Raw genomic sequence first — 113,348 nt, 5'->3', positions numbered from 1 at the left:
ACCCACGTCGTCGATGTGGACACCCCGGGAGGACCACGCCTGAGTTCGGTCCATCCGGCAGCCACGACACCGATCGCCGACCTCGAGTTCTCGCGAGACGGCTCAACCTTCGTCGCGGCCATCGGAACGTTGCCGGACGTCCCCGGCTCCGTTGCCCAGCTCTGGACTCTCGCAAGCGGTCGTCCGACGCGCCTGGGCCCCGACCTCGTCGGTCACGCAGCCGGGCTGACAGCAGCGTCCTTCGTCGGCCCGGGCGGCAGTACGGTCCTGACCGGATCTCGCGACGGCACCCTGCGGAGATGGGACGTGACAGACCCATCGAATCCTCGCTCGTCCCCAGGACCGAGCGCTCACGTCGAGGGCGTGTCGGCACTTTCCGTCTCGCGGGACGGTCGTACGGCGGTCACCGGGGGAGCCGACCAGCTGATGCGTCTCTGGGATCTGACCGATCCGGCCGAGGTCCGACCGTTGGGACCCGCGGTGCGCGCGTCGGGCTCCCAGGTGCTCGGTCTCGGCATGGCCCCGGACGGACCCTGGATGTGGATGGCGACGCGCGAGGACGACACGTTGCGCGTGATCGACCTGTCCGGCGTCGAGACGGCGCGTCATAACCCCGCTGCCGTCGCGTGCCGTCTCCGCGACGTCGCGATGACACCCGAGCAGTGGGGAGCAGCCACTGACGGCGAGGAGTTCCGCGCTTCCTGTCCGCCTCCCGACGGAACCTCGCCTCCGCCGGGGTAGCGCGGTCGCCAGTAATCTTCAGGACTGGAATTCGGCCAGCGGCCCCTGAGATCGGCTTGCTCCAGATCGAGTAGTAGTGGAAAGACTCGAGACTCATTGAGGGGAGCGGCCCAGCGCTCCGGCCTCGAGGAGGAGCCAGGGGTGCTTTAATTCTCGGGTGTCATGTCACGCACACGATCGCGAACTGAGTCTGCCGTTCTATTTCCGCGATAGCGGCGACGGCCTCACAGACGTAACCCGGTCGAATTCTCGAACGCAACGGATATCGCGTGCGGGACCGCCGCGACCGACCGGTCCGCTGCATCGATCGCCGGCGACTTCATCGTCCCTCCGATCCGGACCCCTTGACGCCGGTTCGCCCGAGGTCGCGCTGAGCGGGACGCCTGCCGCCGTCACTGAGCGCGGTCCCGTGGCGAGGGAGCGGGCGTCGGACGCGGTGGACGAGGCGCTCGTCGGCCGGGTCGCCGCGCCGAGGTCACGCCGAACATCGCACCGCATTACCTGGCACGTTCACGCGCGCAGCAAGATCTGCTTGCCGCGGGTCCAGCCGGTTCCGAGGGTCTGTGACGCCGCGAGATTTCGGTGATGGAGACTTGCCGTGGTGAGAGTTGCCGGGGAGGACGGCGGGACGGTCGGTGGGGCAGTCGGGGGCGACCCGGGTATTCATCTCCTACGCACATGAATCGGACGAGCATGTGCGGCTCGTGCGGAATCTGTGGCTGTTCCTCCGCGATTGCGGGATCGACGCAAAGTTGGACACGGTGGCGGCCCAGCGGCGGGCGGACTGGGCGCAGTGGATGGCCGAGCAGATCCGAGAAGCTGATCACGTCCTGATCGTGGCGTCCCCGGCCTACCGGCGCCGGGCGGAGGGGCGTGCTGGGCCGGACGAGGGGCGCGGAGTCCAGTACGAGGCTCGGCTGATTCGAGATGCGGTATATGCCGATCTGCAGCAACTTGATCGCTGGGTTCCGGTGATCCTGCCCGGCGCGACCGTGGGTGACGTCCCCGATTTCCTGGCGCCGGCCTCGACGACGGTCTACCGGATCGACCAGCTCTCCGTGGCCGGAGCGAAGCCGCTGTTGCGGTTGTTGACCAGTCAGCCAGGCGAGGTCGAACCACCGCTGGGTGCCGTGCCGGTGCTGCCGCCGGCAGCCCATGATTGGGGCAAGGGGCAGGAGTCCGGCGACCCGTCCTGGTATAGAGGTGTTCTCGCGGCGTATCTGGACGGCGTCGTCGACGAGTCCCGCCACCAGCTGCCCGGCTTCCTGCCGCGCGGCAAGGCAGCAAGCCTCGACCAGCGCGTACGGGTCCGAGCCACGCGGCGCCAGGCGAACTCGAGCGCCGGTGAACCGATCACCGGCCGTGCCTACCGCTCTCCGGTCGAGTCCAGCGGCGAGTTTGCGGAGGACCCGCTGGCGGCGCGTTCGTGGGAAGAGCTCAGGACGTCCGCACGTCACCTCGTGGTGCTCGCCGATCCCGGTTTGGGGAAGTCGTGGCTCATGCGGACCGAGGCCATCCGGTTGGCTCAGGAGGCTCTCGGCTGCCTCGGCGACGAGGAGAGCGTTCCAATTCCGGTGCCCATCCGCGCTGACCAGCTGGCTGAGGTCCTTGAGCGCTCCATCGGGTCCATCGTGGCCCGGCAGTTCGTCGCCAGGGGATGGCTCGCGGAGCGTTCGATGGGTGCCTTCGCTCAGCATGTGGACGCCGGGCAGGCTCACCTGCTCGTCGACGGGCTCGACGAGGTGCCCGACGACGAGACACGGCGACGAATCCGTGCTGCGCTCGCGGACTGGTGCCAGCGGCCGGGCGAACGGCAGTTGATCCTGACCAGCAGGATCGCGGGCTACACCCCGGCCGAGCATGGGGCGTCAGTCGAGGTGGAGCTGCTGTCGTTCACAGACGAACAGGTCCTCGCCTTCGCGAGGACCTGGGGACTGGGCGCACTCGAGGAAGCCCACTTGATCGCGGCCGTCGCCGACCCGGCGATCTCCGGCATGGCCAGGATCCCGCTCCTGCTCGCCCTCCTCTGCTCCTTGGCCGAGACCGGCGAAGACGTCCCCCGAACTCGGGCGGCGCTCTACGAGCGAATGCTGCTGTGGTTCCTCGAACGACCGCACCGTGTCCCTGCCCGGTCACGGAGCGACGACGAGGCCTTGCTGGAACTGGCCGCCGGGATCGCCTTTCAGTTCGCCGACAGCGACGGCGGTTGGACGGACTTGATGCCGCATCGCCCGCTCGCCCGCTCCTTGCGGGACCAGCCGTCCTTCGCCGAACTCGGGGTTCGCGCGGACCGGCTGATCGAACAGCTCGCGGTCGACCTGGGGCTCATCGTTCCTGAAGGCGATGTGTCCGGGGGGCGCCCGGCCCGCTACCTCTTCGTGCACCGCACCTTCGCCGAGTACCTCGCTGCCCGTCACCTCTCCACGCTCGACGAGCAACGTCGATGGGAGATCATCGAACGTCACCTGTGGTTCGATCCCGAGTGGCTTCAGGTCATCTCCATGCTGGGAGGTCTCCTCGGGGCCGACGAGGTCAGGAAGCTGGTGTCGCGGCTCCACGGGGCCGGTGACGATGCCTTCGGCCACGCGGCGTTGTCGGCGATCCGGCTCCTCTCCGAGCATCCCGAGTCGGCCACGTTGCTCCGCTATCAAGAGCAGCGCGACCTCCAGAGGACCCTCGAGGTGACTCTCAGGCATCCACACCTGCGATGGGCCGCCGTGACGGCACTGCGCGGTGTGCCCGTACTCGCGCGGTGCGCCGTCGAGGTCTTGCTGGGCCTGACCGAGGACGAGGACGCCTCCTTGCGGCTTGCTGCGGTACGAAGCCTTGGGGGCGTGCGAACCCCGGACCCCACTGCCCACCTACTGGCCCGACTCGGCGACGAAGATGAGCAGGTGGCGGCAGAGGCCGCAAAGTCGTTGGCGGGAAGGCCCTTCCAGGTCCGCGTGCGCGACGAGCTCATCGCTCAAGTCTTCTCCGACCATTTCCGCGTCCGCGCGGCGTGCATCGACACGCTCGCCACGCTCCCGCCGGCGCAGCTTCACGAAGCAGTCGCGCCGTACCTGAGGGCAGATCAGCCATCTCCCGTGCGCGTCGCGGCCTATCCGGTCCTCCACGGAAGCGGCGACGATGCAACACCGCTAATTCTTCTGGGGCTGGCCGACGACGACCCGGAGGTCGCGGCCGCCGCCGCGGACATCGTTGACGCCCCGGTGGATCCGCGCCTGGAAAGCCCGCTCCTCGGGCGGCTGAGCCGCTACCTCGAATATGCGGCAACACAGGACGACGTTGCGCGGGGAGGTGATGACGCAGGTCATCGTCGTCAGCGCGACGCGCAGGCAGCCCGTGCGGCTCTCACCAGAAGTGGCTGTCGCGATCCGCTGCTCACAGCCGCCTACCTACGGTTGGTGATCGACTCGAGCGACACCCTCGCGGACCTCGGCAAGGACAAGGGCCCTCCAGCTGCGACCCCAGCAGTGACCACGGAACTTCTCCAGCGCCTGAGGAGCCCCGGTAGGGCTCAGCAGCGGGCCGCTCGGGCGCTGCGCGCGTTGCGTCCTGAGGGCATCGACGAGGACCTCGTTGAGCTCATGGATTCCCCGGACCGCGACGTCGTGTTGGCCGCGCTGGAGGCGGCCCGCGGCCAGCGCGACGAGGTCCTGTTCGCCCGCGTGACAGCTCTGACGGCCCACCGTGACGACGACGTCCGGGCGGATGCCCTCGAGATCGTGATCGAGCGGCAACCCATGGATCTCGACGACGCGCTGCTCGTCGCGATGCAGGACCCGAACCCAGCGGTCCGCAGTCACGCCGCTCATGCGTGCGCTGACCGTCACGATGTACGGCTCGTTGCTGCGCTCGTGGAGTGCATCAGACGACCGGGAGAGTTGGCCGGTGTTGTGGTGTCGGCGATCGGGGGCCTACGGGGTCGGGCGGACCCCGGAGTGAGGGAGGCCCTCCTCGCGTGTCTGCATCAGGAGACGACGACGGCTGACGGCGACCACGCGGGCGACCATACGGCCCCCCGTCGACGCCTCTTCCTTCACGCTGGGCCGCCGCCTCACGTGGCCGCGGCTCGCGCTCTGGCCGAGGTCGAGCCCGAGGCGGTGGTCGCCGCCCTCGGGAGCCGTTCCGCCACCCAGAATGGTTACGAGGGGCGTGAGGCGGCGTACGCCCTTGTCCGATGCCGCGTGCCTGGCGCGGTCGACCTTCTGCTCGAGATGCGGACATCAGGCGCGAGAAAGACCCGGATCGCTGCGTATAACGCCCTTGTCGCACGCCCTTTCCCGGAAGACTTGGAGCTGCTGGTCGATCGCTTGGAGGACTTTTCGCCGGAGGCTCTTGCTGATGTGATCTCAGCCGCCGAGGTGCTGGCGGCGCGGCACTTTCGCGCTCTGCCCCGCAGTGCGCGACGTCGCGCCCGGGCCGTGCTGGCAGCTGCCATCGCAGCCACCGCGCCGCACGACGTGCAATGATCTTGCCAGCCTCTGCCGGGGCTCCTGAGGCGCTAGCTGTCCCGGGTCACGACAACTAGCCGCTGATGTGGCGATGCCCGGAGCTGGTGGACGTCGGCAGCGCAAGCACGATCTCATCCCCGTCGAACACGTCCGGACGGTACTGCGGACCCTGAGCGCAGCGGTGCCTCGGACGGCGGTCCGTACCGTGGAACGGATGACCGCGACGAAGCACGGTGCGTCCTCGATCCCGGGCGAGCTGGGTGCGGCCGTGGATGCAGCTCCTCGAGATCTCGGTGTCCGTGCCGGTGGTGGTCGGCTACCGCACGGCCCGGATCGCGATGGGTGGGTGGCCGCCGGACGCCCGGGAACGCCGCGAACTGGTGAGGATGGTCCAGGAGAAGGCCGATGCCTTCGGGCAGGCCGCCGTGGCGGCGGTGACGACGCCGCCGAGGGACGGCGCGCGGTTCGTGGGCGCGATCGTTGCTCCGGTCCACCGGAGCGTGGTGGGGAACCGCCGGCGGCTGACCCGGTACTGACGACGAGACTCTCGAACGCCGGGGGAGGCCCTCAGACGCTGACGGGCCCGGAGGCTGCGGTGAGCTGGAGCTCGTGCGTCCAGCACGACCGGTCCTGCCGGTGCAGGTAGTGGAACGCGTCGGCGATGGCCACGGGGTCGATCAGGAGGTCCGGGCGCTCCTGCAGCGCGGGGAGGGCCCGCGTCCCGGGCGAGTCGATGAAGCCGTCCACGACGACGTTGGCGACGTGGACGCCGTGCTCGGAGTACTCCTCGGTGAGGGCCTGGGCGAGGGCCCGCATCATGGTCCGCGGGTAGTAGAGCGACTGGCCGGTCGACCGCTTCCGCCCGCGCAGCGAGTACTGGTTGTTGGAGAACAGGATCGAGCCCGAGCCCCGCTGCCGCATCGCGGGCAGGACCTCCTTGGCCACCAGGAACGGGCCGCGGCACGCGGTCGCCACGGCCTCCTCGAAGAGCTCGTCCGGGAAGTGCTCCAGGAGCTCCTGGTCCTCGGGCAGCTCGCGGCCCGCCATGTACCCGGCGTTGTAGATCAGCACCTCCGGGTCGCCCGCCCGCGTGCGGATCGTGGTGAACGCGTCGGCGACCGACGACGCCGTCCCCACGTCCAGCTCGACGACGGAGCAGGAGCCGCCGTCCTGGTCGATCGTCGCGGCGAGCGACTCCGCGTTGGCGCGACGGCGGGTCGTCAGCACGACGTGGTGGCCCTCGCGGGCGAACCGGTGGGCCAGCGCCCCGCCCAGCCCCCAGCGACGCTCGACCGGGAGGTCCTGCCCGACCTCGCGGCCGTGGACGAACCGCGTGTTCGGCCCGTCGGGCTGCCACTTCGAGGTCGCGCCGACGATGACCGTGACGGGCAGGGCGCGCGGGTTGTCCGCCGGCGAGTCCACGCGATCTCCTAGCGCAGCAGCGTCGCCGCGCGCTCCGCGACGAGGATCGTGGTCGGGTTGGTCGGCACGCGCGGGATCGTCGGCATCACCGAGGCGTCGACGACGGCGAGTCCGTCCACCCCGTGCACGCGGCAGTCCCTGCCGACCACGGCCTGCGGGTCGGTCGCCGGGCCCATCCGGGCGGTGCCGCAGGCGTGGTTGTAGTGCGACGGTGCTCGGCGCACCGCGTCGGCGAGGGCGTCGTCGCCGACGTCGGGACCGGGCGCGCGCTCACCGACGAGCAGCTCGGACAGCGGCGGGGTCGCGGCGAGCCGGCGCGCGACCCGCACCGCCTCCGCGACCCGCGGCGCGTCGTCCGGGTGCGTGTAGAGACCCAGGTCGATGATCGGTGCGTCGGACGGGTCCGCCGAGCGCAGCCGCACGGCCCCGCGCGAGCGCGGCTGGACGCAGGCCACGAAGAAGATCATGTCCCAGCCGGTCGGGTGCTCGCTGACCGGCGGGACGAACGCCTCCGGGAGTGCGGCGGTCGGGACCGCGGCGGTCGGCAGCACGTGCAGGTCGTAGTCCGGGTCGGCCGGGTCGTGCCGGACGCTGAGCGCAGTCTGGAACATCGGCGCCGTCGAGGTGTCCGGCGGGCGCGCGGCGTGGATGTTCCACATCACGGGGTGCTCGGTGAGGTTCTGCCCGACCCCGGGCAGGTCGCGGACCAGGTCGACGCCGAGCTCGGCCAGGTGGTCCGCCGGTCCGATCCCGGACCGCATCAGGATCGCCGGGGTGTTGTACGTCCCGGCCGCGAGGATCACGCCCCGGCTGCGATCTCCTCGCCGGACCGCAGGCGTACACCGACCGCGCGGTGGCCGTCGACGAGGAGCCGTTCCACCTCCTCGCCGCCCCGGACCTCGAGGTTCTCGCGCTCGCGGACCGGGTTGAGGTCGGCGGTGCTCTGACGGATGCCGTCCACGGCGCTGAGCGGAGCCAGGCCGAAGCCCGGTGGACCCGGCGCGTTGACGTCGTCCACCTCGGCGTAGCCGAGCGCGGCCGCGGCCTTCGCGCTCGCCGCCGCCGTCGGCGCGAGGTCCTGCCAGCCGTCCCGGGTGATCCGGTAGACGCCGGAGCGGCCGTGGAACTCGTCGGCCCCGTGGGCGAAGCACTCCATCGCGCGGTAGTCCGGCAGGACGTCGTCGTAGCCCCACCCGGGATTCCCGCGCTCGACCCAGGCGGCGTGGTCGGCCGGGCGGGCGCGCATGGCGAAGCAGTAGTTCGTCGACGACGAGCCGCCGATGACCTTGCCCCGGGGCACGGCGACCGCGTTGCCGAAGGCGTCCGGCTCGGCGGTGTAGCCCCAGTCGTGGGTCTGCGGCGCGTAGGCGGCGCCCGCGATGTCCTCGGGCAGCTCCGCCGGCGAGCGGTAGTCCGGCCCGGCCTCGATCAGCAGCACCGACCGGTCCCGATCGGCGCTGAGCCGGTTCGCCAGCACGCAGCCGGCCGACCCACCACCGACGATCACGAGGTCGTACGTCATCTCCGGCCTCCCGCCCACCACGGTCAGGGGAGACCGACGTTAGCCCCCGCCCGTCGGCGGTCAAGACGCGATGCTCGGGTGAGGACCGTCCGATCCCGCCCGGCTCACCGGGCGGCTGGCGGGGCCCGGACGCAGTAACCACGACATCCCCCGTGCGTTGGACACGACGGAGTCCACGATGGGGGGAACGGATGACGCTGAGGACGCGTGCCGCAGCGGTGGGGGCCGCGCTGATCGTTGCAGCGGTTGCCGGGGGATCGAGTGCCGTGGCACTCGCTCCGGCCGCGCTGGCGTGCGAGGCACATCCCGAGCACGAGTGCGGGGGCACGCCGACCCCGCCCCGTGGCGGGGGTCCCACGGGCGACTTCACCGTGCAGGGTGCGGTCACGCAGTCCGGAGGCCTCGTCTTCACCATCGACGCTCGGCGCGTCGGCGGGCAGGGCTCCGGGACCGTCATGATCGGGGACGCCGACGGGAACTCCACGGGACCTCGCCCGGTCCTGGAGGTCGTCGCGCCCCGCGAGGGCTCCGACATCTTCTGCGTCAACTTCGACAGCACTGAGGGCGGGCCCGGGGACGGGAACCGCACCAACATCTACTTCCGCGACAGCGGCGACGGTCTCCTCACGCATGACCCGGTCAAGTTCTCGAACGCGCAGGACATCACGTGCGAGACCGCCGCGACCGACCGGTTCTCCGCGTCGACCGCCGGCGACTTCATCGTCCGTGCGATCCCGAGCCCCTGACGTCCGTCCGGGCCGAGTCACTCGTGGCAGGAGTCGAGGTAGTCGACGTCCGGTAGGTAGCGAGCCCATTCGGCGCGGCTCAGCCCGCCCCCGCTGATGGCGCAGGCCCGCTCGCGCGCCGAGTCCCGCAGATCGAGCATCGGCCTGAGGTCGATCAGCGCGAGCCCACCCGGTCCGCCTCCGGCGATCACGGTGTCGCCGTCGGCGAGGGCGGTGAGGGCGCCCGGTCCGAGCGCGGTCACCGCGACCGGCTGACCGATCGGGACGGGCGTACCGAGGTCGGTCACGTCGAGCACCCTGATGGTGCTGTCGCTGCCGAGGGTGAGCAGCAGCGTTCCGTCCCGGGAGAAGGTGACGTCGGTGAGCTCCGTGCCCGCGGTCGCGCCGAGCGGGACGCCCACCACCGTCGGTCGATCGCGGTCGCGCACGTCCCACACCACGGCGGTCCCGTTCTGGCTCACGGTGGCGAGGGTCGCGGAGTCGGGGGAGAACGCCACGGCGTCGACGGCGTTGCGGAACTCAGGCGGCCCGGGAAGCGGCGCATCGGCCGGTGTGGTGCGACCTCTCGGGTCGACGTCGTACAGGCTGGTCTCCCCGGTGTAGGAGCCGAGGACGAGTGTCCGGCCGTCGGGCACGAAGCCGACGACCGCGACGTCCCGTCCGGTGATCGGAGGCCCGACCGGACGGCCGGTCACGATGTCGAACAGCTGCGCGTCGCCGTTGTCGAAGGCGGCGGCGAGCAGCCGACCATCCCGGGAGATCGCGACGGCGGCCGGCGCCCCCACCTCCGGCACGCCCTGCTCACCCGTTCGCATCGGTGCCACGGTGAGCCTGGTCGTGTCCCAGACCGCGATGTCGGTGTCGCCGGCGACGGCGAGCTGCCGGCCGTCGGGCGTGATCGCCAGATCGATGGCGGTCTGGTCGACCGGGACCGGGCGTGGAGGGGTGCGGGCGGTGACGTCGACGAGTGACACGACGCCGGCGGTGTCCGAGACCGCGGTGGTCGTGCCGTCGCTGTCGGCGGCGAGATCGGGAGTTCGCTGGAACTGTTCGCCCGTGTCGGCGCCGATGTCGTTCCCCAGCACCGGTGGGCTGGTCGCGACGGGCAGCGCCGGGTCGCGCGCGTTCCAGAGCAGGGACCGGCGATCGTCGCCGCTGCTCGCGACGATCGCCCCGTCGGCGGAGATCGCCACGGTGCGGACCGCTTCGGTCCGACCTCGGTTGAGCGGCCCGACGGGCGTCGGGGACCTCGGCCGGTGCAGATCCCACACCCGGGTGGAGCCGTTGACACTGCCCGCGACCATGGTGGTCCCGTCCCGGCTGAGCGCGACGGCGGTGACGACGCCGTCCTCGGCATCCATGTCCGACAGCGGTTGCGGGGTCGCCGGCGCGTGCAGGTCCCACAGCGTCGTGCCGCTCGAGCCGGACACCGCCAGCAGCCCGCGGGGGGAGAGGGCCAGCGCCGAGACGTCGTCACCACCCCGGGCCGGGATGCCGGGCAGGCGCCGTCGGGTCGGGAGGTCCCACAAGGCGACCGCAGGGCCGTCGGCGAGCGCGAGCAGCCCGCCGGAGGAGACCGCGATCGACGCGAACGGCGCAGGAAGGGGCGGCGTCGCCGTCGGCGGGCCGGGGAGCGCCGGATCGGCACGAAGGGTGTCGCCGTCGACGTGCCAGATCACGGGCGACCCGCCCTCCGGCACGAGGACGACGCCACGGCCGTCCGGTGTGAAGGCGACGGGAACCGGTGCTGACGACGGCTCGCGGATGTCCGGGGTGCGCCCCAAGGGAACGGCACCGGCGGGCCTCGTGAGGTCGACGAGCTCGACGGACCCCGTCGCCGTGGTGATCGCGAGGAGGGGACCGACGGGCGCGAACGTGACGTTCACGGCGTCGTGCCGCGTGTCCGGAGTGGTCGCGCCGAGCCGGCGCGCCGGCCCCGGCAACGACACGTCCCACAGGATGGTGACCCCGCCGTCGACGGTGGCGGCGATCGGGCGATCCGGAGCGAAGGCGAGTGCCTCCCCTGACGCCTGCCCGCGATACGGGCTCGCGGTCATCGTCGTCACCAGCCCGGCCCGGGTGGCGGGGCTGCTGTGCAGGGCGTCCGCCGCAGCCCCGAGCGCCAGCGCCGTGCGCGGGTCGCCGGCGCGGAGCGACGCGGCCTGCTGGAGGAGTCCGGCGGCCGCGGTGGCCCGGCGTTGCTCGTCGGCGCGGCCGGCGACCACGACGACGGTGAGCAGGAGCGCGACGACGAGCAGGGCCGCGCCGGCGACCGTGGCCCAGGTCGTCCGTCGACGGCGCCGGTGGACACCTTCCATCTGCGGACGGGGGACGTCGTGGACCGGGGCGGCGACGTCGAGCAGGGCGTCTCGGAGGACGTCGGCGTCGTCCCGCTCGGTGGACCGTCGGCGACGGAGGGCCGCATCCACCGCTCGTTGTACATCGTGCTGCGCCAGGAGTGGCCGAGGGAGCTCTGCCCAGATCGGCGTGCTGGGGAGGGCGTCTCGGAGGACCTCCGGCAGGCACGTCGTGGCGGACCAGTCGATGCCGGTCGGACCGGCACGGAACTCGCCGTCGGTCCGCACGATGATCAAGCGCTCGATCTCGCCGTCCCTGCGACGGTGGTGGTCGTACCACCACTGCAGCTCGAGGGGCACCCACTCGGACGAGACGGCGTCGGGCGACGCCAGCAGCACCAGCCACGAGGACCGCTCCAGCCGTTCCAGCAACTCGGCGTCGAGAGACCCGCCCGCGACCATGTGTGTCCGGTCCCGGAAGACGTGGAGGGCCTGGACCCGGTACCAGGGCCGAGCCAGCCGTTGCAGGCCGAGTTCGAGCGCGCGCGCCTGCTTCTCGTCCTCGCGCGCGTAGGACAGGAAGACGTCGAAGCGCTCGGACGATCTCGCCACGGCATCCCTCCCGTGCAACGGCGGAGATCGACACCGTAGTGGGGGAGGGTCCTGTCGCGGGGAGCCGATCGCTACCGCAGAGGCGCGCCACCGAGGTGCGCCCGGAGCACGGTCTCGCTGGCCCGGTCGATCCTGGTCGGGGCCGGGCGCAGCCGCCGCACCAGTCCTTCGATCCGGATCTCCCGGGACCGGTCCCGGGCGGACCGTGCCGCGGCGACCGTTCTCGTGCTGCGGGCGAGGACCTTCCCGAGGTCCTGCGACGTGATCGCGGGCATGGGGACCACCTCGTGGATGCGCCTGGTCGCCGGGCCTGGGCCAGCACCTGCTGGTGGTGCATGCCCGTTCGGCCCGGGTCTCACCACGGCTGGACGCCGAACGAACCACGGATGCTCAGTGTGGGGTGAGGGTGCTCGCGGTGTCGGGGCTCCCGTCCTCGTCGTCTCCGGGAGCCGCCTCCGGAGGCGTCGCGGGAATCGCGCCGGGGTCGAGCGCCGGCCGGCCCGGCGGCCGGCGTCGCGGCATCGGGCGCTCGAAGGGGTCCCGAACCAGACGTTCGTCGCCCACGGCACCTCCCTGACGCCTCGGGGGCGGCGAGGCCCCTGGAGTCCTTCGCTCCCGAGCGACCAGGTGTGAGCACACTGCGACCAGTCGTGTCCGAACCGTGACCGGTGTCGCCCGCGGTCCGGGCCGTCACTGCCCGCGGCGCGTCAGGAAGTCCACGACGCGCGCCTGGGCCGCGGCGGCGTCGGGGTGGGTGTAGAGCGCGAGGTGGGTGCCGGCGTCGAGGGCGAGCAGCTCGGCGCCGGGGATCGTCGACGCGGCGAACGTGCTCTGGGCGGGCGGGAGGTCGCTGTCGGCGGTGCCCTGCACGACCAGCGTCGGCGCGCCGATCTTCTCGAGCTCGAGCGAGGAGATGGCGGCGAACTGCTCGAGATCGTTGCGGTAGCCCGCGCGGCGGTGGGCGTCGGGGACGGCGGTGGGGCCGAGCGCGAGGGCGAAGTCGCGCTTGGCCGGGTCGGCGAGGACCTTCTCGACGCGCTGCGTGAGCTGCTCCGGGGTGAGGTCGCCCTCGGCGGCGAGCTCGGACCGGATGTACTGCTCGGGCTGGTGGGCGGCGATCAGCCGCAGCAGCCACTGCCCCGGGGCGGTGGTGAACATCAGCCGGGTGGCGACGTCCTGGTGACCCACCTCGTAGGACCGGCTCACCGCGGCGTCGGCGACCAGGGCGGACACCCGATCCGGATGCCGGACCGCGAGGCGGTAGCCGGCGGGACCGCCGCCGGACCAGGTGTAGACGCCGGCGCGGTCGATCGCCAGGTGATCGAGGAGCGCGGCTACGAGATCGGCCTGCTGGTCGATGGTCGCGCGGCCGTCGAGCGGGGTGCCGAGGTACCCGGGCCGGGAGAGCAGGATCGCCGAGACGCGGTCGGGGGGCAGGATGCGCGCCATCAGGGCCGCGGCGTCGATCCCGCCGGGGCTGCCGTGCAGGACGACCACCGGTGACCCGGTCCCGACGACGGCGTGCTCGACGGGGCCGAGGGCCGTCTCGGCGATCTCGCTGACGTACTCGCGCTCGTCGGTGTGCGTGTCGTGGTCCATCGGGAGCTCCTCGGCTCGGCTGGGGCTGCGACATGGACGGCTGCGGCGCGGTCCGGCCCGGAGCACGTCGACCGGGCGGATTGTTCTCGGTCCGATGCCCCGGATCGAGTTCGGCGCGGTCACGACCTCGGGATGATCGACGGTCGGCGCGCGACGTGATGGCCCTGCTCACGGTTCGCGACGGGCGGGCCGGGTGCACCCGGGGACACGACCCCGTCCCCTCTGGAGGATCGCCATGTCAGCCCTGGACCGCCCGCTCGTCGTCGGCGTCACCGGTATCGGTGGTCACGCCCTGGCCGAGCGTCTCGCCCCGCACACCGACCAGACCCTCGGGCTCTCGCGCGGCAGCACGTCCCCGGTGCCCGGCGTGGCGCCCTTGCACGCCGACCTCACCGACCCGGAGGCGCTGCGGGCGACGCTGGCCGGCACGAAGGCGACGTCGGTCTTCCTCACCGCCTGGTCGCGGCAGGAGACCGAGGAGGAGAACATCCGGGTGAACGGCGCCCTGGTGCGCGACGTGCTGGACGCGGCCTGCGCCGACGGGACGGTCGAGCACGTCGCGCTGGTGACCGGGCTCAAGCACTACCTCGGTCCGTTCGAGGCCTACGGACAGGGCGAGCTCCCGGAGACGCCGTTCACCGAGGACACCCCGCGCCGGGACGCCCCGAACTTCTACTACGCGCAGGAGGACGAGCTGTTCGCCGCCGCGGAGCGGCACGGCTTCGGCTGGAGCGTGCACCGCGCCCACACGATGATCGGTTTCGCGGTGGGCAACGCCATGAACGTCGGCTCCACGCTCGCCGCCGCCGCGGCGATCTGCCGCGAGACGGGCCGCCCGTTCCGCTTCCCCGGCTCGGCGCAGCAGTGGCACGGGCTCACCGACATGACCGACGCCGGCCAGCTGGCCGACCAGATGCTGTGGGCGGCGACGACGCCCGCCGCCCGCAACGAGCCCTTCAACGTCGTCAACGGCGACGTCTTCCGGTGGCGCTGGATGTGGCCCCGGCTCGCCGAGCTGCTCCACGTGACACCGGAGGGCTTCGACGGCGAGCCGGCCCCGCTCGAGCAGCAGATGGAGGGGATGGCGTCGGTCTGGGAGCGGATCGCCGGGCGCGAGGACCTGCGCGAGTCGCAGCTCGACCGCGTCGCGTCCTTCTGGCACACCGACGGTGACCTCGGCCGGGACATCGAGTGCGTCACGGACATGACGAAGTCCCGCCTCGCCGGCTTCACCGGCTACACCCGGACCCTCGACGCCTTCTCCCGTGTGTTCGAGCGTCTCCGCGCCGAGCGGGTCGTGCCCTCCTGACGGTGCACGACCGTATAAGCGCAAGCTGATATAGGCTGCGACGGCAAGGTGCATCCGACCACCAGGACGCCGGGAGCCGCTCCGCCATGAAGTACACCGTCTCGATCGAGGTCGCGCTGCCGCGGGAGAAGGTGGCCCAGCTGCTCGCCGACCCCGCCCATCTGCCGATGTGGCTGCGTGGCCTGGTGCGCCACGAGCCGGTGACCGGGGTGCACGGGCAGGTCGGCACGGAGTCACGTGTCGTGCTGCGGATGGGGCAGCAGGAGATGGAGTGCACCGAGACCGTCACGCGTCGGGAGCCGGCCGACCTCCACGCGATCCCGGGCGACGTCGTCGTCCACTACGACCGCGAGATCGTCGCCGAGGGCATGTGGAACGCCGCACGTGAGCGGCTGACCGAAGCCGGCCCGGGGACGACGCTCTGGGCGAGCGAGAACGAGTACCGGTTCAGCAGCCTGCCGATGCGGCTGGCGGCGCCCCTGATGCGCGGTGTGTTCCGTAAGCAGTCGCGCCAGCACATGCAGGACTTCAAGGCGTTCGCCGAGCAGGGGACGGACGTCCGGGAGACGGCGGGCTGACCCCGAGGCGGTGTCGGGTCAGCGGACGGTGCCGTCCCGGTAGAACCACTGCCCGGCGTCGCGGACGAAACGGCTGCGCTCGTGCAGCACCCCGGTCGTCGGGCCCTCGCGGTGGTGGGCGCGGAACTCGACGGTGCCGTCGGTGTCGAACAGGCCGCCGCCGACGCGGTCGAGCACCTCGAGCCGTGTCCAGCGGAGCGCGGGGTCGAGGGTCAGCGTCGTCGGGCGGGTCGACGGGTGCCAGGTCCGCAGCAGGTGGTCGACGTCGCCGCGCGCGAAGGCCGTGTAGCGCGAGCGCATGAGGGCCTCGGCCGTGGGGGCGGGGGTGCCGGACTCCCCGAGGTAGCGGCCGCAGCACGACGCGAACGGCTCCGGCAGGCCGCACGGGCACGGTCGGGGAGGCACGGCGGGATCCTCTCAGGCGACGTCGGTGCGCTCCTGGCGGAGCACGGCACCGTCGCGGAACCGGACGCCGTCGGCGCAGCGCGCCTCCACCTGACCGGCGCCGAACTGCTCGGCGTAGAGCTTGGCGTAGAGCCCGCCCTGCGCGAGCAGCTCGGCGTGGGTGCCGTGCTCCACCAGGCGCCCGCCGTCCATCGCGAAGATGACGTCGGCGGCGAGGACGGTCGAGAGCCGGTGGGCGATGGCGATGGTGGTGCGCCCGGACATCACCGTCTCGAGCGCGTGCTGGACGAGCCGCTCGCTGACGGTGTCGAGCGCCGAGGTCGCCTCGTCGAGGATCAGGACCCGGGGGTTCGCGAGGATGACCCGCGCGATGGCGAGGCGCTGCTTCTCGCCCCCGGACAGGCGGTAGCCGCGCTCGCCCACCACGGTCTCGTAGCCCGCCTCGAACCCGACGATGCGGTCGTGGATGTTGGCGGCCCGGGCGGCCGCCTCCAGCTCGGCGTCGGTCGCGTCGGGTGCGGCGTAGCGCAGGTTCTCGGCGATCGTGGCGTGGAAGAGGTAGGTGTCCTGGGTGACCATGCCGATGACCTGGGCGAGCGAGGCCTGGGTCAGCTTCCGCACGTCGATGCCGTCGAGGCGCACCGCGCCCCGGTCGACGTCGTAGAGCCGGGGCACGAGGTAGGACAGGCTCGTCTTCCCGGCGCCGCTGGGTCCGACGACGGCCGCGAGCTGCCCGGGCTCGATGCGCAGCGACAGGTCCTGGAGGGCCCAGGTCGGCTCGCGGTCCTCGTCGGACGGAGGGGCGCCGTCCGGAGGGGAGTCCTCCTCGGAGCGGGGATAGCCGAACCAGACTTCGTGGAACTCGACCGACCCCCGGGCGTGCTGCTTGTCGAGGGTGCGCGCCCCGGGCGGGTCGGTGACGGCGGGGACGAGGTCGAGGTAGGCGAAGATGCGCTGGAAGAGGGCGAGCGAGGTCTGCACGTCGAGCGACACCCGCAGCAGCTGCACGGCCGGGAACAGCAGCCTGCTCTGCAGGGTGGTGAACGCGACGAGCGTGCCGGCCGACAGGAGCGCCGCCCCCGAGCCCGTGCCGACGTAGCCGGCCACCAGGTACACCGCGGCCGGGGTGATGGCGAAGAACGCCTGGACGACGGCGAAGAACGACTGGCCGGTCATCGTCTGGCGGACCTGGAGGTCGGTCTGCCGGGCGTTCTCGGCGCGGTAGCGCTCGATCTCGTGGTCCTGGCGCCCGAACACCTTCGCCAGCAGCACCCCCGACACCGACAGCGACTCCTGCGTGATCGCCGACATGTCCGACAGCGACGCCTGGGTGTTCGCCGCGACCTTGCGTCGCACCCGTCCGACGCGGATCTGCAGCACGATGAACACGGGCATGAGCACGAACGCCACCAGCGAGAGCTGCCACGACAGCGCCAGCATCGCGATGACCGACGCGACGACGGTGACGACGTTGCCCAGGATCGACGACGCGGTCTCGGTGACCACCGACTGGACGCCGGCGACGTCGTTGTCCAGCCGCGACTGGATCACCCCGGTCTTCGTGGACGTGAAGAACCCCAGGTGCATGCGCTGGAGGTGGGCGAACAGCCGGTCCCGCAGGCCCTGCATGACACGGTTGCCGAGCACCGTCGTCAGGTACGTCTGCCCGACGCCGATGAGCCCGGACACCAGGGCGATCACGATCATCGCCGCGACCAGGGCCGTGAGCAGCCCCAGCCGCGGCCCGTCCGGGGCGAACAGGGCGTCGTCGAAGACGGCCTGGGTGAGGAACGGGTTGGCGATGCCGAGCCCGGCGGTCACGAGGATCGCCAGGCCGATCAGGAGCAGCCGACCCCGGTAGGGCGCGAACAGCGCGACGACCCGCCGGCCCAACGGCGGATCGTCGGAGGCCGTGCCCGCCGGTGCTGTGGTGGTGACCATCGCCGTCCTCGGTTCCTGCTCGGCCCACTCGAGCGGTCCCCGATGATCCGCCGCGCAGCGGAGTCCCGCAGCCCCTGCGCTCTTCTAGGGTGGACGTTCCAGGGGGTGGCCCGTGAAGCCGTTCGTGATCAACCGCCATGGTCGACTCGTCTTCCCGGCCAACTTCTTCGGCGAGCTGGACTTCACGGTCCTCGACACGCTCGAGCAGTTCACCGCGGTCATCGAGCGGGACTTCGAGGCGAAGGCCCCGACGGGGACCGACATCCTCCACCGGGTGGAGAGCGGCTCCTACCCGAGCCGGTTCGAGCTGCTGCGTGACCTCGGCCAGAACCTGTTCTGGGTCAACCGGTACTCGATGACGATGTTCGACAAGCGCCCGACCCGGTGGCGCGACGTCCCCCGGCACCGCGACGACGTCTTCCTCCCGGTGCTCACGCCGTGGGAGGACCGCGAGCGCAAGGTCGCGGCGGTCGAGCGCGCCTACCAGGAGCTGCCGACACGCTGGGCCGCCGACGCCGAGGACCGGGTCTTCGCCCTGCTCTTCGACGTGTTCCGGCACAAGCTGCACCACGCCACCGAGCTCCCGGCGATCAAACCGACCGTCGCCGAGTTCCTGGCCCGACCCGACGCGCTGACCTTCGTCATGCCCGACCACGACCCGGACCACCACCTCTTCCCGGTCGACGAGATCTTCGACGCCGACGAGGAGGTGCCCGAGCTCGAGGCGCTGATGCGCTGGTCGATGGTGCTGCACAACCTCTACCCGTGGGACGGCTCCCGCACGACGCTGCGGCACCCGGCCGACATCGGGCCGGACGACTTCGTCGTCACCTTCCACCCCCGTGACCGGGAGGTCGCGGCGTTCATCGACCGGGTCAAGCAGGCCGGCCCGGCGGCCGCGGGGACGCCGCGGGCCCCGGTGGAGGCGGTGCCGCCCCGGACGCCGTTCCCGCCGGTGCGGGTGCGCGAGGCCTTCCGGGTGGGGCCGTCGCTGGAGGCCCTGGCGATCGTGCGCGGCGAGCACGTGTGCGACAACGTCGACGTCATCCGCAACGCCAGCTTCTCGTGGTCGCCGATGAGCGCCGACGAGATCGCCCGCAAGACCGGCATCCGGCGCCGGCGCTACACGGCCCGCGAGCCGCACCACCTCGCGCTGGACGCCGCGCGGGCGGCGCTCGCGAAGTCCGGCCGGGCGCCCGACGAGATCGGCGCGGTCCTGGTCAGCACCTGCACCAGCAACCGCCAGATCCCCTCCATCGCCACGTGGGTGTCCGGCGAGCTGGGGCTGGCGCAGACCCACACGTCGATGGACATGGTCGCCGCCTGCGCCGGCCTGCCCTACGGGCTCGCCGAGGCGGTCCGGCAGATCCAGGAGGTCGAGCGGCCGGTGCTGCTGGTCTGCGTCGAGAAGTTCTCGGACAAGATCGGGAGTGCCCGCACGTCCAGGATGATCTTCGGGGACGGCGCGGCGGCGATGGTCGTGGCGCCGGCGGGGGAGGGCGCCCCGGTGGACGTCGAGGTCCTGCAGACCTACGCGAGCGGGCCGGTGTCGGAGGTCAACTCGATCATCTGGCCGAACCCGGAGTTCGACAACGACATCACCGTCTACGGCCCCGAGGTCAAGTCGCTGGTCCAGCGCTACCTGGACCAGATGCTCGGCGAGCTCTCCGACCAGACCGACCCCGACGACGCCGGCCGCAGCCTGCTCGAGAGCATCGAGCTCATCGTCCCGCACCAGGCCAACAAGACGATGATCCTCGACCTGGCCGCGAAGGCCGGCCTGTCGGAGGACCAGCTCTACTTCGACATCGAGTCCATGGGCAACGTGTCGGCGGCGAGCATCCCCATCGCCCTCTACGACGCCGTCCGCGACGGCGCGATCGACCGCCCGACGCGGGTCTTCGCGCCCGGCTTCGGGGCCGGCGCCGTCGGCGGCTACGCCGTCCTCCGCCTCGATCCCGCGATCGTCGCCGACGAGGTCGTGCTCGACCCGGGGGAGACCGGACGCGCAGCCCCGGCGCCGCAGACCCGGACGACGACCGACGACGTCCGCGTGGCCTTCGGCGAGTAGGGCCCCGCCGCACGGTGCTCTCTCAGGCCCCGGTCATCGACCGCAGCAGGGACCGCACGTCGGCGACCCCGAGCGAGGCGGGGAAGCAGTAGATCCGGAGGATGAGCCCGTCGATCGTCACCGACGCGAGCGACGAGGCCTCCCGGTCGACGTAGCGGGCGAAGAAGCGCTCCAGCGCGTCGACCCACCGGCGGTACTCGTCACGCCACCGCTCGCCGCGCCCGGCCAGCATGAACAGCTCGAACTCGGCCGCCGTGGTGCCGCGCGACGCGTCGCTGCCGGAGCCCACGACGAGCTCGGCGAGCGCGTCGAGCGGGTCGGGCTGCGCGAGGCAGCGCTCGAGGTCGGCGATGTAGCGGTCGTTGACATCGACCATCACCGCGAGGAGCAGGCCGTCGACGGTGGGGAAGTAGTAGGACACCGCACTGCCCGGGACGCCGGCCTCGGCGGCCACCGCCCGCTGGCTGACCCCGGAGAGCCCGGAGCGCCCGATCACCGCGATGGTGGCCGCGATGATCGCCTGGCGGCGGCGCTGTCCCTTGAGGAGACGGCCGTCGGTGATCTCGTCACCCATCTCAGTGCGTCGCTCCCAGCTCGAGGGCGAGGACGCCGCCGATCACCAGGACGATGCCGCCCGCCTGTACCCAGCTCAGGCTCTCGCCGAGGAAGCCCGCACCGATGACGGCGACCAGCGCGACGCCGGCCGCGGCCCACATCCCGTAGGCGATGGCGAGGTCGAGGCCGCGCGAGAGGGCCTGGGACAGCAGGAAGAACGCGACGACGTACCCGACCACGACGATGATCGACGGCACCAGCTTGGAGAAGCCGTCGGAGAGCTTCAGCGAGACCGTCGCGAGGACCTCGGACGCGATCGCCAGCGCCAGGAACACCCACGCCATGTCCGCACCTCCCGCGAGAATATGGAGCACCTGACCAAGAAGATACTCGGTCGATCGCCCAGGTTCCGCGTCGAGCGGGTCACATCGGTGTCAGTGATTCGTCCGGAGGTCGGTCCGCACGTCGACGAGGTGCGGCGAACCGGACCGCACGTCAGCCGCGTACACCGGGTGCTGGTCGGTCGGGTTCACCAGGGCAGCCGGGCCGATCGGCGCCGGGCCGGCCCCCGCGCTGTCAGACCTCGAAGCCCAGGGCCGCCATGTAGGCCGCGAACGGCGGCCGGGCGGGGATGACGCGCCCCGCCTCGAAGTCGAGCACGTCGTCGGGCGTCACGCCGGCGCGGCGCGCGAGCTCCGCCGCGCTGACGCCCTGCATCGCCCGTGTCTCCCCGACGAGGCGGCCGAGGTCCTCGGCGTCCTCCTCCGGGGTGAACCTCGACGTGGGCTCCGGCGCCGTCGAGCCGTTCGCTGACGTCATCTCCGAGCTCCTTCTCCGCGGCCGAGGTGGCGTCAGGAGTGTCCCGAGGCCCCGCCGGGCTCCATCGCACCGCACGCCGCGGGGCGGCGGGAGGTGCGCTGCCCGCGGCCAGTGGAGTCAGCGGCCGTGCCGGCGCGACGGACAGCGACGTCACAGGGGAGTTCCTCGGGTCGGCGGTGCCGTGCCTCAGTGCCGGCGTGCGTCGCGCGGCCGGGCCGCACCGTCGAAGGTCACGCCCGCCAGCTCCTGGGAGACCCGCCAGACGCGCTCGGCCTCCTCGGTGCTCCGCGTGGGGGCGAAGGGCTTCTGCTCGGCGGGCGCGCCGCCGAGGTGCCCGAGCCCGCGGGGCCCGTAGAAGTGCCCGCCGCGGGCTTCTGGAGAGGTCGCGGCGTACAGGGCGGGCAGCCCCGCGCTCTCGGCGGTGCCGAGGAGAATGCCGCGGGAGGACAGGGCGCCGATGAACCGTCGGCCCCGCGCCGGCTGGTCGCGGCCGAGCTCGGTGCGCGCGGCGAGCAGGCTGGTCGGCGCGACGCCCGGGTGTGAGGCGTTGCTGGTGATGCCCCAGCCGCCGGCCCGGCTGCGGCGGTCGAGCTCGAAGGCGAACAGCCCGAACGCGATCTTCGACTGGGCGTACGCGCGCATCCCGTCGTAGGAACGCTCCCCGTTCAGGTCCTCCCAGTGGATGGAGCCGCTGCGAGCGGCGATGCTGAGCTGCGACGTCACGCGGGCGCGGCCGGCGCGCAGCAGCGGCATGAGGTGGGCGACGAGGGCGACGTGGCCGAGGTGGTTGGTGCCGAACTGCAGCTCGAACCCGTCGGTGGTGGTCTGCCGCTCCGGCGGTGTCATGACCCCGGCGTTGTTGATCAGGAGGTGGACCGGGCGGTCCTCCTCTCGCAGGGTGGCGCCGAGCGCAGCGACCGAGGCGAGCGAGGACAGGTCGAGCTCGCGTGCCGAGACCGTCGCCGCGGGGACCTGCCGGCGGATCGCGGCGATGGCCGCCTCGCCCTTGCGCGGGTTGCGGACCGGCAGCACGACCTCGGCACCGGCCGCCGCGAGCCGGGTGGCGATGCCGAGGCCGATGCCGTCGCTGGCGCCGGTGACCACGGCGCGCTTCCCGGCGAGGTCGGGGACGGTGATGTCGATGGTGCGGGGCATGGCGCTCTCCCGGGGTGCGGTGGTCGCCGCTGCGACCGTCTGCCACCACCGTCGTCCGTCGCCGGACGCCCAACCACGGCCTGTCGATCCGTGCCTCGCCGGTCCCCCGATCAGCTCGCCCGACAGCCGTGGGGCGGGGGAGCTCAGTGCTGGCTGACCCGGCGGGGCGTCGAGCGGGGTACGCCGTGGTCGTGCTCGAGGTGGGCGTCCATGGCGGCGACGGCCTCGTCGCGCTCCTGGAAGCCGATCACGATCCCGTCGATCACACCGGGCCGGGGAGAGAGCGGACAATTCGTGCCGTACGGGCAGGTCGCCTGCCAGCCGGTGCCGCTGAACCGCATCACCGGGATGACCAGCTCCCGCTCACCGGTCGCTGTTGCCGGTGCCTGCTCCGTCGTCGAGCGTGTCTTCCTGCCGAACATGCGTGGTGTCCTCTCTCGGTCGTCAGTTCCGGTCGTCAGTTCCGGTCGACAGGGCTGGTGAGCTGCTCGAGATGGTCGGCCGTCTCCACCACCGCCGCGAGGGGCTCCTCGAACTCGTCGACGCTCATGTCGGCGAGCGGGATCGAGTGCCGCACGGTCACGTAGTCGTCGTTCTTCGCCAGCCCGCCGACGACCTGGTAGCGGATCGCCTCGAACAGCCGACCGAGGTCGACCTCGTCGATGTGCCCGACCGCCGATTCGATCTTCGCCCATTCCTTGCCGTTCGTGCCGTCGATCGACTGGTACACGAGGACCTTCTGGGAGCGGCCGTTGCCGAGGTCGAAGCTCATGGCGAGCTGTCCGAACTGCGTGACGTAGAAGACGTGGTAATGCGAGTTGATGTAGCTGCGCAATTGTTCCCAGGTGGCCACGCGCTGTCCTTCCGCGAGCTGCGTCGAGGCGGACGACTCCGTCTCCGATGATCTCGACGCGGCTGTCGCTCGGCCGATACCGGGTCGTTACCGAGCGCCCTGGGGTTCACTCTCCCGGCCTAGAAACCGACTCAGGCCAGTCCCTCGATCTCGGGGGTCACCCGACCCGGCGCCGGTTGCCGGCGGGCCAGGCGCCGGCGGCGGTGGGCGCTCATGCGCACCGGGGTGTCGGTCCAGCCGTAGCCGTCGTCGTCGCCGACGTGCTGGACCAGGGCGATGAAGAGCCGTCCGGCCAGGACCTCGGTACAGACCTGCAGGTACGCCCCGCTCGGGCCCTGGTCGTGCAGGACGCCGAGCTCGCGGTAGGCGGCGAGCCGGTCGGGCGGGAGGTCGACGCGGGCGGCGAGGTCGTCGTAGTAGTTGTCCGGGATGGCGAGCAGCGGCGCGCCGGCGTCCCGCGCGGCGCGGGCGGCGGCCAGGACATCGTCGACGGCGAGGGCGACGTACTGCGGCTCCGGGATGCCCGGCGCCCACTCGCCGCGGCGCAGCAGCGACACGGTGAGGGCGAGGCGCACGCGGCGGGCCGGGTCGGCGAGTGCCCGGCTGCGCACGAGACCGAACGGGGCCGCGAACTCGCCCGTGCTGCCGGGCTGCAGGCCCAGCACCGCGCGGTAGAACAGCGTCGCCTCGTCGAAGTGGTCGAACGGCTGGGCGAGGCCGACGTGGTCGACGCGGGTGACCCCGACCCCCGCGGGTCCGTCGGTCGGCTCGCCGATGGCGCGGAAGTCGCCGCTCCAGTCGGCGTCGTCGCCCGGAGGGCAGAAGAACAGGGCGGTGCCGTCGGGGGCGGTGACGGCGGGGAGGTCGGCCTCGGCGGGGCCCCGGGAGCGGGGGAGCGGTGGCGCGCCGAGGCGGGTGGCGCGACGCGCCGCGGCGGTCGGGTCCGCCGACTCCACGGCGAGCGCGCCGATCGCCGCCGTGTGCCCGCCGTCGGCGTTGACCAGGATGCGGGCGCGGCCCTGCTCCCAGCGGGTGACGGGCTTGGTGAGGTGACGGCCGGTGCGGGCGAAGCCGAGGGCGGCGAGCGCGCCGTCGAGGGCGGGCGCGTCGCCGTCGGTCGCGATCTCGACGAACGCGGTGCCCTCCAGCGCCGGCGCGGGTCCGCCGACCGGGTCGGTCCCGGCACCGGCGACGGCCGTCGCCTCGGCGAGGGCGAGCAGCGAGCGGTGCCCGTCGACGGCGGTGCGGACGGGGTCGGCCTGCCGGAAGACGTCGTTGAAGACCTCGAGCGACAGCGGCCCGCGGTAGCCGGCGCGCAGGACGGCGGCGAGGAAGCGGGGGAGGTCGAAGCCGCCCTGACCGGGGAAGAGCCGGTGGTGGCGGCTCCACTGCAGGATGTCCATCGACAGCACGGGCGCGTCGGCGAGCTGCAGGAAGAAGACCTTCTCGCCGGGGATGTCGGCGATGCCGTCCACCGCGGACGTGCGCGAGAGCACGTGGAAGCTGTCCAGGCAGAGGCCGAGCGCGGGGTGGTCGGCGCGCCGGACGACGTCCCACGACGCCTCCCACGTGTCGACGTGGCGGCCCCACGCCAGCGCCTCGTAGGCCAGCCGCAGCCCACGCTCGGCGGCCCGCTCGGCGAGGCCGTGCAGCTGCGCGGCGAGCCGGTCGGGGTCGGCGACGGCGTCGGGGGCGACCGAGGAGCACACGAGGACGGTGTCGGTGCCGAGGGCGCGCATCACGTCGAACTTGTGCTCGGCGCGCCGGTGGTTGGCGGCGAGGCGGTCGGCGTCGGTGGAGTCGAGATCGCGGAAGGGCTGGTAGAGGTCGATCGAGAGGCCCAGGTCCGCGCAGCGCAACCGGACCTCGCCGGGGGACATCGGCGAGGCGACGAGATCGGGCTCGAAGATCTCGACGCCGTCGAAGCCCGCGGTCGCCGCGGCCGCCAGCTTGTCCTCGAGCGCTCCGGACAGGCACACCGTCGCCACGGCGGTGCGGGGATCAGCCGGCACGGTGGTCCTCCCCAGGTGCCTCGACGAGTTCCTGCAGGTGACGGCGCATCCGCTCGATGTCGGGCCGGAGCCCGGTGAACAGCGCCAGCGCGTCCGCGGCCTGGTGCACCGCCATCAGCCCGCCGTCCAGCGTCGGGCAGCCCCGCGCCGCGGCGGCCTCGAGCAGTGCGGTCCGCAGGGGGCGGTAGACGATCTCCGCGACCCACAGCCGCGGTTGGAGCACCTCGGCGGGCACGGGGAGCCCGGGGTGCTCGGCCATCCCGGTCGGCGTGGCGTGCACGAGCCCGTCGGCGTCGGCCAGGACCGCCTCGATCGCGTCGACGGGCCGCGCGCGGGCCCGCCCGGGGCCGAAGGTCGTCGTGAGCCGGCCGGCGAGCTCGTCGGCCTGCGCCGCGTCCACGTCGAGGATCTCGACGGTGCCGGCGCCACCCGTCAGCAGGGCGTGCGCAGCGGCCGCCCCGGCACCACCGGCCCCGAGCACGACGACCCGCTGCGTCACGGCGCCGGGCAGGCCGGTCCGCAGCGCGGCCGCGAAGCCCGACCAGTCGGTGTTGTGCCCGTGGGCGCGGCCGTCGTCGAACACGACGGTGTTCACCGCGCCGATCGCCGCGGCGTCCCCGGAGAGCTCGTCGAGGTGGGGCAGGACGCGCTGCTTGACGGGGTGGGTGACGTTGACGCCGCGCAGACCGGCGTCGCGGGCCTCGACGAGCAGGTCGCCGACGTCGTCGGGGTCGACGCCGCGCGCGTCGAGATCCACCAGCGTGTACCGGTAGGTCAGACCGAGCGCGCGGGCCTCACGCTCGTGCAGCGCGGGGGAGAGCGACGGGCCGATGCCCGCCCCGATCAGGCCCACGTGCACGGTGTCCGCGTCGGCGACGAGTCCCACAGTCAGTCAGCGTACGTACCAGATGGTTCATTATCTACGCCGTGACGTGGTCGCCTACGCTCGCAGCGTGGACGAGGGGGCCGGGACGACCGGGGCGACCGACACGGCCAGCGCGGCCGAGACGGCCGAGTCACCGGCCGAACGCAGCCGCGACGCCGTCCGGACCCGCGCCGATCTGCTGGCCGTGGCCACCACGGAGTTCGCCGACCACGGGTTCTCCGGCGCGCGCGTCGACGAGATCGCCGCCCGCACCCGCACCACCAAGCGGATGATCTACTACTACTTCGGCAGCAAGCGCGGGCTCTACCTGGCGGTGCTCGAGCACGCCTACGCCGGCATCCGGGCGCTCGAGGCCGAGCTCGAGGTCGACCACCTCGACCCCGCCCGCGCGATGCGGGCGCTGGCGGAGCTCACCTTCGACCACCACGAGTCGCACCCCGACTTCATCCGGCTCGTGACCATCGAGAACATCCACCGCGCCGAGCACCTGCGGCAGTCCGAGGTGCTGCCCGGGCTCGCGGCCCCGGCGGTCGACGTGCTCGGCGGCATCCTCGAGCGCGGTCGTGCCGCCGGCCTCTTCCGTGCCGACGTCGACGCCGTCGACGTGCACATGGTCATCAGCGCGTTCTGCATCTTCCGCACCGCCAACCGGCACACGTTCCAGGCCGTCTTCGACCGCGACCTCCTCGATCCCGACCGGCGGGCGCACTACCGGCGCATGGTCGGCGACCTCGTCGTGGAGTACCTGACGGCCCACGTCGGACGAGTCTGACCCTCGGTGCTTGACAGGGCACTGGCCGCCAACTCACCATCCGGTACGTAACTATTTGGTACATAGCCGTGCCGAGGGAGTGGCCGTGACCGCATCGCCCGGAGCCCCGCCGCCCGTCCAGCCTGCCGCCCAGCCCCGCAAGGCCGCGCTGGCCGCGTGGATCGGCAGCGCGCTCGAGTACTACGACTTCTTCATCTACGGCACGGCCGCCGCGCTGGTGTTCAACAAGCTGTTCTTCCCCGGCTCCGAGCCGGCGACGGGCACGCTGCTCGCGCTCGCGACCTTCGGCGCGGGGTATCTCGCCCGCCCGCTCGGGGCCTTCGTGCTGGGCCACCTCGGTGACCGCTTCGGGCGCAAGCGGATCCTCGTCTCGACGGTGCTGCTGATGGGCGTCGCGACCTTCGCCGTGGGCTGCCTACCGACCTACGCGACCATCGGCGTCGCCGCGCCGATCATCCTCGTCCTGCTGCGCCTGCTGCAGGGGTTCTCGGCCGGCGGCGAGCAGGCGGGCGCCTCGTCGACGAGCCTCGAGCACGCGCCGCCGCACCGCCGCGCGTACTTCACGAGCTTCACCCTCGGCGGCACCCAGTTCGGGCAGGTCCTGGCGACCGCGATCTTCCTGCCGGTCGCCGCGCTGCCCGAGTCGGACCTGCTGAGCTGGGGCTGGCGCGTGCCGTTCTGGCTCAGCGCCGTGGTCGTCGTCGCCGGGCTCCTCATCCGCCGCACCCTCGACGAGACGCCGGTGTTCCGGGAGCAGGAGCGGCGCGCCGAGACGGCCAAGGCGCCGGTGAAGGAGCTGCTGCGCGAGCACCCGGGTTCGGTGATCCGGGTCGTCCTGGCGGCCACGATCGCCACGGTCAGCACGATCTTCACCGTCTACGCGCTCTCGTACGCGGTCAACGACGTCGGGCTCTCGCGCACGACGATGCTGTGGGTCGGCGTGGTGGCCAACCTCGTCGCGATCGTCGTCATCCCGTTCTTCGGGCTCCTGGGCGACCGGATCGGGCGCAAGCCGGTGTTCCTCGCCGGCTCGATCGGGATGGCCGTGACGATGGTCGGCTACCTCTACGCGATCTCCGCGGGCAGCTACGCCTGGATCTTCGTGTTCGGCATCCTCGTGTTCGGGCTCGGCAACAGCGCCACCGGTGGCGTCTGGCCGGCGTTCTACGGGGAGATGTTCCCGGCGCGCGTCCGGCTCTCGGGCGTCGCGATCGGCACCCAGATCGGGTTCGCGGTCGCCGGCTTCGCCCCGTCGATCGCCGCGGCGCTGGCCGGGGAGGACGGCAGCAACTGGTCGGCCGTCGCCGGGTTCGTCGCCGTCGTGTGTCTGATCAACATCATCGCCGTCGCCACCGGGCGCGACTACTACCGCACCCCGACCGAGGACCTCGGCCTGCGTCCCGTGCCGCCGTCGCGCGCGGAGGCGGCCGCGTGACCTTCGCGGTCCACGCGGTCCGCTTCGCCGGCCGCCCCGGGGTCCGCGGCCAGCACTTCCTCGGCCACGACGACCGGTCCGGCGAGCCGCACCCCACGGCGTACTCCGTGTGGCTCGCGCGGAGCGAGACGCACACCGTGCTGGTCGACGCCGGCATCGACCCCGCCCGCCCCGTGCCCATCGACGGCATCACGTTCCGCTGCTCGCCGGTCGACGGCCTCGCCGCCCTCGGCGTGCGGCCCCAGGACGTCGACCTCGTCGTGCTCACGCACCTGCACTACGACCACACCGGGACGGTCGCCGCCTTACCGTCGGCCCGGTACGTCGTGCAGCGCGCGGAGCTCGACTACTGGACCGGCCCGGTCGCGGCCCGCATCCGCCGGGAGCACTGGCTCGTCTCCCGCGAGGACCTCGCCCACCTCACCGGGCCGGCGCGCGAGCGGCTCGACGTCGTCGACGGCTCCACCGAGGTCGTGCCCGGGATCGAGGTCCACCACGTCGGCGGCCACACCGCCGGCATGCAGGTGGTCCGCGTGCGGACCGCCGCCGGCCCGGTCGTCCTCGCCTCCGACGCCGCGCACTTCCACGAGAACCTCACCGCCGACCGGCCGCCCCCGATCCTGCACTCGGTGCCCGGCGTGCACGCCGCGTTCGACCGCCTCGTCGAGCTGGCCGGTCCGGACGGACTGATCGTCCCCGGCCACGACCCCGACGTGCCGGCCGGTGACTCACCGGGAGACGTCGTCGTCCGCGTCGCTTGAGCTCTGCTCGCACCGGGCCCGCGGTCCGTCACACTGGGGCCGCCCTCGACCCCGCCGAGGCGGAATCTGATCCCCTGGACCCCGCTGTGCCGGAGTGGCGTCGAGTTCGATCGATGCCGTGGTGAGAAGAGGCCTCGCATGTTCTGGAACAGTCCCTACTTCCAGAACGTGGCCTCGGACTTCATCACGCTCGCGCTGCTCCTCGGTATCGGTGGTGTCGCCTACCGCGTCACCAACAGACAGCGGCTCGTCTCGTTCTTCCGCTGTGCGTCCGAGAGAACTGTCGTCGTGTACCTCTCCAACCTCGTCATCGAGCAGTGGCACAGCAAGGACATGGACGGCTCGATCCGCTCCTACCACGGATCGGCCGTGCCCGCCTACGAGCTCGATCTGGTCGCCCCTGCCTTCGCCCTGTTCCTTGCTCCCGTGCCCGGACTCGAAGGTCAACGTGGGTTGCTCGGCGCGCTCGCACTCCGCGACATCCTCGTCCGTGTCGCGGTCTCTCCGGGCGAGGTAGCCGATGTCCAGCAGAGCGGAACCCTGATCGTCCTCGGTTCATCGGGCTACAACGTGGCAGCGCGGCTCGCCGAGGTCCCCGCCTCCCAGCCCTTCGCCACGCTCGACCCGCGGGGATACATCGATCTGGCGCACGGACGAAGGGGGGACCTTGCTGGTGCGGACATCGCCATGATCCAGAAGCTGTACCACGCAGAACGCGGGCAATGGATATTCCACGTCGCGGGTCCGACCCGAGCCGGCACGATCTGCGCATACTTCTACCTGCTCAACCGATGGAAGTCGCTCGCCCGCGAATTCGGTCCCGCGGTGCCGTTCGTCAAGGTGCTGCGAGTGAGCGAGATCGACGTGGCCAACCCCCAGGTCGTCTATTCGGCAGGTGGGGTGCCACCCGACGGAGCGTGATCCTTCTCTGCGTCAGATGCCGGCCGCGACCCTCGGGACCGAGAGCTGGCTGCCTGTCCTATCCGCCGCCATCCCGCTCGGCCGAGTCGTCGTGACGTCCGTCGTCGGTGTGCGCGGACGCCCGGTCGTGGGCTACATCTCCGGGCGAATCGGGGTCCTGTGCGGTGCGACGAGGGGACGCATCCTCTCTCGCGGAGGGCGGCACACTCGATGACGAGCGGCGGGGTCTCGTCGTCTCCGGCTCTCTGTGCTGCGACCGACTCTCCGGCGATGTCTCCGCACGGCTCGAAGTGAGGTGACCGCTCTGTCGGTCGGAGTCGTTCCGGGAGCCCCTGTCCCGCGACGACTCGGGTGACGGTGTCGTCCGGGACCTCGTCGAGCCGCGTTCCTCCCGCTGCGGCCGACGCGCGGCCGCGGTGGACGGCGAGCTGCTCCGGGCGACGTCACGGTCCGCCTCGTCCCGGGAGGGCGTCTCGGACGACGACGGCGAGGTGGCCCGGTCCGAGGTCCCGGCCGGCGTCGTCGTCGCGCGGTGCGCCGACGCGGGTGCCTCCCCGGCGGTGTGGTCGATGCCCAGGGCGCGGAACCGGACCGTGCTCGGGAGCGCGACCGTCGGGTCCCGGTGCAGACCGACCTTGAGATAGCTCTGCTGGCCGGGGTAGAGCGTGCCGCCGCGAGGGTGGTCGTCGACGACCAGGGGCCGGCCGTCGCGCCAGACGCTGACGGACGCCTTGGTGGGGTCGGAGGAGAAGCGCACCGCGAGGCGGAGCGCGATCCATCCGGCGATCGGCGCGGGTCCGAGACTGCGGGTGAAGGTCCGGGGTCCCGACGGGTGGCCCTCGCCGCCGTGCAGGACGAGCTCGCCGTCCTCGAGACGGAGGTCGAGGGGCGCTCGCCCGGGGCCGTCGTTCTCCCAGCGGGCGACGACCTGCCGCGCCGACGGCCCCGGGGCGAACGTGCCGTCGAGGCGCAGCGAGAACGTGACGTCCTGGCGGGAGCCCTCGCCGACGACGGGGACGGCGGGCTCGAGCTCGCTGCGCTGGCCGCGACCGGTGAGGTCGACGGCGACCTCGTCGCCGCTCACCCGCGGCGGCGACGCCCCGACGGTGTTCCACGGCGTGCGGCCGAAGGCGCCGGGTCCGTCGGCGTGCCACACCTCGGACGCGGGAACGTCGGCGGCGGGCCGGGACGCGGGTGACGCCGACGGACCCGCCGGCGCGGGGAGGACCGGGGGCCCCGACCCGGGCGCCGGAGACGCGTCGTCGCCGGGACCGGCGTCAGGCCGGGGGAGGGACGCCTCGCGCAACCAGGGCGCCGACGTGCTCGCGATCGCGATCCCGCCCGCGAGAGCGCCGACAGCGACCAGCGACACCGCCCGGGCCCGCGCCGCGCCCGGCGGGCGCCGATGCGAGCGCGCTCCTCCGGGCGTGGTGGCCGCGATCGGGCGCGTCGCTGCTCTGGTGTCGCGGTGGCGTCCCATGATCGCGCCGGCGACCCCCAACTCGATCGGCGTCGGCTCCAGGAGGAGACGTTGCCCGGTGATCGGACGGGAAACGTCCTACCGGCGAGCTTGGTGCCGAGGTGCCAGCGGATTGCTCCACTCGCGCCCTCCCGGGCCGCCGCCAGGGCGGACCGGCAGAGCGAGGACCTGGGCGACGAGCCGCGTCGGCAGGCTGTCCTCGGCCAGCTCCCGGCCGAACTCGGCGTGGGCGAGGAGTTCGCGGTGCACCAGCTCGCCGACCGCGCCCGGGCAGGCCCGTCGTGCGTGGAGGCCTGCAGTGCGCAGGAGCACCTGATCGCGGTACGCCAGGCGTCGCGCGTTCCCGACGACGTCGGCTGCCCGCGGGACGTCGTCCGACGCTCCGGGGCCCTGCACGAGCGTCGTCGCCCAGGTCGGGATGTTCATCGTGGCGACCCCGTCGACGGCGCGGAGGCGGGATCGTCCACCTCGTCGAGCACCTCGGTGGTGAGCCGCCGGATGAGCCCGTCCCCACCCAGCCGGTGGCCGAACTCGACGAACGCCGAGAGCTCCCGGTGGATGAGCTCCCCGAGCGCGCCGGGGTAGGCCTCCGCGGCCCTCGACGCCGCCGCGAGGCAGCGCGCCCGCTCGAGCTCCTCGATCGCGTCGTGGCTCCCCATCGTTGCCCCCGGAAGTGGTGAGGGACCGATGGTGGACCCGGAGCGGCCCGGCGTCCTCTACGCAGTTCCCGCCCGTCGCCCGGCGACCGGTCAGATCTCCTGGCCGTTGCGCTCGATGCGCCCGGACGGCCAGTCGGCGACGGGCCGTGTGACGGGCAGGAGCATGCCGTTGCGGCGGCGGTCCTCGAGGGCGTGGTCGACGCGGATCGAGCGCACCGGGTGGTCGAGCAGCGGCGTCCAGCCGCACCGTCGGTAGAACGCCTGGAGCTCGGGGTCGCAGGTGAGGAACCCGAACGGCACGTCGAGCCCGTGCAGCGCGGTGGCGACGGCGTCCATCAGGGCGGCGCCGAGGCCCTGGCCCTGGCGGCCGGGGTGGACGGCGATCAGGCCGACGTCGCCGACGAGGACGGAGGTGTCGTGGTCGGGCGCGCGCAGGAAGCGGCGGGCGAGCCCGGCGTGGGCGACGACCTCGCCGTCCCCGACGCCGAGGACGCGGAGCTCGGGGCGGGCCCCGGCCCAGCTGCGACCGCGCGGGAAGGTCGTGGCGGACGAGGAGAAGCTGCGGGCGAGCAGGGCCGAGATCGCGTCGTGGTCGGGGCCGTCGAGGGCGGTCTCCCACCGCGACGTCCAGGTGACCGGAGCCTCGGCGGTCCGCTCGGGGCGGGGCAGCAACGTCGTCCTCATCGGTGCCTCCTCACGTCATGCCGGGACCGGGGCGCGTCCGGCGGTGTCGGTGGTGAGCTCCCAGTCGCCCCGGGGGCCGCCGAAGGACGCGGTGAGGCTGAACCGGTCACCGCGCACCACGGTCTGGCGCCACTCGACGGGGACGCCGTCCTGGTGGCCCACCCGCTCGATGCGGAACACGGGATCGCCGGCGGTGATCCCGAGCAACCGCGCCCGGACGGGGTCGGCCAGGGCGACCCGGATGCGTTCGCGGCCGCTGTCGACGCGCAGGCCGGTGTGGCGGGCGAGCTCGTCGTAGAGCGCGGTGTGGGTCAGGTCCACGCCCAGCAGGCCGGCGGCGGCGTCGAACGGGAGCCAGGCGCGGTCCCACGCCAGCGGCTCGTCGTCGGCGTAGCGCAGCCGCTCGAGGTGCAGCAGCGGGGTCGACTCCTCGAGGCCCAGGCGCGTGGCGACGACCCCGTCGACGGTGCGCTCGAGGGCGCGGACCACGCTCGTCTGGGTACGTCCCGTGCTCTCGACGGCGTCGAACAGCGTCGTCGCGGTGCCGACCGGCTGCGTGATCTCGGGCCGGCCCCGCGGATCGGCGACCCGCGGCGGGCGGCCGCGCTCGGCGGTGACGACGCCGTCGGCTCGCAGCTGCGCGAGGGCCTGGCGGACGGTGTTGCGGCTGACGGCGTACTCGTCGACCAGGGCGAGCTCGCCGGGGAACGCCGCCGTGAACTCCCCGCGCCGGATGCGGTCGCGCAGGTCGTCCTGCAGCTGCGACCACAGGGGTGCGGTGTCCGTCCGGTCCAGCCTCGCCACGGTTTGACCCTACATTTGATGTGCCCAATGAGGGGTCATTGGTGATGTTCTGGGTGCGCACCGTCCTGGTCGCGATCGACCCACGAGCTGCTGGACGGGGATTCGGGTGCTCCGCGCAGGACGGCCACCTGGACGAAGCCGCCGTCGTCCGCGCAGGCGACGAGCCCGGTCCCGGGGTGCACACGGACGGCGACCCCGTGACCGACGATCGGGAGAACAGCTCGCTGGCGACCCTTCGAGGACCACGCCCTCAGCGTGTTGTCATTTCCTGCCGTGTAGACGACGTCGCGGCGCGCGTCCACGGCAGCGCCCCGGACCGGACCGTCATGGCCGACGCACCGGACGGGGGCAGACTCCGCTCGGGCAGACCACAGCGCGACGGTGCCGTCGGCCGCGGACGAGCAGAACGGCGTCTCCGGGGAGCCGCCGGTGACTCGCAGAACCTGGGCGGCGTGGGCGCGGACAGCACGGACAGGGGGTGGCGCTCCGGTGCGCCGCAGTTCCCAGCGCAGGACGTCCCCGGCCGCGGTGCCGACAGCGACCGCTCCGCCCGGCCCGAATGCGCCGCTGTTGACCGCGTCTCCGGTGCTGCGCAAGGTCCGGCCACCTCCCGTGCGGGGGTCGACCAGCCGGACCGTGCCCGAGCCGGACATCGCCAGCACGGACCGTCCGTCGGCAGCCACTTCCAGGCCCGGAACGCCCTCACCGATCTCCACCGTCCAGAGCCGTCGGCCGTTGTCGATGTCCCAGCCGTGGACGGTCCCGTCCAGGGCGGCCGAGACGGCGGTCCGCTCATCGGTCACCACGCACGCCAGCGCCCCCTCGTGGGGAAGTGCGTGGCGTTCGTGAGGACTCTCGTCGAGATCCCAGACCCGGAGGGTTCCGTCCCAGTCCACGACCACCAGCCGCCTGAGGTCCGGCGTCGCGGAACCGTCGACACACATCCGCTCGCACGCGTCGAACTCGGATTCCGCGGCGGGGTGAGACGTGCTGCTGGTCCGCACGATGCCGTACGCGTCGACCGCGAGCACGCGGCGCCCGTCAGCAGCCAGGGCGAGCGCCTGGACCTGCGAGGAGTACGGCTCGACGGATGCCGCCGCTGCCGCCGACGGATCCCAGAGGCGGACGGTGCCGTCGACCCCCGCCGACGCGACGACCGTCCCGTCGCCCGACATCGACACCGCAGCGATGTGGTTCGCGTGTCCCGAGAGCGTGACCGGGATACCTGCCGCCGTGTCCCAGCTCTGCACGGCGCCGCCGACGAGCGCCGTCACCGCCTTCTCGAGTCCGCGGGAGGCCGCGCAGGCCCAGATGCCGGCCTTCTTCGGCAACCCGCGGTCCACGAGGGGGTCGCCGTCCGACTCCAGTTCGTTGTCCCAGCGCCGGAGCAGTCCGTCCTGGCCCGCGGTCAGCACCGCGGATCCGGTGGCGTCGACGGCGCAGCCGTAGACCCCGTCGCCCTGATGGGCGTCGTCGCGGATGCGAGGTGCCGTCACGTTGCCCGGGTGTCGCCATGCCCTCACGGCGCCGTCGACGTACCCGGCCACCGCGAGGCGTCCGTTCTCGTCCACCGCACATGCGGTGATCACCCGATCGTCGTCCCGGGTGTCGTCCAGGCGAGCGAGGACCGAGAGGTCGTCGCGTGCGCAGAGCCACAGCCCGTCGCGCCCCGCCACGAGAACCTGGCCGTGAGCAGCGGCGCAGGCGCGGAGTTCTCGGTGACCGAGGTGCCGGGTCGCGGCCACTGTCGCCCGGAGACCGTCCCATGACCACCGCCGGAGGGTCCCGCCGTCGTCAGCGGTGAAGATCGAGTTGCCGTCGGGGGAGAACGCACAGCCACGCACGGGAGAGCCGTGACCCGTGAGGAAGGCCAGCCGGACGCCGGTCGTCGCGTCCCACAACGTGGCGTCCTCGTCGCCGCCGCTCACGAGCAACCGACCATCCGGCGACAGCGCACAGCTCTGAGCGCGGCCCTGCTCGCGCAGAACGTGTCGGAGTCCTGGGGTCTGCGACGGCGGACGGAGCAACTCCAGCCAGGGCGGTAGGCCTTCGCTCTCCCGCCGTCGCTCCTCGAGGAGGAGACCATCGACGGCCGCCACCGGCGCGTCCCAGCGCAGTCGATTCGACAGCTGCTGCCAGAGGAGCTCGGGCTGGTCGACCAGCAGAGACGCCTCCAACCCCAGCATCGCCGACACGGTGGCGCCCAGTGCGCGGTCGGCGGGGTCGAGGACTGTTGCCGCGGCACTCTGCAGCCGAGTGAGGTCGGCCTGGGCGGCGTAGACGCCGCCGTGGACGGTTCGGCGGCGCCCGGTGCGGTCGATGAGGTCTGTTCGCCCGACGAGGGCGACCGTGCGGTCGAGAAATCGCAGGTCGAGCAGGGTCCGCGCCAGCTCTGGCCACATCCCGGCCGCCTCGAGGTGCTGGGGGAGCCGGCCGAAGGCCCGTGCCCTCGCCCCCCTCCATGTGCGATCGCCGTCCGGGTCCGCGACCCGGGTGAAGTGAGCAGCCAGCTGGCGATGGCGCAGCTCCCCGTCGCGGCGTGACAGCAGGTCGAGGGACGCCACTTCTCGGAGCGTGCGGTGGTAGAAGTCGATGAGGATTTCGCCCTCGACCTCGCGCTCGGTCAGGTAGGGCTGGAGATCGGCGCGCAGCTGCGCCCACAACACCGTCGGGAGGGTCACGATCTCTGCGCGCCAGCGCACGTGGGCGCGGGCCCGGACCTCGGTCATGACCTCGGGATCTGCGGAGAGCAGGTCCAACATGTCGGTCTCGGCGAGCCCGTAGTCGCTGGCAGCGAGCAGCGCCACCGCACGCCTCGCCAGTACCGGTCCACGGGCAGCTTCGCCGGCGAGCTGGTCGAACAGTTGGCGGACGAGGTCGGGCAACGCCGGGGGCAACGGGGACGGTCGCCTCGCCGCGTCCCACCCTCTTGCCCGTTCGACCGCCATCCGGAGCCACAGAGGGCGCCGCTCCACCCGGAAGCTGTCGATCACGATCTCTTCCTGCGCGGGCGTCACCGTTCGCCCGGCGGCGGCGAGCCAGTGTCGCAGCGCCACCCGACCCGCGGCGATCGACAGGCCGTCCAGGTGCCGCACGACGGTGTCGCCGCGCTGGTGCAGCGCTTCCTCGGTGGGACCGGGGAGTGTCGACATGATCACGCTGACGTGCGGGGGGAGGGGATCGGGGAGCCACACGAGCCCGAGAGCCTCGTCATCCGGATCGAGCTGGTCGACCGCGTCGAGCACCAGGAGCAGCGGACGCCGCGGCCCGATCCGGCCGAGCAGGTCGACCCACTGCCGCACCAACTCCGCGACGCTTCCGGCAGGTTCGACGGGCACGTCGAGGACACTTGCCAGTTCCGCGATGAGGTCGCGGAGCAGCCCCTCGAGCCGACCGGTCGCTGCCGTGGTGCCCAGCAGCCGCAGCACGACGGTGGCCCTGCCGTCGGTGAGACTCGTCGCCACGGCGCTCAGAAGAGTCGACTTGCCGACGCCCGCCTCACCGACCAGGCCGAGCACGCCGCCTGTCGGGTCCCGGGCGAAGCGGGTCATCATCGTGATCTCGGCGTCGCGGCCGATCAGTCCTGGCGGAGACGGAGCAGTCCTCGCGCCGGACGTCGGGGTGGGGGAGCGGCCCTGAGCGGACTCGATCACACGTTGCATCCGGCGGCGGAGCTCGGTCAGGACGCGCTCCCGGCCCGCGACGCCGTCGTCCGTCGTCGAGGTGTAGGTCAGCATCCGCTCCGGACCCAGGCGGCCGCGCAGTTCCGCTTCGAGTCGTTCGAGGTGGAGCGCGTCCGACCCAGCTCCATCCAGGCCGGGAGCGGTTCGGCGGACGACGGCGAACGTGCCCTCCGGGTCTCGAGCTGCGACCGCGAGCTCCTGCTCCACGGCCGACCCGACGTACGCGACGTGGCGATGCGCCGGGAGCCGGGGCACGGTGCGCCGGAACACCTCGTGCAGGGCGCGCTCCACGGCCAGCCATGCGGCCGCGTCGACGTACCGGCCGGTTCGTGGGACGAGCCGGCGGGCTGCCGGCGCGGCATTCGCGTCCATGACATACCACTCGTCGAGCAGTCGGCGCTCGCCGACCGACATGCCCTCCCGGAGAACATCGAGCTCGGAGAGCGGGATCGCCGTCGGGAGCGGCAACCAGCCTCGTTGATCGCCGAGGAGCACGAGGAGATTCAGCCGCGGAGAGAGGTCCAGGCAACGACGGACCTCGGCGAGACAGATCGGCATCGTCCGTTGCTCGAGCCCCGCTTGCGGATCGACTCCCCACCGCAGGTCGACGGCCTGGAAGGACGTGCCGTGCGCGGCGCAGAGGTCGGCCAGCGGACCGAAGACCTCGGCGGCGAGCGCGCGCCGCTCGTCCGCCATGTCCTGGAATGTCGAGCTCACGAACACTCGGAACATCCCGGTGGGCTCGACCATGGCTCCCCCTGCCGTCGACGATCGCATTAGGGGTCCACGGGCAGCGGGCGTCAAGGACGACGGCCCCGAGTGGTCCATGACCGCCGGCCCGGACCTCCTCGCCGCGACGTCGTCCTCCGTGGTGACGACGAACGTCCGCTCGGAGAGCCCTGCGGCAGTCGCCGGCCCGGGGGTGACCGTCCGTCCGGGAGGCGGTGGACGACGATCGTCACCCGTGTCGACCGACGCCGTCCCGTGCGCCCGCGCGGCCGCCCGCGAGCGGCTGCTCAACGCCACCGCCCGCGAGCTCAGGATCACGCCTGACGGCGTGGGGCCGTGGCGTCTCGACGTCCCCGCGGGCGGGGCGCTGCTCGCCGAGGTCGAGCACTGGTCGCCGTCGGGGCACCACCGGTGGGGCGAGGAAATCGTCCTGGAGCGAGACGCGGGTCGCCGCCCGCTCGACCACGACGAGTTCGTCGACCTGCTCCTCTCGGTGATCGACTCGGTCCTCGACGACACGGGCCCGGACCGGGTCGCCGCCCTCGCCGAGCAGGTCCGCAACAGCGTGGACCGCACCGCGCGCTACCTCGCGGCCCCGAGCCGTCCGGAGCCGGACGATCCCGCGGGCCGCACGCGGCACGCCGAGCAGTCCCTGCGCCGCGGACACCCGTTCCACCCCGTGCCGAAGAGCGTGCAGGGCCTCGTCCCGGAGGACGCCGACCGGTTCGCCCCCGAGCTGGGCGCGTCGTTCCGGCTGCACCACCTCGCCCTCCACCCCGAGCTCGCGGTGGAGGAGCGGGTGGTCCCGGGCCCGTGGACCCCTGACGACGTCGCCGCGCAGGCGCCGGCGGGCTGGCCGGTCGTCCCCGTCCACCCGTGGCAGATGACGTACCTGCGCGGCCGCCCGCCCGTCGCGGCCCTGCTCGCGGACGGGCGCTTGCGCGATCTCGGCGAGCTGGGCCGCCCCGTCTACCCGACGTCGTCGGTCCGGACGGTCTGCGACCCGGCCTCGCCGACGATCTGGAAGCTCCCGCTGCACCTGCGGATCACGAACTTCGTGCGCACGATCCCGATCGAGCACGCCCGGCGGGCGGCCGACGCGAGCCGCCTCGTCGCCGGGCTGCGGCCGCAGTGGGACACCCCGGGCTTCGCCGTCCTGGTGGAGAGCGGCTGGCGCGGCGTCGACCCCGAAGGGGTGGGTGACGACGCCGCCGACCTCGTCGCGGTGTTCCGGGAGAACCCCTTCGTCGGTGACGCCGCGGCGCCGCGGGTGCTCGCGGGCATGATCGAGCCCGGCGCCCGGGGCGAGGAGCCGATGCTCGTGGAGGCCGTCCGGGCGGGCGGGGGCGATGCCGCCGCGTGGCTGCGGGCCTACCTCCACCTCTCGCTGGTCCCTCTGCTCGAGATCTTCGGGGCACACGGCCTCGGGTTCGAGGCGCACCCCCAGAACACCCTGCTCCACACCGACGAGTCCGGTCGCCCGGCCCGGTTCTGGGTCCGCGACATGGAGGGCGCCCACGTCAGCCGCGACCGCGCGCCGGCGGCCGTCGCGGCGGGCAGCCCGCTGCTCTACGACGAGGAGGAGGCCTGGCTGCGCCTGCGCTACCACGCTGTGGTCAACCAGCTGGCGAGCGTCGTCGCCACCCTCGGTGCGGCCCTCGCGCCGGGGGAGCCCGCGCTCTGGGAGGTCGTCGCCGGGGTCCTCGCCGAGGTGCGGGCCGGATCGGGCCCCGCATCGCCGTGGGCGGACGACCTGCTGACCAGCCGGACGCTGCCCGCCAAGGCCAACCTCCTGAGCCGCTTCGCCGAGCGCGGCGAGCACCCCCTCTACGTCGAGCTGCCCAACCCGATCAGGAAGGCGGCGGGATGACCGACCGGACCGACGAGCTCCTCGTACGCGCGCTGCGGGCGCCGACCGCGGTCGCGGTGCGCCGGCGGCTGTTCCGCCAGACCCTCGCCTCGCTGGTCTACGAGGGCGCCCTCGCGGTCGACGTCGAGGGGACGACGCACGTCGTGGCCGGTGCCGACACCGACGGGCGCCCGGTGCGCTACCGCTTCGACGCCCACCGCGCCCTCGGGTTCGACCGCGTCCGGGCGGACGGCCCGGTGGTGCGCGAGGACGCCGACGGCACCGTCGCCGAGGCGACGTCGCTGCCCCGCTTCCTCGGCGAGATCCGCGGCGCGATCCTCGGCGGCGCGTACCCCGACCGGCTCGCGCGGTTCGCCGTCGAGGTCGAGGAGACACGGATCAAGGACGCGCTCGCCGAGGACGTGCGGGCGCGGCGCTCCGGCGTCCTGACCGACGCGGACCACGAGCTCCTCGAGGGCCTGATCACCGACGGGCACCGCTACCACCCGGCGTACAAGTCGCGGATCGGCTTCGACCTCGACGACGACCTCGCCTACGGCCCCGAGTTCCTGCCCGCGGTGCACCCGTTCTGGGTCGCGGCGCACCGGTCGGTCGCCGAGGTCACGACGTCCGCCGCCGTCCGGGCCGAGGATCTCCACGACGAGCTGGGCTCCACCACGAGGGCGGCCTTCGACGCCCGGATCCGCGGTGCGGGCGGCGAGCCGGGCGACTACGCGTGGCTGCCCGTGCACCCGTGGCAGTGGCGCGAGCGGATCGGCCGGGCCTTCGCCGACCTCCTCGCCGACGGCCGGCTCGTCGCCCTCGGCCCGGACCCGGCGGCCTTCTCCCCGCAGCAGTCGATCCGCACGCTGAGCTGCCGCGACGACCCACGGCGGCACCACCTCAAGCTCGCGCTCTCGATCACCAACACCTCCACGGCGCGCGGGCTGGCCCCGCACACCGTCCGCAACGCGGCGCCGATCTCCGACTGGCTCGCCCGCATCGTGGCGCGGGACGACTACCTGACCGGCGGGGCGAGGGTGATCGTGCTCGGCGAGGTCCACGGCGTGTCCGTCGCGCCCGCGCCGCCGTCGGACCTCGTCCGCGCCGACACCGAGGGAGCCCTCGCCGCGATCTGGCGCACGAGCCTCGCGTCGCGCCTCGAGGAGGGAGAGCGCGCGGTCCCGGTCACCGGGCTGACCACGACCGAGGCCGACGGCACGCCGCTGATCGCCCCGTGGATCGCCGCGCACGGGGCGCGGACCTGGGTGGAGGCGCTCACCGACGCGGTCGCGCTGCCGCTGGTGCACCTGCTCGTGCGGCACGGGGTCGCGCTCGAGTCGCACGCGCAGAACATGTCGCTGGTCCTGCGCGACGGGCTGCCCCGGCGGGTGGCGCTCAAGGACTTCCACGACGGGGTCCGGTTCTGCCGGCGCCTGCTCGCCGATCCCGACGACGCCCCCCACCTGGCGCCGCCGCCGGCGCACCACCCCAACCGCAACTCCTTCGTCGAGACCGACGACCCGCACCAGGTCACCGACTTCCTGCTCGACGCCTTCTTCTTCGTCAACCTCGGCGAGCTCGGGCTCCTCCTCACCGAGCGCGGGCTGATGGACGAGGCCGCGTTCTGGGGGATCGTCGCCGCGCGGGTCCGTGCCCACGACCGCCGGTACGGCACGGGCACCTTCGACCTCTTCGCGGCCACCCTCGAGGTCGAGAAGCTGACGACGCGGCGGCTCACCCCCGACACCGAGCTGGCGCTGCACCGGGTGCCGAATCCGTTGCACCGCTTCGACCCGGACAGGCGGGAGACGCAGCGCAGCGGAGCTCGACCCGAGGAGACAGCCTGATGCTGCGACCGAACGCCGTCCGCGCCGCCCTCACGGCGGGTGACGCGGTGCACGGGCTGTTCTGTGCCATCCCGGCCCCGGCGCTGGTCGAGATGATCGGGTGCGCCGGCTACGACTTCGTGATCCTCGACAGCGAGCACACCGGCGTCGACCCCCAGGAGCTGGAGAACCTGATCCGCGCCGCGGAGGCGGTCGACCTCACGCCGTTCGTCCGTGTCCCGGAGGCCGATCCCGGCGCGATCCTGCGGGCGCTCGACGCCGGCGCGATGGGCGTCGTCGTCCCGCACGTCCGCACCGCCGCCGACCTCGCCGCCGCCGTGCGGGCCGCCCGGTACGCCCCGGAGGGGATGCGGTCCCTGAACGGCGGCCGCGTCCCGGGCTTCGGACGTCTCGACCTCGGCGAGTACCTCGCCCGCGCCAACGCGGAGATCATGGTCGTCGCGATGATCGAGGACGCGGGGGCCGTCGAGGCCCTCGGGGAGATCCTCGCCGTGCCCGGGCTCGACCTGGTCCTCGAGGGGGCCGCGGACCTCTCGCAGTCCTACGGCGTCCCGTGGCAGACCCGCCACCCGGTGGTCCGCCGAGCGCTCACCGAGATCGCCGACCGTTGCGACGAGCACGGCGTGCCGTTCTGCGCGATCCCGCGGACCCCCGACGACCACCGCGACTGGGCCGCCCGTGGCGTACGGGCCTTCGTGCTGGGCGAGGAACGGGGCATCGCCGCCCGCGCGCTCCGGGCCCATCGCGAGGCCCACCGGCTGGAGGAGGACCCGTGACCCTGCCAGACGCCCTCGACGCGCTCCTGCGCGACCGGGCCGCCCGCGACGAGCCCGTCTGCCTGTTCGCCTACGACCTCGCCGGGCTGCGCCGCCACGTGAGCGACGTGGTCGCCTCGCTGCCGGCGCCCTGCCGCATGTACTACGCGATGAAGGCCAACAGCGCCGGGGAGATCCTGGCGGCCCTGGCGCCGATCGTCGCCGGGTTCGAGGTCGCGTCGGGCGGCGAGATCGCGAAGGTCCGGGCGGCCGACCCGTCGGCGGCGATCCTGTTCGGGGGCCCGGCCAAGACCCCGGGCGAGATCGGTGCGGCCCTCGACGCCGACGTCACCCGCCTCCACGTGGAGAGCCTGCTCGAGCTGTACCGGATCTCCGCGGCGGCGACGGCCCGGGGGCGCACGGTCGAGGTGCTGCTGCGCGTCAACCTGGCCGGCCCTTTCCCCGACGCCACGATCGCGATGGCCGGGCGGCCCACCCAGTTCGGGATCGACGAGGCCGACCTCCCCGCAGCCATGGCCGCCGTCACGACCCTGCCCGGCCTGCGGTTCGCCGGGTTCCACCTGCACTCGCTGTCGAACAACCTCTCCGCCGAGACGCACCTGGCGATGCTCGGCCTCTACCGCGACACCGTGCTGGCCTGGGAGAAGGAGTTCGGTGTCGAGGTCGAGGTGCTCGACGTCGGCGGCGGGATCGGGGTCGACTACCAGGACACCGCACACCGCTTCGACTGGGACGCGTTCACCCGAGGGCTCACGTCCTGGGTCGGCACGCTCCCCGCGCACTGGCGGGAGATCCAGTTCGAGTGCGGGCGCTACCTGACCGCGGCGTGCGGGACCTACGCCGTGGAGGTCCTCGACGTGAAGCGCAACCACGGGGTGGCCTGGGCCCTCGTCCGGGGCGGCACGCACCACTTCCGGCTGCCGGTCTCGTGGCAGCACAGCCACCCGTTCACGGTGTTCGCCGTCGACCGGTGGGACCCGGAGGCACCACGGCCGTCGGTCACCGACGACCGCGTCACCGTGGCGGGGGAGCTGTGCACCCCCAAGGACGTGCTGGCCCGCGACGTCCCCGTCGCCGCGGTCCGTGCCGGCGACGTCCTCGTGTTCGAGCTCGCCGGGGCCTACGGCTGGGACATCTCCCACCACGACTTCCTCAGCCACCCGCACCCCGAGCACGTGTTCCTCGGTCAGGGGACTTGAGTGTGACGCGGGAGCGCCGGGCGTGGTCCTGCGCCCGACCCTGGTCCGGGTCGGGCGCAGGATCCGGATCACGACGAGTACACGGCCACGTGCACCTGGAACGAACCGTTGCCGATCCGCCGGTGGTCGTTGATCAGGAAGAACAGCTTCGCCGCCCGCCCGGAGTGCACCCACTCGGCCCCGATGCCGACGTAGTGCGGCGTGCCGTCGAGCCGGGCGAGCAGGGAGAACGGCGGGCGGCCGGGCAGCGGCGCGTCGTTGCCCGCCTCCCAGTCCATCCAGCCACCGGGACCGTTGGTGCCCGTCGCCCAGATGCCGGACCAGACCGAGCCGGACGCGTTGATCACGAGCCGCTGCCCGGGCTGGATGACGAGACCGGTGTCCACCTCGCCACCGACCCGCGGGACGTCGAAGTCGAGCGGGTCGTGGACGAGCACCACCTCGCGGGTCGGGCCGGAACGGCCGGCCGGCACCGTGGAGGGGACGAAGACACCGGGCGCGGCCCACGTCATGCTGATGTAGACGCCGTTGCCCTCGTCGAGGTGGCGCAGCAGCGCGTGCACGCCGGTCACGAACTTCGCGACGAGCACGATCCACGGCTGCGCGGGGCTCGGGATCGACCCCCCGATCGCGCCGACGAGCGCGTTCACGCCGTCGGCCGACGCGAGGATCCGCTCGAGCTGCGGGTGGTCGATCTGGACGTGGAAGCCCCACCAGAACGTGCGCACGGCGATGCCGTCGTCGCGCTGGTGACCGGCGGCCGGGCGCGCCCCCGAGAGCTCGAGGGCGATCCCGTCCGGCTCGACCGCGGGGGTGAGCAGGCCGGCCGGGAGACCGTCGATCGGCAGGCGCTCACCGAGGGCGGCGAGGACGTCCGCGCCGTTGTCGGTGCTGGTGGCGGTGTCGGTGTTCGGGGTGACGGTGATGGACATGGCGTTCTCCTCGTGTGTCGTGGTCATGCCGATGGAGCCGGACAGGGTGAACGGCGCGTCGTCCTCGAGACGGCTCGCCGCCGCGGTCAGGGCGTCCAGGCCGGGGTTCTGGGTGTCGGGCAGCAGGTCGTCGATGCCCTTGCGCAGTGCGCGGTGGTCGCCGGTGAAGGCGCCGTCGGCCCACACCGTCCTGAGTGCCGCCGTGAAGGCGCCGTTGGTGTCGCCGTCGCCCGTCGTCTCGCCGTCCTGGCACGCCGAGAGCAGCAGGACGTCCGGCACCAGGCGGCGCACGGGGCCCCGCGTCGGCGGGAGGGCCTCGTACACGCCGGGGTGCTCCCGCACCACCTGCGCGGCGAGGTCGTGCGACATCCCGCGGACCCGCCCACCGAGACGCGTGAGGCTGCCGCTCGTGCACGAGTCGGCGACCATGAACAGGCGGACCCCCCGCCGGAAGGCGGAGAAGGCGCGGTAGATCTCGTCGTCACGCACCATCCGGTCGTGGAGCACCATCGTCTCGTCCAGGCCGTCGGGCTCGGGGTCGCCCCGGGTCGGCAGCTGCGTGCCGTGCCCGGCGAACGACACCAGGAAGGTGTCGCCCGGGTGGAGGGACGCCGCGGCCCGCGCGAACTCGGACAGGACGCGATCGGAGGTCGCCGCCGCGGTCTTGACGACGGTCGCGGCGAAATCCCGGGACGTGGCGATGGCCGCCATGTCGTCGGCGTCGTTCTCGCAGCCCGACAGTTCTCCGGTCCACCCGGAGTAGTGGTCGGGGTCCACCCTGTTGACCCCGATGTGGAGTGACATTCCTCTGGTCACGATTTCTCCTCGCATCGTCGCCTCCCCGGGCCGGGAACGGTCGGGGAGTACGACTCGAGAGTCTTCGCGGCGCAGCGGGACCACGGGAGCAGGAAAACCGCCATGAATGAGAGGCGGTTCCGCCCCGGGGGCGATGGGGGAAATCCCTCCCCCGGAACGGGAAGTGTCAGTCGCCCGCGGTCCGCAACCATTTCACGACGGCGAGGACCCGCCGGTTGTGCTGCTCCTCGCCGGGGACCTCGAGTTTCTCGAAGACCGCCGTGACCTGCTTCTCGACGGTCTTCTTGCTGACGTTGGCGGCGGCGGCGATGCCGGCGTTCGAATGGCCCTCCGCCATCAGCACGAGCACCCGGCGCTCGCTGTCGCTGAGGCGCTCGAGCGTCCGGACGTGGCGCTGCCGGGTGAGCAGCGCGGAGATCACGTGCGGGTCCACGGCGCACCCGCCCTCGGCGACCCGGCGGAGCGCCGCGCCCAGGGTCTCGGCGTCGTCGACCTCGTCCTTGAGGAGATAGCCGACGCCCCGGTCGCCGAGGGACAGGACCCGCTCGGCGTAGTGCCCGTCGGTGAAGGTCGACAGGACGAGGATGCCCACCCCGGGGTGCTCCTGGCGGATCTGCTCGGCCGCCCGCAGCCCCTCGTCGGTGCGGGTGGGGGGCATGCGGATGTCGAGCAGCACGACGTCCACCGCGGTGCTGCGCAGCCGCAGCAGCAGGTCGTCGGCGCGACCGGCGGCGATGACGACCTCGAAGCCGAGCCCCCCGAGCATCTCGACGAGGGCGTTGCGGAACAGGCGCGAGTCGTCGGCGAGGGCTACGCGCACGGGATCGTCACCCCGATCCGGGTGCCGCTGCTGTCGGACGAGACCGTCATGCGACCGCCCACCGCCATCACCCGGTCCCTCAGTCCGGCGAGCCCGCCGCCGACCTTCTCCTCGGCGCCGCCCGACCCGTGGTCCCGGACCGACACGTGCAGCACCGTCCCGCGGCGCCCGACGTCCACGGCCGCCCGCGAGGCGCCGGAGTGCTTGACGGCGTTGGCGAGCGCCTCGCAGCACACGAAGTACGCCGTCGCCTCCACGACCGGGTCGAGGCGCTCCTCGGCGATCCGGAGCTCCACCTCGAGGGGCAGGCGCTCGACGACGCCGCGGACCGCGGGACACAGGCCGGCCTCGGTGAGGACGCCCGGGTGGAGCCCGCGGGCGAGGCCGCGCAGCTCGTCGAGGGTCTCCTGGAGCTCGGCGCGGACCGAGTCGATCATCGCGCGGTCGTCGGGGCCCGTGGCGCGCGGCCGCGCGGTCGCGAGCGCGACCTTCAGGGCGAGCAGGCGCTGCTGGACCCCGTCGTGCAGGTCCCGCTCCAGCCGGCGGCGGGCCTCGTCCCCGGCACCCACGATCCTCGCTCGGGACTCGCGGACCTCCGTGAGGCTGGCCTGCGTCGTCGCCTGCAGCCAGCTGTTCTCGAGCGCGAGCCGGGCCGCCGAGAACGCGGCGTCGACGAGGTTGGGATGGCCCGCGAGGCTCGGGTGCATCTCGAGCGTGGCGAGGGCGGTCCCGTCCGCCGTCGCGACGGTGCGCGTGCACCGGCCCGCGGCGTCGGGGGCGGGGTCGATCGTCGTGCCGTCGGGGTCGACGTGACCCTCACCGTCGGGGTGGTGATAGATCACGCGCAGGGTGGGGTCACCGAGGCTCTCGGCGAGCGCGCGACGGACGTGGTCGGGCGTGACGGGGCGGGCGAGCGCGACCACGAGCCCGGACATGGCCGCGTGGGCGAGCCGTCGCCGCACCGCGGACACGCCGAAGGCGGCGGGGATCGCCAGCAGGGCGAGAGCCTCCACGCCGATCACGAGGTCGGCCGCGGTGGGGCCCAGCGTGGCGGTCCTGCTGGTCACCTCTGCGCCCACGACCACCGCGGCGGCGAGGGCCGCCGTCGCCACCGGACGCAGGAGGCGGCGGTCGATCCCCTCCGCGCGGTACAGGCGCCGCGTCGCGATGACCGCGAACAGGAGCGCGGCCCCCGTCCCGACGACGGTGACACCCACGTCGCAGACCAGCGCGATCGCCGGCGAGCGCGTCACCGTCGGCCACCACGCCCGGGGGTCGAACCCGTGCCAGGCGGGCTCCGACACGAGCGCCGAGGTGGTGCGGAGCAGGACCAGCAGCCCGGCGAGACCGACGACGAGGGCCCGGTCCGGGGCGTCGAGGGGTCGCGCGCCGGGGTAGCGCAGCAGCACGGCCATGAGCGCGGGGAAGACGAGCGGCCCGACCACCCACTGGACGGTCGCCCAGGGACCGCCCGGCGCGAGGGCGCTCGTGTACCCGGCGGTCCAGCAGGCCGCGGCGACCAGGAAGGCGCGGACGTTCCGCCGCTGGTCGGGTTCACCGGCCAGCGCCAGTGCCGTGCCGCCGAACCCGAGGGTGACGGCGAGGTTGACGAGGGCGAGGAGCGGGTTGATCGACCAGGCCGGGAGGAGGGCGACCACCGCGAACGCGGAAATCCCGACGGTCACGCAGAGCGTCGGCGTGTCCGGCCGCGACGACCCCATCGGTGCACTGCCGTCTCCAGGATTCACGTCGACACCCCCGGGTCACCACGCTGAGTATCGAGGGCGGGGAGTCGTCGCACAACAGCGAAGGCGTTGCCCCCCGATCGTTTCCGGGCCAGGGTGGTCCCGACGAGCCCGCGGATCGCCCGGCGGTCCCCTCACAGACCAGGACGCACCGTGCCCGGAGCCGACGACCCCGATCCCGACCTGCTGCTCGCCCTGGTCCGCGCCGACCCGGACACGCGCGGTCTCCTGCCGTGGGCCGAGGCGGCGTGGCGGCTCGCGGCCGACGACGCCCTGACGTTCCCGATCCGTGGGCCGGAGGACGTGGAGCCCCTCTTCGCCGAGGCGATCGCGAACGGCGACCTCTCCGACACCGACGTGGAGTTCATCAGCGGCTGCATCCCGGCGTCGGTCTTCCCGGTCCGCGACTTCCGCCAGTTCCTCGACCGGGCCCTGCTCGTCGTCGAGATCGTGCACCGGCTGCAGGACCCGGAGGAGCCGCCCAAGAAGTGGTGAGTGGTGACGGGCGCGCTCAGCCCGCGTCGGGGTCGACCAGTGCGAGGGCGAGCGCGATCCCGTCACCCCGGAGGACGCCGGCCGTCGGTCGGCGCCGCGACCCGTCACCGGCGCCGAAGCGGTCGTCGGGCAGGAGGAGCGCGCGGAAGCCCGGATCGGCCTGGGGTCCCAGTGCCTCGTCCGCCGCGACGACGAGGCGCGCGACGGCGCCCGCCGACCCGTCGCTGCGTCGACCCGGCGCCGCGAGGTCGGGCAGGTCGGCGAGGTCCTCCCCGTCGCCGGTGTCGGGACCCACCCACACCGCCAGATCGAGGAAGCGTCCCGGGCCGCCCTCGTCGAGGAGCAGCCCCTCGGCGGGGAGCGCGGCCCCCGCCGGGAGGCGCAGGGTCCGCGCGCGGACCACCTCGCCGGCGGGAGCGGCGAGCACGTCCAGCCGGACGGGCCCGCCGGCGAGCCCCGGGACGTCGAGCGCGTCCAACCGCACGACCAGCCGCCGGGTGGGCACGTCCCCGTCGGGCGGAGCCGGTGTGACCAGCCGGACGGCGTCGTCCGGACGCTCGTCGATCGCGAAGACCGGTTCGGACGGTCCGTCGGGCGGCCGCGGCCCGGGGTGGAGGACGAAGTCGAACGGGACGACCCGGTAGCGGACGGGGTCGCCGCCGGCCTGCTCCCGCGCGCGGCGCCCCACGGCGAGGTCCTCCAGCAGCCGCCCGATCCGGGTGGTGAGGGTGCCGGACCGCGTGACCACGCCCGGTTGGGCGAGCTGCCCGAGGCCGTCGATCTTCGCGTTGGCCGCGATCGTCACCATGGTCTCGGCGCGGGGTGATCCGTCCGGCAGCCCCGCCGGCCACCGCAGGGGGAGGCCGGACGCGCCGGGGGAGGACCGGCCCACCTCGTAGGTGTGGGTGGGCGCCACGGAGATGCCGTCGGGCTCGGACGAGGTCAGGATCTCCAGTCGTCCGGCGAGCCCGACGTCGACGACGGAGACGTACCGGGTGCGGGTGGCGCGGTTGCGGGCGCGGATGACGACGTGGTCGCCGACGAACAGGTGCGCGCCCTGGCCGAGCACCTCGTCCCCGCCGTCCTCGCGGACCCGCAGCCACGAGACGTCGACGTCGTCGTGCAGCTCCTCGCGCCCGGTCCCGGAGGCGAGCTCGCGGACCCACGCGGCGCGGGCGAGGGTCCGCACGTCCTCGGCGACCTCCGCGGGCGTCGGGGTGGCGTGGTCGCCGTACAGGGGGGCGCCGTCGGCGTCGAGCAGCTGGGCGCCGCCCCCGCCGAGCCGGACCGTCGCGAGGGTGCCGGGCGCCTCCTCGACGATCCGGACGTGCGCGGTCCTCGCCAGCTCGGCCACGATCTCCGGACGGCTCGTGGCGGTCGGCGGCACGATCGCCACCGGCCGGGCGCCGAGGGCCACCTCGCGTGGCCAGGCCGCGGTGCCGCCCGCCAGGTCGGCGGCCGTGCCGCCCGTCAGGGCCAGCACCGCCCGTCCGTCGACGATCCCGGTGACGACGGCGGTGATCTCCGCCGCCCCGGCGGCGCGGCCCGGCGCGACGAGCACGTAGGTGTCGCCGACGGCCGCCCCGAAGAGCGCGGCGCCGTCCATCAGCGCGACCCCGTCGACCACGCGCACCGGACGCACCCCGGTCTGGGCGCGCCGTTCGAGGGAGAACAGCAGCCGGTCGACCGGGCCCTCGACCTCCGGTCGCTGCCGGACCACCTCGATGACGGCGCTGCGCACGAGGTCACGCACCTCGCGCCACGTCAGGTCGGCACTCGCCGCGTCCGCCAGGACACCGACGAGCGCGGCGGTCAGGACGCCGTGCGGTGCGCCGCCGAGCGCCGCGCTGGGTCGCTCGTAGGCGAGCTCGGCGGGCGAACAGGCGACCACGCGGACCGCGTGCGGATTGCTGTCGGTGGTCACCGAGGCCAGCAGCGGATCCGCCCGGAGATCCGCCCACCGCCGCAGCAGGTCGGTCCTCGGCAGGTCGACGTCGAGCGCGCGCGGGAGCGCCTCGGGGGTGCGCGACATGCGGGCCGAGTGGCAGCAGTCGAGGATCGTCGTGACGTTCGTCGTCCGACGGGTCAGCTCGAGCTGGAGCAGGCTGAGCTCCTCGGCGAGCACGCAGCGGGCCCGGTCGCCCGAGACGTCCTCGATGTCGGTCGGCACGATGTACTGCAGCCAGGTCGGTGCCGTGGGGTCGTCCCGGGGTCCGCGCTCCCGGGCGCCGTGCCCCGTGTAGTAGACGACCGTCGCGTCGTCGGGCGCCGTGTCCGCGACGAGCTCGCGGTAGGCGGCGACGATCCCCGCGGCGCTCGCGGCCGACCCGGTGCGCCGGTCGGTGGTGAAGCCGTGGCCCTCGAGGACGTCGCCCATCGCGGCGACGTCGCCCTCGACGCCCCGCAGGGCGCCCACCCGGCTGCCGATGAGCAGTGCTCGTCGTCGTGGCACGTCGCTCCTCAGGACGTGCCGATGTGGACGAACGGGGCCCACGCGGCGGGGTGCGCCGGGTCCGGGGACGGGTCGGGGGGTGGGTCCTCCGGGTCCGCGTCGCGCGCCGTGCGGCGGATGCGCTCCGGGACGGGTGCGGTCTCGGGGGCCAGTGCCCGGTACCGGGCCTCCGCCTCCTCACGCGTCAGGGCGCGGACCCGCGCGCGGGCGCCCTCGAGCGCCGCGCCGACCGACGACGTCGCCTGCAGCTCCTCGTGCAGGGCGACCATCGTCAGGCAGGCCAGCTGGTCGTCGACCGGCCACAGGGAGACGACCAGTTCCTCGGCGCCCGCCGCGATGAGCGCCCGGGTCAGCCCCACGAGGTCGCCCGCCGCGGTCGCGCGGCCGCGGCCGCTGTCGCAGGCGCTGAGCACGGCGAGCTCGACGCCGGTGTGCGTCCCGACGAGGTCGGGCAGCGTGAGGCTCGAGGAGCCGGCGAGGGCCAGCTCGGCGCTGTACGGCGCCGCCTCGCGCAGCAGGCCGTGGGTGGCGAGGTGCAGGACCCGGGCGCTCGGGAGCCGTTCGAGGACGGCCTCGCGGGTGGCCGCACCGTCGAGCAGCGGGGTGGCCTCCCGCAGACGCCCCACGGCGAGGGCTTCGGCGCGGGTCCCGGGCAGCGGCGTCAACCGGCGCCCGGCCGCGAAGGCGGGGTCGCCGACGAGCAGGACGTCGGTGCCCGTCGCCGGCGACGCCGCGTCGCGTCGCGGCTGCTCCGGGAGCAGCGAGGCGGCGGGCAGCACCGACGTCGTCCACCGGGTGCCGAGCGTCTGCCCGTGCCACGGCAGGGCGTGGAACGGGAGGACCGCGAGCGGCCCGTGCGGCACGACCACGAGGCGCCGGTGGTCGGTGAGCTCGTCGGCCCAGGGACGCAGCAGGAGCTCGGCGAGCCGGTCCGCCGGCGCCTCCCGGTCCGCCGGCGTCGAGTCCGACCGCGCGAGCGCGCGGTGCCACCCGCGGGCGTCGGCGGTCAGGTCGGCCGTGGCGACGTCCCGGCGCACGACACGGGCCGAGTCCGCGGTGACCGCCCAGGCGACGAGCTCGTCGTCGAAGGCGTGGAACTGGAGGAGCAGGGTGCCCGGGTCCAGCCGCGACCGGATCGCGTCCAGCGACGGCGTCGAAGGCAGCCGGCGCCGGGTGGCCGCCTCGTCGGGCGCCTGCACCACGAGCGCCTCCTCGGCCTCGTCGAGCGCCCGCTCCGCGTCGCGGACCGCCCGCTGGACGCGGTCGGCGGCGGACGGGTCCCCGACCTCGTCCCCGGCGCGTTCGACGGTCCGCGCCAGCAGCGCCCCCGTCTCCTGCCACCGGCGGACCGCCGGCGTGACGGGGGCGCGGGCGGACCGCCCGAGGAGGTCGGTGAGGGCGCCGGCACGGCAGCGGTCGGAGAGCTCGAAGGCCCGGGCGAGGTCGGCGGACGCCCCGTCGGCGTTCCCGTCGCTGCCCCCGGTGGAGTCCGCGGCGAGCCGGGCGTGGGCGCGGATTGCGGTCGTGTAGGCCCCGGCGACGGCGAGGTCGTCGGTGGCCATCGTCCGGAAGACATCGAGGCCGAGCCGGGCCAGGTGCTCCTCGAAGCGCGCGACGGCGGTCGCCGCGGTGGCCGCGGCCCCCGCGGTGTCGCCGAGGCCGAGCTGGACCTCGGCCAGCAGACCTGGCGCCTCCCACGGGCGGTTCCCGGTCGCGGGCAGCTCGCCGCCGGGCAGGCCCTCGAGGATCGCCCGTGCCCGCTCGAAGCGCTTCAGCCGGGCCCACAGCGTGGCCCGGGCGTCGGCGGGCAGGGTCTCCTCGATCTGCTCGAGCAGGGCCAACGCCTCGTCGAACCGGCGCATCTGCCCCAGCACGATGAGCGTGGGGAAGGGACCGTCCTGCTCCGCGGCGTCGAGCGCCTCGTCGAAGAAGGTCGTGGCCCGCTCGGGGTCACCGGCACCGCGCAGGGTGAGGGCGCGGTAGAGCGGCCCGTAGATCGACCCCTCGGCGCGGATGCCGTCGAGCGTCCCGGTCATCGCCGTGTGCACGGCCTCGGCCATCGCCCCCTGCGGCGGCGCCCCGGCGAGCCACGCGGCGTGCTCCCCGACCCGCTCCACCGCCGCGCCGTCGCGCAGGCCCTGCGCGTCGCGGCTCGCCGCCGCCACGCGGGTGACCAGTCGGCCCCAGGCCAGCCCGTCGTTGTCCGCACCGGACCACCGGGCGGCCTCGACCTCCGCATCCGCGATCACGAACGCCGCGCGGCGGTAGTTCGCCGCGACGTACCGGCTCGCCTGGTCCTCCCGCAGGATCGCGGCCTCGGGAGCGGCGCCGAGCGCCGAGGTGATGACCTCCGCCAGGCGGTGGGCGAGGCGGGCGTGCCGGACGTCGTCGTCACGCCAGCGCGCCGACCGGGCGACGCAGAGGCGGGCGAGGCCGCGGGCGAAGCTGCGACTCCCGTCCTCGAGCGCCCACGTCGCCACGGCGGTACCGGTCGCGGTCACGTCCGGCTCGTCGCCCGCCCGGACGAGGGCGAGAGCGCGGTGGACGGCGATCAGCGCGGCGAGCGCCCCGTCCCCGGTGCCCTCGGTGAGCGCCGCGGCGCGGGCCAGCACGGCGGCGGCGCCGCGGTGGTCGCCCTGCCCGACGAGGACGCCGGCGCGCCGCAGGGCGACGGCGGCCCGGCCGCGGGGGGCGCCCGCCGCCTCGTAGGCCTTCTCGGCCTCGGCCCAGTGCTGCTCGGCGGCCTCGAGGTCGGGGACGATCCCGGGGACGGAGGACGCCGGCGCGAGGAGCTCGCCGAGGAGCTCGGGGTGCGATCCCGGTGTCGCGGCGCGGTCGCCCGCGGCGAGGGCGCACGCGGCGATCCCGGCGGGGTCGTCGAGGAGCTCGTAGGTGCTGCGGGCGATGCCCAGCGCGGCGTCGGCCATCGGGTCCTGGCCGCCGCGGGCGGCGACGTCGGCGAGGGCCAGCGCCGCGGCCGCGGTCGCCCCCGGCTCGTCCAGCGCCGAGAGCTGCTCGAGGACGAGCTGCGCCTGACCGAGCGCCACCCCGGCGGCGTCGGGCCCGCCGGTGGCGATGTCCCGCCATGCGGGGAGGACCGCGAGCAGGCGTCCGGCGACCGTCACCAGCACCCGCGTCCGGCTCCCGGACGACTCGGCGTCCGGGACGACCACGACGTCGTCGGTGTGGCCGGGTTCGGCGGTCGCGGGGCCGTCGCCGGGGAACCATCCGGCGTCGAGGACGCCGGCGAGCGCGCGTAGCGCCCGGAGCAGCTCGGCCGCGTCGGTGTCGCCGCCCGGGCCCAGCGCGTCGAGGATCCGGACGGCGCGGCGCGGCGCCCCGGCGCCGAGGGCGACGGCGGCGCCGGCCGGTGTCGTGGCCGCCGGTCCGAGCGGGCGCCACTGGTCGCGCAGCAGGGCGTGGAGCACGTCGTCGAACGACTCGGTCGGCATGGGCCCCCCTCTCCGGCGGCTGCCGCCGCGATCATCGTTCCGCTACGGGGAGCCACGAGCAGCCGCCGGTCGAGCGAACCCGCCCGTCGTCGTCACCCGGTTGCTCACTCGACCGTCACCGATTTCGCGAGGTTCCGGGGCCGGTCGACCTCGTGGCCGAGCCGCACCGTCATCTCGCGGGCGAAGAGCTGCAGCGCGACCGCGGCCTCCAGCGGACCCCAGGGCGGCTCCTCGGCGGGGCTGCTGATCGGGAGGGTGGCGTCCTCCGACGCACCCACGAGCACGGCGCGTGCCCCGCGGGCGGTGATCTCGGAGACCCCGACGGCGAGGCGTCCGCGCGGCTCGGCGTTCACCACCACGACCGGGGTGCCGGGGCCGAGCAGGGCGATCGGGCCGTGCTTGAGCTCCCCGGCGGGGACCGCCTGCACCCGCCGGTAGGTGAGCTCCTCGAGCTTGAGGGCCCCCTCGCGGGCGTAGGGCACCCCGGCCCCGCGCGAGACGAAGACGACGCCGGGCTCGTCGGCCAGCTCGTCGGCCAGGGCGGCGGCGGGTGCGGCGGCGAGCGAGGCGGTGGTCGCCAGCCGGGCGGGGAGCCCGTCCAGCACCGACTCCAGCTGCGCGAGACGGGACGCGGACACCGCACCCGCCCGCGCGCCGACGGCCAGCGCGACCGCGACCCCGGCGACCACCTGGGAGGTGAACGTCTTCGTCGCCGCGACGCCGACCTCGGGACCGCAGCCGAGCCCGAGGACGGCGTCGGCCCGGCGGGCGAGGCTGGACCGGGGCGCGTTGGTGATCGCGAGGACGGGGTCGCCCCAGCGGTCCAGGGCCGCGAGGACGTCGGCCGTCTCCCCGCTCTGCGAGAGGGCGACGGTCAGCGTGCCCGGTTCCGGAACGGCGAGGTCCGGCTCGCTGGCGGTGACCACGCGCGCCGGGATGCCGCCCTCCACGGCGAGGACCCGCGCCGTCACCTCGGCGGCGTGCCCCGACGTGCCGCACGCGACGAGGCGCACGCGCTCCGGGGTGCCCAGGCCGAGGTCGCCCAGCAACCGTCCGCCGTGGAGGCGGCCGAGGAGGCCGTCGAGCAGCCGGCGGGTCGCCGCGGGCTGCTCGTCGATCTCCTTGGCGGTGAAGTCCGGCGCGCTCCCGCGGTCGACGGCGGTCGACCGTGCCCCGAGCGACCACGCCCCGGGCGCGGGCACCGGCCGGGCCTGCGCGTCGAACCAGCGGACCTCGTCCGCCAGGGCCACGAGGTGGCCGTCCGGGACCTCCCGCGCCTCCGTGACCTCGGGGCCGAGCCCCAGCTCGTCGCTCGCCGCCATGTGCCGGTCCGTCCCGGCGCCGACCAGGAGCGGGGACGAGCGGCGCGCGAGCACCACCCCGTCCACGCCGGCCACGAGGACCGCCAGCGCCCACGCGCCGCGCAGGCCGTCGACGGCCTGGGCGACGGCCCGGACGACGGCGTCGAGGTCCGGGACCGCGGGCAGGGCGTCCTCGATGCGGTGCGCGACGAGCTCGCTGTCCACCTCGGTGACGATCCCGTGCCCGCGCACGGCCAGCTCGGCGCGCAGGCGGGAGGCGTCCTCGATCGTGCCGTTGTGCACCAGCGCGACCCGTCCGGAGCAGTCCCGGTGCGGGTGGGCGTTGGCCGCCACCGGCGCGCCGTGCGTGGCCCAGCGGGTGTGACCGATGCCGGTGGTCGCGCCGTGGACGTCCGCGGGCAGGGCGGCGACGAGGGCGGGGAGGCGGCCCGCGGTGCGGTGCACCGACGGCGGTCCGCCGTCGCCGGGATCGAGGGCGACGCCGACCGAGTCGTAGCCGCGGTACTCGAGGCGTCCGAGCCCGTCGAGCAGGGCGGGCAGGGCGGGGACGAGCCCGTGGTGGGCGACGATTCCGCACATGGTGGTCCTCCGGAGAGAGTCGGGTGAGCAGGGGACGGGCTGGTCAGGAGACGGGTCGGTCGAGGGCCTGCAGGAGCGCGGTGAAGGCGGACCGGTCCTGGGCGACGCCGCTGCAGTCGGGGCGCGCCCGGGTCTCGCCGGGGCAGGAGCCGGTGTCGCGCGACACCGACCACAGGCCGACCGCGCCGAGGCCACGGGCGCGGGCGTGCTCGACCACCGCGGCGGCGTCGTCGGGGGTCGTGACCATGCCCTGGTCGTTGCGCCCGATCATCACGGTCACCGCGAGGCGGCGGCGCAGCTCGCGCGGGTCGGCGTCCGGCCACACCTCGCCGAGCTGGCGTGCCGCGGCGTCGACCGCGCCGGTGGTCGCGCCGCGCCAGTCGCCGCCGTCCGGGAAGTTCATGGCCATGACGTTGGTGCGCACCGCGACCCCGCGGTCCGCGACGGCCCGCAGGATCGCCATCCCGGCGGCGGTCAGGGCGGAGTCCCGGCTCTGGACCGGCAACGTCAGCGTGACGGCGGTGCCACGCTCCCGCTGCAGGAGCTCGAGCGCGTCGGCGACGAGCTCGACGTCGACCGCGGCCTCCAGGTCGACGTCGAGCTGGTTCGTGGCCGAGGCGTCGAGCGCGGTGCGGTAGGCCTGCGCGAGCGCGCCGGCGTCCCCGCAGCTCGTCTCGAGGTAGGGCGCCATCGCCCCGCCGGTCGCGACCGTGACCTCGCCGCCCACGGCCCGCAGTGCGGCCAGCCGGTCGGCGACGCCGCGGTCGGTGACGGGGACGTGGCCGCCCCAGCTCGGGTCGTCGCACCCGCCGGCCCCGGCGAGCACGAACGCCGCGACGACGTGGCGCTGGCCGGTCTGCCGCGCGTAGGACGCGAGGTCGGGCGGCGTCGCGGTGCTCATGTCGGCGTAGGGCAGGACCCGCGCGGTCGGCAGCGGTCCCTCGGCGAGCGCAGGAGGTCGGGGGTCGCCGGAGCACCCGGCGAGCACGGTGAGCAGCGTGGCCAGGGCGAGGAGGGCCAGGAGGGCGGAGCGGATGGTCCTCATGACGGCCGCCCGGGCAGGGCCGGCGTGTCGACGGCGTCGAGCAGCTCGTGGAGCCCGCCGACGCGGCGCAGCTTCTGCCAGCGCAGGCGGACCCCGGCGCAGGCGGTGACCGTCGAGCGCACCAGGACCGCGTACATGAGCTGCCGGTAGACGATCTGCTGGAGCGGGAGCAGCCACAGCACCCGCAGCCGCTCGCGCTCGAGGCGGAAGGCGTACACGGCGCCCAGGAGCTGCAGTCCCAGCATCGCGCACCAGGCGCCCGCGGTGAGGACCGGGTCGAGGAACAGCAGCCCGTACACCAGGAACACGTCGACCAGGGGCGCGAGCAGGGGCAGCAGGATCTGGAAGAGGGCCAGCTGGACGAGCCCGAGGCGACCGAACCGGCCGGAGGCGCCGCGGGAGAGCACCGCGCGGCGGTGCTTCCACATCGACTGCATCGTCCCGTAGCTCCACCGGTACCGCTGGCGCCACAGCTGCCCGAGCGTCGCCGGGGCCTCCGTCCAGGCCCGCGCGGTCTCCTCGTAGACCACGCGCCACCCGGCACGGCAGACGGCCATCGTGAGGTCGGTGTCCTCGGCCAGGGTGTCGTCGCTGACCCCGCCGACCGCGAGCAGCGCGTCACGGCGGAAGGCCCCGACGGCCCCGGGGATCGTCGGCATGCACCGCAGCAGGTCGTACACCCGACGGTCGACGTTGAAGCCGATGACGTACTCGATGTGCTGCCACGAGGCGATGAGCCCGCGGCGTCCGGACCCGGTCGTCGCCACCTTCGCGTTGCCGGAGACCGCCCCGACGCCCGGGTCGGCGAACGGCTGGACGAGCCGGCGGATGGTGTCGCGCTCGAAGACGGTGTCCCCGTCGATCATGACGACCAGGCCGTGGCGGGCGTGGGCGATCCCGTTGTTCAGCGCGGCGGGCTTGCCGCCGTTGGTCTGGCGGACCACCCGCACCTCGGGCAGGCCGAGCCCGTCGGCGATCTCGGCCGTCCCGTCGGTCGAGCCGTCGTCCACGACGACGACCTCGACGGGGTGGTCGCTCGCGACGAGCGAGCGCACTGTCGCGGCGATGTTCTCCTTCTCGTTGTAGGCCGGGACGACCACGGACACCGGCTCGGTGACCGGGGAGCCCCAGGTCCAGCGGTGCTCGGCCCGCCGGAACCGGTGCCGGCCGGCGACGACCATCATGATCAGGAGCCGGAGCAGGACGAGGCCGCCGACCACGAGCAGCATCCACGTCAGCGAGGACACGAGGACACCGGCGATCGCGACGGCGGCCATCAGGCCCTGACCCATGAGGTACGGGCCGGCGCCGACCGGCTGGTCCGGGGCGGGCAGGCCGACGGCCTCGGTGGGTGTGGTGAAGCGGTAACCGCGGTCCTTGAGGAGCGGGATGAGCCGGTCGAGCGCCGCGACCGTCTCCGAGCGGTCACCGCCCGCGTCGTGCATGAGCACGACCCCGCCCCGCCCGTCGGCCGGCGTGCTGTGGGCGACGATCGCGTCGACGCCGGGGTGGCGCCAGTCCTCGCTGTCCAGGTCGGTCAGGACCGTGGTGTAGCCGTCCTCCGCGGTACCCAGGAGCGAGCCGTAGTGCGGGTCGTCGATCGCGCGGGGCGACGAGGAGTACGGCGGCCGCAGCAGTGCCGTCGACTCGCCCACCGCGCCGTTGACGACGAGCTGGGTGTCCCCGAGCTCGACAGCCGCCCGCAGCGGCGTGATCGTGGTGAGGTCGGGATGGGTGAAGGTGTGCACGCCGAGCGCCGAGCCCTGCGCGCGGATGGCGGTCAGCAGCTCGGGGTGGCGGGCGGCGGCACTGCCGACGACGAAGAACGTCCCCGGGACGCCGTGCTTGCGCAGGACGGCGAGCACCTCGGGCGTCCACCGCGGGTCCGGCCCGTCGTCGAAGGTGAGGGCGATGGTCCGGTCGGGCAGGCGCCGTGACACCAGCCCGTCCGGCCCGGCGGTGATGATCGGACCGCCCTGGAGCAGGGACTCCGGCACGGTCGCGACGCCCTCCGGCTCGGCGGCGAGCTGGTCGGCGGCGACGTTCGCGTTCGTCAGCCCGTTGAGCACCAGGACGCTCGCGAGCATCAGGGCGGTGACCGCCAGGAGCCACACGGCGGGCCCCGGGAAGCGCCACCGGGCGGCGCGCGGCACCTCCGCGGCGGGCTCGGTCGGGCCGGGGACGGGAGTGGTCACGGGAGGCTCCTCGGGGGTGCGGTGACCGGAGCGGGCCCGGTGGCCGGCTCCGCGATCTCGACGGGACGGGGGCCGGACGGCGCCGGGGATCCGGCCAGGGCGCCGCAGCCCACGAGGACGACGTAGGACAGCGATGCGGCGGCGACGAGGGCGCCCAGGACCCGCACGAGGGCGCGCCGACGCCCGCTGCCGTCGACGAACACGGGGTCGCCGGCCGGGACGGGGAGGAGGGCGGCGGCCGGGCGGGCAGCAGGTGCGGGGGTGATCGGGAGGATGGTGACCACGCGCGGGGTCGGCGGGATGACCGTCACCAGCTCCGGCCCGCCCCACGGCGCGGGTCGGTACGCCGGGCGCTGCGGGCCGGCCCGGTGGCGGGCGCGCAGCGGGGCGACCCGGTACTCGACCCGGGTGCTCCGGACCACGACGGCGGTGGGGAGGGGGCTGTTCGTCACGCCCTCGAGCCTCGGGCGCGCGGGGGGTCGGAACGACCCGTGCCACCCTCGATCCCGGTGGGGGTTAACCCCCAGCGGCTACGCGCCGAGCAGGTCGCGCAGGACGGTCTCCGTCTTGGGGGGAGCGTCCGGGTCGGGGGAGAGGCCCAGGTCGGCGAGGTCGTCGAGCAGGAGCGTTCGCTTCTCGCCCGCCTGCTCGAGATCCGGGGCCCGCAGCGAGAGCTCCAGGAAGGTCCGCTGCTCGCGGCCGTAGGTCCAGTGCTCGGCGCGCAGATCGTCGAGCCGGCGGGTGGTCACGTCGTCCCACCGCAGGGCGCTGACGGGTCCGGCCGGTCGGAGTCCGCGGAACGGACGGGGGTCGCCCGCTTCCCGGGGGAGCCGATGTTGCTCCGCCGAGAGGAGGTCTCCGACGTCCCCGGCGCCCGTGAGCACCTCGGCGAGCTCGTCGTCCTTCACCTTCCCGTCCATGCTCGCCGCGAGTACCGGCGTCGCCGACCAGTCGTACTCCACCTTGTAGTCCCCACCGAACGCCTCGGAGCCCGGTGCGAAGTCGTCGAGGAGGCGGTCGAGCGCCGCCGGTCGCAGCTTGACGGTGCTCGTCCACTTCCCGCCCTGCTTCTTCTGACGCAACCGGACGATGATCGAGGCCGTCAGCAGGCGCAGCTCGCCGTCCTCGTCGAGGGCGTCGAAGAACCAGATCGTCTGCCGCTGCGCGCCGTCGCCCGACAGCCCGAGAGCCGAGAGCTCCCGGGCCACGTCGTCGCCCTCGAGCGTGGCCTTGACCTCCACGCCGATCGCCGGTTCGTCGGCCATCCCCGCCTCCTTCAGAAGGTGACCGACCAGCCCTCGCGGACGTCGGCGCGCGTGTAGGTGACGCCGTCGACCTTCAGCCCGGCGGGATCGAGGAGCGTGACGATCCCGCCGCCGTTGCCGAGCGCGAACGGCGGCGTCACGGACACGCGCAGCGTCTCCCCGGGCCCGAGCACCACGGCCGGGAGGGCCGTGGCGTTCTCGACCCGGTCGGCGAGGCGCCAGCCGGTGAGGTCGAGCGGCTCGGGGCCGGCGTTGAGCAGCGTGACGGTCTCCGCCTCAGGCCCTGGTCCGACCGGGTCGACCAGCGCACCGACGACGCGCAGCCGCCCACCCCGACCCGCGTCGACGGGGGCGACGTCGAGCGCGTGCCCGGTCCTGTCGTCGGTGTGCCAGCTCTGGGACTGGAACGCGAGGAGGACGGCCACCCACTGGTCCTGGCCGGGGAAGTGCAGCAGCAGCGCGCCGTCCTGCCAGACACCGTCGTCGCGGGCGTGCGGCGCGGAGTTCCCCTGGTTCATGTGCACGTCGTGGATCCCGTTGCCGGGCACGAACCCGAAGATCTTGTCCTTCTTCCCTTCCTCCGGGCCCCAGCGCTCGCCGAACGCGTAGACCCGGGCCTGCGGGTCGCCGATCGCGCGCTGGACGTAGTGCTCGAGCGCGTCGGCGAGGTCGTTGTCCGGGCCGGGCTTGTCGGGCGGCAGCGCGCGCATGCGGTCGCGCTCCACCAGGTTGGCCCGGATGAAGTCCAGGGCCGCGCCGCCGGGGCGGCTCGCGAGCACGTGGTGACCCTCCTCCAGCGCGGCGATCGCCGTCAGCGCCGGGTGCCGGAACGCGTCGTCGGCGGCGTAGAGGACGTTCGGCGGTTCCTCGCTGGAGAGCACGTTGACGGCCACGCGGTACGGCGTCCCGGCGGCGGTCATGAGCAGTTGGTAGTGCGGGCTGTCCCGGTCGGTCTCGGCGCGGCGGTCGACGACGCGCCCGACCAGGACCCCGTAGTTCTTCAGTGCCATGCGAGGTCCCCCTGTCCTCAGGTCCCGGCGAAGAGCCGGCGTTCCTTCTCGCGCGCGGAGCCGGGCTCGTACCAGCGGTGGGTCCAGCTGTCGTCGACCGCGAGACCGCCGCGGCGCGACAGCCCGCTCCGGCCGGTCCGCCGTTTCGTGATCGCGTACCGCGCCTCGTAGTGGGTGAACAGCCGCATGAACTCGGTGAGGTAGACGTCGGCGACGGCCGTGTCCCCGCGGATCACCAGCATGTTCTCGTCGTTGGTCGTCACCGAGTCCGGGCTGAAGTTGGCCGACCCGGTGATCACGAGCGGGTCGTCGGACAGGGGGTCGACGAGCATGTACTTGGTGTGGATGTAGCGCACGTGGCCGTTGAGGCCGTGGGTGGACTCCTCGACCCAGTCGCCGAACGCCCCGGCGGGCAGCTCGGCCCCGACCGACACGCGGTTGTCGGGGTCGGCCTCCCGGATGACGAGGTCGATGCCCTTGCGCGCGGTGTCCATGAGGACGTAGCGCAGGGCGTCCCCGGGTTCGAGGAACACCGGCTGGAGTCGCTTGGTCACCCCGAACGCCGCGGTCAGGAACATCGCCTTCTGCGCCGACCGCGCGCGCGCCGCGTAGAAGTCGAGCATCGCGTTCGCGTTCCGGCGCGGGCTCATCAGCCACGTCTCGCCGGCGGGCGGCACGGCGTCGACGGCCGGGGTCGCCGGGTGCTCGCCGCACCAGGTGCGCAGGTCGGCGGTGGTCGGGTCACCGCGGAGCTGCTCCCAGTAGTCGAGGTAGGCCCGGGCCACGTCGGCGCGCCACACGGCGTGCCCGACGTTCGAGTGCCCGAAGATGCCGCCCGTGGTGATGTTGGTCGAGCCCGTCCACACCCCGACGGGCTCGCCGTCGTGCAGCGCGACGAGGAACTTGTTGTGGGCGATGCCCGTCGAGTGCTCGCGGGAGATCACCCGGTCGACCAGGCCGGCCTCCGCGAGCGCCTTCGCGTTGGTCTCGTGCGGGCTCGACGGGTCGTCGGACGCCTCGACCACCAGGCGCACGTCGGCCCCGGACGTCGCGGCGATGCGCAGGGCGTCCAGCACCGGGGCGTAGGAGAACTCGTAGAACGCGCCCCGCAGGGTCCAGGACGCGTCGCGCGCCTGGCCGATGAAGGCGAGGATGCCCTCCTCCATCCCGCGCGAGAGCCATCGCCAGGCCTCGCGGTGCGGGACGTCCTCCGGGCGGCGGTCGCCGAAGCGCCGGGCGTAGAGCTGCGAGGCGGTCGCACCACGGTTGAAGACGACCGTGTGGTCGCCGACCCGCATCCCCTCGGTCCGGACGCTGACCGACGTCTCCCGCACGGGCCGGAGATCGCCGGGCGCCCCGGCCGTCGCGACGACCCGGTAGGTGTAGTCGTGCTCGGGCTTGGCGGAGTAGTCGCCCCACCGGAACGTCTGAAGGGGGTGGTGCTCGCTGGACGCCGGCCCCCGCGGGGCCCGGCCGTCGGCGCTCGAGGCGGGGAACCGCAGGAGGTTGGTCAACCAGCTGCGTTCGCCCTCGGTGTGGTCGGTCCGCTCGATCCCGAAGCCGAGCAGTCCCTCGACGTCCGCGGGCGGCAGATCCATCCCGAGCAGCACGACGTTGTTGCCGGCGACGGCCTGCACCGTCAGGCCCGAGGCGTTCTCTGATGCGCGCACGTCCCTACCTCCTCGGGGGACAGTCGTGGGTGGTGGTGCCCCGGTCGGGGATCACGGCAGCGTGGCCAGGGCGGCGAGGCCGGCGGCGACGATCCGGGCCGCGAGCCCGGGGTCGACGGTCGCGGCCGTGTCGGCCGCGGAATGGACGTTCGCGTTGCTGCGGTCCGCGGCCTCGATCGTGAGGACCGCCGGGACCCCCGCGTCGATGAAGGGGACGTGGTCGCTCGCGAACGGATCCAGCGACGTCTGGACCCGGAGGTCGGTGTAGGTGTGCGCCGCGGTCACCAGGTGCTCCACCAGGTGCGCGGACACCGGCCCGCCCTCGATCAGGACGCCGGCCGCGGCGGTGTTCCGTGTCCCGATCATGTCCATGTTGAGGACCGCCCGGAGCCGGGTCCGTTCCGCGGCCGTGAGCCCGTCGACGTGGGCGAGACTCCCGAAGAGCCCCTCCTCCTCGCCGCCGAAGAGGATGAACTGCACCGCCGCCGCGAGGGGGTGACCGACGAGCAGGCGCGCCATCTCGAGCACGCCGGCGACACCGCTCGCGTTGTCGTCGGCGCCGGGGGCCGGCGCGGTCGGCCCGCCTGCGGTGTTGATCGAGTCCAGGTGGGCGCAGACGACGATCTGCGGGTCGGCGTCGGCGCCCGACGTGGCGAGCAGGTTCATGCTCTCGCCGGCCCCGACGGCGATCGGCGCCCGCCGCGTCGTGTACCCCGCGGACGCGAACCGCTGCTCGGCCCACCCGAGCGCCTCGCGGAACCCGCCCGACCACGAGTGGCGGGTGGGGTGGCCGGCGAGGTGGGCGATGTCCGCGGCGAGCCGCTCCGGGTCGACCCCGTCGACGAGGGCCCGGACCTCGGGCCGGGGCTCGGCCGGCGCCCGCTGCGCTGTCGCGAACACCGTCTCGCCCGGATCGAGGGGCCGCACGCGGAAGCACGTGTCGTCCGACCCCGCGAACCGGCCCGGTGCGAGCGCGACGACGAGGTAGCGGCCCTTGTCGACGACCACCGGCACGTCGGGATGGGCGTCCTGGAAGGCGCGCCCGACCTGGGTCACCAGGTGCAGGGTGTCCGGGGCGGCGCTGGTCCGGACGACGTCGCCGTGCGCGCCGGCCCGGGCGGCCGCGGACGGCTCACCCCACGCGAGGACCCGGTCGTCGAGGCGGGCCCACGTGGTGCCGGGGGCGTCGGTCGTGGTCACGGTTCCTCCTCGACGGGGCGGACGGCGAGCTCGTCGTCCGCCGCCCGGACGACCCGCAGCACCTGGCGGCTGCCGCCGTCGGCGCGGGCGTCGACGACGAGCCGGTCGTCGTCGAGCTCCCAGCGGCCCGGCGACGAGGTCGGCCGGTCGTCGGCACCCGGCGCGACCTCGCTGAACGAGCCGTCGGCGTGCAGCGCCAGCCCGTCACGCCCCCGGGACGGGGGCAGGGGAGTACCGGCCGGGCGGTAGACGAGGACGTCGTCGGCGTCCTCCTCGTGCGAGTGTGTCCACCGCCCGACCAGGCGCTCCCGGGGGATCGGCTGATCCACCTCAGAACCCGCGGATGTCCAGGGCGGCGTTCATGCGCTCGGCCTGCCCCGCGGTGAACATGACCATGACCGCATCGTCGGTGTAGTCCATGTAGTTGACGAACATGTCCCCGTTCGGCCCGTTGCCGCAGGTCACGTGGGGGAAGGTCGGCCGGCCGAAGTTCGGTCGGCGCGCCGTCGGGGTGTCGTCCACCTCGTCGGAGCCGCTGCAGTCGTTCTTGTCGCCCCAGATGTGGCGCAGGTTCAGCCAGTGGCCGACCTCGTGGGTCGCGGTGCGCCCGAGGTCGTACGGCGCCGTCGCCGTGCCGGACGTCCCGAAGGCGCTCGTGAGGATGACGACGCCGTCGGTGTCCGCCGGGCCGCCGGGGAACTGTGCGTACCCCAGCACGTCGCCGAGGTTGCAGACCCAGAGGTTGAGGTAGCGGTCGGTCGGCCAGGCGTCGCTGCCGCCGGTGGCGTCGCTCTTCATCCTGTCGTTGACGGTGAAAGACGTGACGTCGGTCCGCTTGCGGATGATGCCGTCGGTCGCGCCGCCGTCGGGATCCGTGGACGCGAGCACGAATTCGACGTTCGCGTCGGCGACCAGGCCGGTCCAGCAGTCCGGGACGTCGACCTTGTCCTTGTTCTGCGCGCGGAAGTCGGCGTTCAGGACCTCGATCTGGCTCTGGATCTGGTCCTGCGAGATGTTCTGGTCGTCGCTGGACCAGAGCACGTGCACGACGGTCGGGATCGTCGTGAGCTGCTGGCGCTTGCGGGACGCCCGACCGTCGGCGACGGCGTCGCCGATCTGCTGCTCGATCTCGTCGCTGCGCTCACGGAAGTCCGGGTCGAGCTCGAGCAGGTACTCGTGCATCGAGACGGTGCCGCACATTCCGCGGCGCGGACCCTGGCGTGGAGTGGTCATGATTCGGACTTCTTCCCCCTGGAAGTACACAGAGTGATCGAGAATTCGTTGGCTTGGGCCAACAGAATGTCGATCTACCCCCCTGATGCGAGCAATTGTCGCGCGCTGTCACGTGACGAGGAGAAGAGCCGCAGAACGAACGCCACCCGATCGGCCGCTAATTCCGACTGTCTGGAGCAACCTCGGCCGGGCGCAGCAGCACCCGGCTCGTCGCGGCCTCCTCGACCGCGGCGCGGCTGAAGAGCAAGGGGAACGAGCCGTCCCGCGCCCACAGGTCGAGCAGGTCGGCGTAGTGCTCCGCGCGCGGGTCGCCGGACTGGCCGGGGGCGTTGACGACCTGGCTGCGATCCCAGTCGCCGACGTCCAGGACCATGCGGAAGCTGCTGCCCATCACGGCGTCGAACCCGGCGTCGTGGCCGGCGAGCCCGACCGTGTCGCCGCTGCCGGCGCGGGGCTTCGACGGCAACGGTGCGGCGGGGAAGGCGGCGTGGCGGAGCTCGGTGCGGTGCAGCGCGCCCCACGTCCACCGCTCGGGGTCCGGCCCGAGCCGGGTCCCGATGTCGGCGACGGCGGCGCGCAGGGTCTCGCCGAGGCCGTCGGCGAGGACCGGGGACCCGTGCAGGAGCTCGACCATCCGCAGGTCGGGGCGCAGGTCGGAGAACAGGGTGTCGTCGCGGAGCAGCCTGTGGACGGCGTCGACGGGTGCGTCCAGACGCTCCAGGCACCGCGCGGCCGCCCAGGGGCGCCAGTGCCGCCGCAGCCAGATCTGGAGCAGCAGCGCGGCACGCGAGTCGGCGTGCTCGACGCCGTCCCAGCCCTGCAGCTCGGCCCACCACCCCGCGACGTCGTCGGGCGCGGACACGTCGGCGAGGCGGTCGAGCAGCCGCCGGGCGTGCCCGTTCGCGGCGTCGCCCTGCATCCGCAGGCTCGACGCCACGTCCACCGCGTCGTCCGCCGCGAGCCAGGCCGCGAGGCGCTCGTGCCGGGCGCTCGAGTACCAGTCGACGGTGGCGACGTACGGGGCACCCGCGGGCACGTTGTGCTGGTTCGACGTCGTGCACCAGCCCGACGCGGGGTCCCGCTCGCCGGGGAGGTCGTCGAGCGGCACCACGCCGTCCCACTCGTGGCGCCCGTCGCCGGGCACCGGCAGCGCGCCGTCCCACCCGGTGCGGCGCGGCACCCGCCCGCACGACTGCACGCCGACGGTGCCGTCGACGTCGGCGTAGACCTGGTTGACCCCGGGCGCCCCCCAGCGGGCCAGCGTGCTCCGGAACGCGGCGGCGTCCGCGGCGTCCTGGTAGCCCAGGCTGGCGAGGTAGGGAGCCATGCCGGCCTCCCGCCAGGCCGCGCGCAGCGCGACCGCGACCCGGGCCTCGAGGTCGACGTGCAGCACGGGGCCGTGACGGGTGAACGCCAGGCGGAGCACGGCGTCCTCGTCGCCGGCCACCGGCGTCCGCTCCTCGACGACCTCGAGCTCCTCCCACCCGTCGCCGTACCGGTAGCGGTGGTCGTCGGTCGGGTGGAGCGCGTAGACGTGGAGGTCCTCGTGGTCGATCGGCCAGATCGTGAGGCCGAACGCGACGCGCTCGTTGTGGCCGATCGAGATGCCGGGCAGGTTCGGCTCGCCGGCGCCGATGACACGCAGGCCCGGGGCCTCGAGGTGGGCGAGGTAGCGCAGGGACGGCACGGTGATCGCCCGGTGGGGGTCGTTGGCGAGCACGGGGCGTCCGGTGGCCGTCCGCGAGCCGGCGACGACCCAGTTGTTGCTGCCGGCCGCCAGCTCCACCGGCGTGAACACGAGGCGGTAGACGTCGAGCACCGCGTCACCGAGCGCGGCGAGCACCGCGGGATCCGGGACGTCGAGCGGTCCGTCCGGCTCGCGCACCGACCGCAGGTCCTCGGCGTCGGGCCCGAGGTCACGCACGGTCAGCGCCCGCGCGAGCTCCTGCTCGGCGTTGTAGAACAGTCCGTGGCTGCGGATGCGCACCACGTCCTCCGGGCTCCACCGGGCCGGACGGTGCCCGAGCTCGGCGAACTCCGGCGACAGCCGCTCGTCCGGTGACGCGAGCGCCCAGTCGACGTAGGCGTTCACACCCCCGACGAACGCGCCGACGATCTCCCGCGTGCCCGCGGGGTACGCCGACCACTCCGCGTCCATGTCACCGCGGTAGAGGAACAGGCGCCGCGCCCGGTCCTGCGCCACGTAGCCGGGGCCGAACACCTCGGCGAGCCGGCCCAGCCCGCGGCGGCGCCACAGGTCGATCTGGAAGAGCCGGTCCCGCGCGGCCTGGAAGCCCTGGGCGACGTAGGCGTCGTGGGGGGAGTCCGCGTAGACGTGCGGCACCCCCCACCGGTCGACGAGCACCTCGACGGCGTCGCGGAGCCCCGGGACGGGGAACTCGGTGGTCGGCAGACCCGGCATGGGCGTCCCCGTCAGTCCTCCAGCAGCGGCATGACCTGCTGGCCGAACCGGTCGATGTCGGTCAGGTAGTCCTGGAAAGTGAACATCACGCCACTGACGCCGTCGACGTCGGAGATCGCGCGCAGCTGCTCGGCGACGCTCTTCGGGTCGCCCTTGATGATCTCCCAGAGCATGAAGTTGTCGTTGCCGAGCAGCGTGGCGTGCAGCGAGTTCTCGTCGGCCTCGGAGTTCATCGACGCGTGCCCGGTCATCGTCTTGACGACCTCGAGCTCTTGGCTCTCCCGCCACTGGCCGATCACGTCGTCGCACTCGGCGAGGCTGTCGCGCACCACGCACTGGTAGAGCGGGAAGGCCTCCATCGGGCGGCCGGCCCTGTCGGACGCGGCCCGGACGCGGCCCATCTGCTCGGTGAGCTCGCCGATGTCGAGCTTGCCGCCCATGAACTGGTAGTCGGCGTGCTCGGCGGTGAACTGCATGCCGCGGTCGGACTGGCCCGCGCAGATGACCTTGGGCATGTTCCCGTCGTCGAACCACGGCTCGAGCCGCGCGTCCTTCATGTGGAAGAACCGGCCGTCGAAGTCGGTCTGTCCCGTCTCCCAGAGCTCGCGCATGACCTGCATGTACTCGGCGGCGTAGTCGTAGCGGTAGCCGAAGTACTCGTCGCCGGGCCACAGGCCCATCGACTCCCACTCCGGCTTCTCCCAGCCGCTGATGATGTTGACGCCGAACCGGCCGGGCCCGGCGATGTCGGCGATCGTCTTGCACTGCTTCGCGGCGTACACCGGCGGCACCGAGAGCAGCGAGATCGACGGGATGAGCATGACCTTGCGCGTCACCGCGGCGAGCGCCGCCATGGTCGTGAAGGAGTCGAGGGCGTAGTTCCAGAAATGGATCTCGCCGTCCATGCCCTTGTACTTGTTCGGGGCGAGGAGGAAGTCGAAGCCGTAGTTCTCGGCCTTGAGCGCGGTCTCCTGCATGAGGAACCAGTCGGGCTTCCACCAGGGTGCCGCGGTGGAGATGACCCAGCCGCCGGACAGGGTCGGGGCGAAGATGCCGAGGCGCATGGCGCCGGACGGTAGGGCGACCCGCGCCGCCCGCGAATCCGTCGAACGACGGACCCCGTGTTTCCGCCGTGTGTTTCCGACGTGGGGCCATCACGTCACGGGGGCCCCGGCCCGTCGGCCCGGGGTTAAGGTCGGCGCCGGGGCACGCGAGAGGCGGGCGGCCATGGCATCGGACCCGGGCACGGTGGGCCGCGCCGTCCTGCGCGTCGACGCCGCCGGCGACGTCCGCGTCGTCGAGGAGGGGCGCCCCGACGACGTGCCGACCGCGCTGCGCCGCCTCGCCGCCGGAGCGCTGCGGGCGGGGGTCGGCGAGGTGCGCGCTGTCCACCTCGGCCCGCGGCCGGTGAGCGTCGTCGTGCAGCCCGACTCCGCCGCCCAGGCCACCGCGCTCGTCGTCGTCGATCCGCTGGACGCGCTCCCGCACGGTCTGAGCCGCCGCGAGCTCGAGGTCGCGACGCTGCTCGTCGCCGGCCTGACCAACGCAGGTATCGCCCGGCGGCTCGCCATCGGTGCGCGCACCGTCGGGACGCACGTCGACCGCGTGCTCGGCAAGCTCGACGTCGCCTCCCGCGGCGCCGCGGCCGCCCGCACGCTCGACGAGGGCCTCGTGGTGGTGCCGCCGCCGGGTGGACCCGCCGGGTTCGAGGGGCTGCGCCTGGGCGGGGCGCTGGCCGCCGCGGACGCGCCCGAGCGGCCCGTGCGGTCACCCCGCCCGGTGCGGCGTCGCGCCCTGCGCGTCGGCGCCCTGCTCCCGCTGACGGGGGTCGCCGCCGAGGACGCGCGCGAGATGGAGCACGGGGCACGGCTCGCGGTCGAGGAGATCAACACGGCGGGCGGCGTGGCCGGGCGGCCCCTGGAGCTGCGCGTCGCCGACGTCGACCCGCAGGACGCCGTGACGGTCGAGCGGGGGTTCGCGAGCCTGCTCGCCGCCGACGTCGACGTCCTCACGTCGGGCTACCTCGCCCGTCAGGACCTGGCGCACGACCTCGCGTCCGACGCCGGGGTGCCGTACCTGCACGCCGCCACGTCCGGGCTGATGGAGCAGCGGACGGCGGGCGATCCGGGCCGGTTCTCCCGCGTCTTCCAGGTCTGCCCGAGCGACGTCCACTACGGACCCCGCTGCGTCGACTACCTCAGCGGGCTCCGCGACCGCGGTGCGTGGCGGCCGACGTCGCGGCGCCTGCTGGTGGTGCGGCAGCCGGCGTGGGAGCTCGTCGACCTCGGTCTCGAGCAGGCCGCGCAGGGTGCGGATCGGCAGGGCTGGGAGCTCGCGGTCGAGTCGCCGCCGGTGGGCGGGTGGTGGCGGGCCGGTGCGCAGGCCGCCGAGGCCGACCCGGCGGCCGTGATGGTGGGCAGCTACCTCGTCGACGACCACGTCGCCTTCGTCGACGGCTTCCGCGCCCGCGGCGGGACGGGCCTGATCTACGGGATCTATGCGCCGTCGGTGCCGGAGTTCCGGGCGCGGCTCGGTCCGCTCGCCGACGGCGTCCTGTGGGCCACCACCACCGGCACCTACCCCGACCGGCTCGGCCGCGCCTTCGCCGACCGCTACGCCCGACGCTTCGGGGTCGCGCCCGGCCGGTCCCACGCCGGCATCGCCTACGACCGGGTCCGCCTCGTCGCCGGGGCGTGGGCGCTCGCGGACTTCCGGGACTTCTCCGCGGTCGCCGAGCACCTGCGACGGTCGGTGTACCGGGGTGTCAACGGCGCCTACAGCTTCGATGCCCCGGGGCAGACCGCCCGCACGTGGACGGGCGCCGGGACCGGCGACCCGTCGCTGGCCCAGGCCCACCTGGTGCACCAGATCCAGCGCGGGCACCAGCGCGTCGTGAGCCCCGCGACCTACGCCGACGGCGACTTCGTCCTCCCGGCCCCGGTCGGTCGCTGAGTCGGTCGCTGGGTCAGTCGCTGAGCAGCGCCGTCCGGCGCGTCTCCAGGAAGGCGCGTTCGGTGTCGTTGCCGGCCAGGGCGATGGCCTCGCCGTAGGCGCTCGCGGCGTCCGCGGTGCGGCCGAGGCGGGCGAGGAGGTCCGCGCGGGTGGCCGGCAGGAGGTGGTAGCCGGGGATGTCGAGCGCGTCGACGGCGGCGAGGGCCTGCTCTGGACCGTGCACCTCGGCGACGGCCACCGCCCGGTTGAGCGCGACGATCGGGGTGGGGGAGTGGGTCAGCAGCTGGTCGTAGAGCGCGAGGACCTGCGTCCAGTCGGTCGCGTCGCCGTCGGTGTGCACGGCGTTGATCGCGGCCTGCAGCTGGTATGGCCCCGGCCGGCCGCGGCGCAGGCACCGGCGCACCAGCTCGTGGCCCTCGGCGATGAGCTGCCGGTCCCACCGCGACCGGTCCTGCTCCGCGAGCACCACCAGCTCGCCGTCGGGGCCCACCCGCGCCGGGCGCCGGGCCTCGGTGAGCAGGAGCAGCGCGAGCAGCCCGAGGACCTCCGGCTCGTCGGGCATCAGCTCCGCGAGCGCCCGGGCCAGCCGGATCGCCTCGCGGGTGAGATCCGTGCGGACCAGCTCCCCGGACGTCGAGGCGTACCCCTCGTTGAAGACCAGGTAGAGCACGGTGAGCACAGGCGGCAGGCGGTCGGGGAGCTCGGCGGAACCGGGCACCCGGTAGGGGATGCCGGCGTCGCGGATCTTCTTCTTGGCGCGCACGATCCGCTGGGAGATCGTCGCCTCGGGGACGACGTAGGCCCGGGCGATCTCCGCGACCTCCAGCCCACCCAGGATGCGCAGGGTCAGCGCGGTCTGCGCGAGCGGCGAGAGCGCCGGGTGGCAGCAGGTGAAGATCATGCGGAGCTGGTCGTCGCGCACCGGTCCCACCTCCTGCGGTTCGTCGGGTTCGGCCAGCAGCTGTGCCTGCGCCTGGCGGTCGTCCCGGGTGGACTCCCGGCGCAGGCGGTCGAGGGCGCGGTTCCGGGCCGTGGTGACGATCCACGCGCCGGGGTTGGACGGCGGCGCCTCGCCCCACTTGGTCATGGCCGTCGCGAACGCGTCCTGGACGGCCTCCTCGGCGAGCCCGATGTCTCCGAGCAGGCGCGTCAGCGTCGCCACGCAACGCCCGTACTCGGCGCGGTAGACCTCCGTGAGATCCATCCGCCGCTCAGGCGATCCCGTCGAAGGGACGCACCTCGATCGGGACGCGACACGCCTCGGCGCACTTCTCGGCCCAGGTCAGGGCCGCGTCGAGGTCGTCGACCTCGATGACGTAGAAGCCGCCGAGCTGCTCCTTCGTCTCGGCGAACGGCCCGTCGGTCATGGCGGCCCTGCCGTTCTCGACGCGGACGACCGTGGCGCTGTCGGAGGGGCGCAGGCCGCCGCCGAACACCCAGACCCCGGCCGCCTTCATCTCGTCGTTGACGGCCCCGACCCGGGCGAACGACGCCTCCATCTCCTCCTCGGAGTACGGGAGCTCGCTCTCGTCGATCCGGACACCCATGAGGTAGTGCACGGCACTCGTTCCCTTCGATCCGTGACGTGTGCGTCGTGTGGTCAGGACAGCCGGCGCGCGACGGCCGGGACGACGATCGCAGCGGCCACGACGTGGGTCAGCATCAGCACCACCTTGGTGGTCACGGACGCGTCCGCGAGCACGTCCGGCACCAGCGACAGCACGGTGAGCACGACCGTCGTGCGGACGAACGTGGAGCGCGGCCGGCGCGCCCAGCGGGCCAGGCCCAGGGCGAGCAGGACCCCCACGACGGAGAAGATCGCGGTCAGCACGGCGAACCCGAGCGGAGGGATCGGCGCCCCGCCGACGGTCGCGCCGATGCCGACGACGTCGGCCGCGGCGGCGACGGTGGCGGTCGCCGCGGCGGCGACGGCCGTGGCGGCCAGGCCGTCGCGGACCAGCGGCAGGACGGGGGCGTGGGCGTCGGTGCGGGTGGTGGTGACGGGAGCGGCGGTGGTGACGGACATCGTGGCCTCCGGTGCGGGGTGACCGGCCCGGTGCCGGTCTCTACCCAGGCGACGATCGGCGCGGCCCCTCTTCGACATCGCCGCGGAAGAATTACCCGACGGTCAGGCCACGGCCTCCCGGCCGACCTCCACCGTGCCGGGCACGAGGTCGGAGAGGAGGCGGAGGAGCAGGCCCGCCCGCGGCGTGGGGTCCGGGACCCGGGTCAGCAGCTCGTGGACCTGCGCGGCGCGGATCGCGAGGTACTCCCCGGGCCGGCGCGACGCCGGCAGCACGGTGAGCCCGAGCCAGGTGGTCGCCACCGACGGCGGTGGCGGGGCGTCCGCGTCGAGCGAGCGGTCGAGCGTCCAGACGCAGCGCGCGGCCCGCCGGACACGTCGACGGCCCGCCGCGGGGTCCCGACGGTCGGGATGGCGGTTCTCGTGGCGGACCACGTCGGCCAGCAGCAGCACGCAGAACCGCTCGACGTCGAGGCCGGAGTCGTCGAAGACGCGCTCGAGCAGCGGGAGCGCGAGCGGGTCGCCGGCGAGGACGGAGCCGAGGAAGGCGTCGAGGTACGGGTCGTGACCCTGGTGCCGGTCGGTGACCTCGGCGAGCGCGGACGTCGGGAGACCGGCGCGGCCCCGGTGCCGGAGCCTGCGGGCGACGAGACGGGCGAGGTCGGCGCCGTCGCCGGGCCCGCCCGAGAGCCAGGCGTCGAGCTCGTGCTGGAGTGCCTGGTCGATCATCGCGACATCCTCTCCGGTGTGTGCCGGGTCCCGAGTCTCCGGGCGTGCGGACGTCGTGCCGAGGGGGTGCGCCCCCGGGCCGCAGGGGGCGGTCCCCTCAGACGAGGCGGGTGAGCAGCGCCCGCGTGCCGGCGCGGAGGTCGTCGAGGGCCGCGTCGTCACCGGAGAGGTAGCGCAGCAGCGCCTGCTGGAACAGGCCGTCGAAGGCGGCGTAGGCGAGACCGCTGGTGCAGCGCGGCGTCACGCCCGCGAGCTCGGCGTAGGCGCTGACGATCCGCCAGATCATCTGCTCGAGGCTCGCGTCGATGTCGGCGACGTCGAGGCGGAACGACTCCTCGAACAACGACTGGGCCCGCAGGTCGTACCAGAGCCGGTGCATCCGCGCGTCGGCCTCGATCGTGGCGGCGAGCCCGTCGCCGGCGTCGCGCAGGAGGTCGTCGGCGTCGGTGGCGTGGGCGGCGATCGCGTCGTAGCGCTCCACGCAGCGGGCCTTGTACCGCCGCACGCAGTAGGTGATCAGCTCGACCTTGTCGCGGAAGTAGTAGTGCAGGACGCCGAGGCTGAACTCGGTGCTCTGCGCGATGTCCCGCAGGCTCGTGCGCGCGTAGCCGCGGGCGGCGAGGGCCTCCAGTGCACTGTCCGCGAGCTGGCAGCGACGGTCCTCGAACTTCTGCGCCTGGGGTCGCGAGATCCGGTCGTCAGTATCGGTCCTGGTCACGAGCGGGCCTCCCGGGGCGGAGCGCGACGGCCCAGCCTAACCCCATCGTGTCGCGGAATCGTGCTCCGTCTGTCTGGACGCCCGTCCAACGATGTCCTTGACGGTCGTTCGGCGACGTCCCTAGCGTGTGATCCACACCACCGACACGACGATGTGAGGGAACCATGAGCGCGTTCGACCTGGCGGGACGTCGGGTGCTGGTGACGGGAGGGGCGCAGGGCCTGGGCGAGGGCATGGCCCGCGCGCTGGCCGGGGCGGGCGCCGCGGTGATGCTGGCGGACATCGCCAAGGACGTGGGGGAGAAGACCGCGTCGGCGCTGGCCGCGGAGGGGCACACCGCCCGGTTCGTCGCGCTCGACGTCACCGACGACGCGCAGTGGGAGACGGCGGTCGCGCAGACGGTCAGCGAGCTCGGCGGTCTCGAGGTCGTCATCAACAACGCCGGGCTCGAGGTGACCCAGCTGCTCGTCGACACCGAGCCGGACGACGTACGCCGCATGCTCGAGGTGAACCTGCTGGGCACGATGCTCGGCATCAAGCACGCCTTCCGCGCGATGCGCCCGGGCGGCCCGGCCGGCCATGGTGGCGCGATCATCAACGTCGCGTCCGTCGCCGCGACCATCGCCTTTCCGTCGATCGGCGGCTACTCGGCCACCAAGTCCGGTGTCGACCGGCTGACCCGCGTCGCGGCGATGGAGTCCGGCAAGCTCGGCTACGGCGTTCGCGTCAACTGCGTCTACCCCGGTCTCGTGCCCACCGCCATGGGGCAGAAGCTCGCCGTCGAGACCGCCGGCCTGGGTCTGTTCGAGAGCCCCGACGCCGCCGTCGGTGCGGTGGTGGAGCTGACGCCGTCGGGCCGGCTCGGCGAGGTCACCGACATCGCCGACGCCGTGGTCTTCCTGGCCTCCGACGCCTCGCGCTTCGTCAACGGCGCCGGCCTGCCGGTCGACGGCGGCATGGGCATGTGATGCGGCTGGTCGACTACCTGGACAAGGGGGCGTCGCTCGATCCTGGCGCCCCCTGTCTGGTCTGCGACGGCGACGTCGCCACCTACGCCGACGTTCAGCAGCTCAGCGGCCGCATCGCCTCGTCCCTGGTGGAGTACGGCGTCGCGCCGGGCGACAAGGTCGCGATCCTCTCGGCCAACCACCCGACGTCGTTCACCTGCGTGTTCGGGATCAGCCGCGCCGGCGCCGTCTGGTGTCCGGTCAACCCGCGCAACGAGGCGGCCGAGAACCGCGAGCTCCTCGATCTGTTCGGGTGCTCGGTGCTGTTCTTCCAGGCGTCCTTCGCCCCGCTGGTGGACGCGATCCGCGGGGACCTCCCGCAGCTGCGGACGCTGGTGTGTCTCGACGGCGACCCCGGCTGGGCCCTGCGCCTCGACGACTTCCTCGCCACGAGCGGAGAGCCGGTCAACCGGGCCACCGGCGACGACCTCGCGATGCTCGTCGGCACCGGGGGGACGACCGGTCGACCCAAGGGCGTGATGCTCACGGGCACCACGATCGAGACGATGACCGCGGTGACGCTCATGAGCTACCCGTGGCCCGAGCGCGGCGGGCGGCCGACCTACCTGGCGCTCGCCCCACTGACCCACGCCGCCGGCGTGCTCTGCTTCCCGGTGCTGGCGCTGGGCGGCTCGATCGTGATCATGCGGGCGCCCGACGTCGGGGGCTTCCTCGACCACGTCGAGCGGCACCGCGTCACCCACACCTTCCTGCCGCCGACGCTGATCTACATGGTGCTCGACCACCCGTCGCTGTCCGGGCGTGATCTGTCGTCGCTGCAGTGCTTCTGGTACGGCGCCGCACCGATGTCGGTGTCGCGGCTGGAGGAGGCGCTGACCCGGATCGGACCGGTCATGGCGCAGCTCTTCGGGCAGACCGAGGCGCCGATGATGATCTCGACGATGGCGCCGGCCGACCACTTCGAGCCCGACGGGTCGGTCGCCCGGGGCAAGCTGTCGTCGGCCGGACGTCCGTCCCCGCTCGTGACGGTCGGGATCATGGCCGAGGACGGTCGGCTGGTGCCCCGCGGCGAGCGGGGCGAGATCGTCGTCCGCGGCTCGCTGGTGATGCGGGGCTACCTGAACGACCCCGCGGCCACGGCCGAGGTCTCGCGCCACGGCTGGCACCACACCGGCGACATCGGCTACCTCGACGACGACGGCTTCCTCTTCATCGTCGACCGGGCCAAGGACATGGTGATCACCGGCGGCTTCAACGTCTACTCGACGGAGGTCGAGCAGGCGCTCATGGCCCACCCGGCCGTCGCCGACAGCGCGGTCATCGGGCTTCCCGACGACAAGTGGGGCGAGCGGCTGACGGCCGTGCTCCAGCTCCGTCCGGGCAGCACCCTGGACCCGGCCGAGCTGAAGTCGTTCGTCAAGGAGCGCATCGGCAGCGTGAAGACGCCGAAGCAGGTGGAGATCTGGGAGGACCTTCCGCGCTCCAAGCTCGGCAAGGTACTCAAGACCGAGATCAAGAAGCACATGCTCGATCTCGAGCCCGGGCGCTGACGTCCCTCAGAGGGGGACGTGGGGTCGGCCGCCGGGTCGGGGTGTCTGGTCGGTGTCGACGATCCAGGGCGGGGTGAACCACGGCCTGCCGTCGATCATCTCCATCGTCCAGTGCCGGTGGTGGAGCAGCTGGTGGTGATAGCGGCACAGCAGCACCATGTTCTCCAGCGCGGTGTCACCGCGGTGCCGGTACCACTCGCGCACGTGGTGGGCTTCGCAGCGGCGCGGGCTGCGGTCGCAGCCGGGGAACGCGCACCCCCCGTCGCGCAGGTGCAGCGCGCGGCGGATCGCGTCGGTGGCGGTGCGCTGACGCCGCCCCACGTCCAGCGGCTCCGATTTCGAGCCGAGCACGACCGGGACGATCTCGGCGTCGCAGGCCCACCGGCGCACGGTGGCGGCGTCCACGGTGTAGCCGGAGTCCAACGTCCCGAACCCGCCGGTGTTCTCGGCGAGGGCTTCGCAGAGCCAGCGGTGGTCGATGGTGACGGTCAGCAGCGCCCGCCCGGGTCCCCCGAGCCAGCCAGTCCTGCCGCGCGTCGTGGTGGTGGTGGGGCGGCGGGGTTCGGGGATCAACGCCCACGGCTCGTCAGCACCGACCGCGTCGCCCTCAGCCTGGGTGCTAGAGCCCGTGCTGTCGCTCTCGCCCGAGTCGCTCTCTCCCGAGTCGCTCGTGTTGCTCTCGACGGAGTCGTCGGCCGCGGCGGGCTCGCTGTCCTCGGTGTCCTCGGTGTCGGTGTCGGTGTCGGCGGCGGCAGTGGTGTCGGTATCGGGGTGCCCGCCGCCGGCTTCGGTGGTGAGGCCGTGGGGGCGGCGGGCGTCGCGGACCAGCTCGTGCAACGCCTCCATCTGCCGCCGCCCCAGCGGACGCTGATCCTCCGCACCCGCCGGGGCGGAGAGCACGGCGATGACGTTGATGAACGCCTCGGCGTCCATCGGATCGTGCATCGCGCCCTTGAGCGCCAAGGAGCCGTCCTTGCGGCGCACCACCAGCAACTCGTCGCGGGAAGCCCCGCCCTCGGGTGGGGCGGCGCCGTCGGGGTCGCAGCGGTCGATGATCTGCTTGGCGAGCTTGTCCAGCATGTGCGGCGCCATCGCCTGCGCCGCCTGGGCCAGCGACGCCTCGATCACCACCAGATCCGGCAACGACGGCGCCGCCGGCCCTGACCGCCCCGACAGCCCGGCCAGCTTCCGCATCGTCTCCCGGATGATCTTCACGTGTCCCGGGTCGACCAACCCCGCGTGCAGCGCATCGCCAGTGGCCGGCAACCGCGCCGGCAGCGGCTCGCCCGCCATGCTCCGGCGCGGACACACATCCTGGGCCTCGGCGACCAACCGTTTCGCCTCCGTCTGGCCGAGGTGGTCCCGATCAGCGAGCAACCCGTAGGTGGTGCGGTACCCGGCCCGGCCGGCGACACCCGACTCGTCGAGCTCGGCGACGGCTTCGAGGCGCTGGTAGTACCCCCGGCGGTGAGCGCGCACAGCAGCGTCAGCGCGGTCCAGGACCTCCCGCTCGACACCACCCACCCGTTCGCTCACGTGTTCGAATCTAGCCCCGACCCCCGACAGTCCCGGGCCCGTTCCGGACAACGCCCCCAAGATTCTTTCGGCGAGTTCTGGGAGTTCGGCGAGTTCGTCGACCGGCACGAACCGCAGCCCGCGAGCCCTGTCGATCATGCCGGACGTGCCGCTCGCCCCGCCGCGCCGGCGCACCGATTCCGGCGGAAGGCGCCCCTCGCCCGCCTATCCGAGCCAAGGTGCCCTTCGCTCCCAACCTCGGCGCCCGGGCTCCACGCCTCGCCTCCCTGAGCGGGCGCACCCATCCCGGCGAAAAGCGCCTCGCCGGTCTATCCGACCGAAGGTGCCCTTCGCTCAGCCACTGCGCCACGACGTGCCGCTCGCCCCCGGCTGCGCCGGCGCACCCATCCCGGCGAACAGCGCCCCTCGCCGGTCTATCCGACCGAAGGTGCCCTTCGCTCACAACCCCAGCGCCGGCGGACGGCGTCAGTGACAGGGGAAGCCGAGGAAGTGTCGTGCGTCGTGCACGAGCTCGTGGATCATCGAGGTGTCGCCGAACAGCGACGTCGCGCCCTGGTCGATGCCGATGAAGTAGTAGAGCGCCAGCCCGACCAGGAGCCCACTCAGCAGCCAGGGCACCGTCTCCGACGCCGGAACGGCGACCGCGGTCGCCCGGGACTTCGCGGCGGCGACACCAGAGGTCACGGGGAACTCCTTCGAGCGGGAACGGCCGGTCGGGACCCGAGCAAACCGCTTCGCCCGCAACGGGTCAACAGGTGACGACATCTCGAATCGTCATCGCTCGCCGCTCCTCCGCGCGTACGCGACGACGGCCTCGCGGAAGGACCGGCGACGTTCCTCCTCCGGTACGACCGGGCAGGTGGCGCAGTACGACGGGCCCCGCGCCCGGTTCCGGTCCGTCCGGAAGGCCAGGCAGCAGGTCCGGCGCTCGGCATAGAGCCACGGGCCCTCGACGACTCCCGGGACCCCCGGGACCCCTGCGGCCTCGAGGTGCACCAGGTCCGGGAGTCCCGCGCCGGCGAGGAGGTCCCGGGCGTCCTCGAGGTGTCGCGCGCGGTCGGGGCTCGGCCAGGACAGGTGGACGAACGCCACCGCGACGGCGTGCGCCACCGCGCCCGCCAGCACCCGGCGACCGGCGCGGGTCCGCCGGTGCAGCGGTTCCACCACGCCGGTCAAGCCGTCCACACCGGCCACACCGCCCTCGGCGCCGTCGGGGGTCGCGAACGCCACCTGCCGCACCCGGCCGTCCTCGAGGCGCACGTGCACCCGTCCGGCCTCGGTGTCGACGGAGCGGCCGAGCAGGACCTGCGCCGCGATCGCGGGCGGCACCACCCGCTGCGCGTAGCCCTCGAGGAGCAGGGAGGCCGCCACCGCGTCGCTGCCGGTGCCGTACGCGACACGGACGTCCGCGAGCGCGCGGTCGAGGCCCGCCCCGAACAGGTGGGCGGCCGGGGTCCAACCCGGTGACGTGGGGGCCCCGACCCGGGGCGGAAGCGGTCGTCCACCGCGGTGCGGCCGGGCACGAGGAACTCCGGCACCACCGCAGGGTAGCGACCACACGTGAGCATCTATTGACACGTGTTAACGTCCGAGGTGTGGAGACGTCGAACGAGAACGCCGCGTTCGACGCGCTGTCCGATCGCGTCCGCCGCCGCATCCTGGCCGTGCTGGGCGAGCACGGCGAGCTGAGCGTCAACGAGATCGCCGCGCAGGTCAGCAGCGTCGGGCGGACGACCGTCTCGACCCACCTGCGCGTCCTGCGCATCTCCGGCCTGGTCCGCGAACGGCGCGAGGGCCGCAACCGCCTCTACTCGCTCGACACGGAGGGCGCCGTGCGCGACGCCTTCGTCTACCTTCAGACGATCCTGCACCGCGCGGTCGACGACATCGACGTGTCGACGGCGGAGGGTGCGACGCGCGAGGGCGGTCGGCGGACCGGCTGAGCCTCCCGGCCGTGGACGGGCATGCGATGCACACGACGGTGGCCGCCGAACGGACGGTGGCGCTCGCCCCGCAGGAGCTCTTCGCGCTCTTCGGCACGCCGCGTGCGGGTGGCTGGCTGTTCGGGGCGAGCTGCGACGAGGTGCGCGCCGGCGCCACGGTGAGCATGCGGCTGCCGCTCGACGGGCTCGGCGGTGACGAGGGTGTCGACGTCCTCGGACGGCTCGCGCGCGTCGTCCCCGGCGTGGCCCTCGACGTCGAGCACACCCAGCCGTGGCGCGGGCGCCTGAGCCTGCGGTTCGTGCCGGCCGGCGCGCAGCGCACCCGCATCCAGGTGCGCGCGACGGTCCCGCCCGAGGGCGTCCACTGGCTCCTGCACCGCCGCGGCATCCCGCTGCCGGAGCCGCCCGACGACGGGGCCTTGCGCCTCGGTGCGGTGACGACGGCGTCGGGCAGCGGCGCGGTGTTCTCGGTGTCCGCCGAGCTGATGGCCGAGCTGGCGGTCGACGAGATCAACGCCGACGGGGGCGTGGCCGGGCGCCGGGTCCGGCTCGTCACCGCCGACGACGCGACCGATGAGCGGCAGGCGGCGCGCGAGGCGGCCCGGATGGCGCGCCTGGGGTGTCGCGCGGTCTTCGTGAACAGCACCTCGGCGAGCTTCGACGCGGTGCGGCGGCGCCTGGACGGGACCGGGGTCCTCGTCGTGCACACCGTGCTGAACGAGGGCGGGCGGTCGTCGCCGACCGCGGTGCGGTTCGGGGAGCGGCCCCACGCCCAGCTCGCCGCACTCGTGGCCCCGCGGGCACCCTCGTCGCGCTGGTTCCTCGTGGGGCAGACCTACGTCTGGTCGTTCGGTGCGCACGCGGTCGCCCGGCGCGCCGTGGACCGCGCCGGCGGCTCGGTGGCCGGCGAGGCCCTCGTCCCCCTGGGCACGACCGACTTCTCCGCGACCATCGAGCGGATCCTGGCGTCCGGGGCCGATCAGGTGCTCAGCTCGCTGGTCGGCGCGGACGAGGTCGCCTTCGAGCGCCAGAGCGAGGCCGCCGGGCTGCGCGAGCGCGTCCGCACCACGTCCCTGGCCCTCGAGGAGTCCACGCTCGCGCACGTCGGGCCCCGGGCCGCGTCGGGGCTGCGGACCGCTCTCGGCTACTTCCAGGACAGCGCGCTGCCCGGCAACACGGCGCTGCTCGGCCGGTACCGCGAGGCGTTCGGCCCCTGGGCGCCGCCGGTGACCGCGCTCTCCGAGGGTATGTACGAGGCCATCCACCAGTACGCCCGTGTCCTGCACGCCGACCCCGACGGCGACGCCGCGGCGCACGGGCGCGCCCTCGTCCGGCGGCATCCCTCGCGGGTGGCCGAGGCCGTCGGCTCCCGCGACCTGCTGCGTCCGGCGCTCTACGTCGCCGAGATCGGGCCGGCGGGCTTGGAGATCGTCCGTGAGGTCGCGGCGCGCTGAGGGTGGCGACTCCGTAACACGTGGACAAGTCAGTGATCATTGACGAGTAGTGCGCTTCGTTCCTAGGGTTCGTGAGAGCCGCGCCACACCCTCGAGGAGCTCCCATGCCGCCTCTGCCCGCGCCGGACCACGACGCGCTGTCGTCGGTCTCCTCCGGCTACGGCCTCGGTCTCTCGTCCGACGACGTCGCCGAGTACCACCCGGCGGTGACGGGGCTGCTGGCCTCGTGGGACGTCGTCGCCGAGCTCTACGAGGCCGAGGCGCCGGCGGCACCGCACCGGGAGTGGACGCGTCCCGACCGAGCGGACAACCCGTACAACGCCTGGTACGTCCGGACGTCGATCTCCGAGTCGCCGTCCGGCCCGCTCGCCGGGCGCGCGATCGCCGTGAAGGACAACACCGCGGTGGCCGGGGTCCCGATGACCAACGGCTCCGCCACCGTCGAGGGCTTCGTGCCCCGGACGGACGCCACCATCGTCCGACGCCTCCTGGACGCGGGCGCGACGATCGCGGGCAAGGCCGTGTGCGAGGACCTCTGCTTCTCCGGCGCCTCGATCACCGCCAACACCGGCGACGTCGAGAACCCCTGGGACCCGTCGCGCACCGCCGGGGGGTCCTCCAGCGGAAGCGGCGCGCTCGTCGCCGCGGGCCTGGTGGACATGGCGACCGGCGGCGACCAGGGCGGCTCGATCCGCATCCCCGCCGCCAACTGCGGTCTCGTCGGGCACAAGCCGACCTGGGGTCTCGTGCCCTACACCGGCGCGTTCCCCATCGAGTTCACGATCGACCACGTCGGCCCGATCACCCGCACCGTCGGCGACGCCGCGCTCATGCTCTCGGTGATCGCCGGGCTCGACGGGCACGACCCACGCCAGCCCGCCGACCTCCGGCCCGACGACTACGTCGGCGCCCTGGCGCAGGGTGCCCGCGGCCTGCGGGTGGGCGTGCTGCGCGAGGGGTTCGGGCTCGCCGAGTCGGAGCCGGAGGTCGACGACACCGTCCGCGCCGCGACGCGCGCGCTCGCCGACGCCGGCCTCGACGTCCGCGACGTGTCGGTGCCCTGGCACCGGCACGGACCCAAGATCTGGGACGTCATCGCCACCGAGGGCGCGACGTCCCAGATGATCGAGACCTCGGGCTACGGCCTGAACTGGAAGGGCCTCTACGACCCCGAGCTGATGCACCACTACGGCGCCCGGTGGGCGGCCGACCCGACCGCGTTCTCGCGGACGGTGAAGTTCGTGCTGCTCGCGGGCCGCTACAGCCTCGACACCACCCACGGCAGGCACTACGCGATGGCCCGCAACCTCGCGCCCAAGCTCGCCGCCGCCTACGACGCGGCGCTCGCCGACGTCGACGTGCTGGTGCTGCCGACCCTGCCCCAGCGGGCGACGGTCCGCCCCGACCGTGACGGTCCCGTCGTCGAGACGCTGGGCCGCGCGCTCGAGATGCTGGCCAACACCGCGCCGTTCGACGTCACCGGCCACCCGGCGTGCTCGGTGCCCGCGGGCCTCGCCGGCGGGCTGCCCGTCGGGATGATGATCGTCGGCCGCCAGTTCGACGACGCGACCGTCCTGCGCGTCGCCCACGCGTTCGAGGAGGCCGTCGGCGGCTTCCCCGTCCCGGCGGGCGCACCCGCCGCGGCCCCTGTTCCCACGGCCTGATCCGTCACCAGCGAACGGAGACCCGATGAACGGCATCCACGACCTCGGCGGACGCGACGGGCTCGGCCCGATCAACCCGACGCCCGCCGAACCGGTGTGGAAGGCGGAGTGGGAGAAGCACGCCCACACGTTCTTCCCGCTCGCGTTCAGGGCGGGCTTCTTCGGCGTCGATCAGTTCCGCTTCGGCATGGAGCAGATCGAACCGATCGAGTACCTGAGCTCCACCTACTACGAGCACTGGGTCCACTCCGTGGTCCACCACGGCGTGCGCCACGGCCAGCTCGACCCCGACGAGATCGAGCGCCGCTACCGCTACTACCTCGACAACCCCGACGCGCCGCTGCCGGAGGGCAAGGACCCCGAGGGCGAGCTGGTCGCGTTCATCGAGGCGGTCGTGCCCGCCGGGGCGCCGGCCGGGCGCGACACCGGCAAGCAACCGAAGTTCGCCGTGGGGGACCGGGTCACGGTCGTCGCCGATGCGCCGAAGGGCCACACCCGCAAGGCGGGCTACATCCGCGGCAAGACCGGGGTCATCGACCTCGCCCACGGCGAGATGATCTACCCGGACACCGCGGGCAACGACCAGGGCGAGGCGCCCGAGCACGTCTACACCGTCCGCTTCACCAACGAGGAGCTCTGGGGCGCCGAGGAGGCCGAGCCGAACGGCTCGGTGACCTTCGACGTCTGGGAGCCCTACATCGTCCCCGCCCGCTGAGACCCCCAGAGCTGAGGAGCGCCGACGCATGAGCGCACCCGAGAAGGCCACCCAGGCGGAGATCGCCGCCCGGGTCAAGGCCATCGAGTCCATCATGATCGAGAAGGGCCTGATGACCACCGAGGCGGTGGACCGGCTCGCGGAGATCTACGAGAACGAGGTCGGCCCGCAGCTCGGCGCGAAGGTCGTCGCCAAGGCTTGGACCGACCCCGACTTCAAGAAGCGGCTGCTGGAGAACGCCAGCACGGCCTGCGCCGAGCTGGGCATCGGCGGGCTTCAGGGCGAGGACATGGTCGCGGTCGAGGACACCGACGAGGTCCACCACGTCATCGTCTGCACGCTGTGCTCCTGCTACCCGTGGCCGGTCCTGGGACTGCCGCCGAACTGGTACAAGATGCCGCAGTACCGGGCGAGTCTGGTCCGCGCCCCACGGCGTGTGCTGCGCGAGGAGTTCGGCTACGACGTGCCCGATTCGGTCGAGATCCGCGTGTGGGACTCCAGCTCGGAGCTGCGCTACTGGGTGCTCCCGCAGCGGCCTGCGGGCACCGACGGCCTGTCCGAGGACGAGCTCGCCGCGCTGGTCACCCGCGACTCGATGATCGGCGTCGGGCCGACGAAGGCCGCCGCGTGAGCACACCGACCTCTCCGATCAGGGACGAGACCGAGCTCGGTGAGGCCCGTCGGCGCGTGGAGTCGCTGGTCGCCGGCACACCGGGGGGTGACGGGGAGGCCTCGTTCCGCGAACCCTGGGAGCTGCGGGCCTTCTCCCTCGCGGTCGCGGCGTACCACGCCGGTCAGTACGAGTGGTCGGAGTTCCAGCTCTCGCTCATCGCGTCGATCCGGCAGTGGGAGGCCGACGGTGCCGACGACGCGAGGGCGCCCTGGAGCTACTACGAGCACTGGCTGACGGCGCTCGAGACCGTGCTCGCCGGCAGCGGGCTGCTCTCGGAGGCCGACCTCGACGAGCGGACGCGGACCGTCCTCGCGACCCCGCGCAACGCGAACCACCACGAGGCGCACCGCGAGCCGGTGGCCATCGACCCGGCGGTGCGCTGAGCAGCCCCCACCCACGGGTCAGGCCGGCGTGACCTCGAGTGGCGGCGGGCCCTGCCCGCGCCACGCCCACGCCAGCGTCGCCCGGGCGCCCTCGCACCAGCCCGGACGGGCCGCAAGGTCCGGGACGAAGCGGTCGTCGTCCTGCGCCGCCCGCCACTCGTCCTCGATGGTCCCCGGGTAGGCGACGCACGCCCGCAGCATGACCGGCGAGCGCACCTGCCCCCCGCAGAGCGCCGTGCGCGAGGGGATCGCCGCGAGCCACCGGCAGGTGTGGGCCACGGCGTCGGCGTAGCCGTCGTCCGGGCGCCGGCCTGCCTCGTCCCAGACGGCGAGGAACTCCGTCTGCGGGACCCGGAGGTTCGCCGCCCGGATGCGGGGCTGCGTCGGGGCCACGGCTCCAGGGTGAACCGTGGGCGCCGGGACCACCAGGGCGAGGACCTCGCTGCCGAGCACGACCGTCGCACTCGACGCGATCCGGTGCCTAGGCGACGCCGCGGTCCGGGCCGGAGGCGGAGGGCGCGTCGCCGTTCGTCCCGACGAGCACCGGGCCGGCGACCTCGCCGAGGCCCGGCAGCTCCAGGGCGCGCCGCAGCTCCGTCAGCGCGGCGGCAGCCTGGCGCCGGCGGTCCTCGAGCTCCTCGGTGGCGCGGGAGGCGGCGTCGAGCCGTGCGGCCGCCTCCGCCTCCAGGGTCCGGGCGCGCTCCTCCGCCGAGCGCCGACGTTCCTCGGCGTCGGCCAGGGCGGCGGCCACCTCCTCGTGCCGGACGGCGAGCGCGCTCTCGGCGTCCTCGCGCCGGCGCTCGCGGGCGACCTGCGCGTCCTCGTCCCGGCGACGACGGTCGGCGGCCGAGTCCTGCTCACGACGGTCGATCTCGGCCCGCGTGCGCTCGACCAGCTCCCGCTGCTCGGCCTCGACCTCCTCGCGGTGACGCTCGAGCTCGTCCCGGGCGCGTTCGGCGTCGACGCGCACGCCCCGGGCCTCCTGCTGGGCGCCGACGACGATCGCGGTGGCCTGCTCCGCGGCCTCGGCGAGACGTCCGCGGGCGCGCTCGTCCGCCTCCTCGACGATCGCGGCGGCCCGCGCCACGGCGTCGGCCTCCGTGGCGCGGGCGTGCTCGCGGGCCTGCTCGCCGACGGACCCCGCGTCGGCCGCCGCGGTCGCCCGGATCTCGGCGGCCTCCTCCTGGGCGAGCCGCAGCAGGTGCTGCAGCCGGGCGGACACCCCGTCCACGGCCAGGGGCGCCGTCACGAGACGGTCGACGTCCTCCTGCACCGAGCGCAGCTCGGCCCGCGCCTGCTCCTCGGCCCGCACCATCGCGTCGCGGTCGGCGGTCATGACGCGCAGGTCGGCCTGGGCGCGGTCGAGCGCCGCCTCCACCTGGTCGCGGTCGTAGCCCCGCCGCACGACGTCGAAGCCGACGCCCCACCAGGGGATGCGGCGATCGCCCCCGGGGGCGGAGCCCCTCGTCGGGGAGGGCCCCGTCCCGTCGTCGCCCCGCTTCATGTGCCCCTCCCTCGACGTCACCGATCGAGTCCCCGCCCGCATGAGTCTTGTCCTGCCCGGCGGCCGGAGGTAGGGCCGTTCGGCGTCGCGGTGGGTCACGGTCGGGCCACGGAGAGAGGGGAGTGGGAGAGGCAGTGTGCTCAGGCGCTGGCCTTCGGCACCCCGATCCCCTGGTCGATGCGCGCCGGCCCGTCCTTGCCGGGCTTGACGTCGAAGTCGAAGATCCCGGTCGGGAGGTAGACCGTCGAGCAGGAGTTCGGGATGTCGACCACGCCGGAGAGGCGGCCCTCGATCGGCGCGGCGCCGAGGATCATGTACGCCTGGATCGGGGAGTAGCCGAACGTCGTCAGGTAGTCGATCGCGTGCAGGCAGGCCCGCTGGTAGGACAGGTGCGAGTCGAGGTAGCGCTGCTCGCCGTCGAGGGTCACCGACGTGCCGGAGAACGCGATCCACTCGCTGTACTGGGGGTCGGTGTTGCCCGGGATGAAGATCGCGTTCTCGGAGACGCCGTAGGTCTGCATCCCGCCCTTGATCACGTCGACGTGCAGGTCCATGAACCCGCCCATCTCGATCGCGCCGCAGAACGTGATCTCCCCGTCGCCCTGGGAGAAGTGCAGGTCGCCCATGGAGAGGTTCGCCCCGTCGACGAACACCGGGTAGAAGACGCGGCTGCCCTTGGTGAAGTTCTTGATGTCCTGGTTGCCGCCGTTCTCGCGCGGCGGCGCGGTGCGGGCGGCCTCGTGGCGGGCGCGCTCGTAGTCGTCGCCCGTGAGCGAGCCGAGGATCGCCGCGTCGGGCTGGGGTGGCAGGGCGAGCGGCGGCACGGCCGTCGGGTTCGTGTCGATCAGGGCCTGCTCGCGGGCGTTCCACTTGCGGAGCAGGTCGTGCGACGGCGCGGTGCCCATGAGGCCGGGGTGGACGATGCCGGTGAACTCGACGTGCGGGACGTGGCGCGAGGTGGCCTTGCCGCCGCGGAAGTCCCAGATCACCTTGTAGGCGTCGGGGAACTGGTCGGTGAGGAAGCCGCCGCCGTTGGTCCTGGCGAAGACGCCGGTGTACCCCCAGCCCTGCCCGGCCAGCGGGCCGGAGTCCTCCTGGGGGATCGGGCCGACGTCGAGGATGTCGACGATCAGCAGGTCGCCGGGCTGGGCGCCCTCGACCGCGATCGGGCCCGAGAGCACGTGCACCCCGTTGAGCGGGGCGTGGAGGATGTCCTCGGCCGAGTCGTCGTTGACGATCGCGCCGTCGAACCACTCGCGGCAGTCCACGCGGAACACGTCCCCGGGCCGGACGTGCACCTGGGCGGGCACGTCCGGGTGCCAGCGGTTGTGGCCGACGATCTGCTGCTCGGTGAACTTCTTGCTGCTGTCGAGGGGGAAGACCTTCTGCGGCATCGGATCGCTCCTGGTCGGGAGAAGTGGGGGGACGGGTGGGGGACGGGTCAGACGGCGGCGGGCTCGGCGGCCGGAGCCGGCGTCGCGGGGGGCTGCGAGCGGCGCGCCCAGGGCACGAGGGCGGCGAACACGACCACGCCGAAGATCGCGAGCCCGATCGCGAGCGGGACGCCGATCTGCGAGTAGGCGCCGGTGAGCAGCAGGAAGGCCGGGATCCAGGCCGTCACCCACCCCTGGATGGCGCAGACCGCCCCGGTGTAGCGCCCGATCCCGTCGCGCTTGCGGCCCAGGAGCACGAAGAACAGGGCCCACAGGAACGCCCAGTAGAGCCAGATGACGCCGAGTGCCGGGTCGGCGAAACGGGTGAAGTTCAGGATCGAGAACACCACCGCGGTGATCGCGACGAACAGGCAGAAGTAGCCGAGACCGGTGGAGTCGAGGTCCCACGTCAGGTTCACCGCGACGTAGAGGTAGGTGAACGAGAACAGGAAGAGACCCGACGCCGCGAGGATGACGTCGGCGTCGCCGTCCGCGGTGAAGATCAGGTAGAGCGGCGTGATGATCTGCAGGCCCCCGACGAAGAAGTTCATCGGGGCCGCCGAGCGGGCGTCGACCCACCCCAGCAGCATGACGCCGTTGATGAACAGCACGGCGCCCACGAACAGGAGGCCGACGCTAGCCACGGGGCGGTGCTCCCCGGAGATGTGACATGAGCGTGTTCCCTTCCGTGCGCAGGGCAGGTCGGAGCGGCCCGGGCGGTCGTCGGGACCGGGCGGGCGGGGGAGAGAGGTGCTGCTACGGCCGGGGCAGGGCCGCGGTCCGCGGGTCGAGGCGGGGGCTCGGGCGAGCCGGACGCGGCGGCGGCGCGGAGACCACGGCGGGCTCGGTGCGCGAGGCCTCCGCGCGGTCGATCGCGGCGACCCGGTCGCGGTCGGCGCCGCCGAGACGCGGAGCCGTGATCATCCGTGCGGCGTCGGCGCCGCAGGACGGGCAGGGCACCGTCGGCGTCGCGGCGCCCATGGGCCGCAGGACGTCGACGGGCCCGTCCTCGTCGCAGCGGTACGCGTACAGGGGCATGCGGTGGATCCCTTCGCCCGATGTCGCCGAGGACCAGACATAGCGAACGAGAAATGGTTTCCTCGGAAAGTTACGGCCGACCGTCCGGGGTGTCAACGGCCGTCGCGAACGGTCGTCCGCCGACGACCCGGGGTCACAGCTGCTGGACGACGTCCCAGGCCAGGCCGTCGGCGACGGCGAGGAAGACCTGCTGGCGCAGGTGCCGGTCACGCAGCTCCACGGTGCCCCGCGGGCTCTCGTAGGCCAGGCCGTCGGCCACCGACATCATCGCCGGCACGTCGGTCGACCCGGCCCGGCGCATGAGCTCGGTGAGCAGGCGGACGCCCTCGTAGCAGGACTCGCCGAGGCTGTTGAGCACCGGAGCGTCGTCGCCGAACTCGCGGAAGTAGGTCGCGGCGAACTCCAGCCCGGAGCTCGTGGCGAGGTCCTCGAAGTAGCCCGCCGAGGTCATCAGCCCGCGCGTGCTCTGCGGGCCGGAGGCGAGCAGGACGTTCTCCTCGATCAGCGAGCTGAAGCGCAGGATGTCCCGGTCGAGCCCGGACCGGGCGAACGCGCGGTTGAACGCGACGGCGTCGTCGCCGATGAGCAGCATCAGCACGGCCTCGCAGCCGCTGGCCTCGACCCGGCGCAGGACCGACGAGAAGTCCGACGTCCCGAGCGGCACGAACATCTCGTCGCACACCGTTCCGCCGATGCGCCGCAGGTAGCGCGCCGCCGTGGTGGCCGAGCGGCGGGGCCAGACGTAGTCGTCGCCGACGATCGTCCAGCGCCGCACGCCCGCGGTGCTCGCGAACCAGTCCAGGGTCGGGCCGAGCTGCAGGTCCGGCGTCTCGCCGGTGAGGAACACGCCCGGACGCTGCTCGCCGCCCTCGTAGAGCGCGGTGTAGGCGTAGGGGACGCGCCCCCGGATGCGCGGGGCGACGGCCTCGCGGACCGCCGAGATGTGCCACCCGGTGACGGCCTGCACCGCGCCGGCGCTGACCAGCGCGTCGACCTCGATGGCCACCTCGGCGGGGCTGCGGCCCCCGTCGACGGGGACGAGGTTCAGCTCGCGGCCGAGCACCCCGCCGTCGGCGTTGATCTCCTGGACGGCCAGGGCCGCGCAGCTCTCGCACGACGGGCCGAAGATGCCGGCCGGACCCTGCAGTGGCACCACGAGGGCCATGTCCAGGACGTCACGCCCGCGGGACGGGTGTGCCGGTCCCGGGTGGCGCAGAGACTCGGCCATGGCTCGACGCTAGCGAGAAGGTCCAGCCCCTGAGCTGCTCCGATCGTACGAGTTCGTCCGCGACGGGCGCCCCGACCTGGCTACGATCGCCCCCGTGCCGGCCAACGACGGAGGGACAGCCCAGGACGGGGACGAGGCGCTCCGGCTCCTCTCGCTCGTCGAGCGCACCCTCACCGCGCGCCTGGAGGAGGCGCTGCGCGGTCGTGGCTCCAGCCTCGACCAGTGGCGGATCCTGCGCCTGCTCGCCGCGCGGGGCGGCTGCCCGATGAACGTCGTCGCCGAGCACGTGCTGCTGCTCGCGCCGAAGCTGAGCAAGCTCGTCGACCGGATGGTGTCGGCCAACCTCGTCCTGCGGCGCCGTGACGTCTCCGACCGGCGCCGGGTGCTCATCGTCGTCTCCGCCCGGGGGCGGCGGGCGCTCGCGGACTGGGACGAGGCCACCGCCGACGTCCGCGCGCAGTTCCGCGAGCTGCTCGGCGCCGACGCCGACCAGTTCGAGGGGCTCCTGCGGCGCCTGCAGGACGGCCTGGACCCGGCGTCGGTGGAGCAGGCCTCCCTCACCTGACGGCCCGCGTGCGCCGCGCGGAGGGCTCGGCGGAGCTCACCGGACCCGGTCGTACCCCGCGGGCGCACCCGCTTGCCCGCCACGGGGCGACGCTCTACTGTCCGGCACGAACATGTACCCCAGTACAAGTTGAGGGCCCGTGAGCACCAGCGTCTACGACCTCCTCGCCGCCATCGCCGCGGATCGCCCGGACGCGCCGTTCCTGGTGTTCGCCGGCGACACCGGCACCGAGACCGTCTCGTACGCCGAGCAGGTCCGGCGTGCCGACGCGACCGCCGGCCTGCTCGGTGGGCTCGGAGGGCTCGGCGTGGAGCCCGGGGCGCGGGTGCACCTCATGACGCCCAACCGCCCGGAGTTCCTCGACGTCTGGTTCGCCTGCGCGCGCCTCGGCGCCGTCGTCGTGCCGGTCAACCCGCTCTCCACCACCGACGAGGTCGCCCACCAGCTCGCCGACTCGCACGCGGTGCTCTCGGTCGTCGACGGCGAGCTGCGCGCGACGGTGGCGGCGGCCGGCGGCCGGGTCCTCACCCTCGACGAGCTCGTGGCGCGGCGGGCCGGTCGCACGCCGCCGCCGGTCGCGGTGGACCCGGAGCTCGCCGCGATCATGTTCACGTCGGGCACCACCAGCGTCCCGAAGGGCGTGCAGGTCACCCCCGCCAACTACCGGCGGGTCGGCCGCCTCGTCGCCGACCACCTGGGGGTCACCGCCGCCGACCGCTGGCTCGTCACGCTGCCGCTCTTCCACGGCAACGCCCAGTACTACTGCCTGATGTCCGCGCTGGTGGCGGGCGCCTCGCTGGCCGTCGCGCCGCGCTTCTCGGCCACCGCGTGGCCCGCCCAGGCCCGCGAGCTGCGCCCCACGCTGGCCAGCCTCTTCGCCGCGCCCATCCGGATGGTGCTGGCCCGGTCCACGCCCGCGCCGGACGACGCCGACAACGCCCTGCGGCTCGTGCTGTTCGCGCAGAACCTCGCCGCGGCGCAGGCGCAGGAGTTCGAGACCCGGTTCGGCGCGCCGCTGCTGCAGCTCTACGGGATGACCGAGACCGTCGTGCCGCCGTTCATCAACCCCCTCGACGATCGGCGCCGGTGGGACTCGATCGGCCTGCCGCTGCCGGGCGTCGAGGTCCGGGTCGTGGGGGAGGACGGTGAGCCGGGCGAGCTGCAGGTCCGCGGCCGGCCGGGCGTCGACGTGACGCCGGGCTACGACGGGCGCCCGGAAGCCACCGCGGCGCTGTTCGACGACGGCTGGCTGCGCACCGGCGACCAGGTGCGCCGCGACGAGAGCGGGCGCGCGTACTTCGTCGACCGCGCCAAGGACATGATGAAGCGGGCCGGCGAGAACGTCGCGGCCAGCGAGGTCGAGCAGGTGCTCGCGGCCCACCCCGCCGTGCTGGAGGGCGCGGTGCACGGCGTGCCCGACCCGGTGTACGACGAGGCGATCGTCGCCCACGTCGTGCTCCGCCCCGGAGCACACGCCGACCCCGACGAGCTCGTCGCCTGGTGCGCGGAGCGGCTCTCGAGGTTCAAGGTCCCGCAGCGGGTGGTCCTGCGCGACGAGCTGCCCCGCAGCACCATCGGCAAGATCCTCAAGAACGCGCTGCGCGACGAGGTCCTGGGGGCCTCCCGGTGAGCCGGATCGCCCTGATCACCGGCGGCAACCGGGGCCTCGGGCGCGCCACCGCGCAGGCCCTCGCCGACGACGGCGACGACGTCGTCGTCACCTACCGGTCGCACCCGGAGGAGGCCGCCGAGGTCGTCGCGGACCTCGAGGCGCGGGGGCGGCGGGCGCTGGCCCTGCCGCTCGACGTCACCGACCACGCGTCCTTCCCGGCCTTCGCGGAGACGCTGACCCGCGAGCTGGGGGACCGGTGGGGCCGTAGCGACCTGGACGTCCTCGTCAACAACGGCGGGTTCGAGGGCACCACCCCGTTCGGCGGCATCGAGGCCGCGACCGTCGACGCCCTCTACGCCGTCCACGTCCGCGGGCCGATCCTGCTCACCGACCTCCTGGCGCCGCGGATCCGCGACGGCGGGCGGGTCGTGTTCGTCTCCTCGGGCCTGACCCGCTACGCGGCGAACCCGCTGTTCTCGGTGTACGCCGCGATGAAGGGGGCGATCGAGGTCTACACGAAGTACGCGGCCAAGGCGCTGGGCCCGCGGCGGATCACGGTGAACGTCCTCGCCCCCGGCGCGACCGCCACCGACATCGGCGGCGGGATGATCCGCGACGACGAGCGCTACCGCGCCATGATCACCGCGAACCACGCCTTCGGCCGGGTCGGTGAGCCCGACGACATCGGTGGCGCGCTGCGCGCGATCACCGCCGAGAGCGCGGGCTGGATCACCGCGCAGCGCATCGAGGCCTCCGGCGGTCAGATGCTGTAGCGGCGTGACGCCCGTCATCCCGGCCCGTGTCGGCGTGCGCCGGAAGTGGGACGCGCGGTTGCATACCCGGCGTGCCGCCCGCGCCCGTCCTCCCGGACCCCGGGGTGCATCGTCCGCGGACCCGCCGGGCCGGCAGGTGCGCGCCGTGCGCGAGGGTCGCCTGTTCCCGCTGCCGAACTACTTCTGCAGCCACTACCGCCAGGGCGAGGCCGTGCAGAGCTAGCTCGAGACGGTGCTGCCCCGGGTCTGACTCAGGTCAGGGGCGTGCCCTGCTCCACCACCAGCGCGTCGAAGCGGGCCGGGCCGACGATCGTCAGCAGTGTCGCTTCCCGGTCGCCGACCACCTCGAGGCCGTGCTCGACGTCGCGGGGCAGGAAGATGAAGGCGCCCGTTGCGGCGGTGAAGTGCTCGTCGCCGCAGAAGCCGCGCACCTCGCCGGCGAGGACGTAGAACATCTCGTCCTCGCCCTCGTGGGTGTGCGGGGGGACGGTCAGCCCGGCGGGCGCCGCCTGCTCCATGACGCCGACCCGCCCCTCGGTGTCGGTCCCGCTCGCCTTGACGGTGAAGGTCGCGCCGCCGAACGCGTAGCGGTCGCCGTCGCCGGCCGGTCGGACGAAGAAGCTCATGGGATGCCTCGGTCCTGGGTGGTCGATGGTCGGACCCACACCGTTCCCTCAACCACCGCCCGGCACGCGCCCGCCATGCTGTGCGTCGTGACGGAGTACGGCGCCCCGACGCCGAGCATGCACCGCCAGCCCGGCCCGGTCGGCCGCGCGGTGCTCGCGTTCCTGTGGCTGGCGATCTCGGTGCTGCCCATCGCGCTCGGGGTCGGTGACGTGCGGCTCGCGGCGGGCGAGGTCGGCACCCCGGGCGCGCTGACCGTCGAGCAGTGCACCGACCTCGGGAAGGGCCGCTACGACTGCGACGGCGTCTTCGTCCCCGACGACGGGAGCCCCGCGGTCCGCGTCGACACCTCACCCGACTCGACCGCCGGGGAGACCTTCCGCGCGCAGCTCGACGCCGACGGCGAGCGTGCCGTCCCGTCCGGCACCCAGGGGGTTCTCACCGCCCTGACGGTGCCCTTCCTCGGCCTCGCCGCGCTCGGCCTGCTGCCCGCCGCGCTGATGTGGGCGGGCCGACGCATGCGCCACATCCGTGTTGCGCTCTTCTGGGGCGCCGTCGTCGCGGTGATCGGGATCGCCGGTGTCGTCGTGGGACTGGTCGCCTCCTACGCCTGAGGCCCGGGCTCCCGACCGCTCCGCCCCGATCCCGGCCGCGACCACCGCGGCGATCCCCACCGCCGCCTCGAGCGTCGGTGTCTGGGCCAGGAGCAGGGCGCCGATCGCGAGGGCGACGGCGGGCTCGAGGCACATCAGCGTGCCGAACGCCGCGGTCGTCAGCCGCCGCAGGGCGAGCAGCTCGAGGCTGAACGGCACGACGGGCATGAGCAGGGCGATCGCGAGCGCGACGAGCAGCACCGAGGTGTCGAGCCGCCCGGTGCCGAGGTCGGCGAGCAGGCCCGGGCCGGCGACGAGCGCGGCGACGAGCCCGGCCACCGGCATCGAGACCGCGAGGCCGGTGAGGCCGACGACGTGGTCGCCGACGCGCTGGGTGAGCAGGATGTAGCCGGCCCAGCACGCCGCCGCGGCGAGCGCGAAGCCCACGCCGGCCGGGTCGAGCCCGGCCTGCCACGGGTGGGTCAGGAGGACGACGCCGACGGCGGCGAGCAGCGCCCAGGCCCGGGCGCGCCCCCGGCCGCGGACCAGCGCGACACCGAGCGGGCCGAGGAACTCCAGGGCCGAGGCGGTGCCGAGCGGGATGCGGGCGATGGCCTCGGTGAACAGGATCGTGAGCCCCGCGGTGACCGTGCCCAGCGCGACGCACGCGGCGAGGCTCGTCCGCGTGAACGCCGACGGGCGCGGGCGCACGATCGCGAGCAGCAGGGCGCCGGCGAACAGCAGGCGCAGGGTCGCCGTGCCGGCCGGCCCGACGGCGTCGAACAGCCCGGTCGACAGGGCGAGGCCGAGCTGGACGCAGAGCATGGCGCCGACGGCCATGGCGGCCCCGGAGCGGGCGGAGGTGGGGAGCACGCGTCCAGTGAAGAACGTGGGATCGTCCGCGTCCACGTGAGATTCCTGGACGAAATGTTCGCGGATCGCGGATGATGGGCCGCGTGGACACGCGGCGCCTGCCCTACCTCGTCGAGTTCGCCCGGCACGGATCGATGCGGGTCGTCGCCGAGACGATGGGCACCAGCACCTCGGTGGTCTCCCAGCAGATCGCCGCCCTCGCCAGGGAAGCCGGCGCGGCCCTCGTCGAGCCCGACGGGCGCCGCGCCCGCCTCACCCCGGCCGGGCACCGGCTCGCCGAGCACGGCCGCGCGATCCTCGCCGCCGTCGAGTCGGCGCAGCGCGACCTCGACCCGGCCGCCGAGCCGCACGGCCTCGTGCGCGTCGCCGGGTTCGCGAGCGCGATCCGCCGGGCGCTCATGCCGACCGTCGTCGCCATGGCCCGCACCCATCCGCAGGTAGCGCTGACGATCCGCGAGTACGAGCCGGCCGAGGCGCACGCGATGCTCGTCGCGGACCGGATCGACCTCGCCCTCACCTACGACTACGACCTCGCCCCGGCCGCTCTCGACCCCGACCTCGCGGCGACACCGCTGTGGACGACGCCGTGGGGGCTCGCGGTGCCGGAGGACCAGATCCCCCACGACGCGCACGACTCCCTGGCCGTGATCACCGCCTTCCGCGACCGCGCCTGGATCGGCAACTCCCGCAACCCCGCCGACGAGCAGGTGCTGCGCACCCTCGCGTCGATGGCGGGCTTCGCGCTGCGCACCACCCACGAGGCCGACAGCCTCGACCTCGTCGAGGACCTCATCCTCGCCGGCCTCGGCGTCGGCCTGCTCCCGCACGACCGTCCCGCCGCACCCGGTGTCGCGATCGTCCCGCTGCGCGCGCCCGCGGTCCGGATGCGCGCCGCGGCGGTCACCCGCCGGGGCCGGACGGCGTGGCCGCCACTGGCCCTGGTGCTCGACCAGGTGCTCGCTCAGGTGCCGGCAGTCGCGCCCACGTAATCGGCGAGGTGCCGCCCGGTCAGGGTGGAGCGGTCGGCGACGAGCTCGGCGGGCGTCCCCTCGAACACCACGCGCCCGCCGTCGTGGCCCGCGCCCGGGCCGAGGTCGAGGATGCGGTCGGCGTGCGCCATCACGGCCTGGTGGTGCTCGATGACGATCACCGACTTCCCCGAGTCGACGAGCCGGTCGAGCAGGCCGAGCATCTGCTCGACGTCCGCCAGGTGCAGGCCCGTGGTGGGCTCGTCGAGGACGTAGACCGTGCCCTGCTCGGCCATCTGCGTCGCGAGCTTGAGCCGCTGGCGCTCGCCGCCCGACAGCGTGGTCAGGGGCTGGCCGAGGGTCAGGTAGCCGAGCCCGACGTCGGCGAGCCGCAGCAGGATCCTGTGCGCGGCCGGGACCTTCCCCTCGCCGGCCCCGAAGAACTCCACGGCCTCGGCCACCGGGAGCCCGAGGACCTCGCTGATGTCCTTCCCGCCGAGGCGGTACTCCAGCACCGAGGCGTCGAAGCGCTTGCCCTCGCACACCTCGCACAGCGTCGAGATCCCCGCCATGATCCCGAGGTCGGTGTAGATCACGCCGGCGCCGTTGCAGTTCGGGCACGCGCCCTCGGAGTTCGCGCTGAACAGGGCGGGCTTGACCCCGTTGGCCTTGGCGAACGCCTTGCGGATCGGCTCGAGCAGGCCGGTGTAGGTGGCCGGGTTGCTGCGCCGGGACCCCTTGATCGGCGCCTGGTCGACCACGACGACGCCGTCCCGCCCGGCCACGGACCCGTGGATCAGCGAGCTCTTGCCCGAGCCCGCCACGCCCGTCACCGCGACGAGCACGCCGAGCGGGATGTCGACGTCGACGTCCTGCAGGTTGTGGGCGTGCGCGCCGCGGACCTCGAGCACCCCGGTGGGCGTGCGCACGGTCTGCTTGAGCGTCGCCCGGTCGTCGAGGTGGCGGCCGGTGCGGGTGTCGCTCGCACGCAGGCCGTCGAGCGTGCCCTCGAAGACGATCTCCCCGCCGGCGGTGCCCGCCCCCGGCCCGAGGTCGACGACGTGGTCGGCGATCGCGATGGTCTCCGGCTTGTGCTCGACGACGAGCACGGTGTTGCCCTTGTCGCGCAGGCGCAGCAGCAGGTCGTTCATGCGGGCGATGTCGTGCGGGTGCAGCCCGATCGTCGGCTCGTCGAAGACGTAGGTGACGTCGGTGAGCGCCGAGCCGAGGTGGCGGATCATCTTCGTGCGCTGCGCCTCGCCGCCCGAGAGCGTCCCCGCGGGGCGGTCGAGGGAGAGGTAGCCGAGGCCGATCTCGACGAACGAGTCCAGGGTCTCCGACAGCGACGCCAACAACGGTCCGACCGACGGCTCGTCCAGCCCGCGCACCCAGTCCGCCAGGTCGCTGATCTGCATCGCGGCGACGTCGCCGATGTTCTTGCCGTCGATCAGCGACGAGCGGGCGGCCTCGGACAGCCGGGTGCCGTGGCACTCCGGGCAGGTGGTGAAGACGACCGCGCGGTCGACGAACGCCCGCACGTAGGGCTGCATGGCCTCCCGGTCCTTCGACAGGAAGGACTTCTGGATCTGGTTGATCAGCCCGGTGTAGGTGAGGTTGATGCCCTCGATCTTGAGCTTGACGGGCTCCTTGTGGAGCAGGTCGTCCAGCTCGCGCTTCGTGAACTGCGCGATGGGCTTGTCCGGGTCGAAGAACCCGCAGCCGCGCAGGATGCGGCCGAACCAGCCGTCCATGCTCATGCCGGGGATCGTGATCGCGCCCTCGTTGATCGACTTCGAGGCGTCGTAGAGCGCGGTCAGGTCGAAGTCCGACGCGGTGCCACGGCCCTCGCAGCGCGGGCACATGCCGCCCGTGATGCTGAAGTCGCGGCGCTCCTTGACCTCGCGGCCGCCCTTCTCGAAGGTCACCGCGCCGGCACCGCTGATCGAGGCGACGTTGAACGAGAACGCCTGCGGCCCGCCGATGTGGGGCACGCCGAGCCTGCTGAAGAGGATCCGCAGCATCGCGCCGGTGTCGGTGGCGGTGCCGACGGTCGAGCGCACGTCGCCGCCCATTCGCTCCTGGCCGACGACGATCGCGGTGGTCAGGCCGTCGAGGACGTCGACGTCGGGCCGGTTGAGGGTCGGCATGAAGCCCTGGACGAACGCGCTGTACGTCTCGTTGATCATCCGCTGGGACTCGGCCGCGATCGTGCCGAACACCAGCGAGCTCTTGCCGGACCCGGAGACCCCGGTGAACACCGTGAGACGCCGCTTGGGCAGCTCGACGCTGACGTCGCGCAGGTTGTTCTCGCGCGCGCCGTGCACACGGATCAGGTCGTGGCTGTCGGCGTCGTGCCCGGCGGGCGCCGCCGTCCCGTTGGCCTGACTGGTCGCCGTGCTCATCGGGTCTCCGTTCGTGCGGGCGGTTGCTTCACTTCACCTCGAAGATCCGGATCGTGCTCCCGGCGGGGTCGCGGAAGGCGGCGTCGCGGATGCCCCACGGCTGGTCGGTGGGTTCCTGGACGACCTCGGCGTCACCGGCCTGGAGCCGCCCGAACGTGTCGTCGAGGTCCTTCGTGGCGAGGTTGATCGACGCGAACGTGCCCTTGGCCATCATCTCACCGACGGTCCGGCGCTCCTCGTCGGTCATGCCGGGCTGGGCGGCCGGCGGGTACAGCACGATCGACGTGCCGGGCTGGTCGACGGGACCGACGGTGAGCCAGTGCATGCCCATGTACTCCACGTCGTTGCGCACCTCGAAGCCGAGGACGTCGCGGTAGAACGCGAGGGAGGCGTCGTTGTCGTGGTGGGGGAGGAAGGCGTTGTGAATCGTGAGGTCCATGCCGGTCACGCTAGGGGCGGCCCGGCGACGGGTACTTCTCGATTCCTGACCGGTCGCGTGACCTGCTTGGCCACGCACGGCGGCATCCCCGGGCCCGGTCCGGCCTGCTGCTTGCGGTAGACGCCCGGCGACACCCCGACCAGCTCGGTGAAGCGCGTGGTGAACGTCCCGAGCGACGACGAGCCGACCGCGAAGCAGACGTCGGTGACGCTCATGTCGCCCCGGCGCAGCAGCGCCATCGCCCGCTCGATGCGCCGTGTCATGAGGTAGCTGTACGGGCTCTCGCCGTACGCCCGGCGGAACGCGCGGCTCAGGTGACCCGCCGACCAGTGCACGCCGCGCGCGAGCGCCTCGACGTCGAGCGGCTGCGCGTACTCACGGTCGATGCGGTCCCGGACCCGGCGCAGCAGCGCGAGGTCGCGCAGGTGCTCCTCCCGCGAGGGCCGGCTGGTCACCTGCAGGATCGTGCCATGGACCCCGCTCGAATCGGACACGTCGGCGAGGGAACGGTGCGCGGCGTCCGCACCATGATCGCGGCGCTGGTGCCGGAGGCGGAGCCGCTGGTCGGGGCGTTCCGCGCCGAGCTCGACCCCACCGCCCGCCGGGGGCTCGGCGCCCACCTCACCCTCGTGCGCCCGTTCGTCGAGCCCGCCGCGCTCACCGGGGAGACCGTGGCGGCGCTGCGCCGCGCGGTCGCGGCGGTTCCGGCGTTCGCGTGCACCTTCGCCGAGCTGCGCTGGTTCTCCGACCGGGTGCTCTGGCTCGCGCCGGACGCGGTCGCGGGGTTCCGGGAGATCGCGGACCGCGTGCGGGCGGGATTCCCGGAGCTGCCCGCCGAGGAGCGCGAGCTCGTCCCGCACCTGACGGTCGGGCTGCGCCGGGCCGCCACGACGGAGGCCCTGCGCGCGGCCGAGGCGGCGATCGCCCCGCAGCTGCCCCTGACCGTCCGGGTGGACCGCGTCGCGCTGATGGTGCGGACGCAGACCTGGGACGTGGCGGCGGAGGCCTTGCTCGGGGTCAGTCCTTCTGGACCGTCCGGGCGAGGATGCCCAGGGTCGCCTTGAGCGAGTTCGGGTTGATCACCGGGAAGATGTCGCGCGCCGCCCACTCGGGGTGGATGTCGGACCAGTCGTAATAGGAGGTGACCCTCGTGCCGTCCTCGACGGGCTCGAGACGGTAGCCGTAGACGTGGCCGATGTAGGGCCGCGCCTGGCCCTCGATCGTCCAGGCGATCTCCCGGTCGGGCTCGTAGACGGTGATGACGACGTCGACGTCATAGCGCCCGAGCGGCCGGTCGCCGAGCGCCTCGCGGTCCATGTGGACGGTGAAGCGATCACCGACGGCCTCGACCGGCTCGCCGGAGGCGGCCATGAGCATGCCCGAGCTGTCGATGGCGACGTGCCCGTGCGGGTCGCGCAGGACGTCGAAGACCGACGCCGGCTCGGCCGCGATCCATCGGGTGACCTCGATGCGCTGCTCGCTCACGGTGCGCAGCATGTCACCCCGAGTGGCACATCAACGGCGCGGATGGGGTCCGGTCGGGCCGGAACAGCCGTCCCGCCGAACGCGTTGTGCCACGTGCAGGCGAGACCGAGGAGGTAATCGGTGGCCACTCAGACCGCGATCCTGGCCGGCGGGTGTTTCTGGGGCGCCCAGGAGCTGCTCCGTCAGCGACCCGGGATCCTCTCGACGCGGGTCGGGTACTCCGGCGACCCGAACACCCCGAACGCGACCTACCGGCGCCACGGCGATCACGCCGAGGCCGTCGAGGTCGTCTACGACGACTCGACGATCTCCTACCGCGAGATCCTGGAGTTCTTCTTCCAGATCCACGACCCGTCGACCCGCAACCGCCAGGGCAACGACATCGGGCGCAGCTACCGGTCGGCGATCTACTACACGACCCCCGAGCAGGAGGCCGTCGCCCGCGACACCATCAAGGACGTCGATGCCTCCGGCCTGTGGCCGGGACCGGTGGTGACCGAGGTCGAGCCGGCGAGCGAGTTCTGGGAGGCCGAGCCCGAGCACCAGGACTACCTGCAGAAGATGCCCTGGGGCTACACGTGCCACTTCGTGCGCCCGGGCTGGGTGCTCCCGAAGCGCGAGGAGACGACGTCGGCATGACGAGCACGGTCGACCTCGCGCAGGACTGGGCCACCTGGCACGCGGAGCGCGAGAACGATCTCCGCGCGCCGCACGGGTGGCTCAGCCTCACCGGGCTGCACTGGCTCGACGGTGAGGCGCGCGCCTACCAGGACCTGCCGGGCACCTGGCGGGCCGCCGACGGCGGCGCCGAGGTCACCGCGGCCGCCGGCGACGACGTGTCCGTGGACGGCGTGCCGGTCGACGGCACCGTCCGGGTCGAGCCGGTCGACGGCAAGCCCGGCGCGCTCGTCGCGGTGGGCGAGCGGCGGGTCGAGGTGATCCGCCGCGAGGAGCACGTGGCCCTGCGCGTCCGCGACCCGCAGGGCCCGACCCTCGCGCGGTTCGCCGGCGTGCCCGCGTTCCCCGTCGACGGGTCGTGGGTCGTCACCGGGCAGTACACCCCGTGGGACGCTCCCCGGCGCATCGACGTCGACACCGTCGTCGACGGCCTGGGGTTCCACCCGACCGCCGTCGGGACCGTGCGCTTCACCCTGGGCGGCGAGGAGCAGGAGCTCACCGTCCTGGGCGGCGAGGCCGGCGAGCTGCGGCTGCACTTCCGCGACGGCACCTCCGGGCACAGCACGTACGGCGGCGGGCGCATCCTGCCCACCGACGCCCCCGCCGAGGACGGGTCGGTGCGGATCGACCTCAACCGGACGCTGAACCTGCCCTGCTCGTTCACGGCGTACGCGACCTGCCCGCTGCCCCCGGCGGGCAACGTCGTCACGGTGCCGGTCGAGGCGGGGGAGAAGACGCCGGTCTGACCCAGGTCGGTCGCATGGCCGTACCGAGTGGTTGCAATTCAGGACCACTTCGGTACGGTCATGGGCCATGTCTGAGCAGAGCGGAAGGGTCGCGCTGATCACCGGCGCCGCCCGCGGTCAGGGCCGCAGCCACGCCTGGCGGCTCGCCGAGCAGGGCGCCGACGTGATCGCCGTCGACGTCTGCGCACCGGACGAGGGCGTCGCCTACCCCCTGGCGAGCCCCGACGACCTCGCCGAGACGGCCGACGGCATCCGCTCGCGCGGCGGGCGGGTGAGCGCGCAGGTCGCCGACGTCCGGGACACCGACGCGGTGGGTGCCGCCGTGGCCGCGGGGATCGAGGAGCTCGGCGGCGTCGACATCGTGCTGGCCAACGCCGGGATCGGGATGGCCGCACCGGACGTCACCGCGGCGCGGGCGTTCCGCGACCAGCTCGAGGTCAACACCGTCGGCGTCTGGAACACCGTGCAGGCCGCCGCGCCGACGATGATCGCGCAGGGTCGCGGCGGCGCCGTCGTCCTCACCAGCTCGTCCATGGGGACCACCGGGCGCGGCGGCGACGGCACCGGCCAGACGGACGGCTACATCGCCAGCAAGCACGCGGTCGTCGGGCTCATGCGCAGCTGGGCGCACTGGCTCGCGCCGTACTCCATCCGCGTCAACGCCGTGCTCCCGTCGGGGGTCGCGACGACGATGGTGCTCAACGACGCCGTCGCCGCGCTGTTCACCGACCCGCCCGACGGCGAGACGCCGGACGTCGGCAACCTGCTGCCCGTGGACCTGCTCGCCCCCGAGGACGTCACCGCAGCGATCACCTACCTCGTCTCCGACGGCGCCCGGCACGTCACCGGCGTGGCGCTGCCCGTCGACGCCGGGTTCGCGGTGCGCTGATGTGCTGCCAGGACGACGAGGTCCTCGACCTGCCCGCCCCCGCGCCATCTACCGCGCGGTGGTCGACTCCTGATCACCGCGCGGCGCGGCGAGAGGCGCGTTGCGCATGATCAACAGGCATGTCGACCTGCGCGAGGTGCCTCTCGCCGGGCTCTGCGGCGGGCAACGTTCCGGCGAGGGGTGACCCTCGCCCGTCTATCCGACCGAAGGTGCCCTTCGGTCGGAACCCCCCGCGCTACGGGCGGCAGTCGCGGCAGGGCCGGTAGCCGGCGGCGCGGGCGCGGTCGGTGCTCGCGAACCCCTGGCGGTGCGGCGCGGTGATCCGGCGCGCGTGGTGGCAGGTCGGCAGGCAGACGATGCCCGTGGTGTCGCTGCCGATCAGCCGGGTGCCCGACGCGGCGAGCTCGGCGAGCCGCGGCAGGTCGACGCCCTCGCGCTCGAGCAGCGCCACCTTGTCCGCGCGGCCCGAGAGGTACTGGCCGAGATCGCCGTCCCCGCGCACCACCCGGTGGCAGGGCACGAGCAGCGGGACCGGGTTGCGGGCCAGCGCCGTGCCCACCGCGCGCACCGCCTTCGGGTGCCCGGCCTCCCGGGCCACCCACCCGTAGGGACGCACCTGTCCCGCGGGGATGCGCGCCGTGGCGTCGAGGACCTTGCGGGCGAAGTCACCCACGTCGGTCAGGTCCACCGCCGGCGACCGTCCCGTGCCCCGCAGCGCGGGCAGCAGGCCACGGGGCGGGCGCGGCGCCGGGCGGACGGGGCGGCCGTGGCGCGCGCGGTAGCCCTCGAGGAACGCGTCGAGGTCGCCCGCGTACGTGGCGGTCCGGAGCAGGCGCACCCCGCCGGCGCCGACGACGGCGTACACCTCGCCCAGCGGGCTCTCGGCGCGCACCCAGCCGTCGACGACCCGCTCGGCGAGGGTCGCGGGGGCGGGCTCGGCGAGGTCGCGGAGGTCTTCCAGCAGCGAGTCGGTCATGAGGTCTCCTCAGGAGGCGGAGCAGTCAGGCGGGACCGCAGCGCGGCGAGCCCCCGCGCGGCGTGCGACCGCGCGGTCCCGTCGCTGCACGCGAGCACGGAGGCCACCTCGGCCACCGGCAGGTCGACGACGTGGCGCAGCACCACGGCGGTGCGCTGCGCGACCGGGAGCTCGGCGAGCAGGGCCGCGAGCCGGTCGCCGAGGTCGGTCGCCTCGGCGCGCTCGGCGGGGCCCGGAGCCGGGCTCGCGCGGTCGGGTGGGTCGGCGGCCCCGTCCGTGCGGGGCCGGCGGGCGGCGTCGCGGCGGTCGTTGCGAGCGGTGTTGAGCAGGATCGTCAGCAGCCAGGGCCGCAGGTCCAGGCGCTCGATCCGCGCCGCGTCGTAGCCGCGCAGCGCCCGGTAGGCGCGCAGGAACGCCTCGGCGGCGAGGTCCTCCGCGTCCGCCGGGCGGTCCGCGGTGCGCCGCGCGACCGCGTGCACCACGTCCCCGTGGGTGCGCACCACCGCCTCGAACCCCGCGTCGAGGTCCTCGACCAGCGCGGTGCGCAGCTGCTCGTCGTCGGCCACGTCGGGGAGAACACCACACCCGCCCGATCCGTGGCGCGCCTCCGATTCGTGCAAGACCGCCGGCGCCTCCCGCGGCAGGCTCCGTGCCATGACCGTGACGCGCATCGTCGCCAACCTGGCCGTCGGGGACCCCGCCGCCGACGCCCCGTTCTGGACCGGCCTGCTCGGGCTCGACACGCCGATGGACATGGGCTGGATCGTCAACCACCGCGCGGGGACCGCCCAGGTCCAGCTGATCTCCCGCGACGCGACGGCCCCCGAGGACAGCCGCGTGTCCGTCGAGGTGGAGGACCTCGCGGCCCTCGAGGCCGTGCACGCGCAGGCCGTCGCGGAGGGCTACGAGATCGTCCACCCGCTCACCGACGAGCCGTGGGGCGTGCGCCGGTTCTTCGTGCGCACCCCGCAGGGCGTGGTGGTGAACGTGCTCGCCCACGCGTGAGCTGGTAGGCACGCTCCCCGTGCGGACACTGATCACCGGGGCGAGTGCCGGGCTCGGCGCGGGCATGGCCCGCGAGCTCGCCGCCCGCGGCCACGACCTCGCGCTGGTCGCCCGGCGCCTCGACCGCCTCGAGGAGCTGCGCGACGAGCTCGCCCCCACCGGCGTGGACGTCGCCGTCGCCACCCTCGACGTCGACGACCACGACGCCGTGTTCAGCACCGTCCGCCGGCTGCACCAGGAGACCGGCGGGCTGGACCGGGTGGTCGTCAACGCCGGGATCGGCAAGGGCGCCCCGATCGGCACCGGGCGCTTCGACGCCAACCTCGCCACGGCGCGGACCAACTTCGTCGCCGCCCTGGCCCAGTGCGAGGCGGCGATGGAGATCTTCCGGGCGCAGAACGCCGGGCACCTCGTCGTCGTCTCCTCGGTGGCCGCCGACCGTGGCCTGAAGGGCGCCCAGACCACCTACGCCGCCACGAAGGCCGCCCTGTCCCACCTCGCCGAGGGCATCCGTGTCGACGTCGCCGACACCCCGATCCGCGTGACGACGCTCGCCCCCGGCTACATCCGCACCGAGCTCAACGGCGGCATGAGCAGGCCCTTCTCCGTCGACGCCGCGACCGGCACCCGGGCCATGGTGGACGCGATCGAGAAGGCCCCGGCGTCCGCGTACGTGCCGACGTGGCCGTGGGCCGTCCTCGGCCGGCTCCTGCGCGTGATGCCGACCCCGATTCTCCGTCGCGTGACGTGACTACGGTGGGGTCGTGTCCGAGCTGAAAGAACGACTCCGCAGCGACCTCACCACCGCGATGAAGGCCCGCGACGAGGTCCGGGTGTCGACGATCCGGATGACGCTGTCCGCGATCAACACCGAGGAGGTCGCGGGGGAGTCCCACCGCGAGCTCACCGACGACGAGGTCGTCACCGTCATCGGGCGCGAGTCGAAGAAGCGGCGCGAGTCCGCGGAGGCCTTCGACGGCGCCGGGCGCTCCGAGCTCGCCGACCGTGAGCGCGCCGAGCAGGCCGTGCTCACCGACTACCTGCCCGCGCAGCTCTCCGACGCCGAGCTCACGGAGCTGGTCGCCGCGGCGATCGCCGAGACCGGCGCCGAGGGGCCGAAGCAGATGGGGCAGGTCATGAAGGTGGTCCAGCCGCGGATCGCCGGTCGTGCCGACGGGCGCCGCGTGTCCGGCGAGGTCAAGCGGCAGCTGAGCTCGTGACGGCGCTGGTCACCGGCGGCGGCACCGGCATCGGGCGCGCCTGCAGCCTCGCGCTGCACCGCGCGGGCCACGCCGTCGCGATCTCGTACCGGCGCTCGTCCGACGACGCCGAGTCGGCGGTCGCCGCGATCCGGGAGGACGGCGGGCGCGCGATCGCCGTCGCGGCCGACGTCACCGACGACGACGCCGTCCGCGCGATGGTCGCCGAGGTGAGGGCGCAGCTCGGGCCGGTCGAGGTGCTCGTCAACAACGCCGGCGCGACCATCCCGCTGCCCCTCGACGACCTCGACGGCGCGACCGACGACGTCTGGCGGCAGATGCTCGGGGTGAACCTCATGGCGCCCTGGTACTGCGCCCGCGCCGCGGCCGACGACCTGCGCGCCGCCGAGGACGGGGTCGTCGTCAACATCGGCTCGATCGCCGGGCTGACCGGCAGCGGCTCGTCCCTGCCCTACGCGGTGAGCAAGTCCGCGCTGCACGGCCTGACCCGCTCCCTGGCCCGCGCGCTCGCGCCGGTGCGGGTCAACGAGGTCGCCCCCGGCCTCGTCATGACCCGCTGGTGGGCGGGCAACGAGGAGCGCGGGCGCGAGTTGGCGTCGAAGGCGCTGCTCGACCGCGAGACCACGCCCGAGGACGTCGCGCGGGCGGTGCTCGGGCTCGTCGAGAGCCGGGCGATCACCGGGCAGACGGTGGTCGTCGACGGGGGCCAGACCCTCTAGAGGGCCCTCGCCAGCAGCACGCCGGCGAGGACGAGGCCGGCCACGGCGATCCCGATCCGCAGCACCGTCGGCGGGAGGCGCCGCGCGATCGCCGGGCCGCAGTAGTTGCCGACCAGCAGCCCGGCGGTCAGGGGGAGCGCCGACGACCACGACACCTCCCCGAGCACCGCGAACCCCGCCGCGGCGACCGCGTTCGAGGCGCCGAGCAGCACGTTCTTCACGGCGTTGACGCGCACGAGGCTGTCGGCGAGGGCGCGGGTCAGCAGCGCCATCATCACCACCCCGGCGGCCGCACCGAAGTAGCCGCTGTAGACGCCGACGGCGAGGACGCCGACGACCGTCGCGGCCTGCCCCACCCGCGAGGTCACCGGGGTCGCGTCGGGGCGGGGCCGCAGCAGCAGCACCAGCGAGGCGCCGGCGACGAGGAACGGCACGATGAGGGCGAACGCGTCCGACGGGGTGACGAGGACGAGGCCCGCGCCGATCGCTCCGCCGACGAGGGTCAGCGGCAGCAGGCGCAGAACACGCTGACCCTGACCGCGCAGCTCGGGGCGCGAGCCGAGCACCGAGCCGACGCTCGCGACGGCCAGCGCGATGGTGTTCGTCTGGTTGGCGGCCACCGGCGAGAGGCCCGCGGCCAGCAGCGCGGGGTAGGAGAACAGCGACGCCAACCCGGCCATCGAGCCCGTCAGCCCGGCGGCGAACCCGGCGACCACGAGCAGCACGACCATCCGCGCCATCTCATCACCGACCCGCGGGGGACACTCGCCCGGTGGAGCACCGCGCCGGGATCCGGGACGTCGAGATCCGTGACGAGACCATCCGCCTCGGCCAGCTGCTCAAGCTCGCCGGCCTCGTCGAGCACGGTGCCGCCGCTCGCGAGGTCCTCGAGGCGGGGGAGGTCACCGTCAACGGCCGCGGGGAGACCCGGCGCGGACGCCAGGTCGGATCCGGCGACGTCGTGGCCCTCGCCGGCGAGCGGATCCGCGTCCGGGGACCGGCAAGTTGATGAGTACATGCAACGAGACTCGGGGTCGCCGTCCCGGCGAACCGGGTGGAACGACGACGACCCCGAGCCTCGGTGGGAAAAGCCCCACGGAGAGAGGTCCGAGATGGGGCTGAGCGCAAGCCTAGCCCTCCCTCCGCCCGGCGTCGTCGCTGGACACGACCTCCGATCCGGTCGCAACCAGGTCGTCCCGAGCGCGTGACACGGTCGTCACTCGGTAACGGCGGTGTCACTGCGTGTCACAGGTGTCACGTCCGCCCGATCGGGGTGCGGACGACCGTGTGACGGAACCGAGACCTGCTCTATCGTGGCGTCGGATCCCGTTCGTCCGGTGCCCCGCGCCGTCACGTCGCGGGGGGATCGGGCGGCGGTATCCACCGATCGTGATCACCGGGAGGACGCGGAGCGTGAGCGACGGGGAGGGGGCCGACGGCGTCGAACGTCCGGGCGGCGACCGTCGTCGCCGGCGCTCGCGCGTGGGACGCACCGGGGCGCGCTTCCCCCGTCCGCTCGCCGAGGAGGTCCTCGAGGTCGCGGCGCAGGACGAGGCCGGGGACGCGGGTGACGCCGCCGGGGTCGACCTCCCCGGAGCCATCGAGGCCGTCGAGCAGGCCCCGCTCACCGGTGCCCGCTTCGGGTCGCACGCGCGGCGGGCCCGCCGGGAGGCCGCGCGGACCGAGGCCGAGGACGCCGTCGTCCCGGAGCAGGCCCCCGCGCCGGACCGGCGCCAGCCCGCGGTCGACGAGACGCCGACCCTGCCGCTGTTCCTCACCTCCGAGCCCCCGCCGGAGAGCACGCGCACGCGCGTGCGGCCCTACGTGCGCACCCGCGGGCGCACCCGGACGCGGGCGGACCTCGCCGTCGAGACGCTGGTGTCGATCCCGTCGCCCCGCCCGCCGCTGGAGGACCCCGAGCACGTCGCGCTGGGCGACGTCATCGTCGACCCGCGCTCGGTCGCCGAGGTCGCGGCGCTGCTCTCGGTGCCGCTCGGCGTCGCGCGGGTGATCATCGACGACATGGCGGGCGCGGGCCTGCTGCTGGTGCACCCGCGGGCCGTGGCGTCGAGCGGTGCCCCGTCGCGCGACATCATGCAGCGGGTGCTGGACGGTCTGCACAGGCTGTAGGGAGACGAAGCGGAGCGGGAGCTCGACCCGACGAGGTAGAACGGAGGCATGACCGCTGCGCCCGCCGTCCGTCTCACCGGTTACGCCCACGGCGGCGGCTGCGCCTGCAAGATCCCGCCCGGCGAGCTCGAGGACGTGGTGCGCGGGCTGATGCCCTCGCCGTCGACCCCGCGCGAGGGCGAGCTGCTCGTCGGGCTGGAGGACGGCGACGACGCGGCGGCGGTGCGCATCCGCGACGGGGTCGCGCTGATCGCCACCACCGACTTCTTCACCCCGGTCGTCGACGACCCCTACCAGTGGGGGCGGATCGCCGCGGCGAACGCGCTGTCGGACGTCTACGCCATGGGCGGGCGCCCCGTGATCGCCCTGAACCTCCTGTGCTGGCCGCGCGAGGTGCTGCCCTACGACCTGGCCGCCGAGGTCCTGCGCGGCGGCCTGGCGGTCGCCGACCAGGCCGGCTGCCACGTCGCCGGCGGGCACTCGGTGGACGACCCGGAGCCCAAGTACGGCATGGCGGTCACCGGCCTCGCCGACCCGGACGCGCTGATCCGCAACGACGCCGCGCGCCCCGGGACGCCGCTGACCCTCACCAAGCCCCTCGGGCTCGGCGTGCTCAACAACCGGCACAAGGCCACCGGCGAGTCGTTCACCGAGGCGATCGCGGTGATGACCACGCTGAACGCCGAGGCCTCGCGCGCGGCGCTGGCGGCGGGCATCCGGGCGGGCACCGACATCACGGGCTTCGGGCTGCTCGGGCACGCCTACAAGCTGGCCCGGGCGTCCGGGGTCACCGCGGTGATCGACAGCTCGGCCGTCCCGTTCCTCGACGGCGCCCGCGAGGCGGCCCGCGACGGCTACGTGCCCGGCGGGTCGCGGCGCAACCTCGACTGGGTGCGCCCGCACGCACGCCTCGACGTCGACGAGACCGAGGCCCTGCTGCTCGCCGACGCCCAGACCTCCGGCGGCCTGCTGCTGGCCGGCGAGATCCCCGGGCACCCCGTGATCGGCGAGATCGTCGCCGCCGAGGAGGGCCGGACACTCCGGGTCAGGTGACCTGGGGGACCCGGACCTGGTCCCACAGGTCACGGGCGGCCTCGCGGACGTCCTCCTCGGGGACGTCGTGGGTGGCGCTCTCCTCGTGGCCGCACCAGCCCTCCAGCACGCGCAGCCCGCACACCCGGCACCCGCCGTGCCAGGAGACGAGCACGCGGTGCCACACGCGCGTCAGCGGGGCCACGTCGGCCAGGTTCGCGTAGGTGAACACCGCGACCGTCGGCGTCCCGACCGCACCCGCGAGGTGCCGGGGCCCGGAGTCGTTGCCCAGCATCAGCGTGGCGCGCGAGAGCAGGCCGATCAGGCCCGGGAGGTCGAGGGTGCCGACGGCCGTCTCGGGCGTCGTACGCATGCCCGCCGCGACGCGCTCGACCCGGTCGGCCTCGGTGGGACCGCCGACGACGACCACGCGAGCGCCCCGGTCGGTGAGGTCCTGGGCGACCGCGCCGAGGCGCTCCTCGGGGTAGCACCGGCGGGCGTCGGTGGCGCCGGGGTGCACGACGAGCAGCGGCGCGTCGCTCTCCGGGACGACCGCCCGCGAGGCCTCCGTGTCGGCGGCGGTGACGTCGACGCGGGGCTCCACGCGGGTCGGCGTCGCCCCGGCCGCGGCGGCGACCTCCAGCCAGCGGATGGTGTCGTGCTGGTAGGGCCAGTACGGCACCCAGCGGTCGGGGCGCGGGGCGTCCGGCGTCGCGGACCCGGCCGTCACCCGGGCGTCGAGACGCAGCAGCAGCGCGTTGGAGTTCCGCCCGCCGCCGTGCATCTGCACCGCGAGGTCGTAGCCGTGGGCGCGCTGCCCGGCGCACCACGCCTCGATCTCGTCCTCGCCCGCGTCGGGGTCGGAGCCGACGCGGATGCCCGGCATGAGCGGCACGGTGACGACCCGGTCCACGGGGGAGCGCCGGCCCTCCAGCAGCGCGGCGTGGTGGCCCGCGCCCAGCAGGGTCACCTCGGCGTCCGGGTAGGCGCGGCGCAGGGCGGCGAGGGCGGGCTCGGCCACCACGTAGTCGCCGAGCCCGTTCGCGCGCAGGACCGCGAGCCGCCGCACCTCGGGGACGAGAGGAGCGGGTGTGGCGGGGAGCCCGAGGGCAGGGCTGATCACGTCGCGGGAGCCTACGGTCGGGGGCATGAGCGAGCAGCGGGCAGCACTGGTGACCGGGTCGGGCAGCGGGATCGGCCGGGCGATCGTCGACCGGCTCCACGGTGACGGGTGGTCGGTCCTCGGCGTGGACCTGAAAGCCGACGAAACGCTCCCGGGCCCGTCGCTCGGCGCCGACCTCACGACGCGCGAGGGCAACCGCGCCGCCGTCGACACCGCGCTCGAGCACTTCGGGCGCCTGGACCTCGTCGTCGCCAACGCCGGGTTCCAGCACGTCTCCCCGGTCGCCGACTTCCCCGAGGACCGCTGGGACGCCCTGCTCGCCATCCTGCTGACCAGCCCGTTCCTGCTCGCGAAGTACGCCTGGGAGGCCCTGCGCGCCGCGCCCGACGGCGGGCGCTTCGTCGCGATCGCCTCGGCCCACGCGCTGGCGGCCTCGCCGTTCAAGGCGGGCTACGTCTCGGCGAAGCACGGCGTGCTCGGGCTCGTGAAGACCCTGGCCCTGGAGGGCGCTCCCGACGGGATCACCGCGACCGCGGTCTGCCCCGGCTACGTGCGCACGCCGCTGGTGGAGAAGCAGATCGCCGACCAGGCGAAGGCCCACGGCATCAGCGAGGACCGGGTGCTCGAGGAGGTGATCCTCACACCGCACGCGCTCAAGCGGCTCATCGAGCCCTCCGAGGTCGCCGACGTCGTGGCGTTCCTGCAGACCCCGGCGGGCGGGGCGTTCAGTGGCTCGCCGGTGACGATGGACATGGGCTGGACCGCACGGTGAACGGGCCCGCGCGAGGGGATACTCCCGACCCGTGACCCTCCGGGAGCTCGCCCACGAGCGCTGGCTCACCGTCCCCAACGCGCTCAGTGTCGTCCGCCTGGCGGGCGTGCCGCTGTTCCTGTGGCTCCTGCTGGTGCCGCAGGCCGACGGCTGGGCCCTCGTCGTGCTCGTCGCGAGCGGGATCACCGACTGGCTCGACGGCCGCCTGGCCCGCGCGCTCGACCAGTACAGCCGGCTCGGCGAGATGCTCGACCCGCTCGCCGACCGGCTCTACACCGTGGCGACGCTGGTGGCGTTCCTCATCCGCGGCATCGTCCCGTGGTGGGTGCTCGCGCTGATCATCGGGCGCGATCTCGTCGTCTCGCTCGCTCTCCCGCTGCTGCGGCGTAAGGGCTACCTCGCGTTCCCGGTGCTCTACCTCGGCAAGGCGGCGACGCTGAACCTGCTCTACGCGTTCCCGCTGCTCCTGCTCGCCCAGATGGACTGGGCGGGCGCGGACCTGGCCCGCCCGTTCGCCTACGCGTTCACGACGTGGGGCATCGCGCTGCACCTGTGGTCGGGCACCCTCTACGTCGTCCAGTTGGTGCGGACCGAACCCGCGAAGCTCCCCGACGGATCGTGACGCGCGCCCCGGCGCGGTTGGCCCTGGTGACCCGGGCCCTCTAGCCTGCCGCGGCCCGAACCGAACCGAGCAGTAACGACGTGAGGAGTCGCCGGTGGTCCCCGAGGGCCTGCGCTACACCGCCGAGCACGAGTGGATCACTGCGACCGAGGGTGACTCCTCGGTCGTGCGGATCGGCATCACGGACTACGCCCAGGACCAGCTGGGCGACGTGGTGTTCGTTCAGCTGCCGACCGTCGGCGCGTCGCTCTCCTCCGGGGAGTCCGTGGCCGAGGTGGAGTCGACGAAGTCGGTCTCGGAGATCTACGCGCCGCTCGACGGCGAGGTGACCGCCGTCAACGACGCGCTCTCGGAGA

The 113,348-nt window shown here is 73.8% G+C and carries 107 protein-coding genes (2 of these 107 cut by a window edge); 44 read left to right on the top strand and 63 right to left on the bottom strand.

Annotation, left to right across the window (positions count from 1 at the left end):
- From WCD41_RS14895 to WCD41_RS14885, 3 genes are all read left to right on the top strand, one after another.
- Positions 1–741, top strand: partial view of a toll/interleukin-1 receptor domain-containing protein gene (locus tag WCD41_RS14895; protein ID WP_337714192.1) — the 3' portion only. The gene continues 2,337 nt to the left of window position 1, outside the view; the window shows 741 of its 3,078 coding nt (coding positions 2,338–3,078); its start codon lies off the left edge, out of view; the stop codon is at positions 739–741.
- Between the two features lie 635 nt (positions 742–1,376).
- Positions 1,377–5,216, top strand: a complete 3,840-nt coding sequence (locus WCD41_RS14890) for a HEAT repeat domain-containing protein (RefSeq protein WP_337714191.1) — start codon at positions 1,377–1,379, stop codon at positions 5,214–5,216.
- 254 nt (positions 5,217–5,470) lie between these two features.
- A complete protein-coding gene (locus tag WCD41_RS14885) occupies positions 5,471–5,734 on the top strand; it encodes a hypothetical protein (RefSeq protein WP_337714190.1) in 264 nt (87 codons plus the stop codon).
- 31 nt (positions 5,735–5,765) lie between these two features.
- On the opposite strand, the gene WCD41_RS14880 is transcribed toward WCD41_RS14885, so the two are convergent.
- From WCD41_RS14880 to WCD41_RS14870, 3 genes are read right to left on the bottom strand one after another with little or no spacing between them, the layout of a single operon-like run.
- Complete coding sequence (locus tag WCD41_RS14880) at positions 5,766–6,620, bottom strand: SDR family NAD(P)-dependent oxidoreductase (RefSeq protein WP_337714189.1); 855 nt, start codon at positions 6,618–6,620, stop codon at positions 5,766–5,768.
- Between the two features lie 8 nt (positions 6,621–6,628).
- Positions 6,629–7,423, bottom strand: coding sequence for a GMC family oxidoreductase (locus WCD41_RS14875; protein WP_337714188.1), 795 nt, complete (start codon positions 7,421–7,423; stop codon positions 6,629–6,631).
- On the bottom strand, positions 7,420–8,142 hold the full coding sequence (locus WCD41_RS14870; protein ID WP_337714187.1) for a GMC family oxidoreductase: 723 nt from the start codon (positions 8,140–8,142) through the stop codon (positions 7,420–7,422). Before WCD41_RS14870 ends, WCD41_RS14875 begins: the two co-directional genes overlap by 4 nt.
- 266 nt (positions 8,143–8,408) lie before the next feature.
- Here WCD41_RS14870 and WCD41_RS14865 point away from each other — a divergent pair, with 266 nt between their 5' ends.
- The gene (locus WCD41_RS14865) at positions 8,409–8,888 is read left to right on the top strand and encodes a hypothetical protein (RefSeq protein ID WP_337714186.1); all 480 of its coding nucleotides are present in this window, start codon (positions 8,409–8,411) and stop codon (positions 8,886–8,888) included.
- A 17-nt stretch (positions 8,889–8,905) separates the two neighbouring features.
- Here WCD41_RS14865 and WCD41_RS14860 read toward each other — a convergent pair whose 3' ends face one another.
- From WCD41_RS14860 to WCD41_RS14850, 3 genes are all read right to left on the bottom strand, one after another.
- The gene (locus WCD41_RS14860; RefSeq protein ID WP_337714185.1) at positions 8,906–11,797 is read right to left on the bottom strand and encodes a TIR domain-containing protein; all 2,892 of its coding nucleotides are present in this window, start codon (positions 11,795–11,797) and stop codon (positions 8,906–8,908) included.
- Positions 11,798–11,868: 71 nt separating this feature from the next.
- Positions 11,869–12,072: a hypothetical protein gene (locus WCD41_RS14855; RefSeq protein WP_337714184.1), complete on the bottom strand. Its 204-nt coding sequence runs from the start codon at positions 12,070–12,072 to the stop codon at positions 11,869–11,871.
- A 415-nt stretch (positions 12,073–12,487) separates the two neighbouring features.
- On the bottom strand, positions 12,488–13,396 hold the full coding sequence (locus WCD41_RS14850; protein WP_337714183.1) for an alpha/beta fold hydrolase: 909 nt from the start codon (positions 13,394–13,396) through the stop codon (positions 12,488–12,490).
- Positions 13,397–13,631: 235 nt separating this feature from the next.
- Between WCD41_RS14850 and WCD41_RS14845 the strand changes: the two genes are divergently transcribed.
- Together WCD41_RS14845 and WCD41_RS14840 are read left to right on the top strand one after the other, a co-directional pair.
- Positions 13,632–14,705, top strand: a complete 1,074-nt coding sequence (locus WCD41_RS14845) for an SDR family oxidoreductase (protein WP_337714182.1) — start codon at positions 13,632–13,634, stop codon at positions 14,703–14,705.
- Positions 14,706–14,791: 86 nt separating this feature from the next.
- Entirely contained in the window at positions 14,792–15,283 is a 492-nt protein-coding gene (locus tag WCD41_RS14840) for an SRPBCC family protein (RefSeq protein ID WP_337714181.1), read from the top strand.
- Positions 15,284–15,301: 18 nt separating this feature from the next.
- Here WCD41_RS14840 and WCD41_RS14835 read toward each other — a convergent pair whose 3' ends face one another.
- Together WCD41_RS14835 and WCD41_RS14830 are read right to left on the bottom strand one after the other, a co-directional pair.
- Complete coding sequence (locus WCD41_RS14835; protein WP_337714180.1) at positions 15,302–15,688, bottom strand: YchJ family protein; 387 nt, start codon at positions 15,686–15,688, stop codon at positions 15,302–15,304.
- Between the two features lie 12 nt (positions 15,689–15,700).
- Complete coding sequence (locus WCD41_RS14830; protein WP_337714179.1) at positions 15,701–17,629, bottom strand: ABC transporter ATP-binding protein; 1,929 nt, start codon at positions 17,627–17,629, stop codon at positions 15,701–15,703.
- Between the two features lie 112 nt (positions 17,630–17,741).
- Between WCD41_RS14830 and WCD41_RS14825 the strand changes: the two genes are divergently transcribed.
- Positions 17,742–19,700: a 3-oxoacyl-[acyl-carrier-protein] synthase III C-terminal domain-containing protein gene (locus WCD41_RS14825; protein ID WP_337714178.1), complete on the top strand. Its 1,959-nt coding sequence runs from the start codon at positions 17,742–17,744 to the stop codon at positions 19,698–19,700.
- Between the two features lie 22 nt (positions 19,701–19,722).
- On the opposite strand, the gene WCD41_RS14820 is transcribed toward WCD41_RS14825, so the two are convergent.
- The 8 genes from WCD41_RS14820 to WCD41_RS14785 all read right to left on the bottom strand — a co-directional run bounded on the left by WCD41_RS14820 (position 19,723) and on the right by WCD41_RS14785 (position 25,980).
- A complete protein-coding gene (locus WCD41_RS14820; protein ID WP_337714177.1) occupies positions 19,723–20,274 on the bottom strand; it encodes a TetR/AcrR family transcriptional regulator in 552 nt (183 codons plus the stop codon).
- Between the two features lies 1 nt (position 20,275).
- Positions 20,276–20,599, bottom strand: coding sequence for a DMT family transporter (locus tag WCD41_RS14815; protein ID WP_337714176.1), 324 nt, complete (start codon positions 20,597–20,599; stop codon positions 20,276–20,278).
- A gap of 232 nt (positions 20,600–20,831) precedes the next feature.
- Positions 20,832–21,074 (bottom strand): helix-turn-helix domain-containing protein, encoded by a 243-nt coding sequence (locus WCD41_RS14810; RefSeq protein ID WP_337714175.1) that lies wholly within the window; start codon positions 21,072–21,074, stop codon positions 20,832–20,834.
- A gap of 186 nt (positions 21,075–21,260) precedes the next feature.
- On the bottom strand, positions 21,261–22,229 hold the full coding sequence (locus WCD41_RS14805; RefSeq protein ID WP_337714174.1) for an SDR family oxidoreductase: 969 nt from the start codon (positions 22,227–22,229) through the stop codon (positions 21,261–21,263).
- 143 nt (positions 22,230–22,372) lie between these two features.
- Positions 22,373–22,651, bottom strand: a complete 279-nt coding sequence (locus WCD41_RS14800; protein ID WP_337714173.1) for a hypothetical protein — start codon at positions 22,649–22,651, stop codon at positions 22,373–22,375.
- 35 nt (positions 22,652–22,686) lie between these two features.
- Positions 22,687–23,082 (bottom strand): hypothetical protein, encoded by a 396-nt coding sequence (locus tag WCD41_RS14795; RefSeq protein ID WP_337714172.1) that lies wholly within the window; start codon positions 23,080–23,082, stop codon positions 22,687–22,689.
- Positions 23,083–23,213: 131 nt separating this feature from the next.
- Positions 23,214–25,094: a sugar phosphate isomerase/epimerase and 4-hydroxyphenylpyruvate domain-containing protein gene (locus WCD41_RS14790; protein ID WP_337714171.1), complete on the bottom strand. Its 1,881-nt coding sequence runs from the start codon at positions 25,092–25,094 to the stop codon at positions 23,214–23,216.
- Positions 25,084–25,980, bottom strand: coding sequence for a shikimate dehydrogenase (locus WCD41_RS14785; RefSeq protein WP_337714170.1), 897 nt, complete (start codon positions 25,978–25,980; stop codon positions 25,084–25,086). The genes WCD41_RS14790 and WCD41_RS14785 overlap by 11 nt, the downstream gene beginning before the upstream one ends.
- Before the next feature lie 175 nt (positions 25,981–26,155).
- Between WCD41_RS14785 and WCD41_RS14780 the strand changes: the two genes are divergently transcribed.
- The 4 genes from WCD41_RS14780 to WCD41_RS14765 all read left to right on the top strand — a co-directional run bounded on the left by WCD41_RS14780 (position 26,156) and on the right by WCD41_RS14765 (position 29,869).
- Positions 26,156–26,752 (top strand): TetR/AcrR family transcriptional regulator, encoded by a 597-nt coding sequence (locus WCD41_RS14780; RefSeq protein ID WP_373695141.1) that lies wholly within the window; start codon positions 26,156–26,158, stop codon positions 26,750–26,752.
- Between the two features lie 85 nt (positions 26,753–26,837).
- Complete coding sequence (locus WCD41_RS14775; protein ID WP_337714168.1) at positions 26,838–28,187, top strand: MFS transporter; 1,350 nt, start codon at positions 26,838–26,840, stop codon at positions 28,185–28,187.
- Complete coding sequence (locus WCD41_RS14770) at positions 28,184–28,948, top strand: N-acyl homoserine lactonase family protein (RefSeq protein ID WP_337714167.1); 765 nt, start codon at positions 28,184–28,186, stop codon at positions 28,946–28,948. The genes WCD41_RS14775 and WCD41_RS14770 overlap by 4 nt, the downstream gene beginning before the upstream one ends.
- 138 nt (positions 28,949–29,086) lie before the next feature.
- Positions 29,087–29,869, top strand: a complete 783-nt coding sequence (locus WCD41_RS14765) for a hypothetical protein (protein ID WP_337714166.1) — start codon at positions 29,087–29,089, stop codon at positions 29,867–29,869.
- A 58-nt stretch (positions 29,870–29,927) separates the two neighbouring features.
- On the opposite strand, the gene WCD41_RS14760 is transcribed toward WCD41_RS14765, so the two are convergent.
- From WCD41_RS14760 to WCD41_RS14735, 6 genes are all read right to left on the bottom strand, one after another.
- Complete coding sequence (locus WCD41_RS14760; RefSeq protein WP_337714165.1) at positions 29,928–31,349, bottom strand: heparin lyase I family protein; 1,422 nt, start codon at positions 31,347–31,349, stop codon at positions 29,928–29,930.
- A 78-nt stretch (positions 31,350–31,427) separates the two neighbouring features.
- Positions 31,428–31,775 carry a hypothetical protein gene (locus tag WCD41_RS14755; RefSeq protein ID WP_337714164.1) on the bottom strand — a complete coding sequence of 116 codons (348 nt, stop codon included), beginning with the start codon at positions 31,773–31,775 and terminating at the stop codon, positions 31,428–31,430.
- Positions 31,772–32,008: a hypothetical protein gene (locus WCD41_RS14750; RefSeq protein WP_337714163.1), complete on the bottom strand. Its 237-nt coding sequence runs from the start codon at positions 32,006–32,008 to the stop codon at positions 31,772–31,774. Before WCD41_RS14750 ends, WCD41_RS14755 begins: the two co-directional genes overlap by 4 nt.
- Before the next feature lie 90 nt (positions 32,009–32,098).
- A complete protein-coding gene (locus tag WCD41_RS14745) occupies positions 32,099–32,692 on the bottom strand; it encodes a GNAT family N-acetyltransferase (protein ID WP_337714162.1) in 594 nt (197 codons plus the stop codon).
- 15 nt (positions 32,693–32,707) lie between these two features.
- Positions 32,708–33,496, bottom strand: a complete 789-nt coding sequence (locus WCD41_RS14740) for a GntR family transcriptional regulator (protein WP_337714161.1) — start codon at positions 33,494–33,496, stop codon at positions 32,708–32,710.
- 35 nt (positions 33,497–33,531) lie between these two features.
- Positions 33,532–37,929 carry an AAA family ATPase gene (locus WCD41_RS14735; protein WP_337714160.1) on the bottom strand — a complete coding sequence of 1,466 codons (4,398 nt, stop codon included), beginning with the start codon at positions 37,927–37,929 and terminating at the stop codon, positions 33,532–33,534.
- Between the two features lie 214 nt (positions 37,930–38,143).
- On the opposite strand from WCD41_RS14735, the gene WCD41_RS14730 reads away from it, so the two are divergent.
- The 4 genes from WCD41_RS14730 to WCD41_RS14715 are packed head-to-tail and all read left to right on the top strand — an operon-like array spanning position 38,144 to position 43,582.
- The gene (locus WCD41_RS14730) at positions 38,144–39,778 is read left to right on the top strand and encodes an IucA/IucC family protein (RefSeq protein ID WP_337714159.1); all 1,635 of its coding nucleotides are present in this window, start codon (positions 38,144–38,146) and stop codon (positions 39,776–39,778) included.
- Complete coding sequence (locus WCD41_RS14725; RefSeq protein WP_337714158.1) at positions 39,775–41,607, top strand: IucA/IucC family protein; 1,833 nt, start codon at positions 39,775–39,777, stop codon at positions 41,605–41,607. The genes WCD41_RS14730 and WCD41_RS14725 overlap by 4 nt, the downstream gene beginning before the upstream one ends.
- Entirely contained in the window at positions 41,607–42,383 is a 777-nt protein-coding gene (locus WCD41_RS14720) for an HpcH/HpaI aldolase family protein (RefSeq protein ID WP_337714157.1), read from the top strand. The genes WCD41_RS14725 and WCD41_RS14720 overlap by 1 nt, the downstream gene beginning before the upstream one ends.
- Entirely contained in the window at positions 42,380–43,582 is a 1,203-nt protein-coding gene (locus tag WCD41_RS14715) for a type III PLP-dependent enzyme (protein ID WP_337714156.1), read from the top strand. The genes WCD41_RS14720 and WCD41_RS14715 overlap by 4 nt, the downstream gene beginning before the upstream one ends.
- 68 nt (positions 43,583–43,650) lie before the next feature.
- On the opposite strand, the gene WCD41_RS14710 is transcribed toward WCD41_RS14715, so the two are convergent.
- The 3 genes from WCD41_RS14710 to WCD41_RS14700 form a co-directional block, all read right to left on the bottom strand.
- Positions 43,651–45,330, bottom strand: coding sequence for a caspase family protein (locus tag WCD41_RS14710; RefSeq protein ID WP_337714155.1), 1,680 nt, complete (start codon positions 45,328–45,330; stop codon positions 43,651–43,653).
- Positions 45,331–45,496: 166 nt separating this feature from the next.
- Complete coding sequence (locus WCD41_RS14705; RefSeq protein WP_337714154.1) at positions 45,497–46,150, bottom strand: response regulator transcription factor; 654 nt, start codon at positions 46,148–46,150, stop codon at positions 45,497–45,499.
- Entirely contained in the window at positions 46,141–47,835 is a 1,695-nt protein-coding gene (locus tag WCD41_RS14700) for a sensor histidine kinase (RefSeq protein WP_337714153.1), read from the bottom strand. The genes WCD41_RS14705 and WCD41_RS14700 overlap by 10 nt, the downstream gene beginning before the upstream one ends.
- 213 nt (positions 47,836–48,048) lie before the next feature.
- Between WCD41_RS14700 and WCD41_RS14695 the strand changes: the two genes are divergently transcribed.
- Entirely contained in the window at positions 48,049–48,390 is a 342-nt protein-coding gene (locus WCD41_RS14695; protein WP_337714152.1) for a hypothetical protein, read from the top strand.
- 16 nt (positions 48,391–48,406) lie between these two features.
- Here WCD41_RS14695 and WCD41_RS14690 read toward each other — a convergent pair whose 3' ends face one another.
- The 14 genes from WCD41_RS14690 to WCD41_RS14625 all read right to left on the bottom strand — a co-directional run bounded on the left by WCD41_RS14690 (position 48,407) and on the right by WCD41_RS14625 (position 69,299).
- Positions 48,407–50,842 (bottom strand): caspase family protein, encoded by a 2,436-nt coding sequence (locus WCD41_RS14690; RefSeq protein ID WP_337714151.1) that lies wholly within the window; start codon positions 50,840–50,842, stop codon positions 48,407–48,409.
- Positions 50,843–50,850: 8 nt separating this feature from the next.
- On the bottom strand, positions 50,851–54,294 hold the full coding sequence (locus tag WCD41_RS14685; RefSeq protein ID WP_337714150.1) for a CHAT domain-containing protein: 3,444 nt from the start codon (positions 54,292–54,294) through the stop codon (positions 50,851–50,853).
- A gap of 104 nt (positions 54,295–54,398) precedes the next feature.
- Positions 54,399–56,195, bottom strand: coding sequence for a glutamine--fructose-6-phosphate transaminase (isomerizing) (gene glmS, locus WCD41_RS14680; protein ID WP_337714149.1), 1,797 nt, complete (start codon positions 56,193–56,195; stop codon positions 54,399–54,401).
- Positions 56,196–56,238: 43 nt separating this feature from the next.
- On the bottom strand, positions 56,239–57,240 hold the full coding sequence (locus tag WCD41_RS14675) for a glycoside hydrolase family 18 protein (protein ID WP_337714148.1): 1,002 nt from the start codon (positions 57,238–57,240) through the stop codon (positions 56,239–56,241).
- Entirely contained in the window at positions 57,237–59,435 is a 2,199-nt protein-coding gene (locus tag WCD41_RS14670; RefSeq protein ID WP_337714147.1) for a bifunctional polysaccharide deacetylase/glycosyltransferase family 2 protein, read from the bottom strand. The genes WCD41_RS14675 and WCD41_RS14670 overlap by 4 nt, the downstream gene beginning before the upstream one ends.
- Positions 59,432–59,887, bottom strand: a complete 456-nt coding sequence (locus tag WCD41_RS14665) for a hypothetical protein (RefSeq protein WP_337714146.1) — start codon at positions 59,885–59,887, stop codon at positions 59,432–59,434. The genes WCD41_RS14670 and WCD41_RS14665 overlap by 4 nt, the downstream gene beginning before the upstream one ends.
- Positions 59,888–59,965: 78 nt before the next feature.
- Positions 59,966–60,700 (bottom strand): hypothetical protein, encoded by a 735-nt coding sequence (locus tag WCD41_RS14660; protein ID WP_337714145.1) that lies wholly within the window; start codon positions 60,698–60,700, stop codon positions 59,966–59,968.
- An 11-nt stretch (positions 60,701–60,711) separates the two neighbouring features.
- On the bottom strand, positions 60,712–61,710 hold the full coding sequence (locus WCD41_RS14655; RefSeq protein ID WP_337714144.1) for a DUF2278 family protein: 999 nt from the start codon (positions 61,708–61,710) through the stop codon (positions 60,712–60,714).
- Between the two features lie 17 nt (positions 61,711–61,727).
- Positions 61,728–63,380 (bottom strand): phospholipase D-like domain-containing protein, encoded by a 1,653-nt coding sequence (locus tag WCD41_RS14650; protein ID WP_337714143.1) that lies wholly within the window; start codon positions 63,378–63,380, stop codon positions 61,728–61,730.
- A gap of 51 nt (positions 63,381–63,431) precedes the next feature.
- A complete protein-coding gene (locus WCD41_RS14645; RefSeq protein ID WP_337714142.1) occupies positions 63,432–64,580 on the bottom strand; it encodes a M28 family metallopeptidase in 1,149 nt (382 codons plus the stop codon).
- Positions 64,577–64,909, bottom strand: a complete 333-nt coding sequence (locus WCD41_RS14640) for a hypothetical protein (protein WP_337714141.1) — start codon at positions 64,907–64,909, stop codon at positions 64,577–64,579. Before WCD41_RS14640 ends, WCD41_RS14645 begins: the two co-directional genes overlap by 4 nt.
- 1 nt (position 64,910) lies before the next feature.
- On the bottom strand, positions 64,911–65,813 hold the full coding sequence (locus WCD41_RS14635) for a zinc metalloprotease (protein ID WP_337714140.1): 903 nt from the start codon (positions 65,811–65,813) through the stop codon (positions 64,911–64,913).
- A 157-nt stretch (positions 65,814–65,970) separates the two neighbouring features.
- Complete coding sequence (locus WCD41_RS14630; RefSeq protein WP_337714139.1) at positions 65,971–68,235, bottom strand: penicillin acylase family protein; 2,265 nt, start codon at positions 68,233–68,235, stop codon at positions 65,971–65,973.
- An 11-nt stretch (positions 68,236–68,246) separates the two neighbouring features.
- Positions 68,247–69,299, bottom strand: coding sequence for an LLM class flavin-dependent oxidoreductase (locus tag WCD41_RS14625; protein ID WP_337714138.1), 1,053 nt, complete (start codon positions 69,297–69,299; stop codon positions 68,247–68,249).
- 163 nt (positions 69,300–69,462) lie between these two features.
- Between WCD41_RS14625 and WCD41_RS14620 the strand changes: the two genes are divergently transcribed.
- Positions 69,463–71,187, top strand: a complete 1,725-nt coding sequence (locus tag WCD41_RS14620; RefSeq protein ID WP_337714137.1) for an ABC transporter substrate-binding protein — start codon at positions 69,463–69,465, stop codon at positions 71,185–71,187.
- A 13-nt stretch (positions 71,188–71,200) separates the two neighbouring features.
- Here the strand turns inward: WCD41_RS14620 and WCD41_RS14615 are convergent, their stop codons facing one another.
- The 5 genes from WCD41_RS14615 to WCD41_RS14595 all read right to left on the bottom strand — a co-directional run bounded on the left by WCD41_RS14615 (position 71,201) and on the right by WCD41_RS14595 (position 74,657).
- Positions 71,201–72,391: an RNA polymerase sigma factor gene (locus WCD41_RS14615; RefSeq protein ID WP_337714136.1), complete on the bottom strand. Its 1,191-nt coding sequence runs from the start codon at positions 72,389–72,391 to the stop codon at positions 71,201–71,203.
- Between the two features lie 7 nt (positions 72,392–72,398).
- Entirely contained in the window at positions 72,399–72,746 is a 348-nt protein-coding gene (locus WCD41_RS14610) for a YciI family protein (protein ID WP_337714135.1), read from the bottom strand.
- Between the two features lie 41 nt (positions 72,747–72,787).
- The gene (locus WCD41_RS14605; RefSeq protein WP_337714134.1) at positions 72,788–73,213 is read right to left on the bottom strand and encodes a DUF6069 family protein; all 426 of its coding nucleotides are present in this window, start codon (positions 73,211–73,213) and stop codon (positions 72,788–72,790) included.
- A gap of 102 nt (positions 73,214–73,315) precedes the next feature.
- The gene (locus WCD41_RS14600) at positions 73,316–73,939 is read right to left on the bottom strand and encodes a hypothetical protein (protein ID WP_337714132.1); all 624 of its coding nucleotides are present in this window, start codon (positions 73,937–73,939) and stop codon (positions 73,316–73,318) included.
- Between the two features lie 97 nt (positions 73,940–74,036).
- Positions 74,037–74,657, bottom strand: coding sequence for a TetR/AcrR family transcriptional regulator (locus tag WCD41_RS14595; RefSeq protein WP_337714131.1), 621 nt, complete (start codon positions 74,655–74,657; stop codon positions 74,037–74,039).
- A 164-nt stretch (positions 74,658–74,821) separates the two neighbouring features.
- On the opposite strand from WCD41_RS14595, the gene WCD41_RS14590 reads away from it, so the two are divergent.
- Complete coding sequence (locus tag WCD41_RS14590; protein WP_337714130.1) at positions 74,822–75,625, top strand: SDR family NAD(P)-dependent oxidoreductase; 804 nt, start codon at positions 74,822–74,824, stop codon at positions 75,623–75,625.
- Entirely contained in the window at positions 75,625–77,175 is a 1,551-nt protein-coding gene (locus WCD41_RS14585; RefSeq protein WP_337714129.1) for an acyl-CoA synthetase, read from the top strand. Before WCD41_RS14590 ends, WCD41_RS14585 begins: the two co-directional genes overlap by 1 nt.
- Before the next feature lie 6 nt (positions 77,176–77,181).
- Here the strand turns inward: WCD41_RS14585 and WCD41_RS14580 are convergent, their stop codons facing one another.
- The 3 genes from WCD41_RS14580 to WCD41_RS14570 form a co-directional block, all read right to left on the bottom strand.
- Positions 77,182–78,711: an HNH endonuclease signature motif containing protein gene (locus WCD41_RS14580; protein ID WP_337714128.1), complete on the bottom strand. Its 1,530-nt coding sequence runs from the start codon at positions 78,709–78,711 to the stop codon at positions 77,182–77,184.
- A gap of 465 nt (positions 78,712–79,176) precedes the next feature.
- Complete coding sequence (locus WCD41_RS14575) at positions 79,177–79,395, bottom strand: CbtB domain-containing protein (RefSeq protein ID WP_337714127.1); 219 nt, start codon at positions 79,393–79,395, stop codon at positions 79,177–79,179.
- A gap of 90 nt (positions 79,396–79,485) precedes the next feature.
- Positions 79,486–80,082 carry a (2Fe-2S)-binding protein gene (locus tag WCD41_RS14570; RefSeq protein ID WP_337714126.1) on the bottom strand — a complete coding sequence of 199 codons (597 nt, stop codon included), beginning with the start codon at positions 80,080–80,082 and terminating at the stop codon, positions 79,486–79,488.
- A gap of 224 nt (positions 80,083–80,306) precedes the next feature.
- Here WCD41_RS14570 and WCD41_RS14565 point away from each other — a divergent pair, with 224 nt between their 5' ends.
- From WCD41_RS14565 to WCD41_RS14540, 6 genes are all read left to right on the top strand, one after another.
- A complete protein-coding gene (locus WCD41_RS14565) occupies positions 80,307–80,654 on the top strand; it encodes an ArsR/SmtB family transcription factor (RefSeq protein WP_337714125.1) in 348 nt (115 codons plus the stop codon).
- 11 nt (positions 80,655–80,665) lie between these two features.
- On the top strand, positions 80,666–82,108 hold the full coding sequence (locus tag WCD41_RS14560; RefSeq protein ID WP_337714124.1) for an ABC transporter substrate-binding protein: 1,443 nt from the start codon (positions 80,666–80,668) through the stop codon (positions 82,106–82,108).
- 104 nt (positions 82,109–82,212) lie between these two features.
- On the top strand, positions 82,213–83,772 hold the full coding sequence (locus tag WCD41_RS14555) for an amidase (RefSeq protein WP_337714123.1): 1,560 nt from the start codon (positions 82,213–82,215) through the stop codon (positions 83,770–83,772).
- A gap of 25 nt (positions 83,773–83,797) precedes the next feature.
- Positions 83,798–84,487 (top strand): nitrile hydratase subunit beta, encoded by a 690-nt coding sequence (gene nthB / locus WCD41_RS14550; protein WP_337714122.1) that lies wholly within the window; start codon positions 83,798–83,800, stop codon positions 84,485–84,487.
- A 28-nt stretch (positions 84,488–84,515) separates the two neighbouring features.
- Positions 84,516–85,118, top strand: coding sequence for a nitrile hydratase subunit alpha (gene nthA / locus WCD41_RS14545; RefSeq protein WP_337714121.1), 603 nt, complete (start codon positions 84,516–84,518; stop codon positions 85,116–85,118).
- Positions 85,115–85,543 carry a nitrile hydratase accessory protein gene (locus WCD41_RS14540; protein ID WP_337714120.1) on the top strand — a complete coding sequence of 143 codons (429 nt, stop codon included), beginning with the start codon at positions 85,115–85,117 and terminating at the stop codon, positions 85,541–85,543. The genes nthA and WCD41_RS14540 overlap by 4 nt, the downstream gene beginning before the upstream one ends.
- A gap of 18 nt (positions 85,544–85,561) precedes the next feature.
- Here WCD41_RS14540 and WCD41_RS14535 read toward each other — a convergent pair whose 3' ends face one another.
- The 6 genes from WCD41_RS14535 to WCD41_RS14510 form a co-directional block, all read right to left on the bottom strand.
- Positions 85,562–85,936 carry a hypothetical protein gene (locus WCD41_RS14535; RefSeq protein ID WP_337714119.1) on the bottom strand — a complete coding sequence of 125 codons (375 nt, stop codon included), beginning with the start codon at positions 85,934–85,936 and terminating at the stop codon, positions 85,562–85,564.
- Between the two features lie 88 nt (positions 85,937–86,024).
- A complete protein-coding gene (locus WCD41_RS14530; protein ID WP_337714118.1) occupies positions 86,025–87,047 on the bottom strand; it encodes a DivIVA domain-containing protein in 1,023 nt (340 codons plus the stop codon).
- A 140-nt stretch (positions 87,048–87,187) separates the two neighbouring features.
- Entirely contained in the window at positions 87,188–88,441 is a 1,254-nt protein-coding gene (gene fmdA, locus WCD41_RS14525) for a formamidase (RefSeq protein ID WP_337714117.1), read from the bottom strand.
- 47 nt (positions 88,442–88,488) lie between these two features.
- Positions 88,489–89,124 carry an AmiS/UreI family transporter gene (locus WCD41_RS14520; RefSeq protein WP_337714116.1) on the bottom strand — a complete coding sequence of 212 codons (636 nt, stop codon included), beginning with the start codon at positions 89,122–89,124 and terminating at the stop codon, positions 88,489–88,491.
- Positions 89,125–89,236: 112 nt separating this feature from the next.
- A complete protein-coding gene (locus WCD41_RS14515) occupies positions 89,237–89,518 on the bottom strand; it encodes an FmdB family zinc ribbon protein (RefSeq protein WP_337714115.1) in 282 nt (93 codons plus the stop codon).
- 133 nt (positions 89,519–89,651) lie between these two features.
- Positions 89,652–90,683, bottom strand: a complete 1,032-nt coding sequence (locus tag WCD41_RS14510) for a substrate-binding domain-containing protein (RefSeq protein ID WP_337714243.1) — start codon at positions 90,681–90,683, stop codon at positions 89,652–89,654.
- 157 nt (positions 90,684–90,840) lie between these two features.
- Between WCD41_RS14510 and WCD41_RS14505 the strand changes: the two genes are divergently transcribed.
- The 4 genes from WCD41_RS14505 (at position 90,841) to WCD41_RS14490 (ending at position 93,919) form a co-directional block, all read left to right on the top strand.
- A complete protein-coding gene (locus WCD41_RS14505; protein ID WP_337714114.1) occupies positions 90,841–91,311 on the top strand; it encodes a MarR family winged helix-turn-helix transcriptional regulator in 471 nt (156 codons plus the stop codon).
- Between the two features lie 139 nt (positions 91,312–91,450).
- Positions 91,451–92,941: a class I adenylate-forming enzyme family protein gene (locus tag WCD41_RS14500; protein WP_337714113.1), complete on the top strand. Its 1,491-nt coding sequence runs from the start codon at positions 91,451–91,453 to the stop codon at positions 92,939–92,941.
- Entirely contained in the window at positions 92,938–93,696 is a 759-nt protein-coding gene (locus WCD41_RS14495; protein WP_337714112.1) for an SDR family NAD(P)-dependent oxidoreductase, read from the top strand. Before WCD41_RS14500 ends, WCD41_RS14495 begins: the two co-directional genes overlap by 4 nt.
- 4 nt (positions 93,697–93,700) lie before the next feature.
- Positions 93,701–93,919: a hypothetical protein gene (locus WCD41_RS14490; RefSeq protein WP_337714111.1), complete on the top strand. Its 219-nt coding sequence runs from the start codon at positions 93,701–93,703 to the stop codon at positions 93,917–93,919.
- A 28-nt stretch (positions 93,920–93,947) separates the two neighbouring features.
- Here the strand turns inward: WCD41_RS14490 and WCD41_RS14485 are convergent, their stop codons facing one another.
- Positions 93,948–94,322, bottom strand: coding sequence for a cupin domain-containing protein (locus WCD41_RS14485; protein ID WP_337714110.1), 375 nt, complete (start codon positions 94,320–94,322; stop codon positions 93,948–93,950).
- A gap of 348 nt (positions 94,323–94,670) precedes the next feature.
- Positions 94,671–95,786, bottom strand: a complete 1,116-nt coding sequence (locus WCD41_RS14480) for an EamA family transporter (RefSeq protein ID WP_337714109.1) — start codon at positions 95,784–95,786, stop codon at positions 94,671–94,673.
- 74 nt (positions 95,787–95,860) lie between these two features.
- Here WCD41_RS14480 and WCD41_RS14475 point away from each other — a divergent pair, with 74 nt between their 5' ends.
- Positions 95,861–96,775 (top strand): LysR family transcriptional regulator, encoded by a 915-nt coding sequence (locus WCD41_RS14475; protein ID WP_337714242.1) that lies wholly within the window; start codon positions 95,861–95,863, stop codon positions 96,773–96,775.
- Here the strand turns inward: WCD41_RS14475 and WCD41_RS14470 are convergent.
- The 3 genes from WCD41_RS14470 to WCD41_RS14460 are packed head-to-tail and all read right to left on the bottom strand — an operon-like array spanning position 96,748 to position 100,050.
- Positions 96,748–99,156, bottom strand: a complete 2,409-nt coding sequence (locus tag WCD41_RS14470; protein ID WP_337714108.1) for an ATP-binding cassette domain-containing protein — start codon at positions 99,154–99,156, stop codon at positions 96,748–96,750. The genes WCD41_RS14475 and WCD41_RS14470 overlap by 28 nt on opposite strands.
- Positions 99,157–99,184: 28 nt before the next feature.
- Entirely contained in the window at positions 99,185–99,595 is a 411-nt protein-coding gene (locus WCD41_RS14465) for a VOC family protein (RefSeq protein WP_337714106.1), read from the bottom strand.
- A gap of 5 nt (positions 99,596–99,600) precedes the next feature.
- Positions 99,601–100,050, bottom strand: a complete 450-nt coding sequence (locus WCD41_RS14460) for a helix-turn-helix transcriptional regulator (RefSeq protein ID WP_337714105.1) — start codon at positions 100,048–100,050, stop codon at positions 99,601–99,603.
- A gap of 15 nt (positions 100,051–100,065) precedes the next feature.
- Here WCD41_RS14460 and WCD41_RS14455 point away from each other — a divergent pair, with 15 nt between their 5' ends.
- Positions 100,066–100,659 (top strand): 2'-5' RNA ligase family protein, encoded by a 594-nt coding sequence (locus tag WCD41_RS14455; protein ID WP_337714104.1) that lies wholly within the window; start codon positions 100,066–100,068, stop codon positions 100,657–100,659.
- On the opposite strand, the gene WCD41_RS14450 is transcribed toward WCD41_RS14455, so the two are convergent.
- Complete coding sequence (locus WCD41_RS14450) at positions 100,613–101,080, bottom strand: SRPBCC family protein (protein WP_337714103.1); 468 nt, start codon at positions 101,078–101,080, stop codon at positions 100,613–100,615. The genes WCD41_RS14455 and WCD41_RS14450 overlap by 47 nt on opposite strands.
- A gap of 120 nt (positions 101,081–101,200) precedes the next feature.
- Between WCD41_RS14450 and msrA the strand changes: the two genes are divergently transcribed.
- The 3 genes from msrA to WCD41_RS14435 all read left to right on the top strand — a co-directional run bounded on the left by msrA (position 101,201) and on the right by WCD41_RS14435 (position 103,393).
- A complete protein-coding gene (msrA, locus tag WCD41_RS14445) occupies positions 101,201–101,719 on the top strand; it encodes a peptide-methionine (S)-S-oxide reductase MsrA (protein WP_337714102.1) in 519 nt (172 codons plus the stop codon).
- Positions 101,716–102,504 (top strand): DUF1684 domain-containing protein, encoded by a 789-nt coding sequence (locus tag WCD41_RS14440; RefSeq protein WP_337714101.1) that lies wholly within the window; start codon positions 101,716–101,718, stop codon positions 102,502–102,504. Before msrA ends, WCD41_RS14440 begins: the two co-directional genes overlap by 4 nt.
- Positions 102,505–102,571: 67 nt before the next feature.
- The gene (locus tag WCD41_RS14435) at positions 102,572–103,393 is read left to right on the top strand and encodes a mycofactocin-coupled SDR family oxidoreductase (RefSeq protein WP_337714100.1); all 822 of its coding nucleotides are present in this window, start codon (positions 102,572–102,574) and stop codon (positions 103,391–103,393) included.
- Positions 103,394–103,628: 235 nt separating this feature from the next.
- Here WCD41_RS14435 and WCD41_RS14430 read toward each other — a convergent pair whose 3' ends face one another.
- Positions 103,629–104,369: a methylated-DNA--[protein]-cysteine S-methyltransferase gene (locus WCD41_RS14430; RefSeq protein WP_337714099.1), complete on the bottom strand. Its 741-nt coding sequence runs from the start codon at positions 104,367–104,369 to the stop codon at positions 103,629–103,631.
- Entirely contained in the window at positions 104,366–104,935 is a 570-nt protein-coding gene (locus WCD41_RS14425; protein ID WP_337714098.1) for an RNA polymerase sigma factor, read from the bottom strand. The genes WCD41_RS14430 and WCD41_RS14425 overlap by 4 nt, the downstream gene beginning before the upstream one ends.
- Before the next feature lie 88 nt (positions 104,936–105,023).
- Between WCD41_RS14425 and WCD41_RS14420 the strand changes: the two genes are divergently transcribed.
- Genes WCD41_RS14420 through WCD41_RS14405 form a run of 4 tightly spaced genes read left to right on the top strand, consistent with a single transcriptional unit; the run spans position 105,024 to position 107,313 of the window.
- Positions 105,024–105,374, top strand: coding sequence for a VOC family protein (locus WCD41_RS14420; protein ID WP_337714097.1), 351 nt, complete (start codon positions 105,024–105,026; stop codon positions 105,372–105,374).
- A gap of 19 nt (positions 105,375–105,393) precedes the next feature.
- A complete protein-coding gene (locus tag WCD41_RS14415) occupies positions 105,394–106,125 on the top strand; it encodes an SDR family oxidoreductase (RefSeq protein WP_337714096.1) in 732 nt (243 codons plus the stop codon).
- Positions 106,126–106,138: 13 nt separating this feature from the next.
- Complete coding sequence (locus WCD41_RS14410; protein ID WP_337714095.1) at positions 106,139–106,594, top strand: GatB/YqeY domain-containing protein; 456 nt, start codon at positions 106,139–106,141, stop codon at positions 106,592–106,594.
- The gene (locus WCD41_RS14405; RefSeq protein ID WP_337714094.1) at positions 106,591–107,313 is read left to right on the top strand and encodes an SDR family NAD(P)-dependent oxidoreductase; all 723 of its coding nucleotides are present in this window, start codon (positions 106,591–106,593) and stop codon (positions 107,311–107,313) included. The genes WCD41_RS14410 and WCD41_RS14405 overlap by 4 nt, the downstream gene beginning before the upstream one ends.
- Here the strand turns inward: WCD41_RS14405 and WCD41_RS14400 are convergent.
- Positions 107,310–108,053, bottom strand: coding sequence for a sulfite exporter TauE/SafE family protein (locus WCD41_RS14400; protein WP_337714093.1), 744 nt, complete (start codon positions 108,051–108,053; stop codon positions 107,310–107,312). The genes WCD41_RS14405 and WCD41_RS14400 overlap by 4 nt on opposite strands.
- Positions 108,054–108,103: 50 nt before the next feature.
- Between WCD41_RS14400 and WCD41_RS14395 the strand changes: the two genes are divergently transcribed.
- The 3 genes from WCD41_RS14395 (at position 108,104) to selD (ending at position 110,496) form a co-directional block, all read left to right on the top strand.
- On the top strand, positions 108,104–108,322 hold the full coding sequence (locus WCD41_RS14395; RefSeq protein WP_337714241.1) for an RNA-binding S4 domain-containing protein: 219 nt from the start codon (positions 108,104–108,106) through the stop codon (positions 108,320–108,322).
- Positions 108,323–108,726: 404 nt separating this feature from the next.
- On the top strand, positions 108,727–109,443 hold the full coding sequence (locus WCD41_RS14390) for a DUF742 domain-containing protein (RefSeq protein WP_337714092.1): 717 nt from the start codon (positions 108,727–108,729) through the stop codon (positions 109,441–109,443).
- A 48-nt stretch (positions 109,444–109,491) separates the two neighbouring features.
- Positions 109,492–110,496 carry a selenide, water dikinase SelD gene (gene selD, locus WCD41_RS14385; RefSeq protein WP_337714091.1) on the top strand — a complete coding sequence of 335 codons (1,005 nt, stop codon included), beginning with the start codon at positions 109,492–109,494 and terminating at the stop codon, positions 110,494–110,496.
- Here selD and WCD41_RS14380 read toward each other — a convergent pair.
- A complete protein-coding gene (locus WCD41_RS14380; protein ID WP_337714090.1) occupies positions 110,489–111,598 on the bottom strand; it encodes a glycosyltransferase family 9 protein in 1,110 nt (369 codons plus the stop codon). The genes selD and WCD41_RS14380 overlap by 8 nt on opposite strands.
- 25 nt (positions 111,599–111,623) lie before the next feature.
- Between WCD41_RS14380 and WCD41_RS14375 the strand changes: the two genes are divergently transcribed.
- The 3 genes from WCD41_RS14375 to gcvH all read left to right on the top strand — a co-directional run.
- Positions 111,624–112,370: an SDR family oxidoreductase gene (locus WCD41_RS14375; RefSeq protein WP_337714089.1), complete on the top strand. Its 747-nt coding sequence runs from the start codon at positions 111,624–111,626 to the stop codon at positions 112,368–112,370.
- A 31-nt stretch (positions 112,371–112,401) separates the two neighbouring features.
- Positions 112,402–112,992, top strand: coding sequence for a cardiolipin synthase ClsA (gene clsA / locus WCD41_RS14370; protein WP_337714088.1), 591 nt, complete (start codon positions 112,402–112,404; stop codon positions 112,990–112,992).
- A gap of 94 nt (positions 112,993–113,086) precedes the next feature.
- Positions 113,087–113,348, top strand: the 5' portion of a protein-coding gene (gcvH, locus tag WCD41_RS14365; RefSeq protein ID WP_337714087.1) for a glycine cleavage system protein GcvH. The gene runs 128 nt beyond the window's last position; the window shows 262 of its 390 coding nt (coding positions 1–262); its start codon is at positions 113,087–113,089; the stop codon falls past the right edge of the window.

The sequence above is a fragment of the Actinomycetospora aeridis genome, from assembly GCF_037400275.1.
In the GTDB taxonomy this organism is placed as follows: Bacteria; Actinomycetota; Actinomycetes; order Mycobacteriales; family Pseudonocardiaceae; genus Actinomycetospora; species Actinomycetospora aeridis.
The sequence above is the reverse complement of the archived record's forward strand: the minus strand, read 5'-3'. Positions and strand labels throughout refer to the sequence as shown.

What these genes read in the sequence shown, in the direction of transcription:
- nthA (WP_337714121.1), top strand. Translation starts at nt 84,516, where the DNA reads ATGAGCGCACCCGAGAAGGCCACCCAGGCGGAGATCGCCGCCCGGGTC.
- WCD41_RS14655 (WP_337714144.1), bottom strand. Translation starts at nt 61,710, where the DNA reads ATGGCACTGAAGAACTACGGGGTCCTGGTCGGGCGCGTCGTCGACCGC.
- WCD41_RS14815 (WP_337714176.1), bottom strand. Translation starts at nt 20,599, where the DNA reads ATGGCGTGGGTGTTCCTGGCGCTGGCGATCGCGTCCGAGGTCCTCGCG.
- WCD41_RS14605 (WP_337714134.1), bottom strand. Translation starts at nt 73,213, where the DNA reads ATGTCCGTCACCACCGCCGCTCCCGTCACCACCACCCGCACCGACGCC.
- WCD41_RS14515 (WP_337714115.1), bottom strand. Translation starts at nt 89,518, where the DNA reads ATGCCCCTGTACGCGTACCGCTGCGACGAGGACGGGCCCGTCGACGTC.
- WCD41_RS14440 (WP_337714101.1), top strand. Translation starts at nt 101,716, where the DNA reads ATGACGAGCACGGTCGACCTCGCGCAGGACTGGGCCACCTGGCACGCG.
- WCD41_RS14755 (WP_337714164.1), bottom strand. Translation starts at nt 31,775, where the DNA reads ATGAACATCCCGACCTGGGCGACGACGCTCGTGCAGGGCCCCGGAGCG.
- WCD41_RS14760 (WP_337714165.1), bottom strand. Translation starts at nt 31,349, where the DNA reads ATGGGACGCCACCGCGACACCAGAGCAGCGACGCGCCCGATCGCGGCC.
- WCD41_RS14870 (WP_337714187.1), bottom strand. Translation starts at nt 8,142, where the DNA reads ATGACGTACGACCTCGTGATCGTCGGTGGTGGGTCGGCCGGCTGCGTG.
- WCD41_RS14400 (WP_337714093.1), bottom strand. Translation starts at nt 108,053, where the DNA reads ATGGCGCGGATGGTCGTGCTGCTCGTGGTCGCCGGGTTCGCCGCCGGG.
- WCD41_RS14635 (WP_337714140.1), bottom strand. Translation starts at nt 65,813, where the DNA reads ATGACCACTCCACGCCAGGGTCCGCGCCGCGGAATGTGCGGCACCGTC.
- WCD41_RS14590 (WP_337714130.1), top strand. Translation starts at nt 74,822, where the DNA reads ATGAGCGCGTTCGACCTGGCGGGACGTCGGGTGCTGGTGACGGGAGGG.
- WCD41_RS14725 (WP_337714158.1), top strand. Translation starts at nt 39,775, where the DNA reads ATGACCGACCGGACCGACGAGCTCCTCGTACGCGCGCTGCGGGCGCCG.
- WCD41_RS14430 (WP_337714099.1), bottom strand. Translation starts at nt 104,369, where the DNA reads ATGACCGACTCGCTGCTGGAAGACCTCCGCGACCTCGCCGAGCCCGCC.
- WCD41_RS14475 (WP_337714242.1), top strand. Translation starts at nt 95,861, where the DNA reads ATGGGCCGCGTGGACACGCGGCGCCTGCCCTACCTCGTCGAGTTCGCC.
- WCD41_RS14620 (WP_337714137.1), top strand. Translation starts at nt 69,463, where the DNA reads ATGGCATCGGACCCGGGCACGGTGGGCCGCGCCGTCCTGCGCGTCGAC.
- WCD41_RS14720 (WP_337714157.1), top strand. Translation starts at nt 41,607, where the DNA reads ATGCTGCGACCGAACGCCGTCCGCGCCGCCCTCACGGCGGGTGACGCG.
- selD (WP_337714091.1), top strand. Translation starts at nt 109,492, where the DNA reads ATGACCGCTGCGCCCGCCGTCCGTCTCACCGGTTACGCCCACGGCGGC.
- WCD41_RS14470 (WP_337714108.1), bottom strand. Translation starts at nt 99,156, where the DNA reads ATGAGCACGGCGACCAGTCAGGCCAACGGGACGGCGGCGCCCGCCGGG.
- fmdA (WP_337714117.1), bottom strand. Translation starts at nt 88,441, where the DNA reads ATGCCGCAGAAGGTCTTCCCCCTCGACAGCAGCAAGAAGTTCACCGAG.
- WCD41_RS14375 (WP_337714089.1), top strand. Translation starts at nt 111,624, where the DNA reads ATGAGCGAGCAGCGGGCAGCACTGGTGACCGGGTCGGGCAGCGGGATC.
- WCD41_RS14555 (WP_337714123.1), top strand. Translation starts at nt 82,213, where the DNA reads ATGCCGCCTCTGCCCGCGCCGGACCACGACGCGCTGTCGTCGGTCTCC.
- WCD41_RS14765 (WP_337714166.1), top strand. Translation starts at nt 29,087, where the DNA reads ATGTTCTGGAACAGTCCCTACTTCCAGAACGTGGCCTCGGACTTCATC.
- WCD41_RS14585 (WP_337714129.1), top strand. Translation starts at nt 75,625, where the DNA reads ATGCGGCTGGTCGACTACCTGGACAAGGGGGCGTCGCTCGATCCTGGC.
- WCD41_RS14840 (WP_337714181.1), top strand. Translation starts at nt 14,792, where the DNA reads ATGAAGTACACCGTCTCGATCGAGGTCGCGCTGCCGCGGGAGAAGGTG.
- WCD41_RS14855 (WP_337714184.1), bottom strand. Translation starts at nt 12,072, where the DNA reads ATGCCCGCGATCACGTCGCAGGACCTCGGGAAGGTCCTCGCCCGCAGC.
- WCD41_RS14530 (WP_337714118.1), bottom strand. Translation starts at nt 87,047, where the DNA reads ATGAAGCGGGGCGACGACGGGACGGGGCCCTCCCCGACGAGGGGCTCC.
- WCD41_RS14685 (WP_337714150.1), bottom strand. Translation starts at nt 54,294, where the DNA reads ATGCCGACCGAGTCGTTCGACGACGTGCTCCACGCCCTGCTGCGCGAC.
- WCD41_RS14455 (WP_337714104.1), top strand. Translation starts at nt 100,066, where the DNA reads ATGGACCCCGCTCGAATCGGACACGTCGGCGAGGGAACGGTGCGCGGC.
- WCD41_RS14735 (WP_337714160.1), bottom strand. Translation starts at nt 37,929, where the DNA reads ATGGTCGAGCCCACCGGGATGTTCCGAGTGTTCGTGAGCTCGACATTC.
- WCD41_RS14465 (WP_337714106.1), bottom strand. Translation starts at nt 99,595, where the DNA reads ATGGACCTCACGATTCACAACGCCTTCCTCCCCCACCACGACAACGAC.
- WCD41_RS14845 (WP_337714182.1), top strand. Translation starts at nt 13,632, where the DNA reads ATGTCAGCCCTGGACCGCCCGCTCGTCGTCGGCGTCACCGGTATCGGT.
- WCD41_RS14420 (WP_337714097.1), top strand. Translation starts at nt 105,024, where the DNA reads ATGACCGTGACGCGCATCGTCGCCAACCTGGCCGTCGGGGACCCCGCC.
- WCD41_RS14800 (WP_337714173.1), bottom strand. Translation starts at nt 22,651, where the DNA reads ATGTTCGGCAGGAAGACACGCTCGACGACGGAGCAGGCACCGGCAACA.
- nthB (WP_337714122.1), top strand. Translation starts at nt 83,798, where the DNA reads ATGAACGGCATCCACGACCTCGGCGGACGCGACGGGCTCGGCCCGATC.
- WCD41_RS14600 (WP_337714132.1), bottom strand. Translation starts at nt 73,939, where the DNA reads ATGATCGACCAGGCACTCCAGCACGAGCTCGACGCCTGGCTCTCGGGC.
- WCD41_RS14850 (WP_337714183.1), bottom strand. Translation starts at nt 13,396, where the DNA reads ATGGACCACGACACGCACACCGACGAGCGCGAGTACGTCAGCGAGATC.
- WCD41_RS14615 (WP_337714136.1), bottom strand. Translation starts at nt 72,391, where the DNA reads ATGGATCTCACGGAGGTCTACCGCGCCGAGTACGGGCGTTGCGTGGCG.
- WCD41_RS14885 (WP_337714190.1), top strand. Translation starts at nt 5,471, where the DNA reads ATGCAGCTCCTCGAGATCTCGGTGTCCGTGCCGGTGGTGGTCGGCTAC.
- WCD41_RS14750 (WP_337714163.1), bottom strand. Translation starts at nt 32,008, where the DNA reads ATGGGGAGCCACGACGCGATCGAGGAGCTCGAGCGGGCGCGCTGCCTC.
- WCD41_RS14830 (WP_337714179.1), bottom strand. Translation starts at nt 17,629, where the DNA reads ATGGTCACCACCACAGCACCGGCGGGCACGGCCTCCGACGATCCGCCG.
- WCD41_RS14625 (WP_337714138.1), bottom strand. Translation starts at nt 69,299, where the DNA reads ATGCGCCTCGGCATCTTCGCCCCGACCCTGTCCGGCGGCTGGGTCATC.
- WCD41_RS14810 (WP_337714175.1), bottom strand. Translation starts at nt 21,074, where the DNA reads ATGACGTCAGCGAACGGCTCGACGGCGCCGGAGCCCACGTCGAGGTTC.
- WCD41_RS14630 (WP_337714139.1), bottom strand. Translation starts at nt 68,235, where the DNA reads ATGCCGGGTCTGCCGACCACCGAGTTCCCCGTCCCGGGGCTCCGCGAC.
- WCD41_RS14485 (WP_337714110.1), bottom strand. Translation starts at nt 94,322, where the DNA reads ATGAGCTTCTTCGTCCGACCGGCCGGCGACGGCGACCGCTACGCGTTC.
- WCD41_RS14805 (WP_337714174.1), bottom strand. Translation starts at nt 22,229, where the DNA reads ATGCCCCGCACCATCGACATCACCGTCCCCGACCTCGCCGGGAAGCGC.
- WCD41_RS14820 (WP_337714177.1), bottom strand. Translation starts at nt 20,274, where the DNA reads ATGGGTGACGAGATCACCGACGGCCGTCTCCTCAAGGGACAGCGCCGC.
- WCD41_RS14745 (WP_337714162.1), bottom strand. Translation starts at nt 32,692, where the DNA reads ATGAGGACGACGTTGCTGCCCCGCCCCGAGCGGACCGCCGAGGCTCCG.
- glmS (WP_337714149.1), bottom strand. Translation starts at nt 56,195, where the DNA reads ATGTGCGGAATCGTCGCCCACCACGGGCTCGTCCCCGCCCTGCCCGCC.
- WCD41_RS14510 (WP_337714243.1), bottom strand. Translation starts at nt 90,683, where the DNA reads ATGGCCCTCGTGGTGCCACTGCAGGGTCCGGCCGGCATCTTCGGCCCG.
- WCD41_RS14675 (WP_337714148.1), bottom strand. Translation starts at nt 57,240, where the DNA reads ATGAGGACCATCCGCTCCGCCCTCCTGGCCCTCCTCGCCCTGGCCACG.
- WCD41_RS14435 (WP_337714100.1), top strand. Translation starts at nt 102,572, where the DNA reads ATGTCTGAGCAGAGCGGAAGGGTCGCGCTGATCACCGGCGCCGCCCGC.
- WCD41_RS14660 (WP_337714145.1), bottom strand. Translation starts at nt 60,700, where the DNA reads ATGGCCGACGAACCGGCGATCGGCGTGGAGGTCAAGGCCACGCTCGAG.